91 protein-coding genes and 2 tRNA genes (1 of these 93 running past the window's edge) are annotated in these 115,343 nt (G+C 66.2%); 53 read left to right on the top strand and 40 right to left on the bottom strand.

Features of this window, described 5'->3' with window-relative positions:
- Positions 1-47: 47 nt before the first annotated feature.
- Complete coding sequence (locus ACJJV6_RS01005) at positions 48-713, bottom strand: TetR/AcrR family transcriptional regulator (RefSeq protein ID WP_009357700.1); 666 nt, start codon at positions 711-713, stop codon at positions 48-50.
- Between the two features lie 84 nt (positions 714-797).
- Between ACJJV6_RS01005 and moeB the strand changes: the two genes are divergently transcribed.
- Positions 798-1,997 carry a molybdopterin-synthase adenylyltransferase MoeB gene (moeB, locus tag ACJJV6_RS01000; protein ID WP_407709721.1) on the top strand — a complete coding sequence of 400 codons (1,200 nt, stop codon included), beginning with the start codon at positions 798-800 and terminating at the stop codon, positions 1,995-1,997.
- Positions 1,998-2,067: 70 nt separating this feature from the next.
- On the opposite strand, the gene ACJJV6_RS00995 is transcribed toward moeB, so the two are convergent.
- Positions 2,068-3,387 carry a glutamyl-tRNA reductase gene (locus ACJJV6_RS00995; protein ID WP_407709720.1) on the bottom strand — a complete coding sequence of 440 codons (1,320 nt, stop codon included), beginning with the start codon at positions 3,385-3,387 and terminating at the stop codon, positions 2,068-2,070.
- Positions 3,388-3,546: 159 nt separating this feature from the next.
- Between ACJJV6_RS00995 and hemE the strand changes: the two genes are divergently transcribed.
- The 10 genes from hemE (at position 3,547) to hemL (ending at position 14,576) form a co-directional block, all read left to right on the top strand.
- Entirely contained in the window at positions 3,547-4,641 is a 1,095-nt protein-coding gene (gene hemE / locus ACJJV6_RS00990; protein ID WP_407709719.1) for a uroporphyrinogen decarboxylase, read from the top strand.
- 3 nt (positions 4,642-4,644) lie between these two features.
- Entirely contained in the window at positions 4,645-6,102 is a 1,458-nt protein-coding gene (gene hemG / locus ACJJV6_RS00985; RefSeq protein ID WP_407709718.1) for a protoporphyrinogen oxidase, read from the top strand.
- 139 nt (positions 6,103-6,241) lie between these two features.
- Entirely contained in the window at positions 6,242-7,162 is a 921-nt protein-coding gene (locus ACJJV6_RS00980; RefSeq protein WP_407709717.1) for a hypothetical protein, read from the top strand.
- A gap of 115 nt (positions 7,163-7,277) precedes the next feature.
- Positions 7,278-7,979: a hydrogen peroxide-dependent heme synthase gene (hemQ, locus tag ACJJV6_RS00975; protein ID WP_133346057.1), complete on the top strand. Its 702-nt coding sequence runs from the start codon at positions 7,278-7,280 to the stop codon at positions 7,977-7,979.
- Positions 7,976-9,238: a ferrochelatase gene (locus ACJJV6_RS00970; RefSeq protein WP_407709716.1), complete on the top strand. Its 1,263-nt coding sequence runs from the start codon at positions 7,976-7,978 to the stop codon at positions 9,236-9,238. Before hemQ ends, ACJJV6_RS00970 begins: the two co-directional genes overlap by 4 nt.
- Positions 9,235-10,233, top strand: coding sequence for a hydroxymethylbilane synthase (gene hemC, locus ACJJV6_RS00965; RefSeq protein ID WP_133346061.1), 999 nt, complete (start codon positions 9,235-9,237; stop codon positions 10,231-10,233). Before ACJJV6_RS00970 ends, hemC begins: the two co-directional genes overlap by 4 nt.
- A gap of 14 nt (positions 10,234-10,247) precedes the next feature.
- Positions 10,248-11,150 (top strand): uroporphyrinogen-III synthase, encoded by a 903-nt coding sequence (locus tag ACJJV6_RS00960; RefSeq protein WP_407710451.1) that lies wholly within the window; start codon positions 10,248-10,250, stop codon positions 11,148-11,150.
- Positions 11,151-11,161: 11 nt separating this feature from the next.
- A complete protein-coding gene (gene hemB, locus ACJJV6_RS00955; RefSeq protein WP_407709715.1) occupies positions 11,162-12,142 on the top strand; it encodes a porphobilinogen synthase in 981 nt (326 codons plus the stop codon).
- Entirely contained in the window at positions 12,142-13,215 is a 1,074-nt protein-coding gene (locus ACJJV6_RS00950; RefSeq protein WP_009357691.1) for an LLM class flavin-dependent oxidoreductase, read from the top strand. The genes hemB and ACJJV6_RS00950 overlap by 1 nt, the downstream gene beginning before the upstream one ends.
- 29 nt (positions 13,216-13,244) lie before the next feature.
- Positions 13,245-14,576: a glutamate-1-semialdehyde 2,1-aminomutase gene (gene hemL, locus ACJJV6_RS00945; protein ID WP_009357690.1), complete on the top strand. Its 1,332-nt coding sequence runs from the start codon at positions 13,245-13,247 to the stop codon at positions 14,574-14,576.
- 98 nt (positions 14,577-14,674) lie between these two features.
- On the opposite strand, the gene ACJJV6_RS00940 is transcribed toward hemL, so the two are convergent.
- The 4 genes from ACJJV6_RS00940 to ACJJV6_RS00925 all read right to left on the bottom strand — a co-directional run bounded on the left by ACJJV6_RS00940 (position 14,675) and on the right by ACJJV6_RS00925 (position 18,171).
- Positions 14,675-15,412 carry an amino acid ABC transporter ATP-binding protein gene (locus ACJJV6_RS00940; protein ID WP_009357689.1) on the bottom strand — a complete coding sequence of 246 codons (738 nt, stop codon included), beginning with the start codon at positions 15,410-15,412 and terminating at the stop codon, positions 14,675-14,677.
- Positions 15,409-16,173 (bottom strand): amino acid ABC transporter permease, encoded by a 765-nt coding sequence (locus ACJJV6_RS00935; RefSeq protein ID WP_133346066.1) that lies wholly within the window; start codon positions 16,171-16,173, stop codon positions 15,409-15,411. The genes ACJJV6_RS00940 and ACJJV6_RS00935 overlap by 4 nt, the downstream gene beginning before the upstream one ends.
- A 16-nt stretch (positions 16,174-16,189) precedes the next feature.
- Positions 16,190-17,125, bottom strand: a complete 936-nt coding sequence (locus ACJJV6_RS00930) for a substrate-binding periplasmic protein (RefSeq protein WP_407709714.1) — start codon at positions 17,123-17,125, stop codon at positions 16,190-16,192.
- 335 nt (positions 17,126-17,460) lie between these two features.
- A complete protein-coding gene (locus tag ACJJV6_RS00925) occupies positions 17,461-18,171 on the bottom strand; it encodes a 3'-5' exonuclease (RefSeq protein WP_407709713.1) in 711 nt (236 codons plus the stop codon).
- A 63-nt stretch (positions 18,172-18,234) separates the two neighbouring features.
- On the opposite strand from ACJJV6_RS00925, the gene ACJJV6_RS00920 reads away from it, so the two are divergent.
- From ACJJV6_RS00920 to ACJJV6_RS00910, 3 genes are all read left to right on the top strand, one after another.
- Positions 18,235-18,651 (top strand): MGMT family protein, encoded by a 417-nt coding sequence (locus ACJJV6_RS00920; protein WP_035752566.1) that lies wholly within the window; start codon positions 18,235-18,237, stop codon positions 18,649-18,651.
- A gap of 140 nt (positions 18,652-18,791) precedes the next feature.
- Positions 18,792-22,016: an ATP-dependent helicase gene (locus tag ACJJV6_RS00915; protein WP_407710450.1), complete on the top strand. Its 3,225-nt coding sequence runs from the start codon at positions 18,792-18,794 to the stop codon at positions 22,014-22,016.
- A complete protein-coding gene (locus ACJJV6_RS00910) occupies positions 22,013-25,549 on the top strand; it encodes an ATP-dependent helicase (RefSeq protein WP_407709712.1) in 3,537 nt (1,178 codons plus the stop codon). The genes ACJJV6_RS00915 and ACJJV6_RS00910 overlap by 4 nt, the downstream gene beginning before the upstream one ends.
- A gap of 51 nt (positions 25,550-25,600) precedes the next feature.
- Here the strand turns inward: ACJJV6_RS00910 and ACJJV6_RS00905 are convergent, their stop codons facing one another.
- Positions 25,601-26,830: a macrolide 2'-phosphotransferase gene (locus ACJJV6_RS00905; protein ID WP_009357685.1), complete on the bottom strand. Its 1,230-nt coding sequence runs from the start codon at positions 26,828-26,830 to the stop codon at positions 25,601-25,603.
- Between the two features lie 144 nt (positions 26,831-26,974).
- On the opposite strand from ACJJV6_RS00905, the gene nudC reads away from it, so the two are divergent.
- From nudC to ACJJV6_RS00890, 3 genes are read left to right on the top strand one after another with little or no spacing between them, the layout of a single operon-like run.
- Positions 26,975-27,997: an NAD(+) diphosphatase gene (nudC, locus tag ACJJV6_RS00900; protein ID WP_009357684.1), complete on the top strand. Its 1,023-nt coding sequence runs from the start codon at positions 26,975-26,977 to the stop codon at positions 27,995-27,997.
- A 56-nt stretch (positions 27,998-28,053) separates the two neighbouring features.
- Positions 28,054-30,189 carry an ATP-dependent DNA helicase UvrD2 gene (locus ACJJV6_RS00895; RefSeq protein ID WP_354175291.1) on the top strand — a complete coding sequence of 712 codons (2,136 nt, stop codon included), beginning with the start codon at positions 28,054-28,056 and terminating at the stop codon, positions 30,187-30,189.
- The gene (locus tag ACJJV6_RS00890) at positions 30,186-30,854 is read left to right on the top strand and encodes a YgjP-like metallopeptidase domain-containing protein (protein ID WP_407709711.1); all 669 of its coding nucleotides are present in this window, start codon (positions 30,186-30,188) and stop codon (positions 30,852-30,854) included. The genes ACJJV6_RS00895 and ACJJV6_RS00890 overlap by 4 nt, the downstream gene beginning before the upstream one ends.
- Positions 30,855-30,881: 27 nt before the next feature.
- On the opposite strand, the gene ACJJV6_RS00885 is transcribed toward ACJJV6_RS00890, so the two are convergent.
- Positions 30,882-32,333, bottom strand: coding sequence for a zinc-dependent metalloprotease (locus tag ACJJV6_RS00885; RefSeq protein WP_009357681.1), 1,452 nt, complete (start codon positions 32,331-32,333; stop codon positions 30,882-30,884).
- Positions 32,334-32,625: 292 nt separating this feature from the next.
- Between ACJJV6_RS00885 and ACJJV6_RS00880 the strand changes: the two genes are divergently transcribed.
- The 5 genes from ACJJV6_RS00880 to ACJJV6_RS00860 all read left to right on the top strand — a co-directional run bounded on the left by ACJJV6_RS00880 (position 32,626) and on the right by ACJJV6_RS00860 (position 38,264).
- On the top strand, positions 32,626-33,654 hold the full coding sequence (locus tag ACJJV6_RS00880; protein WP_133346528.1) for a PDZ domain-containing protein: 1,029 nt from the start codon (positions 32,626-32,628) through the stop codon (positions 33,652-33,654).
- Between the two features lie 167 nt (positions 33,655-33,821).
- Positions 33,822-36,797, top strand: a complete 2,976-nt coding sequence (locus tag ACJJV6_RS00875) for a UPF0182 family protein (RefSeq protein ID WP_407709710.1) — start codon at positions 33,822-33,824, stop codon at positions 36,795-36,797.
- A gap of 122 nt (positions 36,798-36,919) precedes the next feature.
- Positions 36,920-36,993: transfer RNA gene (locus ACJJV6_RS00870), tRNA-Met, on the top strand.
- Between the two features lie 121 nt (positions 36,994-37,114).
- Positions 37,115-37,188: transfer RNA gene (locus tag ACJJV6_RS00865), tRNA-Met, on the top strand.
- Positions 37,189-37,328: 140 nt separating this feature from the next.
- Positions 37,329-38,264 carry a cytochrome b/b6 domain-containing protein gene (locus tag ACJJV6_RS00860; protein WP_009357677.1) on the top strand — a complete coding sequence of 312 codons (936 nt, stop codon included), beginning with the start codon at positions 37,329-37,331 and terminating at the stop codon, positions 38,262-38,264.
- A gap of 6 nt (positions 38,265-38,270) precedes the next feature.
- Here the strand turns inward: ACJJV6_RS00860 and ACJJV6_RS00855 are convergent, their stop codons facing one another.
- From ACJJV6_RS00855 to ACJJV6_RS00845, 3 genes are all read right to left on the bottom strand, one after another.
- Positions 38,271-39,698, bottom strand: coding sequence for a cryptochrome/photolyase family protein (locus tag ACJJV6_RS00855; protein ID WP_407709709.1), 1,428 nt, complete (start codon positions 39,696-39,698; stop codon positions 38,271-38,273).
- Positions 39,699-39,796: 98 nt separating this feature from the next.
- The gene (locus tag ACJJV6_RS00850) at positions 39,797-40,588 is read right to left on the bottom strand and encodes a PspA/IM30 family protein (protein WP_009357675.1); all 792 of its coding nucleotides are present in this window, start codon (positions 40,586-40,588) and stop codon (positions 39,797-39,799) included.
- A gap of 106 nt (positions 40,589-40,694) precedes the next feature.
- The gene (locus ACJJV6_RS00845; protein ID WP_407709708.1) at positions 40,695-42,743 is read right to left on the bottom strand and encodes a TPM domain-containing protein; all 2,049 of its coding nucleotides are present in this window, start codon (positions 42,741-42,743) and stop codon (positions 40,695-40,697) included.
- Between the two features lie 286 nt (positions 42,744-43,029).
- Here ACJJV6_RS00845 and ACJJV6_RS00840 point away from each other — a divergent pair, with 286 nt between their 5' ends.
- The gene (locus ACJJV6_RS00840) at positions 43,030-44,658 is read left to right on the top strand and encodes a S1C family serine protease (protein WP_407709707.1); all 1,629 of its coding nucleotides are present in this window, start codon (positions 43,030-43,032) and stop codon (positions 44,656-44,658) included.
- Here the strand turns inward: ACJJV6_RS00840 and ACJJV6_RS00835 are convergent.
- Positions 44,655-44,777: a hypothetical protein gene (locus ACJJV6_RS00835; protein ID WP_407709706.1), complete on the bottom strand. Its 123-nt coding sequence runs from the start codon at positions 44,775-44,777 to the stop codon at positions 44,655-44,657. The two genes, ACJJV6_RS00840 and ACJJV6_RS00835, sit on opposite strands and share 4 nt — an antisense overlap.
- Before the next feature lie 121 nt (positions 44,778-44,898).
- Here ACJJV6_RS00835 and ACJJV6_RS00830 point away from each other — a divergent pair, with 121 nt between their 5' ends.
- Genes ACJJV6_RS00830 through ACJJV6_RS00820 form a run of 3 tightly spaced genes read left to right on the top strand, consistent with a single transcriptional unit; the run spans position 44,899 to position 47,436 of the window.
- Positions 44,899-45,690 carry an electron transfer flavoprotein subunit beta/FixA family protein gene (locus ACJJV6_RS00830; RefSeq protein WP_407710449.1) on the top strand — a complete coding sequence of 264 codons (792 nt, stop codon included), beginning with the start codon at positions 44,899-44,901 and terminating at the stop codon, positions 45,688-45,690.
- 14 nt (positions 45,691-45,704) lie between these two features.
- On the top strand, positions 45,705-46,652 hold the full coding sequence (locus ACJJV6_RS00825) for an electron transfer flavoprotein subunit alpha/FixB family protein (protein WP_407709705.1): 948 nt from the start codon (positions 45,705-45,707) through the stop codon (positions 46,650-46,652).
- 4 nt (positions 46,653-46,656) lie between these two features.
- Positions 46,657-47,436 carry a PIG-L deacetylase family protein gene (locus ACJJV6_RS00820; RefSeq protein ID WP_407709704.1) on the top strand — a complete coding sequence of 260 codons (780 nt, stop codon included), beginning with the start codon at positions 46,657-46,659 and terminating at the stop codon, positions 47,434-47,436.
- A gap of 69 nt (positions 47,437-47,505) precedes the next feature.
- On the opposite strand, the gene ACJJV6_RS00815 is transcribed toward ACJJV6_RS00820, so the two are convergent.
- From ACJJV6_RS00815 to ACJJV6_RS00800, 4 genes are all read right to left on the bottom strand, one after another.
- On the bottom strand, positions 47,506-48,372 hold the full coding sequence (locus tag ACJJV6_RS00815; protein WP_407709703.1) for an anti-sigma factor domain-containing protein: 867 nt from the start codon (positions 48,370-48,372) through the stop codon (positions 47,506-47,508).
- 1 nt (position 48,373) lies between these two features.
- Positions 48,374-48,982, bottom strand: a complete 609-nt coding sequence (locus ACJJV6_RS00810; protein ID WP_407709702.1) for a sigma-70 family RNA polymerase sigma factor — start codon at positions 48,980-48,982, stop codon at positions 48,374-48,376.
- Between the two features lie 204 nt (positions 48,983-49,186).
- Positions 49,187-49,654, bottom strand: coding sequence for a tRNA (cytidine(34)-2'-O)-methyltransferase (locus ACJJV6_RS00805; protein WP_407709701.1), 468 nt, complete (start codon positions 49,652-49,654; stop codon positions 49,187-49,189).
- Between the two features lie 37 nt (positions 49,655-49,691).
- Entirely contained in the window at positions 49,692-50,639 is a 948-nt protein-coding gene (locus ACJJV6_RS00800) for a J domain-containing protein (RefSeq protein ID WP_407709700.1), read from the bottom strand.
- Between the two features lie 181 nt (positions 50,640-50,820).
- Between ACJJV6_RS00800 and ACJJV6_RS00795 the strand changes: the two genes are divergently transcribed.
- The 9 genes from ACJJV6_RS00795 (at position 50,821) to ACJJV6_RS00755 (ending at position 61,511) form a co-directional block, all read left to right on the top strand.
- Entirely contained in the window at positions 50,821-51,510 is a 690-nt protein-coding gene (locus ACJJV6_RS00795) for a hypothetical protein (RefSeq protein WP_407709699.1), read from the top strand.
- A 53-nt stretch (positions 51,511-51,563) separates the two neighbouring features.
- Positions 51,564-52,793: a cysteine desulfurase family protein gene (locus ACJJV6_RS00790; protein ID WP_407709698.1), complete on the top strand. Its 1,230-nt coding sequence runs from the start codon at positions 51,564-51,566 to the stop codon at positions 52,791-52,793.
- Positions 52,794-52,988: 195 nt separating this feature from the next.
- A complete protein-coding gene (gene mnmA / locus ACJJV6_RS00785) occupies positions 52,989-54,116 on the top strand; it encodes a tRNA 2-thiouridine(34) synthase MnmA (protein ID WP_133346102.1) in 1,128 nt (375 codons plus the stop codon).
- Positions 54,117-54,362: 246 nt separating this feature from the next.
- Complete coding sequence (locus tag ACJJV6_RS00780; protein ID WP_407709697.1) at positions 54,363-55,997, top strand: ABC transporter substrate-binding protein; 1,635 nt, start codon at positions 54,363-54,365, stop codon at positions 55,995-55,997.
- Between the two features lie 109 nt (positions 55,998-56,106).
- The gene (locus ACJJV6_RS00775) at positions 56,107-57,198 is read left to right on the top strand and encodes an ABC transporter permease (RefSeq protein ID WP_407709696.1); all 1,092 of its coding nucleotides are present in this window, start codon (positions 56,107-56,109) and stop codon (positions 57,196-57,198) included.
- Position 57,199: 1 nt separating this feature from the next.
- Positions 57,200-58,237, top strand: a complete 1,038-nt coding sequence (locus ACJJV6_RS00770; RefSeq protein WP_407709695.1) for an ABC transporter permease — start codon at positions 57,200-57,202, stop codon at positions 58,235-58,237.
- Positions 58,234-59,949, top strand: coding sequence for a dipeptide ABC transporter ATP-binding protein (locus ACJJV6_RS00765; protein WP_407709694.1), 1,716 nt, complete (start codon positions 58,234-58,236; stop codon positions 59,947-59,949). The genes ACJJV6_RS00770 and ACJJV6_RS00765 overlap by 4 nt, the downstream gene beginning before the upstream one ends.
- A gap of 93 nt (positions 59,950-60,042) precedes the next feature.
- Positions 60,043-60,450: a chorismate mutase gene (locus tag ACJJV6_RS00760; protein WP_407709693.1), complete on the top strand. Its 408-nt coding sequence runs from the start codon at positions 60,043-60,045 to the stop codon at positions 60,448-60,450.
- Positions 60,451-60,452: 2 nt separating this feature from the next.
- A complete protein-coding gene (locus tag ACJJV6_RS00755; protein ID WP_407710448.1) occupies positions 60,453-61,511 on the top strand; it encodes a hypothetical protein in 1,059 nt (352 codons plus the stop codon).
- Between the two features lie 28 nt (positions 61,512-61,539).
- On the opposite strand, the gene ACJJV6_RS00750 is transcribed toward ACJJV6_RS00755, so the two are convergent.
- The 6 genes from ACJJV6_RS00750 to ACJJV6_RS00725 are packed head-to-tail and all read right to left on the bottom strand — an operon-like array spanning position 61,540 to position 67,459.
- On the bottom strand, positions 61,540-62,253 hold the full coding sequence (locus ACJJV6_RS00750) for a DUF4166 domain-containing protein (protein WP_133346112.1): 714 nt from the start codon (positions 62,251-62,253) through the stop codon (positions 61,540-61,542).
- A gap of 33 nt (positions 62,254-62,286) precedes the next feature.
- Positions 62,287-63,579 carry a DUF58 domain-containing protein gene (locus ACJJV6_RS00745; RefSeq protein WP_407709692.1) on the bottom strand — a complete coding sequence of 431 codons (1,293 nt, stop codon included), beginning with the start codon at positions 63,577-63,579 and terminating at the stop codon, positions 62,287-62,289.
- Positions 63,579-64,574 (bottom strand): AAA family ATPase, encoded by a 996-nt coding sequence (locus tag ACJJV6_RS00740; RefSeq protein WP_407709691.1) that lies wholly within the window; start codon positions 64,572-64,574, stop codon positions 63,579-63,581. Before ACJJV6_RS00740 ends, ACJJV6_RS00745 begins: the two co-directional genes overlap by 1 nt.
- Entirely contained in the window at positions 64,571-65,752 is a 1,182-nt protein-coding gene (locus ACJJV6_RS00735; protein ID WP_407709690.1) for a DUF4350 domain-containing protein, read from the bottom strand. The genes ACJJV6_RS00740 and ACJJV6_RS00735 overlap by 4 nt, the downstream gene beginning before the upstream one ends.
- Positions 65,749-66,390: a DUF4129 domain-containing protein gene (locus ACJJV6_RS00730; protein WP_407709689.1), complete on the bottom strand. Its 642-nt coding sequence runs from the start codon at positions 66,388-66,390 to the stop codon at positions 65,749-65,751. Before ACJJV6_RS00730 ends, ACJJV6_RS00735 begins: the two co-directional genes overlap by 4 nt.
- Entirely contained in the window at positions 66,380-67,459 is a 1,080-nt protein-coding gene (locus ACJJV6_RS00725; protein WP_407709688.1) for a hypothetical protein, read from the bottom strand. The genes ACJJV6_RS00730 and ACJJV6_RS00725 overlap by 11 nt, the downstream gene beginning before the upstream one ends.
- Positions 67,460-67,868: 409 nt before the next feature.
- Here ACJJV6_RS00725 and mtrA point away from each other — a divergent pair, with 409 nt between their 5' ends.
- From mtrA to secA, 7 genes are all read left to right on the top strand, one after another.
- Positions 67,869-68,543 (top strand): MtrAB system response regulator MtrA, encoded by a 675-nt coding sequence (mtrA, locus tag ACJJV6_RS00720; protein WP_009356825.1) that lies wholly within the window; start codon positions 67,869-67,871, stop codon positions 68,541-68,543.
- A gap of 124 nt (positions 68,544-68,667) precedes the next feature.
- Positions 68,668-70,461: an MtrAB system histidine kinase MtrB gene (mtrB, locus tag ACJJV6_RS00715; protein WP_407710447.1), complete on the top strand. Its 1,794-nt coding sequence runs from the start codon at positions 68,668-68,670 to the stop codon at positions 70,459-70,461.
- Complete coding sequence (locus ACJJV6_RS00710) at positions 70,461-72,173, top strand: LpqB family beta-propeller domain-containing protein (protein WP_407710446.1); 1,713 nt, start codon at positions 70,461-70,463, stop codon at positions 72,171-72,173. Before mtrB ends, ACJJV6_RS00710 begins: the two co-directional genes overlap by 1 nt.
- Before the next feature lie 102 nt (positions 72,174-72,275).
- Complete coding sequence (locus ACJJV6_RS00705; RefSeq protein ID WP_407709687.1) at positions 72,276-73,166, top strand: ComF family protein; 891 nt, start codon at positions 72,276-72,278, stop codon at positions 73,164-73,166.
- Positions 73,167-73,339: 173 nt separating this feature from the next.
- The gene (gene hpf, locus ACJJV6_RS00700) at positions 73,340-74,065 is read left to right on the top strand and encodes a ribosome hibernation-promoting factor, HPF/YfiA family (protein WP_354175306.1); all 726 of its coding nucleotides are present in this window, start codon (positions 73,340-73,342) and stop codon (positions 74,063-74,065) included.
- Between the two features lie 29 nt (positions 74,066-74,094).
- Positions 74,095-75,300, top strand: coding sequence for a winged helix-turn-helix domain-containing protein (locus ACJJV6_RS00695; protein WP_009356830.1), 1,206 nt, complete (start codon positions 74,095-74,097; stop codon positions 75,298-75,300).
- A 99-nt stretch (positions 75,301-75,399) separates the two neighbouring features.
- Positions 75,400-78,141: a preprotein translocase subunit SecA gene (secA, locus tag ACJJV6_RS00690; protein ID WP_354175308.1), complete on the top strand. Its 2,742-nt coding sequence runs from the start codon at positions 75,400-75,402 to the stop codon at positions 78,139-78,141.
- 87 nt (positions 78,142-78,228) lie between these two features.
- Here secA and ACJJV6_RS00685 read toward each other — a convergent pair whose 3' ends face one another.
- Positions 78,229-78,585: an Rv3235 family protein gene (locus tag ACJJV6_RS00685; RefSeq protein WP_354175309.1), complete on the bottom strand. Its 357-nt coding sequence runs from the start codon at positions 78,583-78,585 to the stop codon at positions 78,229-78,231.
- 230 nt (positions 78,586-78,815) lie between these two features.
- Positions 78,816-78,962 carry a hypothetical protein gene (locus tag ACJJV6_RS00680; protein WP_160166590.1) on the bottom strand — a complete coding sequence of 49 codons (147 nt, stop codon included), beginning with the start codon at positions 78,960-78,962 and terminating at the stop codon, positions 78,816-78,818.
- A gap of 799 nt (positions 78,963-79,761) precedes the next feature.
- Here ACJJV6_RS00680 and ACJJV6_RS00675 point away from each other — a divergent pair.
- A complete protein-coding gene (locus ACJJV6_RS00675; protein WP_407709686.1) occupies positions 79,762-80,331 on the top strand; it encodes a hypothetical protein in 570 nt (189 codons plus the stop codon).
- A gap of 38 nt (positions 80,332-80,369) precedes the next feature.
- Here ACJJV6_RS00675 and ACJJV6_RS00670 read toward each other — a convergent pair whose 3' ends face one another.
- Positions 80,370-80,585, bottom strand: a complete 216-nt coding sequence (locus ACJJV6_RS00670; RefSeq protein WP_009356834.1) for a helix-turn-helix domain-containing protein — start codon at positions 80,583-80,585, stop codon at positions 80,370-80,372.
- 152 nt (positions 80,586-80,737) lie between these two features.
- Here ACJJV6_RS00670 and ACJJV6_RS00665 point away from each other — a divergent pair, with 152 nt between their 5' ends.
- Genes ACJJV6_RS00665 through ACJJV6_RS00650 form a run of 4 tightly spaced genes read left to right on the top strand, consistent with a single transcriptional unit; the run spans position 80,738 to position 89,102 of the window.
- Positions 80,738-81,388 (top strand): hypothetical protein, encoded by a 651-nt coding sequence (locus ACJJV6_RS00665; RefSeq protein WP_407709685.1) that lies wholly within the window; start codon positions 80,738-80,740, stop codon positions 81,386-81,388.
- Complete coding sequence (locus ACJJV6_RS00660) at positions 81,385-82,698, top strand: CpaE family protein (protein ID WP_407709684.1); 1,314 nt, start codon at positions 81,385-81,387, stop codon at positions 82,696-82,698. The genes ACJJV6_RS00665 and ACJJV6_RS00660 overlap by 4 nt, the downstream gene beginning before the upstream one ends.
- 56 nt (positions 82,699-82,754) lie before the next feature.
- The gene (locus ACJJV6_RS00655; RefSeq protein ID WP_354175315.1) at positions 82,755-87,608 is read left to right on the top strand and encodes an NAD-glutamate dehydrogenase; all 4,854 of its coding nucleotides are present in this window, start codon (positions 82,755-82,757) and stop codon (positions 87,606-87,608) included.
- A gap of 27 nt (positions 87,609-87,635) precedes the next feature.
- On the top strand, positions 87,636-89,102 hold the full coding sequence (locus ACJJV6_RS00650) for a sensor histidine kinase (protein ID WP_009356836.1): 1,467 nt from the start codon (positions 87,636-87,638) through the stop codon (positions 89,100-89,102).
- 84 nt (positions 89,103-89,186) lie between these two features.
- Here ACJJV6_RS00650 and ACJJV6_RS00645 read toward each other — a convergent pair whose 3' ends face one another.
- Complete coding sequence (locus tag ACJJV6_RS00645; RefSeq protein WP_009356837.1) at positions 89,187-89,435, bottom strand: WhiB family transcriptional regulator; 249 nt, start codon at positions 89,433-89,435, stop codon at positions 89,187-89,189.
- A 340-nt stretch (positions 89,436-89,775) separates the two neighbouring features.
- Here ACJJV6_RS00645 and ACJJV6_RS00640 point away from each other — a divergent pair, with 340 nt between their 5' ends.
- Entirely contained in the window at positions 89,776-90,153 is a 378-nt protein-coding gene (locus tag ACJJV6_RS00640; RefSeq protein WP_200859129.1) for a hypothetical protein, read from the top strand.
- Here the strand turns inward: ACJJV6_RS00640 and ACJJV6_RS00635 are convergent.
- Positions 90,114-94,190: an FtsK/SpoIIIE domain-containing protein gene (locus ACJJV6_RS00635; protein WP_407709683.1), complete on the bottom strand. Its 4,077-nt coding sequence runs from the start codon at positions 94,188-94,190 to the stop codon at positions 90,114-90,116. The two genes, ACJJV6_RS00640 and ACJJV6_RS00635, sit on opposite strands and share 40 nt — an antisense overlap.
- A gap of 209 nt (positions 94,191-94,399) precedes the next feature.
- Here ACJJV6_RS00635 and glf point away from each other — a divergent pair, with 209 nt between their 5' ends.
- Positions 94,400-95,587, top strand: a complete 1,188-nt coding sequence (gene glf, locus ACJJV6_RS00630; protein WP_407709682.1) for a UDP-galactopyranose mutase — start codon at positions 94,400-94,402, stop codon at positions 95,585-95,587.
- Positions 95,584-97,608 (top strand): glycosyltransferase, encoded by a 2,025-nt coding sequence (locus ACJJV6_RS00625; RefSeq protein ID WP_407709681.1) that lies wholly within the window; start codon positions 95,584-95,586, stop codon positions 97,606-97,608. Before glf ends, ACJJV6_RS00625 begins: the two co-directional genes overlap by 4 nt.
- On the opposite strand, the gene ACJJV6_RS00620 is transcribed toward ACJJV6_RS00625, so the two are convergent.
- Complete coding sequence (locus tag ACJJV6_RS00620; protein ID WP_407709680.1) at positions 97,609-99,204, bottom strand: DUF2142 domain-containing protein; 1,596 nt, start codon at positions 99,202-99,204, stop codon at positions 97,609-97,611.
- A gap of 73 nt (positions 99,205-99,277) precedes the next feature.
- Here ACJJV6_RS00620 and ACJJV6_RS00615 point away from each other — a divergent pair, with 73 nt between their 5' ends.
- Complete coding sequence (locus ACJJV6_RS00615; protein ID WP_354175320.1) at positions 99,278-99,745, top strand: GtrA family protein; 468 nt, start codon at positions 99,278-99,280, stop codon at positions 99,743-99,745.
- A 253-nt stretch (positions 99,746-99,998) separates the two neighbouring features.
- Here ACJJV6_RS00615 and ACJJV6_RS00610 read toward each other — a convergent pair whose 3' ends face one another.
- The 7 genes from ACJJV6_RS00610 to ACJJV6_RS00580 all read right to left on the bottom strand — a co-directional run bounded on the left by ACJJV6_RS00610 (position 99,999) and on the right by ACJJV6_RS00580 (position 108,839).
- Positions 99,999-101,693 (bottom strand): DUF2142 domain-containing protein, encoded by a 1,695-nt coding sequence (locus ACJJV6_RS00610; RefSeq protein WP_407709679.1) that lies wholly within the window; start codon positions 101,691-101,693, stop codon positions 99,999-100,001.
- Positions 101,690-102,697 (bottom strand): substrate-binding domain-containing protein, encoded by a 1,008-nt coding sequence (locus tag ACJJV6_RS00605; protein ID WP_407709678.1) that lies wholly within the window; start codon positions 102,695-102,697, stop codon positions 101,690-101,692. The genes ACJJV6_RS00610 and ACJJV6_RS00605 overlap by 4 nt, the downstream gene beginning before the upstream one ends.
- Before the next feature lie 124 nt (positions 102,698-102,821).
- On the bottom strand, positions 102,822-104,795 hold the full coding sequence (locus ACJJV6_RS00600; RefSeq protein ID WP_407709677.1) for a DUF6541 family protein: 1,974 nt from the start codon (positions 104,793-104,795) through the stop codon (positions 102,822-102,824).
- The gene (locus ACJJV6_RS00595; RefSeq protein WP_009356846.1) at positions 104,792-106,024 is read right to left on the bottom strand and encodes a lipopolysaccharide biosynthesis protein; all 1,233 of its coding nucleotides are present in this window, start codon (positions 106,022-106,024) and stop codon (positions 104,792-104,794) included. Before ACJJV6_RS00595 ends, ACJJV6_RS00600 begins: the two co-directional genes overlap by 4 nt.
- 27 nt (positions 106,025-106,051) lie before the next feature.
- Positions 106,052-107,095 carry a hypothetical protein gene (locus ACJJV6_RS00590; protein WP_407709676.1) on the bottom strand — a complete coding sequence of 348 codons (1,044 nt, stop codon included), beginning with the start codon at positions 107,093-107,095 and terminating at the stop codon, positions 106,052-106,054.
- A 53-nt stretch (positions 107,096-107,148) separates the two neighbouring features.
- Positions 107,149-108,084 carry a glycosyltransferase gene (locus ACJJV6_RS00585; protein ID WP_407709675.1) on the bottom strand — a complete coding sequence of 312 codons (936 nt, stop codon included), beginning with the start codon at positions 108,082-108,084 and terminating at the stop codon, positions 107,149-107,151.
- Positions 108,084-108,839 carry a glycosyltransferase gene (locus ACJJV6_RS00580; protein WP_407709674.1) on the bottom strand — a complete coding sequence of 252 codons (756 nt, stop codon included), beginning with the start codon at positions 108,837-108,839 and terminating at the stop codon, positions 108,084-108,086. Before ACJJV6_RS00580 ends, ACJJV6_RS00585 begins: the two co-directional genes overlap by 1 nt.
- Positions 108,840-109,003: 164 nt before the next feature.
- On the opposite strand from ACJJV6_RS00580, the gene ACJJV6_RS00575 reads away from it, so the two are divergent.
- A complete protein-coding gene (locus tag ACJJV6_RS00575; RefSeq protein ID WP_009356849.1) occupies positions 109,004-109,885 on the top strand; it encodes a glycosyltransferase family 2 protein in 882 nt (293 codons plus the stop codon).
- 94 nt (positions 109,886-109,979) lie between these two features.
- Here the strand turns inward: ACJJV6_RS00575 and ACJJV6_RS00570 are convergent, their stop codons facing one another.
- The 4 genes from ACJJV6_RS00570 to rfbB are packed head-to-tail and all read right to left on the bottom strand — an operon-like array spanning position 109,980 to position 113,533.
- Complete coding sequence (locus ACJJV6_RS00570) at positions 109,980-110,369, bottom strand: DUF2304 domain-containing protein (RefSeq protein WP_009356850.1); 390 nt, start codon at positions 110,367-110,369, stop codon at positions 109,980-109,982.
- Between the two features lie 9 nt (positions 110,370-110,378).
- Positions 110,379-111,104 (bottom strand): glycosyltransferase family 2 protein, encoded by a 726-nt coding sequence (locus ACJJV6_RS00565; RefSeq protein WP_354175325.1) that lies wholly within the window; start codon positions 111,102-111,104, stop codon positions 110,379-110,381.
- A gap of 2 nt (positions 111,105-111,106) precedes the next feature.
- Positions 111,107-112,531 (bottom strand): sugar nucleotide-binding protein, encoded by a 1,425-nt coding sequence (locus ACJJV6_RS00560; RefSeq protein ID WP_407709673.1) that lies wholly within the window; start codon positions 112,529-112,531, stop codon positions 111,107-111,109.
- A gap of 3 nt (positions 112,532-112,534) precedes the next feature.
- Positions 112,535-113,533, bottom strand: a complete 999-nt coding sequence (gene rfbB, locus ACJJV6_RS00555) for a dTDP-glucose 4,6-dehydratase (RefSeq protein ID WP_407709672.1) — start codon at positions 113,531-113,533, stop codon at positions 112,535-112,537.
- A 56-nt stretch (positions 113,534-113,589) separates the two neighbouring features.
- Here rfbB and rfbA point away from each other — a divergent pair, with 56 nt between their 5' ends.
- A complete protein-coding gene (gene rfbA, locus ACJJV6_RS00550) occupies positions 113,590-114,459 on the top strand; it encodes a glucose-1-phosphate thymidylyltransferase RfbA (protein WP_133346173.1) in 870 nt (289 codons plus the stop codon).
- A gap of 65 nt (positions 114,460-114,524) precedes the next feature.
- Here rfbA and ACJJV6_RS00545 read toward each other — a convergent pair whose 3' ends face one another.
- Positions 114,525-115,343 carry the 3' end of a GH25 family lysozyme gene (locus ACJJV6_RS00545; protein WP_407709671.1) on the bottom strand. It continues 2,082 nt past the right edge of the window, so 819 of the gene's 2,901 nt are visible here — the last part of the coding sequence; the start codon falls outside the window, past its right edge — the gene reads right to left on this strand; the stop codon is at positions 114,525-114,527.

Below are 115,343 nucleotides of genomic sequence, written 5' to 3'. Positions count from 1 at the left end.
AGTCAAAGTACTCGTGTTTCTCCACGAGGTGTTGTCTTATTTGTAGTCTAGGACTCTTTGGGGAAGCGAGAGATTCCGCGCCAAGCTAAACGGTAGATGAGGTCGCTGGCCACATCGAGGTCCAGGTTGCCGTCCGTTTCGAGCCAGTACCGCGCGCTGACCTGGGCCATTCCGGCCAGTCCCCGGCCCAGGAGCTCGGCTTCGAGATGGGGGAGCTTGGTGTCCTCGGCAATGACGCGTGCGATGGCATCCGCGAAGGTCCGGTTGAATGTTTCCAGCCTGGAGCTGACATCCGGATCGTTGATGAGGTCCGATTCGAAGACCAGCCGGTGGGCCTGATCGTCATTGGCGATGAAGCGGAAGTAGGCCCGCATCACGGCCTGCACGCGTTCCTTGTTGTCCGTGGTGGAGTTCAGCGCACCCAGCATCAGGTCGGTGAGGGACGCCAGGTGGCTTTCCAGCAGCGCCAGGTACAGTTCCCGCTTGGACGGGAAGTGCTGGTACAGGACGGGTTTGCTGACGTGGGCCGTCTCGGCGATCTCGTCCATGGCGGCACCGTGATAGCCGTTGGCCACGAAGACTTCCTGCGCTGCGGAAAGGAGTTGGGCGCGGCGCTCGTCGCGCGGCAGCCGGGCGGAGCGCTGGCCTGCCGGACGCGGGGCCGCCTGCTGTTCGGCGGCGGGCGGGCGGTCAGCCCGTGCTTCAGGGACCACGGTTGTCCTTCTTTCCATTGCGGTTAGCTCCACTTTACTGCGGGGTAATATGACCCGGCGGTATCCCGGGGCATACATTGAAGTATGGCTTCGACTTTCACCGCAAATGTTTCATCTGTTTCCCTGGATCCCCTGGTGGAACCGGCGGGTGAGCTGACCCCTGCCGAGGTGGAGCGCTACTCCCGGCACCTCATCATTCCCGAGATCGGGACCATCGGGCAGCGGCGGCTCAAGAACGCGAAGGTCCTGGTGATCGGCGCGGGGGGCCTGGGATCGCCGGCGCTGCTGTACCTGGCGGCTGCCGGTGTGGGAACCATCGGGATCATCGACGACGACGCCGTTGACCTCAGCAACCTGCAGCGCCAGGTCATCCATGGGGTGGCGGACGTCGGCAGGCCCAAGATCGAGTCCGCCAGGGACGCCATCGCCGCGCTCAACCCGCTGGTGGACGTCCGCCTCCATGATGTCCGCCTGGACGCCTCCAACGCCCTGGACCTGTTTTCCGGCTACGACCTGATCCTGGACGGGGCGGACAACTTTGCCACCCGCTACCTGGTCAACGATGCCGCGGCCATCCTGGGCAAACCGTATGTGTGGGGCTCCATCTTCCGGTTCGACGGCCAGGTCAGCGTGTTCTGGGAAAAACACGGACCGACCTACCGCGATCTCTACCCCGAAGCGCCGCCCGCCGGCTCTGTTCCCTCCTGCGGCGAGGGCGGGGTCTTCGGCATGCTGTGCGCGGCCGTGGGGTCGATGATGGTGACTGAGGCAGTGAAGCTGATCACCGGCGTCGGACGTTCCCTCCTGGGCCGGGTGGCGCTGTTCGACGCCCTGGGCGGCAGCTGGCGGGAGATCCGGGTATCCAAGGATCCCGCGGCGGCACCCATTACGGAGCTGACGGACTACGAGGCCTTTTGCGGCATCACCCCTGCAGCGCCGTCGGACACCGAACACACCGTCACCGCAACGCAGCTGGCCACCATGCTGGCGTCACGGAAGGCCGGGCTGAAGGATTTCGAGCTCGTGGATGTCCGGGAGCCGGGTGAATTCGAGATTGTCCGGATCGACGGCGCGGTGTTGATCCCGCAGGGCCGGATCCTGGCCGGCGACGCATGGGCGGAGATTCCGCAGGACCGGGACATCGTGTTCCTCTGCAAAGCAGGGACACGGTCAGCCAACGTCCTGGCAGCGGCGCAGAAGGCGGGCTACCAGCGGGTCAGCCATCTCGACGGCGGCATCCTCTCGTGGGTGCGCGAGGTGGAACCCCACAAGCCGGTCTACTGACCCGATGCTCTATCAGATATGGCTCCCAAAACTGTGTTTTGGGAGCCATATCTGATAGAGCAAGTTGGGTTCAGGCGCTTTCGAGGCCCCGGTGGTCCACCGGGCATTCAGCCTGGGCGGACGGGCGGGCGGCGGGCTGCTCCACGGTGATGCCGTAGAGGGCCTCCAGGGCCGCCACGTACTCGTCCTGCTGGCCGTTGGCCGCCAGTTCCCTGGCGCGGACCGTAGGGACGTGCAGCAGCTGCTTGACCATGCGGCGGAGTGCGAATTCCACTTCCTCGGCAGCGGCGGTGCAGCCGTGCCGGGCCCGGACTTTTTCCATTTCGGCGTCCAGGACGTTCATGGTGTGGCGGCGAAGGGCAACAATGGCGGAATCCACGGACCGGGCCTCACGTTCCTGTTCAAAAGCGGTGGCGGCACCTTTGACGATGCTGCTTGCCTGCGCCAGCGATTCGGCCTGTTCCTGCGGTGCGGCGAGGCGGACGGATTCAAGGGTGAGGAGTTCGACGCCGTCCAGCTCGCCGACGGCGGGGTCGAAGTCGTGGGTGAGCGCCAGGTCGATGGCGATCAGCGGCTGCGGGGAGTTGGCGCGGACCTGGGCGAGCTCGTCCGCCTCCACCCGGGTGTCCGAACCGCTGCAGCCGATCATGACGTCCGCGGCGGCCACGGCGGGGTTGAGGGAATCCTCGTCGAGGGCGGTGCCGCCCCGGGTGGCGACGAACCCTTCGGCCCGGCCGGAGGAGGAGAAGACGGAGATGTCCGTGCAGCCGCGTTCGCGGAGCAGTGCCATGGTGGCGCCGGCGTAGGCTCCGGTCCCGAAGACCACAACCTTCTTGCTGGACCAGTCCGGGTTTTCGGAAAGATCCGTTGCAAGGTCAAGGGCGACGGACACGATGGACAGGCCGCGCGAACCGAGCGCAGTCTGGGCGCCTACGTCCTTTGCCGTTTTGGAGGCGGCCTGGAACAGCCGGACCAACCCCGCGCTGGCGGTGCCTTCATGCTGGGCGGTGATCAGTGCGCGGCGTACCTGGCCTGCGATTTCCCGTTCCCCAACGACTGCGGAGTCCAGTCCGGCGCTGACGGCGAAGAGGTGCTGGGTTACTTCGGGGCCGGTTCGGGTGCTGAAGGAGCGGGACACGAGCGGCTCACTCAGGCCGCTGGCTTCGCTGATCTGGGCGACAAGGGCTGCGCGGGCTGCCTCTACATCATCCGGATGGGGTGCCTCGCCGTAGATCTCATAACGGTTGCAGGTGGCAAGAACAACCGCGCCCGTCACCGCCGGTGAACCGGTGAGGGCGTTCGTGGCAATCCCGGAGGAACCGTTGCTCAACTGAGCAACGGTCTCAAGATCGATGTCGGCGTGTGTAGCCACCAATGAAAAAAGAACCACAGCAGACCAATCATAGCTTTTTCGTTCCTCGGTAGAACAACTCCCTTCCCGGTCAGGGAGGTACCCGTGCCTGTGATTCCTGCCACGACGGGAAATCCTGTCCCCGGGATGACAGGCTGTCGTTATCTTTTGGCGCTGATCTTCGGCACAATCAAAGGCATGACTTCTAGCCCTGCCGTCTCCGCTGCCGGCGCCCTTGCCGCTGACCATCCGCTGCTGGACGGCCGCACCGCGGACTCTCCGCTGATCACTGCCTACCGCGGCGGCAAACCCTCCCGCCGTCCTGTCTGGTTCATGCGGCAGGCGGGGCGTTCCCTGCCCGAGTACCTCAAGGTCCGTGAGGGCATTGCCATGCTGGACTCCTGCCTGCGGCCGGAGCTGGCGTCCGAGATCACCCTCCAGCCGGTCCGCCGGCACGACGTTGACGCAGGCATTTTCTTCTCCGATATCGTCATTCCGCTGAAGCTTGCTGGCGTGGGCGTGGACATCGTTCCCGGAGTGGGCCCCGTCCTGGACAAGCCCGTCCGGACGGCAGCCGATGTCGCGGCGCTGCCGCAGCTGACCTGGGAGGCGCTGGAACCGATCCGGGAAGCGGTCCGGCTGACGGTGGCTGAGCTTGGCAAGACCCCGCTGATCGGTTTCGCCGGCGCCCCGTTCACGCTGGCTGCCTACATGGTGGAGGGCAAGCCTTCCCGCGACCACCTCGGGCCGCGCACCATGATGCACGCCGACCCGGAAACCTGGTCTGCCCTGGCCAACTGGGCTGCCGACGCGTCCGGGATGTTCCTCCAGGCACAGCTCGAGGCAGGTGCCTCCGCCGGCCAGCTGTTCGATTCCTGGGCCGGATCCCTGGGCCTGGCCGATTACACCCGTTACGTCGTGCCTGCCTCGACCCGCGCGCTGGACCACGTCCGCCACCTCGGTGCCCCGCTGGTCCACTTCGGCACCGGCACCTCGGAGCTCCTGGTGGCCATGAAGGATGTCGGCGTCGATGTGGTGGGCGTCGATTACCGGCTGCCCCTTGACGAAGCCAACCGCCGCCTGGGCGGCACAGTACCCCTGCAGGGCAACATTGACCCCGCCCTGCTTCCGGCCCCCTGGGAAATCCTCGAAGCCCACGTCCGTGAGGTCATCGCGGCAGGTTCGTCGGCACCCGGACACGTCCTCAACCTGGGCCACGGCGTGCCGCCCGGGACGGACCCCGATGTCCTGACCCGGGTGGTGGAACTCATCCACTCCATCTCCCCGGAGTAGTCCGTGGAGAGCGCGCCGGCTTCGGCACAGACCGCGCTGGTGGTGGGCGGCGGGATTTCCGGGCTGCTCTCCGCGCGCGGGCTGGCAGCCTCCGGCTACAGGGTCACCGTCCTTGAAGCCGGCGATGCCTGGGGCGGCTGTGTAGGGAGCCACGTGGTGGCCGGCCTGGTGCTCGACAGCGGCGCAGAGTCCTTCGCCACCCGGTCCGACGCGGTTTCGAAGCTGGCCTCCGAGCTTGGGCTGGCGGCAAAGATCGTGTCGCCCCGGCCGGGAGGCGCCTGGGTCCAGTTGCCGGAGGGTCCGCGGGAACTGCCCCGGACCGGCGTACTGGGCATTCCGGCCAATCCCTGGGACCCGGAAGTACGCCGTTCCCTCGGGCTGCTCGGCTCGCTCCGGGCGTCCCTGGACCGGATCCTGCCGGCCTCGGTGGGTACCGGGCAGGAAGTCACCAGCGTGTCAGCCCTGGTCAAAGCCCGGATGGGCGCCCGCGTCCTGGACCGGCTGGTGGCCCCCGTAGTGGGAGGCGTCCACTCGGCCGATCCAGGGCTGCTCGACGTCGACATGGTGGCCCCCGGCCTCCGCACCCGGCTCCGGCAACACGGGTCCCTCGCCGGAGCCGTCGCCGCCCAGCGGAAGGGATCCGGTGCACCTCCCGCGCAGGGCACGGCAACCGTCAATGGCAGACCCGCCAAGGCAGGATCCGCCGTCGCTGGCCTGGAAGGCGGCATGCACACCCTGGTGGGCGCGCTCCTGGAGGACCTCCGTCAACGGGATGTCACGCTCCTGGCCGGGACAACCGCCGTCGCCGTCCGCCGCACACCGGAAGGCTGGCGCGTTGCGGCCGGCGGTGCTGACTTCGACGCCGCCCTGCTCGTGGTCGCGGTGGACGGTCCGGCCGCCGTCGACCTCCTGGCCGGGCCGGTGCCCGCCGTCGCCGGCAGGAAGCCGGCAGCCGGGCCCGACGTCAAGCTGGTCACACTGGTCCTGGACAGTCCCGCCTTGGACCGCCGCCCTCGCGGCACGGGCATCCTGGTGGCGCCGCAGACCCCGGGAATTGAAGCGAAGGCGCTGACGCACGCCACCGGCAAATGGGACTGGCTGGCCGCAGCAGCCGGCCCGGGCCGGCACGTCCTGCGGCTGTCCTACGGCCGGGTGGACGGCGTTGGGGGACTGCCAGCCGGCCCCGGGACGGACGATGAACTCCTGGCCGCCTCGCTGCGGGACGCCTCAGCCCTGCTGGGCGTGGACATCAGCCGGGAAAGCATCGTGGACTGGGACGTGGTCCGCTGGCGCGGGGCCCTGCCGTTCGCCGCCGTCGGCCATCGTGCGAGGGTGGCTGCCATCCGCGAGGCCTGCAACAGTGCGGGCGGCCTTGCCGTGGTGGGTGGCTGGGTTGCCGGCAACGGCCTCGCCGCCGTGGTGTCCGACACGCAGCAACAGATCCGGAATCTGGCAGGCTGAGCGTCTTCGCTGGTCAGGACGGGGTTGAGTGCCGGCAGTGTTTCCGGCGGGTGGTCCAGCCCCGTTTCATCGGCTTTCAATTCCCTCTGCTCCATGGCTAGGGTCGATGACTATGGTTCAACACAGGTCCGAGCTTTCAATGTCCCGGACTGGTATCCATGGGGGAATCCGGCGCGGCGGTTATGCAGCGGCAATCGGAGCGGTACTGGTTCTAGCCACAGGCGCCACGGCGTCCCAAGCAGACGAAGGGCTGGCTGATCCCGGCAGCCCGACAATTCCGCTGGCGCAGGAAACAGGCTCCCTGCCGACCGAGCCATCCCGGGACAACCCCGGGGGTGGCCTGCAGGCGGCGCCCGGGCAGGACCGTGAAGAGCCGGGCAGCAAGGGAACGGGCGCATCCATCCGGGAAACGGCTGGCCCGGTTGCGTCCGCTTCAGCCCCTGCCCTGCTGCTGTCTTTGCCGCCGGCCCTCTTTCCGGCGGTAACGGCCACCCTTTCCCCGACGGCGGCGGCGGTCCCCACCCCGACGCCGTCAGCTTCCCCTGCTCCGACAGGCAGTACACCCGCTCCGGCCGCATCCACCGGCACCGCACCGGCTCCGGCGCAGACGACATATGGTGCCGCATCGCAGACCGGCGCGGCGCCGTCGCCCGCCGCTGCCGCAACCACGGCAGTCCCCACTGCTCCGGCGGTTACGGCTCCGGCATCCGCAGGGGCCCCCGCCGCTGCGGATGCCAGCCAGACGCCCGCAGATTCCGGCGCCGCCGCGTCCGGTGAATCCAGCGAAGTTCCGGCCGCGGAACGGCCCCTTTCCACTACGCCAGCCGCAAGCCCGGCGGCAGCTGCACCAGCCGAAAGCCAGGCCGGCGGCGCGCCGCTGTACAGCGCATACCAGGCCCACCCGGCGTGGACGCCGTACAGCACCGGCACCGGCCTGCGGAGCAGCGCCACGCTCAACTCGCAGCCGGAGCCGCGCAGTGCCATGGTGTGGCTCGGGTCCGGACTGGTGGGCGTCGCAGGTGCGGCCGGCCTGGTGCTCTTCCGGCTGCGCAACCTCTAGCGCCGGAGCACCCGGACCGCCGGGAAACGCCGGTCGGTGTGATCTTGGCAACTTCTACGCGTTGTAGAAGTTGTTGGTTTCGACTTGGCGGGTACTAAAGGGCAAACTTGTAACCATGAGCCACACTTCTGCCGAATCTGTCACTAAAACCGAAGAATCAGCCGAGCAGTTTTTCACCCTCTGGACTGTCTTCAAACGGTCGGAGGCAGTAGTCCGCAGCGCCGATGCTGCCGCCGATTTCGAGGCCCTGCTGCAGCGCCTCGCTGAGGGGCACGTGACCCACCGCGGCAGCTACGACGTCTCCGCAATGCGCGCCGATGCCGACGTCATGGTGTGGCTCCACGGCCCCAAGCCGGAGGCCCTCCAGCAGGCCATCCGCGACATCCGCCGCAGCTCGCTCTTCGCCGGAACCGAAATCGTCTGGTCCGCCATGGGCGTGCACCGCGAGGCGGAGTTCGCCAAGAACCACACGCCTGCGTTCTCGCGCGGCGTCACGCCGGCAGAGTGGCTGTGCGTCTACCCGTTCGTCCGCTCCTACGAGTGGTACATCCTGCCCGAGGAGGAGCGCGGCGCGATGCTCCGCGAGCATGGCCTGCTCGGCCGCGAATTCCCGCAGGTCATCTCCAACACCGTGTCCTCCTTCGCGCTCGGCGACTGGGAATGGATCCTCGGCCTGGAGGCTCCCGAACTCGTTGACCTGGTGGACCTCATGCGCCACCTGCGCGCCACTGAGGCACGCAACCATGTCCGCGAGGAAGTTCCGTTCTACACCGGCCGCCGGATTTCCGCCGACGAGGTAGCCGAGGTGCTGGCATGAGCCCCCGCGATCCCCAAGGCAGCACCGCCGTCAATCCGGTGACGGAGGCGGGCCGGATGGCCCCCAAGAACTACGACGCCGTCCTCCTCGCCTCCTTCGGCGGTCCCGAGGGCCAGGATGATGTGATTCCCTTCCTCCGCAACGTCACCCGCGGCCGCGGAATCCCGGACGAGCGCCTGGAGGAGGTCTCACACCACTACCGCGCAAACGGCGGCATCAGCCCCATCAACCAGCAGAACCGCGAACTCAAGGCGGCACTGGAAGCTGAACTGGCCGCCCGCGGCATCAGCCTCCCCGTGCTGTGGGGCAACCGCAACTGGGCCCCCTACATCCCGGAGACACTGCAGGACGCGTACGACGCCGGCCACCGCCGCCTGCTGATGATCACCACGAGTGCCTACTCCTGTTACTCCAGCTGCCGCCAGTACCGCGAGGACGTCGGCATGGCACTGACAGAGACCGGATTGGACGGACGCCTGGAAGTGGACAAGGTCCGCCAGTACTTCGACCACCCCGGCTTCGTGGAGCCGTTCGTTGAAGGCACCGCCGCCGGCCTCGCCGAGGTCCGTGCGAAGCTGGCCGAAGCCGGCACTCCGGACGCTCCCGTCCAGATCCTCTTTGCCACCCACTCCATCCCCACCCGGGACGCCGAAGCTGCCGGCAAGTCCGACGGCGAGCCCCGCGAATTCGAGGAGGGGTCGGCCTACGTGGCGCAGCACCTCGCCACCGCCGCGGCCGTCATGCAGCGGGTGGAGGAGGAATCCGGCCTCACGGCGCCGTGGTCGCTGGTCTACCAGTCACGCTCCGGCGCCCCGCACGTGCCGTGGCTTGAACCCGACATCAACGACGCCATCGAGGAACTCGCCGGCAAGGGGACCAAGGGCATCGTCATCGTGCCGCTGGGTTTCGTCAGCGACCACATGGAGGTTGTCTGGGACCTCGACACCGAAGCGCTGGAGACGTGCGCCAACCTGGGCCTGGCCGCCACCCGCGTCCCCACGCCCGGCACCCACCGCAAGTTCGTCAACGGCATGGTGGACCTCATCTGCGAACGCACCGAGGCCAACAACATCAGCGACCGTCCGGCAGTGACGGATCTCGGCCCCTGGTACGACGTCTGCCGGCCGGGCTGCTGCGCGAACTTCCGCGGCGAAAAACCCACCATCGCCGGCGCCGACACCACTGTGGGGACGGGCCATGACCCCTACCCCGCGTCGCCGGGGCAGCCGGAAGCACCGCAAGGAGCAGCACAGCAGTGACTGTCCGGATCGGAACCCGCGCCAGCAAACTGGCTTTGACACAAACGCAGCAGACCGCCGACCAGCTGGCCGCCGTCGGGGGCTTCCCCGTCGAACTCGTCCACATCAGGACCGACGGCGACGTCCTCACCGGCTCGCTGTCCCAAATGGGCGGCACCGGCGTCTTCGTGGCAGCGCTGCGCGACGCGCTGCTGCGGAACGAATGCGATGTGGCCGTCCACTCCCTGAAGGACCTTCCCACCGGGGCAGCCGTGGGGCTCAGCCTGGCGGCCACCCCGCGCCGCGTTGACGTCCGCGACGTCCTCTGCGCCCGGGACGGGCTGAAACTGGCCGATCTCCCGGCCGGCGCCACGGTGGGCACCGGTTCGCCGCGCCGTGCAGCACAGCTCCGCGCGGCCCGGCCCGACCTGGAGATCCTGGACATCCGCGGCAACGTGGACACCCGCCTGGGCCGGGTTCCGGGGCTTCCGGGCAACACCACGGACCAGGTGGTGCCCGGCAAGTCCTGCGACCTCGACGCCGTAGTGCTTGCTGCCGCAGGCCTGGAGCGCATCAACAGGCTGGATGCCGTCAGCGAATTCCTGGAAACCGACGTCATGCTCCCGGCCGCCGGGCAGGGATCCCTGGCCATCGAGTGCCGCACCGCCGACGCGCCACGGAAACCCGGCTCAACCGAAGGATCCCAGGCCGTGCTGGCCCAGGCCCTCGCCGCGCTGGACGACCCGGACACCCGGCTCGCTGTCACGGCGGAGCGGGCCATGCTGGCCCGGCTGGAAGCCGGCTGCGCGGCTCCGGTGGGCGCGTACGCCTACCGGAAGGGCAGCATGCTGCACCTCGAAGGCGTTGTGTGCGCGGTGGACGGCACCGCATCCGTCCGCGACAAGCGGGCAACTGACGGGCTGACCGAAGTGGGCGCCACCCTTCTGGGCATCGAACTGGCCGAGGTCCTCCTGGCCGCCGGTGCCGCCGACATCGCAGACCTCCAGGCATCCTGACCTTGCCCATGGGAATGCCAACGGGCGCAGCGGGACAGGGTAAACCGCTGAAGGGAGCCCGGGTCCTGATCACGCGCAGCCCGGAGCGGTCACTGGAACTCGTGGCTGCGCTGGAAAAGGCCGGGGCCACCGCCATGCTCCTGCCGCTCATCGACTTCGAACGGGCACCGGACCAGCATTCCCTGGACGTGGCCTGTGACGCACTGGGAGCCGGGGCGTTCGACTGGCTGGTCCTCACCAGCGCAACCACCGTCCATGTGCTCCTCGGCAAGGCGCGGGACCGCGGGCTTTCCCTGCGCCAGTGGATCCCGGCCGGCATCCGGATCGCAGCCGTGGGACCAGCCACCCGCAGGCTGCTCGAGTCCAACGGCCTCGGCGTGGATCTGACGCCCCGCGGCGAGCAGTCCGCCGCCGGGCTGCTCGAGGTATGGCCCGGCGGCGGACGGGTCCTGCTGCCGCAGGCCGACATTGCGGCGCCCGCGCTTGCAGAGGGGCTCGAGGCCGCAGCCAGCAAAGTCACCGTGGTGGCCGCCTACCGGACGGTCGACTACCCGGCGGCAGCCGAGCGCAGGCTCGCCGTTCCGGTGGAGGACGGGGGCCCGGGCCAGGTGCCGCCGTCGTACTCACTGCTCTCGCCGGCCGCGGCCCGGGCAGGCATCGCTGAGGGAAGCATCGACGCCGTCCTGGCAGCCTCACCCAGCGCCGTGCGCCGGATCGCCGACCTGGCGCCGCTGCACGGCTGCCGGCTTGTGGTCATCGGGCGTTCGACGGCGGAACAGGCCGCAGCGCTCGGCCTGCAGGTGGCGGCGGTGGCAGCTGAGCCAACGCCCGAGGGCCTCGCGGCTGCCGTCGGGGCTGCCCTGGGGGACGCAGGTCCCGCCGGGGCGCCGAACCCGAACCCACCCGGAACAACGTGAAGGACAGGACCATGACTTTCCCCAGCCAACGCCCCCGCCGCCTTCGGACCACGCCCGCCATGCGCCGGCTGACCGCCGAAACCCGCCTGGCGCCGGCCGGGCTCATCCTTCCCGCCTTCATCCGGGAGGGGCTCACCGAACCGAACCCCATCACGTCCATGCCGGGCGTGGTGCAGCACACCACGGACACCCTGAAGCGTGCCGCAGCAGAGGCTGCCGAACTGGGGCTGGGCGGCATCATGCTGTTCGGCATCCCGGAAATCCGTGACGCCGAAGGCTCAGCCTCTCTCGACCCCGACGGTGTCCTGAACAAGGCCATCCGCGACGTTCGCGCCGAAGTCGGGGACAGTCTGGTGATCATGAGCGACGTGTGCCTGGACGAGTTTACCGACCACGGCCACTGCGGGGTGCTCGACGACGACGGGTACGTCGACAACGACCGCACCGTGGAAATCTACGCCCGGATGGCCGTGGCACAGGCCGAAGCCGGCGCCCACATGCTGGGCCCCTCCGGCATGATGGACGGACAGATCGCCGCCATCCGGACCGCCCTGGATGAAGCCGGCCACACCGGCACGTCAGTCATCGCCTACTCGGCCAAATACGCGTCCGCTTTCTACGGCCCGTTCCGCGAGGCGGTGGATTCCCAGCTGAAGGGCGACCGGCGGACCTACCAGATGGATGCAGGAAACCGCACCGAGGCGCTGCGCGAAGTGGAACTGGACCTGGCCGAGGGCGCCGACATCGTCATGGTCAAACCGGCCATGAGCTACCTGGACATCGTGGCGGACGTCGCCGCCATGAGCCCGGTGCCGGTGGCGGCTTACCAGATCTCCGGCGAGTACGCGATGATCGAGGCCGCTGCAGCCAACGGATGGATCGACCGGAGGGCCGCCATCACCGAGTCCGTGCTGGGCATCCGCCGGGCCGGTGCGGGCATGGTGCTAACCTACTGGGCCGCGGAGCTGGCCGGCTGGCTGAAGGAATCCTGATGACCGAGCTGCCGTTGGGACCCACCGAACCCGTGGGGGAGGACCGCATCCTGCTTGGTCTCAACACCTTCGGTGATGTGGGCGTGAAACCGGACGGCACCCCGCAGGCGCATGCCGAAGTCCTGCGGCAGCTGCTGGAACAGGCCCAACTTGCCGACGCCGTCGGACTTCACGCGTTCGGCGTGGGGGAGCACCACCGGAAGGACTATGCGGTGTCCGCCCCTGAAGTCTTCCTGGCTGCAGCGGCGGCCCGCACCACCAGGATCCGCTTGGGCTCGGCCGTCACCGTCCTCAGCTCGGACGATCCGATCAGGGTCTTCCAGCGCTTCTCCACGGTGGACGCCATCTCCAACGGCCGCGCCGAGGTCATGCTGGGCCGCGGCTCGTTCGTGGAATCGTTCCCCCTCTTCGGATTCGACCTGGCCGACTACGAAGTCCTCTTCGAGGAGAAGCTGGAGCTGTTCAGCAAGGTGCGGCTGCAGCAGCCGGTCCACTGGGAAGGGCGGACCCGGCCGGCCCTGGCCGGACTGAGCGTCTACCCACCCATGGAGCACCACCTGTTGCCCACCTGGATCGGCGTCGGCGGCACTCCCGAATCGGTGCTCCGCTGCGCCCACTACGGCTACCCGATCATCTTCGCCATCATCGGCGGCCAGCCGCGTGCTTTCCGTCCGCTGGCTGACCTGTACCGCGAGGCCATGGCCAAGTACGGGCATCCAATGCAGCAGATGGCGACGCATTCGCCGGGGCACGTCGCTCCCACGGACGAGGAGGCCCGCGAGGAGTTCTATCCGCACTGGCTCACGCTCCGGAACAGACTGGGCGCCGAACGCGGCTGGGGCCCTGCCGGCAGGCCCGAGTTCGATGCGATGTGCGCGCCTGAGGGCGCCCTGTACGTCGGATCGCCGGAGACGGTGGCCCGGAAGATTGCCCTGCTCAAGCAGAACCTGGGGGTGGACCGCTTCGACCTGAAGTACAGCAGCGGGCCCCTGCCGCATTCGGCAATGATGCGCTCGATTGAACTGATGGGAACGGCAGTGGCGCCCAAGGTGGCGGAACTGCTCGGCAGCTGACATGCCGGCCAACTGAGAGAATAGGAACCATGACTTCCAGCAATCCTCGCAACGAGGCATTATTCGACCGCGCCCGCCAGTTGATGCCGGGCGGCGTCAACTCGCCCGTCCGCGCCTTCGGCTCCGTGGGCGGAACGCCCCGCTTCATGGTGGCCGCCAAGGGCGCCTACCTGACGGACGCGGACGGCAAGGAATACGTGGACCTGGTCTGCTCCTGGGGCCCTGCCCTGCTGGGCCATGCACACCCGGCCGTGCTGGATGCGGTCCACGCCGCCGTCGACCGGGGGCTGTCCTTCGGCGCCTCCACCCCTGACGAGGCCAACCTGGCCGAAATCGTCAAGGAACGCGTGCCCGCTGTCGAACGCCTCCGGATGGTGTCTACCGGCACCGAAGCCACCATGACCGCCGTCCGGCTGGCCCGCGGCTTCACGGGGCGCAACCTGATCATCAAGTTCGCGGGCTGCTACCACGGCCACCTGGACGGGCTGCTGGCATCCGCAGGGTCCGGCGTTGCCACCCTCGCCCTGCCCGGTTCCGCCGGCGTCACGGAGGCGACCGCCGCTGAAACCCTGGTCCTGCCCTACAACGACCTCACCGCGGTCAAGGAAGCATTCGCCGCGCACGGCCCCAACATTGCAGCCGTCATTACCGAGGCCGCGCCCGCCAACATGGGCGTGGTGACCCCGGAAGAGGGCTTCAACCTCGGCCTTTCCAGGATCACCCGGGAACACGGTGCCCTGCTCATCGTGGACGAGGTGCTGACGGGCTTCCGCACCGGCTACTCGGGCTACTGGGGCCTGACCGGCGGAGCGCCCGACGCCGCCGACCCCTGGACCCCGGACCTGCTTACCTTCGGCAAGGTCATTGGCGGCGGCATGCCGACGGCGGCACTTGGCGGACGTGCCGATGTCATGGACCACCTGGCTCCCACCGGGCCCGTGTACCAGGCCGGAACGCTGTCCGGAAACCCCGTGGCCATGGCCGCCGGAGTTGCCACGCTGACCAACGCCACCCGCGATGTCTACTCCTACATCGACGCCCGCTCCCTGGAGCTGTCCTCGGCCCTGTCCAGCGCCCTGGATGCCGCCGGGGTGGACCACTCCATCCAGTTCGCCGGCAACCTGTTCTCGGTGGCCTTCGGAACCTCCGCGCACGGCGTCCACAACTACGCCGACGCCCAGGCCCAGGAGGCCTTCCGGTACGCGCCGTTCTTCCACTCCATGCTGGAGTCCGGCGTCTACCTGCCGCCGTCGGTGTTCGAGGCCTGGTTCCTCTCCGCCGCGCACGACGACGCCGCCATGAACCGGATCTTCGATGCCCTGCCCGCCGCGGCGCAGGCGGCTGCTGCGGCCCGCCCGTAGTTCCGGCGCCGGCTTAACGACAAATCCCCGCGTCCCGGACCAACCCACCCACCATGTGTGGGAGAAGGCCCGGGACGCGGGGATTTTTTGTCTTTCGGCTAGAGGACGTCCGAGAGGAAGCCCTTGAGCCGGTCAGTGCGCGGTGCCGTGAAGATCTGCTCCGGCGGACCGGACTCCACCACCACGCCCGCGTCCATGAACGTGACGGTGTCCGAGACGTTGCGGGAGAAACCCATCTCGTGGGTCACCACCACCATGGTCATGCCGCCCTTCGCAAGGTCCGTCATGAGGGCCAGGACACCCTTGACCAGTTCGGGGTCAAGGGCGGACGTGGCCTCGTCGAAGAACATGACCTCGGGCTTCATGGCCAGCGCCCGGGCAATCGCCACGCGCTGCTGCTGGCCGCCGGACAGGTTGGCCGGACGGGAATCTGCCTTGTGCTTCAGGCCCACCAGGTCCAGCTGCTCCAGGGCTTCGGCGCGGGCCTGGTCCTTGGGCAGCTTCCGGAGCTTGCGGAGGGCCAGCGACACGTTGTCCACCACGGTCTTGTGCGGGAACAGGTTGAACTGCTGGAACACCATGCCGATCCGCTGCCGGAGCTCGTCCGGGTTGTCCTTCAGGACCGAACGTCCATCCAGCAGGATGTCGCCCTGGTCAGGCTCGATCAGGCGGTTCATGACACGCAGGAGCGTGGACTTGCCGGACCCGGACGGGCCGATCACCGAGGCCGTGGTGCCCTTCTCCACGTGCAGGTCGATGCCGCGGAGGACGTGGTTATGCCCGAAGGACAGGTGCAGGTTCTTGCCGGTCAGGGTTCCGGAAGCGAATTCCGTCATGCCTGTGCCCCCTTGCCGATAGGTGCTGCCAGTTCGTCCGGCTCCTTCTTCTCCGGCTTGCCAGTGCGCAGCCGGTGGTCGATGAAGTTCACGAAGTGGGTGAGCGGAACGGTCAGGATCAGGTACAGGACACCCGCCGCGACCAGCGGTGACAGGTTGCCGGTGTTGGCCATGGCGTCATTTCCGATCCGGAAGATCTCCCGGTCCGAGGCGGCCAGGCCCAGCATGAACACCAGCGAGGAGTCCTTCAGCAGCGAGATGAACTGGTTCACCAGGGCCGGAAGGACCCGGCGGATGCCCTGGGGCACCACCACCAGCCGCATGGAACTGCCGTAGCTGAACCCGAGGGCCCGCGAGGCCTCCAGCTGTCCCTTCTCAACGCTCTGGATGCCCGACCGGAAGATCTCGCCGATGTAGGCGGCGGCGATCAGCGTCAGGGCCAGGATGCCCAGGGGATAGGGGTTCCGCGAACCGGTGATTTCCCTGGCGATCGGGCTCAGGCCGATGCCGATCACCAGGATCACCAGGATGGCCGGCAGGCCGCGGAAGATGTCGGTGTAAATGCGCGCCGCCCACCGTGCCCCCGCGTTGCGGGAGATACCCATCATGGCGAGCAGCAGCCCCAGCAGGGATCCGAAGATGCCTGAGGCGACGGCCAGCATCAGGGTGTTGGGCAGGCCCACCATGAACAGGGCGGGAATGACTTTGGCCATTTCCTCCCAGTTGAAAAAGGTGTCGGCAAGCTGGTCCAGGAGATCCATAAACGTCCCGGCTCAATCAGCTCTGGGGAACCGTGGCGGCCTTGCTGCCCGGCTTCCAGTCAGTCGGCATTTCGCGGTCCGGGTACCACTCCTTGGTCAGCTTGGACCAGGTCCCGTCCTCGATCACGGCGTCCAGGCCCGAGTTCAGCGCGTCGATCAGCGGCTGGTTGTCCTTGGCCACGGCGTAGGCGGTGAAGTTCTCGGTGTTGATTTTGGACTCGACGATGGCGGTGCCGTCGCCTTCCTTGACCTGGCCTTCAGCCTGCTGGGACGGAGCCACCCAGGCGTCCACCTGGCCGTTGCGCACGTTCGCGTAGACGGTGGCGTAATCCGGGAAGCGGATCGGTTCCATCTTCAGCGTGTTGGTGACGTAGTCGTCCTGGACGGTGCCCTGGACCACGCCGATGCGCAGGTCGGAGGTGAGGTCGTCGAAGCTCTTGACGTCGCCGTCGGTCTTGGCGACAACGGCCATGTAGCCGAAGTCGTAACCGTTGGTGAAGCCGACGTTCTCGCGGCGGGCTTCGGTGGTGGAGATCGAGGAGGATCCGACGTCGAACTGCTTGGTCTGCACCTGGGACAGGAGCGCCGAGAAGTCCGTGGCAACAAATTCAACCTCGAGGCCGAGCTTGGCGGCGATGGCACGCAGGAGCTCGTTGTCGTAGCCGGTGAACTTGCCGGAGGGGTCAATGAAGATGTTCGGCGGCGCGTCCGAGAGCGTGCCCACTTCGAGCTTGCCTTCGGTGTTGAGGCCGAGCTTGGTCTTGTCGATCTGGTCGATCGGGGTGACATCGGCAGTGGTGTACTTGTCCAGCGTCTGCTGGTCGCTGCCGGCGAGGGCATCGGTGGGGGTGCCCGCGGGCTCCGAGGCCCCTGAACCGCAGGCGGCCAGGGAAACCGCCAGGGCCAGAGCAACGGGAGCGGTAGTCAGCCACTTCATCGCTTTGATTTTCATCAGGTTGTCACTTTCATTGAGTCATAAGTCAACCGGGCCGCAAGGCTGCGCTGATGGCGCCTGGCACCTGCCCCGTGCTGGTCGAGCATGGCCAGGGCAGGGGTGACCGCAAAACTTTATTGTCTCACTTCATCGAAAATGCGCTGTTAAGGAAATCCAAGGACGGGCAGGCGATGCCATTGCCGCATTTAATTCGGCCAGTTAGCCGTTCTGTGCGCGCGACAGGGAGGGCGCCGGGTAATCCAACGAATTCACGATGCCCCGGCAAGGCCGAAATGCGCGGTGAACGAACTGTGACTTGCCTCGCATTGCGGCGGGGGAGGGCCTGCTGAAGCCTAAAATCCCCCGGCCGTGGCATCCTGCGGAGGCAGGACCGGCCAATCGCCCTCGATCACGGCGGTGGGCTTGGTCTTGCGGAGGTAGCCCTGGAAGTCCGCGGCCTGGCTGACGGCCCAATCTACCTGGAGCTGGTGGAGCTGGCTCGCCGGCATCATGAGCTTGGGAAATTTGCCGGCCATCGCATCCAGTACCTTCAGCGTGGCCAGGGCGTCAGCGGCAGACGTGTGGGCGTTGTCCAGGACCACGCCGTACTCCTCGCACAGGGCCGTAAGGGTCCGCTTGCCCTTCCGGTAGCGGTCCACCTGCTTGTTCATGATGTAGGGATCAAGCACCGGGAACCTCGTCAGCTGCGGGACCCCGTACCGGGCCGACTCCGCCGCCAGCACTGTGAAGTCGTAGCTGGCATTGAAGGCAATGACGGGGACGCCGTCGTCGAACAACTCCTGCAGGACCCCCGCAAGTTCCCTGGTGACTTCATGGGCGGGGCGCCCGTCACGCCGGGCCTGTTCCGTGGTGATTCCGTGCACATCGCTGGCTTCAATGGGAATTTCCACCCCCGGATCCGCAAGCCACCCATGCTCCTTGATGACCTCGCCCTGGTGGTCCACGACCGTCACCGACGCTGTGACAATCCGGGCCGCGCGGGAGTTCCGTCCGGTGGTTTCGAGGTCGAAGGCTGCTCGGGGAAGGGTATTCCAGGTGCTCATGCTTCAACGCTAAGGGGGACCCCGGACAATTCCGGGGAGCGCCACTGCGGATACATTGGATCAATGCGGATGGAGTATGTGGAGGCGGTGCTGGCCGTTGTTGAGCTGGTACCGGCCGGGTCCGCTGTGTCTTACGGTGACGTTTCCGAACTGCTCGGCTCCGGGGGCCCGCGGCAGGTGGGGGCCGTACTCAGCCATTATGGCAGCGGCGTCCCCTGGTGGCGTGTGCTGAAGGCGAGCGGACATGCTCCCGAGGGGCACGAAGCGGGGGCCCTCCGCCGCTACCTTGATGAGGCAACCCCGCTCCGCGGCGACTACGGGTCCTTCCTCCGCACCGGAGAGGGCCGCTGGCGCGTCGATCTGTCCGCGGCACGCTGGCAGCCGACCGACGGGGAACTGGACAGGGTGGACACCATCGCCGCGGCGCTGGAGCGTCGGCTCCATGGATTGTCGGTGGCTGATGATGGAATGTCGGTGTGACAGTAACTCTTCCCTTCACGGAACCACGCGACGAATACCGGCCTGACCCCCAAGCGGGTCAGGAGCCCGCTTTCGGGCAAGGCGCCGCCACCGCAGGAAGCAGCTCGAACGCCAGTGCAGGAAGGTCTCCGGCTGCCGCTTTGCGGCTGCTCGCGCCGCGCCAGGTACATGCGGCTGCGCCGTCCCTGACCGCCGACCAGCAGTCCGCCGTCAGTGTTCCCCAGGGAACCGGGCCGGTTCTGGTTCCAGGCGCCCCAGGGACCGGCAAAACCACCGTTCTCATTGAGGCTGCCGTGGAACGTGTCCAGCGCGATGGTATCGATCCCGAGCGCATGCTGATCCTTGCCCCGAGCCGCCTCGCCGCTGATTTCCTGCGGGACCGCTTCACAGCCCGGCTGGACCGAAGCCTCAGCACCACCCCAGCGCGCACCTGGGCTTCCTATGCCTTCGACCTCATCAGGCGCGCCAAGGCCGAGGGCGTCATCCCGCTGGCCAGGCCGCCGCGGCTCCTGTCAGGCCCCGAACAGGACCTCATCATCAAGGAGCTCCTCGATGGGCACCGCCTTCCCGGCCTGGAACTGCCGTGGCCTGAGGATCTCAACGGCGCGCTCGAAACGCGCGGGTTCCGCCAGGAGGTGCGGCAGCTCTTCGACCGGATCATCGAGTCCGGCCGTACTGCGGAGGACCTTGAAATGCTTGGCCGCGAGTGCGGCAGGCCCGACTGGATCGCCGCGGCTGCCCTCTACAACGAGTACCGGGACGTCCTGGACCTGAGGATGCCGGAGGCCTTCGACCCCGCCGGAATCATCACGGCGGCACGCCACATCTTCCAGGACGCGCCGGAATTCCTCGCAGCCGAACGGGACCGGCTGCAGCTCGTGGTGGTGGACGACATCCAGGAAGCCAACCCGGCAGTGTTCGAACTCCTGGCGGACATCGCGGCAGGCAAGGACTGCTACGTTGCGTACTCGCCGGATACCGTGGTCCAGGGCTTCCGGGGCGCACGGCCTGATCTCGTGGCCGAGCTGCCGCGGCTGCTGTCGCCGGGCGCGCCACCCGTGGAGCGTCCGCTGTCTTCTTCCCACCGCCTGGTCCCGGCCCTGGCGGACGCCTGGCTGGGTGTCGCCGGCCGGATCTCGCAACGCGCCGGTGGCCAGCTGGCCAGGCAGCTGGAGCGTCCGCAGGCAGACCGGCCGGAGGGGAATATGCAGGAAGGGAGTGTCGAGGCGCACCTGGTCCCGTCACCAGTGCATGAGCTCCGGTATGTCGCCCAGAGGATCCTGGACCAGCACATCAACCATGGCCGGGACCTCGCGGACATTGCCGTCATTGTGCGCAACGGCGGACAGGTCAGCGAGTTGCAGCGTTACCTCTCGGGGCAGGGGATCCCTGTCCGTGTGCCGGTTGCCGAGTCGGCCGTCCGGGACGAGGTAGCGGTGCGTCCCCTGCTGGACGCCTTCGCCATCGCGCTGGACCCAACGCTCCTGACCCCGGAAGCCGCGGTGTCCCTCCTGACCTCCCGGATCGGCGGTGCCACTTCCATCGAACTCCGGCGGCTCCGGCAGTCCCTTCGTCGTGAGGAACTGCTGGGCGGCGGCGGACGGACCAGCGATGCCCTCCTGGTCGAGGCCCTGCTGGAGCCCGGAGCCCTGTCCGCCCTGGGTATCGAAGGCAGGGCGGCCAGGCGCGCGGCGCGGATGATCCAGGCCGGCCGTGAAGCTGCCTTCCAGCCGGGCGCCAACGCCGAATCGGTGCTCTGGGCACTGTGGAGCTCCACGGGGCTGGCAGCATCCTGGACGGAAACAGCACTGGCAGGCGGCCCCCACGGCGCCCGGGCCGACCGGGACCTGGATGCCATGATGGCGCTGTTCCATACGGCTGAACGGTACGTGGACCAGATGCCCGGAGCGGGGCCTGAACAGTTCCTGGAGTACCTGCTCAACCAGGAGCTCCCCATGGACACCCTTGCCGCCCGCGCCCAGGTGGATGATGCCGTGGAGCTGATGACGCCCGCCAGCGCAGCAGGAAGGGAATGGCCGGTGGTGATTGTCGCCGGCCTGCAGGAGGGCGTGTGGCCCAACACCCGGCTCCGGGGGGAACTCCTGGGCAGCACCCTTTACGCGGACGCCGTTGAACACGGTTCCGCCTACGCCATGCAGCGGGATCCCCTAAGCCGGTTGCGCGACATCCGCTATGACGAACTGCGCAGCTTCTCCACAGCCGTCTCACGCGCCCGGGAACTGCTCATATGCACGGCGGTCGCCTCGGAGGACGACCAGCCTTCGTCGTTCCTCGACTACGTCGCACCGCTGGAGCACGGCCAGGAGCACAGGGGCTTCACCCCGGTCGAGCGCCCCATAACCCTGCGGGCCCTCGTTGCCGAACTGCGGCAGCATGCCCAGCTGGACGGGAACCAGTCCGCCGAGGCCCGGGAAGCGGTAAGGGTACTGGCCCGGCTGGCGGCGGCCGAGCCGCCAGTCCCCGGTGCGCATCCTTCCACCTGGTGGGGGCTCGCGCCACTCACGACCGACGCAGCCGTGGTTCCGCCCGGCGGTACCGTTTCCGTGTCGCCGTCGAAGGTCGAAACCGTGCAGAAGTCCCCGCTTGACTGGTTTGTGCAGGCGGCCGGGGGCGAGGCGGCCACAGACTTTGCCCGCAGCCTGGGAACACTGGTCCACGCCATCGCGCAGGAACTGCCGGATGCCTCGGGCGCGGAGTACCTCGCGGAGCTGGTACGGCGCTGGCCCGCCCTGGGCATGAAGGACAACTGGGAGGGCCGCCTCGACTTCCAAAGGGCGGAGTCCATGGTGCGCAAGCTCGCCCAGTACATCCTGGTGATGAGGAGCGAGGGCCGCAGCCTCGCGGGAGTGGAACAGGATTTTGAGGTGCCCCTTGGCGAGGTGGCGGTGGATGAGCTGGCGCCGCGGCAGGCCATCCTGCGCGGCCAGGTGGACCGGCTGGAGATTGACGGCCAGGGAAGGCTGGTCATTGTGGACCTGAAGACGGGAAAGCGGCAGCCCGGCAAGGCGGAGCTGTCCCGTCACCCCCAGCTCGGTGCATACCAGGCAGCGGTCCTCGCGGGAGGATTCGCCGAGGCAACAGGCAGGGAGGGCGGCACCCTGCCCGGCGGGGCTGTGCTTGCCCAGCTCGGAACAAGCACCAGGAATCCTGCCGTCCAGCAACAGGATCCACTCGACCCGCAGGAGAACTGGGCACTCGACATGGTGAAGGATGCAGCGCAAGTGATGGGCGGCAAGGAATTCGAAGCCCGGCATGATCCGGCAAAGGGAAGCCACGGCGGCCACGGCTGCAAGCTGCCCGAGGTATGCCCCCTGTGCGTGCGTGGAAGGCAAGTGACGGAATGACCAACAACCTCGACCTGCTGCCCGGCCGGCAGGGTGCTGATCCGGATGCCGGGCAGTCAGCGGCGGTCGCCGCGCCTGCCCGGCCGACGGAGGCGCGGTTCAGCCCCGAGGAGCTATCGGTGCTCCTGGGTGAAAAGAACATGCCGACCGCCGAACAATCCGCCATCATCTCCTCACCGCTCACCCCGCGGCTGGTCATCGCCGGTGCCGGCTCCGGCAAGACAGCCACCATGGCGGACCGGGTGGTGTGGCTCGTGGCCAACGGCTGGGTGCGGCCCGAGGAAGTCCTCGGCGTGACGTTCACCAGGAAGGCGGCCGGGGAACTCGCATCGCGGATCCGCGCCAAGCTGGTGGCCCTTCAGCGGCTGGTTGCCGGCGACACTGCGCACCAGGTCTTTCCGGAAGGCCTGCTCAGCAGCGACGCCCTGGAACCCAAGGTGTCCACCTACCACTCCTTCGCAAGCGGGATCGTTTCCGACTACGGGCTGCGGCTGGGCGTGGAACGGGACGTGGTCCTGCTGGGCGGGGCCCAGGCGTGGCAGCTGGCCAGCGAAGTGGTGGAAGCGTACGACGGCGAATATGCACACTTCCGTGCCGCCAAGTCCACCCTGGTGAAGGCCGTTATCCAGCTCGCCGGAGAATGCGCCGAACACCTCCAGGAACCGGAAGACGTCGAGGCCTGGCTCATGGCGCGGCTCTCGGACTTCGAGTCGCTCCCCTACCTGGCAGACAAGAAGAAGAACCCTCCGCAGGCCGCGGCAGAGCTGGCCGCGATGCTTCGCACCCGGGCCAGCGTCGCTGACATGGTGGGCAGGTATGCCGAAGCAAAGCGGGCACGTGGCGCCCTCGATTTCGGTGACCTGGTGGCGCTCGCAGCGAAGGTGGCACGGGATGTTCCGATGGCCGCGCACATGGAACGCCAACGGTACAAAGTTGTCCTGCTGGACGAGTTTCAGGACACCTCGCACGCCCAGCTCGTCCTGTTCTCGCGGCTCTTCGGCGGCGGGCACGCCGTCACGGCCGTCGGGGACCCAAACCAGTCCATCTATGGTTTCCGCGGTGCCTCGGCCGGCCAGCTGTTCCACTTCGTCCGCGAGTTTCCTGTCCGCCAGGAATCCGTGAACGGGCAGGCGGGCTGGGCGCCTGCGCCCACGTCCTACCTGACCACCGCCTGGCGGAACGGACGCTCCATCCTGGCGGCAGCGAACGTGATGTCGGAGGCGCTGGTCAAAGCCGAAGCGCAGCGTGGACCTGCAGGCGGCAAGGGAGCGCAGACCGCGCATGTGCCGCCGTTGCAGCCCAGCCCCCATGCTGCCCAGGGGTCGGTGGTGCTTGGCCGGTTCGGCAGCGACGTGGAGGAAGCGGCGGCCCTTGCCGGGGATGTCCTGAGATACCGGGCGACCGACTTCGAACTGAAGCCCGATGGCACACCCGTGCCGCCGGCCATTGCCGTACTGTGCCGGCGGCGTGCGCAAATGGAGGTGGTCCGCCGCCAGCTTGAGGCCAGGAGCATCCCCTACGAGATCGTGGGCCTCGGCGGACTCCTGGACACACCCGAGGTGGTGGACCTCGTGGCCACCCTCCGGGTACTGGCGGACCCTGGCCGGTCAGACTCGCTCATGCGGCTGCTGGCCGGAGCGAGGTGGCGGATTGGACCGGCGGACCTGATGGCCCTGCGGGACTGGTCCAGCCATCTGGCCCGCCGGCGGGGGCAGGCCGCGGAGCGGTCCGACGACGATTCATCCGACGAGGATGCCGCGGTCCTCGAGGGGGACCTGACGGATGGCGCCAGCCTCGTGGAAGCGCTGGACTGGCTGCCACGCGAAGGATGGACATCCTCCAGCGGCCGGTGCCTGAGCGCCGTGGCCCGCGGCCGCCTGCTGCAGCTCTCGGCCGAACTGCGGCAGCTCCGCGGCTACCTGGGTGACGATCTCACCACACTCCTTGGGGAAGTGGAACGGGCCATGCTCCTGGACATCGAAGTCGCGGCACGCCCAGGGGTCAGCATCCACCAGGCGCGCCGCAACCTGGACGCCTTCCAGGACGCCGCCGCGGGCTTTCTTCGCACCTCCCAGCGGGTGGACATACTTGCCTTCCTCGCCTGGCTCGAGGCTGCAGCCGCCGAAGAGAACGGGCTCGAAGCCCCGCCCGGCGATGTCAACCGCGAGGCAGTCCAGCTCCTCACCGTCCACGCGTCCAAGGGCCTGGAATGGGACGTTGTCTTCGTGCCCGGGCTGAACGCCGGGGCTTTTCCCAGCGACAAGGACTCCCGCTGGAGCAGCGGGAGCGCGGCGCTTCCGTGGCCCCTCCGGGGCGACCGTGCGGACCTGCCCCAATGGGACCTGGACCAGCCGGACCAGAAGGGTTGGCTGGACGCGGAAAAGGATTTCAAGGCTGCCGTGCAGGCGCATGGGGAATCAGAGGAGCGCCGCCTGGCCTACGTTGCCTACACCCGGGCCAAGCACGTCCTGTGGGCTTCCAGTGCCGCCTGGGTGGGATCGCGCGCCGCCAGGGCGGAGATGTCCCCGTTCCTGGCCGAACTGGACATCCTCGTGAACCCGGATGGGCAGCCGGACCGGGCCTCGGTCCATCCACTGTCCCTGGCCGAAGACGCCCTGCCCGAAAGCAGCCCACTGTCCACTGAAACCGAAGTGGCAGGGTGGCCTTACGACCCCCTTGAAGGCCCCGTGGATCCCCGGACAGGGGAGCGGCTCCGGCTGGCCGGGGGCCGCAGGGAGGCCATGGACAGGGCTGCTGCCCTCGTTCTGGCCGAACTCGAGGCCGCAGGAAATCACCAGCCGTTATCCGGACCAGCGGATGCTGGAGGCAGCCCCGCAGGCAGCACCGGCCTGGCTGGACCGGCGGCGGGGTGGGCGCGGGAAGCCGCGCTGCTGCTGGAGCGCCGGGCCAAACGGTCCTACGGCCAGGATGTGCACCTGCCCGGCCATATCTCCGCATCCATGCTGGTGGACCTTGGAAACGACCCGTCGGACGTGCTCGCCAGGCTCCGCCGGCCGGTTCCGCGTGAGCCCGGAATGTCGGCACGCAAAGGAACTGCCTTCCACGCCTGGGTGGAGGAATACTTTGGTACCGCCGGCATGCTCGATCTGGGCGAGGCTCCCGGTTCCGACGACCACATCGACGCCGCGTACGACCTCGATTCCATGGTGGCAACGTTCCGCGCCTCACCCTGGGCCGAGCGATCGCCTGCCTTCGTGGAGGTCCCCGTGGAAACCCGCGTGGGCGAGGTGGTTGTTCGCGGCCGGATCGACGCCGTCTTCCGGGACGCCGACGGCTGCTGGGACCTGGTGGACTGGAAGACCGGACGCCGTCCCTCCGGTGCCCAGTTGCGGGCCCGCTCGGTGCAGCTGGCCGTTTACCGGCTGGCGTGGGCACGCCTGAAGAACGTTCCGCTCGAGGAAGTGCGGGCAGCGTTCTTCTATTTGGCCGACAACGAGGTGGTCCGGCCCCATGACCTCGGAACGGCCGAGGAACTGGAAGCCATCGTCAGCGCAGCCCTGGATTCCAGGTGACCGCGCTGGGCTGGCGGATCAGGGCGGGCGGATCCTGGCTGGCGTCCCCTGCTAGGACTGCCGGGCGTTGATGATCGGAAGCGCGGCGGTGGACGTATCGTCGGCCGCTTCCGGGGAGTGCTGTTTCCCGCCCGCCGCCTGCTCCGGCTCGGCGGGGATGGGTGTCACGTGGACCGCCGGCTGGACGGGGACAGGAACAACCTCAACCGCCGGCTTGACCGGGACGGGAACAACTTCCACCGCCGGCTGTGCCGGGACGGGAAGGACGGTCACGGGCGCCGCACCTGGTCCGGGGCCACCGTCGGACACTCCTGCGCCGGGGGCGGTCCCGGCGGTGGGCTGCGGCTCAACACTGATGGGTTGGCCGCCGTGCTCGGCGATATCGTTCGCGAGGGTTTCCAGCATGCCTTCCGCCTCCGCCACCATGGCCGGATCGCCAGCAGCAATTCCCTTGACCAGGTACTGGGCCAGGGCGAATTCGGCCGAAAGGGCCGCCCTGCGCAGCAGGTGGTTGTCCGGAGTGTCGCGCCGGCTTGCCGTATAGCCGGCGAGGACAGCATCCACGAAGTCCTGCTCGTTGGAGGCCACCAGCCAGGCGAAGTCGTCAGCCGGGTCGCCGATCCTGAGGTCGGTCCATCCGGTCACGGCCGTGACGCGCTGGCCTTCCACCAGGATGTTGTCCTCGTGCAGGTCGCCGTGGACCACGCACGGATTGAAGCGCCACAGGGAGACATCCTCCATGGCGTGCTCCCACCGCAGCAGGAGCGCCGGCGGAATCTTTCCGGTGGTGGCCGCCTGGTCCAGTTCATTCAGCCTGCGCTGGCGGAATTCGTTGGGCGTGTAGCTGGGCAGGTCGGCGTTGCTGACCAGTGCCCGGGGCAGGTCGTGGATAGCTGCCAGCGCCGCGCCGATTTCGCGGGCCAGGGCTTGCGGGCCTGCGGTCAGCTCCTCAACGCTCCGGGTGCTTCCGGCCAGGTGTGAGTAGACAAACGTGCTCAGGGTGCCAAGCCGTACGCTGCCCGCCACCGTGGGCATCAGGAACGGAAGTTCCGCCCGGATTCCGGGTGCGAAGGCCCGCAGCACCAGAAACTCGGTTTCCAGCCGGGCGCTGGCCTCCGCGTGCCGGGGGGACCGGACACGCCAGCGTTTGCCCTCCGAATCCAGGAGCAGGGCCGAATCGAAGTCTGCGGGATCATCCGGGGCAGAGCTAACGGCCGTTGGGGTCAGTCCAGGGACTGCCGCGGTTGCAACGGCTGCCAGTTCAATCGGTTTTCTTCTCACCGTTCCACGGTAGATTGCCTGCCGTCCAAGTCACCGGTCTGCGGGCGGCGAGTCTTCAGATCGGTGCAAATGGGGGATACCAGCGCAGGGCGGAAGGCCACGGCGGAAATGCGGATTGTCGGTCCATGTCAGTACGGTGGATGCATGAGCCACGCGGAGTCTGTCACACCGGTCCATCAGGGAGCGCCGGCGCTGCTGCCGGCCAACCACCTCCGGGACACCCTGCTTCCTGTCCGGCCGGCGCTGGTGGACAGGGGATCGGCCGTTCGGGCCCGGCCCGGGATGGTGGACGAACTCCTGGCCGCACCAGGCACGCTGGCAGTCGTCCTGTCCGGGCGGCAGGGACTGGTGCAGGACGGGAACCTTTTCATGGCCGGCGCCAAGGGCCTGCTGGACGGTCTGTCAGCTGTCTCGGCCACTCCCGGGCTGATGATCTACCTCGGCGCTGCCCTGCCGGGCTCCGACCTTCCCGCCGGCACGGAGCTGCTGCTTTTCGTCCTGCCAGAGCCGGTGGAGCCGGGCACCGCGGGCATTCCGGGCGGTGCCGCCTGGGCAGGATTCCGTGATGTAGCAGCAGGGCTGACGGAAACCGGCACTGCCTTGTTTGTTGAGGCAAGCGCCATCGCCAACTGGCATGCCGGCCACACGCACTGTCCGCGGTGCGGGACGCCCACCCTGGTGGAGGCCGGCGGCTGGATGCGCCGCTGCCCGGCAGATTCGTCCGAACACTATCCGCGGACTGACCCCGCCATCATCGTCACCGTGGTGGGGCCCGACGGGCGGCTGCTTCTGGGCGGCGGAGGCCCGGTGGACGCGAAGAACTTCTCCACCCTCGCCGGGTTCGTTGAACCCGGCGAATCACTGGAACAGGCAGTCGTGCGGGAAGTGTTTGAGGAAGTGGGAGTACGCGTCACTGCCTGCCAGTATCTCGGCTCGCAGTCCTGGCCCTTCCCGGCCTCCCTTATGCTTGGATTTACCGCCGTCACCGAAGATGCCGAGGCAACGCCCGACGGCGTGGAAGTCACCAGGGCGCGCTGGTTCAGCCGGGAGGAACTGCAGGAAGCCGTGCTCAGGGGTGACATCACCATTTCCAGCAGGCTCTCCATCGCACGGGCGCTCATCGAGCATTGGTACGGCGGGCGGATCGAGGACCGCGCCGGCGCCTAGATCCCTTATCCACCAGACTCCAAGCATGCGGTAGTCGAGACACAAAAGCAGCAGAAGTGACTACAGAAATTTTTGACGGGGCGGCATCGCTTGAGGACCGGATCCTTGGCGGGCTGGACGCTGAACAGCGCGAGGTTGCGAGCACCCTCAACGGGCCCCTGTGCGTGCTCGCCGGCGCCGGGACGGGAAAGACCCGGGCCATCACCCACCGCATCGCCTACGGCGTCCACTCGGGCGTGTATACCCCGCAGCGGCTGCTGGCCGTCACCTTCACTGCCCGGGCCGCGGCCGAGATGCGCAGCAGGCTCCGGGACCTTGGAGCGGGCAACGTCCAGGCCCGCACCTTCCACGCCGCCGCCCTGCGCCAGCTCCAGTTCTTCTGGCCGCAGGCCGTTGGCGGCTCGCTTCCCAACCTCCTGGACCACAAGGCCCAGATGCTCGCGGAGGCGGCCCGGCGGTTACGGCTGAGCACGGACAGGGCCTCCATCCGCGACCTGGCGTCGGAAATCGAATGGGCCAAGGTGTCCATGCTGACTCCTGCCAACTACCTGGAGAACGCCCAGGGGAGGGGTACACCGGGCGGCTTTGACCTCACGGCTGTGGCCCGGGTCTTCCAGGCCTACGAGGATGTCAAGACCGACCGCAACGTCATTGATTTCGAGGACGTCCTGCTGATCACGGTCGGGATCCTGCAGGAAGACGAGCGGGTTGCCGCCACCGTCCGGGAGCAGTACCGGCATTTCGTGGTTGACGAGTACCAGGACGTGTCACCGCTGCAGCAGCGGCTCCTGGATCTGTGGCTGGGCGGGCGCGACGAACTGTGCGTCGTGGGTGACGCCAGCCAGACCATCTACTCCTTCACGGGCGCATCGCCCCGGCATCTCCTGGACTTCAAGGCGCGCTATCCCCAGGCCAGTGTGGTCAAACTGATCAGGGACTACCGCTCCACCCCGCAGGTGGTGAAGCTGGCCAACGACCTCCTCGCGGCGCGGCGCAGCGGGGGACCGGCAGCGGATGCCGCATGGGCTACGCCCCTGCAGCTCGTGGCGCAGCGGCCGGCAGGCCCGGTGCCCACGTTCACGGAATGCGCTGACGACGAAGCCGAGGCCGCCACCGTGGCGCAGAAGATCAAGGCCCTCATCGACGCCGGCACTCCCGCCAGCGAGGTGGCCATCCTGTTCCGGACCAACGGCCAGTCCGAGGCCTACGAGCAGGCGCTGGCCGCCGCCGGCATCGGCTACCAGCTCCGCGGCGGCGAGCGGTTCTTCGCGCGCAAGGAAGTCCGTGACGCCATCCTCCAGCTCCGGGCTGCCACCAGGGCAGCCAGCGAAGCCGATGCGCCGGAGCCGCTGGGGCAGCTGGTCCGGGACATCGTCGCCTCCCTCGGCTACACAGACTCCGCGCCACACAGCGGCGGCGCGCTCCGGGAGCGCTGGGAATCGCTGGCGGCGCTGGTGGCGCTGGCCGACGAACTCGTCCAGAACCGGGGACCGCAGTTTGGCCTGGTGGACTTCGTCAATGAACTCCAGGAACGCTCGCTGGCCCAGCACGCGCCCACAGTCCAGGGGGTGACGCTGGCATCCCTCCACGCCGCCAAGGGCCTGGAATGGGATGCCGTGTTCCTCGTGGGGCTCAGCGAGGGCCTGATGCCCATCTCCTTCGCCGACTCGCCGGAATCCGTGGACGAGGAGCGCCGGCTCCTCTACGTCGGGATCACCCGCGCCCGCGAACATCTTGCTCTGTCCTGGAGTACGGCCAGGACGCCCGGCGGCCGCGCCAACCGCAAGCCGTCCAGGTTCCTTGACGGGCTCCGGCCCGCATCGGTGGCGAGCTCGAGCACCCGCGGAAAGGGTCCGGCTCCCCGCCGGAAGGCAGCCGCTCCCGCTGTCTGCAGGGTGTGCGGAAGCATGCTTGCCACCGGCGCCGAGCGCAAGGTGGGACGCTGCAACGCCTGCCCGCCGGGCTACGAGGAACAGACCTTCGACGCCCTCCGGAACTGGCGCCGGTCAGTGGCAGTGTCCGCGGACATCCCCGCCTTCGTGGTCTTCACCGACGCCACCCTGACAGCCATCGCCGAGGCCCGCCCGGCGTCGCTGGAGGAACTGGCCGGACTTGCCGGGGTGGGCCCTTCGAAGCTGGAGAAATACGGGGAAGACGTGCTCCGGGTCCTGGCCGAAAGCACCGCCCTGTGAGCCCCGGAGCCGCGGCAGGGAGCCGGCGGGCAGTTGCGCCCCTGACCACCACCGCGGAGGGCGCGCCGGTGGAGGTACGCCGTTCCGCCCGCCGTACCCGCACCGTGGCGGCTTTCTGGGAGAACGGGACAGCCGTCGTCGCCATTCCGGCCCGGTTCACGGCAGCCCAGGAGTCCGAGTGGGTCCGGCGCATGCTGGCCAAGCTGCAGCGGCAGGGGGAGCGCCGCGCGGCTTCCGGCCGGAGGCGACCCGCCTCGGACGCCGCACTTGCCGCCCACGCCACCCACCTCTCGGGACGCTACCTGGGCGGGCGCGCCGTCCCAACGTCCGTAAGGTGGGTGAGCAACCAGAACTCGCGGTGGGGTTCAGCAACACCCGCGGACGGAACCATCCGGCTCTCGGACAAACTCCGTCCCATGCCGCAGTGGGTCATCGACTATGTCCTGCTGCACGAGCTTGCCCATCTGCTGGTGGCCGGGCACAATGCAGCGTTCTGGAAGCTGCTTGAGGCATACCCGGAAACCCAGCGCGCCAAGGCATTCCTGGAAGGCGTTTCGTTTGCCACCGCCCGCGGCCTGGCCGCCGCCGGGGGAGCTGGTGGCAGCGGAGGGCTGGAGCCGGAGGGCTGGCCGGAGCAGGACGGCTGGCCGGGGGACGCCGACTAGCAGCGGCCCACCCGGCCACGAAGGAACTCAGCCTTTCGGCTGGGTGTCGCCTCCGTCGTCGTCCTTGGTTTCTTTATCGCCGGCCGGTTCTTCCCCGCCCGCTGCTTCTCCCTTGCCGGCGTCCGGCGCCGGGGTGTCGAAACCGCCGTTGAGCAGTTTCTGCAGGGCATCGTCCACTTCGCTGTCGCTGGCCTCGGCCAGTTTGCGCCGGCCGCTGAAGCCCTTGGGATCGTCCAGGTCCTCGGCCGTGGGCAGCAGGTCCGGGTGGTGCCAGATGGCGTCGCGCCCTTCGATGCCGCGCTCTTCCTTCAGGGTGGCCCACAGGGTGGCGGCGTCACGCAGCCGGCGCGGGCGCAGTTCCAGCCCCACCAGCGAGGCGAAGGCGTGCTCGGCCGGACCACCGGTGGCGCGGCGTCGGCGCACGGTCTCCCGCAATGCCGAAGCGGAGGGCAGCATCTTCTCGGTCGCGGCGGCAGTCAGTTCGTCCACCCACCCCTCCACGAGGGCGAGCGCTGTTTCCAACTTCTCCAGGGCCTGCTCCTGGGCAGGGGTGCGCTGCGGCATGAAGACGCCCTGGGACAGGGCCTCCTGGATGCCTTCCGGGTTGCTGGGATCGAGGTCCCGTGCCAGTTCCTCGATGCGGGACGTGTCGATGTGGATGCCCCGGGCGTACGCCTCGATGGCGCCGAGCAGGTGCCCGCGCAGCCAGGGAACCTGGACAAAGAGGCGGGCATGGGCGGCCTCGCGCACTGCGAGGAAGAGCCGGATGTCGTTCTCGGGGAGGGACAGGCCCTCACCGAAGGCGGCAACATTCGCAGGCAGGAGCGCCATCTCAAGGTCGACCAGGGGCACGCCGATATCGGTGGAGCTGACCACGTCCGCGGAGAGGGCGCCGATTGCCTGGCCCAGCTGCATGCCGAAGATGGCTCCGCCCATGTTCTGGAGCATGGACGAGGCCCCGCCCATCATGGCCTTCATTTCCTCGGGCATCTGTTCTGTCATGGCGGTGGAGAGCGCGTTGGCGATGCTGTTGGCCACCGGCTCCGTCAGCCGCTTCCAGGTGCCAAGCGTCGCCTCGACCCACTCCGCCCGCGACCAGGCGTGGCCGATCAGGCCGGTGGCGGGCAGGTCCGTGACGGGATCCAGCCACAGCTCCGCCAGGCGCAGGGCTTCGTCAACATCGCGGGACTGCTGGGACGTCACCGACGGGTCGGAGCTGCTTGCGGCCACCCGGCGGGCGTTGTCGTGTGCGAGCGTCCAGTTCACGGGCCCCTCGGACGGGGCACTCATCATGGCCTGGACCTGGGAGAACATCTGGGCCAGCAGGTTGGGGTCATTGGGCAGCCCGGCAGCCTTGGCCAGCTCGGCGGGGTCGAAGTTCTCCATCCCCTTGCCGCCCATGAGGTTCTGCAGCATTTCGGTCAACGGGTCCTTGGGGGTGTCGTCGCCGTTGGACGGATTAAGTGGATTGGAGGTCATGATCCCGCCGATCGTCGGTGTGACTGTTAATCAACCTTCACGGTACCCCGGCTGTCCCCGGCTGTCTGCCGCGCTCCGGTACCGTTCGCTGTAGGCAAAGAGCTGTACCCGGCCGCCACCGCGTAGTGTTGGGAGGGTGACGACAACCCGTGGCAGCCACCCCTCCGAGGACCACGCCCCAGACCTCCAGCAGGACGCCTTCCAGTGGGAGAAGGACGGCGGCGCAGCGGACGACGGCGGCCCTGAACCTTTCGGGGCGGGCGCGGCACCCCGGCACCCAAGGGTGTCCGCCATGATGCTGGCGGGGATGGCCGCGCTGGGCCTTGGCATCGGCGTCGCCACGCTTCCGGTGCCCTACGTTATCGAGACGCCGGGGCCCACGTACAACACCCTGGGACAGAGCCAAGGCACGCCGGTCATCAAGGTGACCGGCCGTGAATCGTATCCCGCGGCAGGCAACCTCGACCTCACCACCGTCTACGTCGACGGCGGCCCCAACGGTCCTGTCAGCATCATCCGTGCATTTTCGGCATGGCTCGATCCCACCCACGCGGTCCAGCCTGTCGAGCTGATCTACCCCACCGGCACCACCAGGCAGGAAGCCGAGGAACAAAGCGCCGTGGCCATGACCACGTCGCAGGAGAACGCGGTGGCCTCCGCGCTCAATGAGCTGGACATCCCGTACGGCCAGCAGCTCCAGGCGGCGGGGCTTTCCGAGGACTCCGCCTCTGCCGGAAAGATCCAGGCCGGGGACATCCTCAAGACCATCAACGGCAAGGACATCACCGCGCTGTCCGTCGTCCAGGAGGAACTGGCGGCCGGAAACGGCGCCCCTGCCGCCGTCGTCGTGGAACGGGACGGGCAGCAGGTCACTGAAACGATCACGCCGAAGCGCAACAGTGAGGGCAGGTTCATCCTCGGCGTCATGCTCAAGTACCTGTTCACCTTCCCGTTCGACGTCGAGATTTCCCTCGAGAAGGTGGGCGGCCCCTCGGCAGGGCTGATGTTCTCACTGGGCATCATCGACACGGTCACTCCCGGGGACCTGACCGGCGGGAAGCATGTGGCCGGGACCGGCACCATCACCCCGGACGGCGCGGTGGGGCCAATCGGCGGCATCGAGCAGAAGCTGCACGGGGCCCGGGCCGGGGGAGCCACGCTGTTCCTTGCACCAGCCGCCAACTGCGGGGAGGTCGTCGGGAACATCCCCGACGGGCTGCAGGTGGTGCGGGTGGAGACCCTCGCGGAGGCGAGGGCCGCCGTCGAACGTGCTGCCAGCGGCCAGGACACATCCGGCCTGCCCACCTGCACAAACAACTAGACTGGGCGCAACTAGACTCAAGAGGAACTAAGCTTTACCGCCACTCGTGGCAAATATATGGCGGACAAAACCAGCCGTTGGCCGGCGGAGTCCACCGCCCGCTCGCACGCTCCAAATATCTGACGACCAGCTATGAGGTACCCAGTTTGTCCCGTCCCGCCAGCACCATGTCCACAGGCAGACCCCCTTCCCGGCGCGGCGCACTGACGCCCACCCTGATTGTTGTTGCCCTCGTGGTTGTGGGCTTCATTTTCTTCGCGAACGTCTGGACCGACGTCCTCTGGTACCAGCAGCTGGGGTTCATTGAAGTCTTCGTCACGGAGAACCTCGTCCGGATCGCCATCTTCGCGGCCGGCTTCGCCATCATGTTCGCGGCGGTATTCTTCGCCATCCGCATCGCCTACCACGCCAGGCCGGTATACGCTCCGGACTCCGACATCCGGGACAACCTCAACCGCTACCAGGCGCAGCTGGAACCCGTCCGCCGGGTGGTGATGGTGGGCCTGCCCGTTCTCTTCGGCCTCTTCGCCGGCAGCGCCGCCGCGAGCCAGTGGCAGAAGGTCCTGCTGTTCTTCAACCAGGAGGGCTTCGGCCAGACCGATCCGCAGTTCAACCTGGACATCAGCTTCTACCTGATGGTGCTGCCCTTCCTCGGCTTCGTCACCGGCTTCCTGATCAGCGTGGTGGTCATCGCCGGCATCGCGGGCATCCTCACGCACTACCTGTACGGCAGCATCCGCCTGATGGAACGCGGAGTTTTCACCAGCCGGGCGGCCCAGATCCACATCGCCGTCACCGGTGCCGCATTCCTGGTGCTGCTGGGCGTGAACTTCTGGCTGGACCGCTACTCGGCCGTGCAGAGCAACAACGGGCGGTGGGCGGGTGCCCTCTACACCGACGTCAACGCCGTCATTCCCACCAAGGCCATCCTGGCCGTCGCCGCGGTGCTGGTGGCCATCCTCTTCGTCGTCGCTGCGGTCATCGGACGCTGGCGACTGCCCGTCATCGGTACGGCGATGCTGATCATCACCTCCATCCTGGCCGGGGGCGTCTACCCCTGGGTCATCCAGCAGTTCCAGGTGCGGCCTTCGGAGGAAACGCTGGAAAAGGAATTCATCCAGCGCAACATCGACAACACCCGCAGGGCATACGGCCTTGATGCCATCCAGGTCAGCCGCTATGACGCCACCAACACGGCCACTACCGGCGCCCTCGCGCCGGATGCCCAGACCACCGCCAATATCCGGCTCCTGGACCCGAACCTGATTTCGGACGCCTTCGCGCAGCTTGAGCAGTACCGGCCCTACTACCGGTTCCCGGAATCGCTGAACGTTGACCGCTACGAGGTGGACGGTCAGATCCAGGACACCGTGATCGCCGTCCGTGAGCTCAACCCCACCAACGTCTCCACCAACCAGCAGGGCTGGCTGAACCAGCACGTTGTCTACACCCACGGCTACGGCGTGGTGGCGGCCAAGGGCAACAAATTCACGGTGGACGGAAAGCCGGAGTTCCTGCAGTCGGGCATCCCGTCAACCGGCGTCCTGGGCGACGACTCCTCCTACGAGCCGCGCATCTACTTCGGTGAGTACTCGCCTGACTACTCCATCGTGGGTGCCCCGGACGGTGCGCAGCCGCGTGAGCAGGACCGGCCGTCCGGCGAAGGCGAGACCCAGTACACGTTCGAGGGCAACGGCGGGCCCAACGTGGGCAGCTTCTTCAACAAGGTGCTGTACGCGATCAAGTTCCAGTCCTCCGACCTGCTGCTCTCCGACGGCGTCAACCCGGAATCGCAGATCCTCTACGACCGCAACCCGCGTGAACGGGTCGAAAAGGTGGCCCCCTACCTGACGGTTGACGGCAACGCCTACCCCGCAGTGGTGGACGGCCGCGTCAAGTGGATCGTGGACGGCTACACCACCAGCCAGTACTACCCGTACTCGCAGCAGGAACAGCTCTCGGACGCCACCGCGGACTCCCAGACCACCTCCGGCCGCGCCGTGGCCCTGCCGAACAGCACGGTCAACTACATCCGCAACTCGGTGAAGGCCACGGTGGATGCGTACGACGGCTCCGTCACCCTGTACGCCTGGGATGACAAGGATCCGCTGCTGAAGGCCTGGCAGAAGGTGTTCCCCACCTCCCTGAAGCCGTACTCGGAAATGTCCGGCGACGTCATGAGCCACGTCCGGTACCCGGAGGACCTGTTTAAGGTCCAGCGCCAGCTCCTCGGTGAATACCATGTGACCAACCCGTCCACGTTCTACCAGACCAAGGACGTCTGGAGCGTGCCAAACGATCCCACTGTGGACTCCAGCACCGAGGTGAAGCAGCCTCCGTTCTACATGTCCCTGCAGATGCCGGACCAGGAGAAGCCCGCCTTCCAGCTGACCTCCTCCTTCATCCCGCAGATCGTCAACGGCAACGCCCGCAACGTCCTCTACGGCTTCCTGGCGGCGGACTCCGACGCCGGCAACCAGGCAGGCGTCAAGGCGGAAAGCTACGGCAAGCTCAGGCTGCTGCAGATCCCGCCGGAAATCCAGGTGCCCGGCCCCGGCCAGGCTCAGAACAAGTTCAACTCCGACCCCACCGTGTCGCAGGCCCTGAACCTGCTGCGCCAGGGTGCCTCGGACGTCCTGAACGGCAACCTGCTGACCCTGCCCGTGGGCGGCGGCATCCTGTACGTGCAGCCGGTCTACCTCAAGTCCACCGGTGAGACGTCCTACCCGACGCTGCAGCGCGTGCTGGTGGCGTTCGGTGACAAGGTCGGCTTCGCTCCCACCCTGGATGAGGCGCTGAAGCAACTCTTCGGTGGTGATTCCGGCGCGGCCGCCGGCGACTCGGACAATAACGGCCAGACGCCGGCCGATCCGGGAGCACCGGCTGCTCCCGGGGGAGCGGACGCCAAGGCGGAGCTGAAGGCGGCGCTGGATGAGGCGAACGCCGCGATCCAGGCCGGCCAGGCTGCGCTGGCAGCGGGTGACTTCGCGGCCTACGGCGAGGCGCAGAAGCGGATTGCGGCAGCGCTCCAGAAGGCTGTGGATGCCGAGGCCAAGATCCCGGTCGCGGCCCCCGAGGCCACGCCCGCCCCGGCCTCCACGGCAACGCCGGAAGCGTCGCCGTCGCCTTCGCCCAGCAACTAGCCCGACGACGCCGGCCCGGCCTTCCTGCCCCTTTGCGGGCGGAGGTGCCGGGCCGGCGTAACGGAGATCACGCCGTCTCGATTTGGCCGCCTGTTCACCTCCCGGTAAAGTAGTTCTTGCGACGCGGGGTGGAGCAGTTCGGTAGCTCGCTGGGCTCATAACCCAGAGGTCACAGGTTCAAATCCTGTCCCCGCAACTGACGGAAGGTCCGGACACTGGAAACAGTGTCCGGACCTTCTTGCTTTAAGCCGGCCGCCAGGTGCACAAACCGGGCTGGTAAATGGAGGCGCGAAAATAGGGTAGTGTTGATTCAGCGACGCGGGGTGGAGCAGTTCGGTAGCTCGCTGGGCTCATAACCCAGAGGTCACAGGTTCAAATCCTGTCCCCGCAACTATGGAGAGACCCCGACCGGCAGACCAGCCGGCCGGGGTCTTCTTTTTCCTTCATCACGGGTAGTTCCTAGTATTCTCTTTCGCAGAGCCTCACAGCAGTGAGCAGTTGGCCAGTCATTCTCGAGAGGAATGTTGCTCGATGTCCACACCCACGAAGAAGCCCGGCACCGCCGCGGGCAAGCGGACCCGCCTCTACTGGGGCGTGCCGGCTGTCCTCGCCGCGCTTGTCCTGGTGGTCCTGGCCGCCAAGGGGCTGATGGGGCTTCCTGCCGTCGCCTCCTTCGTAGCGGACTATCCCGGCCACTCGGAACTTCCGGAGAATGCCCCGGTCGGCTTTCCCGCCTGGCTGGCGTGGCAGCATTTCCTCAACGCCTTCTTCCTGCTGCTGATCATCCGCACCGGCTGGCAGGTGCGCACCACCACCCGTCCAAGCGGGTACTGGACCCGCAACAACAAAGGCCTGATCAAGACCCGGAACGCCCCCACCAAGATCAGCCTGGAGCTGTGGTTCCACCTGACGCTGGACGCCCTGTGGATCCTCAACGGCGTGGTGTTCGCGGTGCTGCTGTTCGCCACCGGACAGTGGATGCGGATCGTCCCCACCAGCTGGGACGTGTTCCCGAACGCCCTCTCGGCGGCACTGCAGTACGCGTCACTGGACTGGCCCACGGAAAACGGCTGGATCAACTACAACGCCCTCCAGCTCCTTACCTACTTCATCACGGTGTTCATCGCGGCGCCGCTGGCCTTCATCACGGGCCTGCGGATGTCCTCCGCCTGGCCCAAAAAGGCGGCAGGGCTCAACAAGGCCTACCCCATCGAATGGGCCCGTGCGGTGCACTTCCCGGTGATGATCTACTTCGTTGCCTTCATCGTGGTCCACGTCTTCCTGGTGCTGGCCACTGGTGCGCTGCGGAACCTGAACCACATGTACGGCGTCAGGGACGACGACGGCTGGTTCGGTTTCTGGGTGTTCGTCGCCTCGGTGGCGGTCATGGTTGCCGCCTGGTTCCTGGCCCGCCCACTTTTCCTGCGGCCCATTGCTTCGCTGATGGGCAAGGTCAGCAACCGCTGACCTGCGTTATTCGTCCTTGAGCTTCTGGTAGGCGTCCAGGGCCCGTTCCCGGGACTCGGCCAGATCGACCAGCGGGGCAGGATAGCCGTCCGCTCCCGCCGTCCACGGCTCGTGGATCTGCTTGCCCTCGAGGCCCTGGAGCTCGGGAATGAAGGCGCGCAGGTAGCTGCCATCCGCGTCGAACTTCTTGCTCTGCGTGACCGGATTGAAGATCCGGTAATAGGGGGAGGCGTCCGCACCCGATCCGGCCACCCACTGCCAGTTGGCGGGGTTGTTGGCGGCATCGGCGTCCACCAGGGTGTCCCAGAACCATTCCTCCCCGATGCGCCAGTCGGTGAGGAGGTTTTTCACCAGGAAGGACGCGGCGGCCATCCGTACACGGTTGTGCATCCAGCCTGTCTGCCAGAGCTGCCGCATCCCGGCGTCCACCAGCGGATAGCCGGTTTTCCCCTGCTGCCACGCGGCTAGTTCGCTGCGGCTCACCCGGCCCCACTGGAAGTTGTCGAATGCCGGCCGGAAGTTGCGGGTGGCCAGATCCGGGTTGTGGTACAGCAGGTGCCAGTTGAACTCCCGCCAGCCGAGCTCTGAACGGAAGATCCCGACGTCGGCTGGAATTTTTCCGGGATGGCGGCGGCGGATCTCGCGCCAGACGCGGAACGGGCTGACCTCGCCGAAGCGCAGGTGCGGCGAGAGCCGGCTGGTTCCCTCCGTGCCGGGGATATTCCTGCCGGTGCCGTAGTCCTCGACCGGTCCGTCCAGGAAGTCCGCCAGGCGGTCCGCTGCCCCCTTCTCGCCGGGCTCCCAGGTTTCAGCGAGCCCCGTGCTCCAGTCGGGGGAGGTGGGGAGCAGCTTCCAGCTGGCCAGTGTGTCGCTCGTGGGAACGCCGGGTCCGGAGGCGGCAGGTTCCGGCAGTGCGGCGGGAGCGTCGAGGGGATCCCTGATGTCGGCGGAGGCCATGCAGGCCCGCCAGAACGGCGAGTAGACCTTGTACGGCCCGCCGGCCCCGGTGCGGATGGTCCAGGGCTCGAACAGGAGGTTGGCCTGGAAGCTGGAGGCATGAATGCCGTTTTCGCCCGCCCAGTCCTTGAGGCCTGCGTCGATGGTGCGCTCCGGCTGGCCGTACCGGCGGTTCCAGAAGATGTGGCCGGCCTTTGTCTGCCCGGCAAGTTTCCGGACGATGGCATCTGACTGTCCGCGGCGAAGCACCAGGCGCGATCCTTTGGACTCAAGGTCCGCGGCAAGGGCGGCGAGGGAATGGTGCAGCCACCAGCGGGCAGCGCCCCCGAGGGGACGGATGCCCTCGTTCTCCTCGTCCAGGATGTACAGCACTGTCATCGGCCGGCCCAGGCCGGCGGCCTCGGCCAGGGCCGGGTTGTCATCCAGCCGCAGATCATCGCGCAGCCAGACCAGGGACGTCTCGTCGGAAGAAGCCATGCCACCACGCTACACACCGGGGCACGGAATAAGGGCCAGGACTGTATGGTCCTGGCCCTTGTTTCCGCACTACCGGACGGCGTGCTTTCCGGTGTCTGTCAGAGCTTGTCGAAGTCCGCCTCTTCCACGGTGGAGGAGGCCGCGGCTGAATTGTTTCCGGAACCGAGCGCGGGCTTGGCGCCACCCGACTTCAAGGCTGCCAGGCGGGCCTCGATTTCAACCTGTTCCCCGAGGTCCTCAAGCTGGTTGAACTGGGCGTCCAGGCTGGAGGCAGCGAGCTCCTGCTGGCCACGGACCTTGGCTTCCTCGCGGCGGATCTTCTCTTCGAACCGGCCCACCTCGCTGGTGGGGTCCATGATGTCGATGCTCTTGATCGCGTCATGGACCTGCGACTGGGCAGCGGCTGTCTTGGACCGGGCCACCAGTTCGTTGCGCTTGCTGGTGAGCTGGTTGAGCTTGCCCTTCATCTGTTCCAGGCCGGTCTTGAGCTTGTCCACCACCTCGCGCTGCGACATGATGGCCGGCTCCGCACCCTTGGCCTCGTTCTCGGCCGCGATCTGGCGCTGCAGGGCAACCTTGGCGAGGTTGTCGAACTTCTCGGCGTCAACAGCGTCGCCGCTGGCCCGGAACTCATCGGCCTTGCGTGAGGCAGCCAGGGCCTTGTTGCCCCAGTCACGGGCGTTCTTGATGTCCTCGTTGTAGTCGTCTTCGAGCATTCGGAGGTTGCCGATGGTCTGGGCGACGGCGGACTCGGCCTCGGCAATGTTGTTGGTGTAGTCCCGGACCATCTGGTCCAGCATCTTCTGCGGATCCTCAGCGTTGTCCAGCAAGGAGTTGATGTTCGCCTTTGCCAGCTGCGCGATACGGCCGAAAATGGACTGCTTAACCATGGTGTTACCTTTCGTCCTGCTCTGTGATGGCCACTGAAATCCGTGAACAGTGGTGTACTGCTTCCGGGCGCCTGCCGGGTTTCCGCCTGGCGCCTAGTTCGTGGAGTTAGAAACTTCCGGAGTCTCCGCCGCCGAAGTCTCCACCGCCAAAATCACCGCCGCCGAAGTCGCCGCCTCCCCAGCCTCCGCCGTCGCTGTGGCCGCCGCCCCAGCCGGCATGTCCGCCGCCGTTGAGGATGGAGTTGATCAGGATGCCGCCCAGGATGGCGCCGCCCAGGCCGCCGCCTCCGCCTCCGCCGAACATGCCGCCCCGGCCGTAGCCCTGGTTGGCGTAGCCGCCGAAGTGGTCCACGTCGGCCTGTGCCAGCTGGGCTGCCTGCGCGGCCAGGGCGTGGGCCTGCTGAGCATAGGTCAGGGCCGTGACGGGGTCCGTCCGCGAGATGGAGAGGGCGTAGTCCAGGTTGCGCTGCGCTTCCGCCAGTCGGGTTCGGGCCTCGGTCCCCACGCCGCCGCGGCGGGCCGTGATGTAGTCCGAGGTGGCGCTGATCTGCGCCTGGGCGGACATGATGGTCTGCTGGAGCGAGGCCTGCGCGCGCCGGGACTGTTCCTGCTGGTCCCGGATACCGGTCAGGGCCTGGTCGAGCGACTGGTGGGCCGCTTCCACGCGCTGGAGCGTGGCGATCGGATCGATCTTGCCGCCCTGGATCTCCGACTTCACCTGTGCCAGCGCAGCTTCCACGCCGGCCACCGGCCCTGCCAGTTCGGGGTGGGCCCCGGACTGGATCATTGCCCGGGCCTGGGCGAGGTCCTGGGAGGTGTCCACAACCGCGGCCTCGAGCCTGTTCCGTGCCTCGTCGAGGCTTGACGAGACCTTGGAGATCGCGTCCAGGAGGACCTTGGTTTGGTGCAGGCTTTCTTCGGCGGCACGGACGGCGACGGCCGCCAGGCTGCCTTCGCCTTCACCGAGCTTCTGCTCCGCGGTTGCCGTGGCGTTCTGGACGAAGGCCAGGCGTTCCTTGGCCTGCAGGATGTTGTCGGAGACCTGCGTCAGGGCGCTTTCGGCATACTTCTCACGCAGGCCGGCAAGGGACTGCTCTGCACTGGCAATTTTGGCATCGGCCTCCCGGGCGCCGGCATTGACGGTGGCGAGGGCCTGCGGGGCATTCTTTTCAAGCTCGCGCAGGGAATCGAAGTCCGCCTTCTGCTCCTGGAGCGACGCCAATGCGGCCTCGGAACGGCGGATAATCTCGCCGTACCACGTGCGCTGCTGCTCCTCGGTGTCCGGGATGTGGTCGTCCAGTTGCTGCTGGAGCTTGAAGGACTCGCTCATGTGGCCCTTGGCTTCGTCCAGCGCCTTGGTGAAGTTCCCGACGGCGGCGTCCCCGTACTGCGCCTGGGCGAACATGAGTTCCTGCTCGCTGGACTTGATGGCGTCGTCCGCCTCGATCAACAGCGAACCGCTCTTGCGCCGCAGCTCCTCGATGCTCAGCGAAGCCAGCGGGTCCACATGCTCGCCCTGGGGCCCATAGCTGGCACTGGACGCCTGGCCGGCAGCCTTCTTGCGCTTGTTGCGGAAGTAAAGGTAGGCGCCCGCACCGCCTGCGGCCACAACGCCCGCACCGACCAGAACGGCAGCACCGGCACCGCTGTCGGATGGGACGTTTCCGCTTCCTCCACTGGCGGCGTCGCCGATTGCAGCAGCGGTGTCAATGGCTGCCTGGGCGAAGTCAGGGTTTCCGCCAGCCAGATTTGCCGTTACGGCGTTTTGGCTGATAGCTCCCTGCTTGGATTTGATGGGGCTGGCAGAGTTCAGGACAAAACTAAACTTGCCGTCATCTTTGGCAATAGCGAGGATCGCGTCAGACCGACCCATGCCCTTGTTGATCGCAACAGCTTCGGCCCACTCTGCGGGGACAGTCGGGTTGGTGAAGGTGTTCACCGTAACCACATAGAGGTTGTACTTTTCGTCCTCAAGGAGCTTCGAAATCGCCTCCTTGACCTCGCCCTCGCGGCTGCCCAGAACATTAGCCTTATCGACAACGTTCGTGCCTGGGGGAATTGTGACCGGGTCCTCGGCCCAGGCCGCGCCGGCCGGCACCGAAAACAGGCCCGCAAGGCCGATCACGGCGAGTGTACGTATGAACTTTGACCGCATGTGCAACCCTTCAGCACGCCTGACACCGATTCGGGACGAATCAGTCGTCTCAGAATCCAGCAGCGCCCCCACGCTTGGTGTGAAGCCGCAGGTCGCTGTGGCAATTCATCTTGATTCTATGGTGCACCCCACACCCCGTCCATTGGGGTGAATATGCCACCAGCGAAACGGTGACGGGGCAGTCCCGAAGCGCCGCATGGACCCTCAGCAAGCTCTCAGCAAACATCCGAGATTGATCCAGCGAAGGGGGCCATAGTTAATGCAGACGAGGATGAAAGGAAGTCCCATGACTGAGAACCAAACTCCCGGACCGGCTCCGGACGGCCGCCCCGGCCGCCAGAACCCCTGGGAGCAGCACTCCGCCCGCCAGGAGGAACGGAGCCCGGAGGCTCGGCATGAGGACAATGCGGGGGCGGCGAGCGGGACAGCTCCGGCTGCCGGCGGACCGGGCACTCCGCAGTCGCAGCACCCCACCGAAAACCTGGGCCAGTACGGCACGAACCCAACCCAGGAGCTTCCCGGCGCGCCCCGCCCGGACTACCCGCAGCGCCAGCCGTTCTATGGGCAGCAGAACTACGGCCAAGGCCAGTGGTCCGGCCAGCAGTACCAGCAGCACAGCCCACAGCAGCCAGGGCGCCACGACCAGGGCGGCCAGGCTGCTTACGGGGGAGCGGCGGGCTATACCCCCAACCCCAAGGATGCGCCGCGCCGGAAGGCAAGTTTCGGCGTCGGAACCCTGGTGGCCAGCATCCTCGCGGCCGGCCTGGTGGGCGGCGGCGTGGCGACGGTCGGCTCGGCGGAGATCTTCGGCAACACCGGGTCCTCGACCGTCGCGGGCAGCAACAGCCAGCCCGGCACCGTCATCGTCAACAACCAGGATTCCGTCAACGAGATCACCGCAGCGGCGGTGAAGGCATCCCCGAGCGTCGTGACCATCAGTGCATCCAGCGGCAGCGCGGGCGGAACCGGCTCGGGCATCGTGCTGGACGACGATGGCCACATCCTGACCAACACGCATGTCGTCACCCTCGACGGCCAGACTGCGAATGCTGCCCTTGAGGTCCGCGCCAGTGACGGCCGGGTCATTCCCGCCAAGCTGGTGGGGACCGACCCGCTCTCGGACCTCGCCGTCATCAAGGTGGACGCCGGCTCGGGCCTGACGCCCGCCACCCTGGGAGATTCCGGGAAGCTCAACGTGGGTGACACCGCGATCGCCATCGGTTCCCCCCTCGGCCTCACCGGAACCGTCACGGACGGCATTGTTTCCACCCTCAACAGGACCATCAGCGTGGCCTCCGCAGCAGCCCCCGAAGAGGGTGACAACGCCGAGGGCGACGACGAGGGCGGCTTCCAGTTCGCGCCTCCGGGCGGCGGCCAGAGCCAGCAGACGGCGGACCAGGGCGAGATTTCCATCAACGTGATCCAGACGGACGCGGCCATCAACCCCGGCAACTCCGGCGGCGCCCTGGTCAACACCAGCGGCGAGGTCATCGGCGTCAACGTGGCCATCGCCTCCGCGGGCTCCAGCGCCTCGTCCACCAGCGGCAACATCGGCGTCGGCTTCAGCATCCCGATCAACCACGCCAAGCGGGTGGCCCAGGAGATCATCGACACCGGCAAGGCTTCCCACGGGCAGCTGGGTGTCAGCGTCAAGCCGAAGGCCGCCTCCAGCACGTCGTCCGAATTCTCGGTGGGCGCGGAGGTGGCCACCGTTGAGCCGGACTCGGCAGCCGCCAAGGCCGGGATCAAGGTGGGCGACGTGATCACCAGGTTCAACGACCTCACCGTCGGTGAACCCGAGCAGCTGACCGCGGCGGTCCGCGAACAGCCCGCCGGGTCAAAGGTCAGCATCACGGTCCTGCGCAACGGCCAGGAACAGGCCCTGGACGTCACGCTGGGCGCCGCGGCCAGCTAGGCACCATAAGGCAGGACCAGCAGGACGTGCGACGGCGGCGTCCCCACCTTGGGCAGGGACGCCGCCGTCGCACGTTCTTGATGGGTGGTACTGACACAGGCGTTAACGGAAGAGGGCACAGGGGCGCGCCTTTGTGGTTAGCTAGGAGCTACCCGTATGCCGGGCATCCCGCGGCCATGACCTCACCCGGCTGGCTGTCCACAAGCATGGAAGGCTGCTGTCACTACAGTGGAAGATACATTGAAGATCATCGTCCTGGTCAAGCATGTACCGGACGCCCAGTTCGACCGTCACCTCAACGGGGAGGGCTTCACGACGGACCGCGATGAGAGCATCCTGTCCGAACTTGACGAATACGCGCTGGAGGCGGCACTGCGGCTGGCCGAGGCGCGCGGCGGAAGCAAGGCCGGCAACCAGGTCATTGCACTCACCATGGGCCCGGCGGGCGCGGCCAACGCCGTCAAGAAGACCCTGCAAATGGGCGCCACCGAGGGCGTCCACCTTTCCGACGATGCCTTGGCAGGTTCGGATGCCGCTGCAACCTCCCTGGCGCTGGCCGCTGCAGTCCGCCACGTGGGCCAGGCGGACCTGATCATTACCGGCATGGCCTCCACGGACGGGGAAACCTCGCTGGTGCCGGCACAGCTGGCGGAACGCCTCGGCCTGCCGCAGGTCACATTCGCCTCGTCACTTGAGGTGTCCGGCGGACGACTGACCGCACGCCGGGATGCGGATACCTCCTCGGAGACCGTGGAAGCGCCGCTGCCCGCCGTCGTGTCCGTCACGGACCAGATCAACGAGCCCCGCTACCCCAACTTCAAGGGCATCATTGCCGCCAAGCGCAAGAGCATCACCACCCTGTCGCTGTCGGACATCGGCGTGGACCCCTCCCAGGTGGGACACAGCGGTTCCTGGACCAGTGTGGTCAACGCCGAGGAACGGCCGCCGCGGACCGCAGGCACCATCATCACTGACGAAGGCGACGCCGGCATCAAGCTGGTCGACTTCCTGGCCGCACAGAAGCTGCTCTAAGAGGGATCACAGACATGGCAAAAGTACTCGTATTTCTTGACAACCCCGGCGCTGAACTGAAGAAGAGCAGCCTGGAGCTGCTGACGCTCGCCCGTACCCTCGGGGAAAGCGCTGTCGCCGTGAACGGCGAGGTCTCTGACGCTGCCGCGGCAACGCTCGCCGAATACGGCGCCAGCACGGTGGTCCGGCCTTCCGCCCAGGACCTCAACGACTACCTGGTCGCTCCCAAGGCGGCCTACGTGGCAGCCGCCGCTGAGGCAACGGGTGCCGGCGTCGTCCTGCTGGACAACTCACCCGAGGGCAAGGAGATTGCCGCCCGCACCGGGATCCGCCTGAACGCCGGCGTGATCACCGACGCCGTGGGCGTTGACGCGGACGGAACAGCGCACAAGTCCGTCCTGGCCGGGTCCTACAACACGTCCTGCAAGGCGAAGACCGCCGTGTCCGTTGTGACCCTGAAGGCCAACAATGTGACCCCCGAGCCCGCCGCCGCTCCGTCCGCACCGGAAACCCTGACCGTGGAAGTGCCCGCAACGGCAGCGGCTGCCCGCATCACCGCCCGCGAGCAGAAGGTCGCCAGCGGCCGGCCGGACCTCACCGACGCCCGTATCGTGGTGGCCGGCGGACGCGGCCTGGACGGCGACTTCGGACCCGTCGAGGAGCTCGCCGACGCCCTGGGTGCAGCAGTGGGGGCGTCACGCGCAGCCACCGACGCCGGCTGGATCAGCCACGATGCGCAGGTTGGCCAGACAGGCAAGACAGTCTCGCCGCAGCTGTACATCTCCGCGGGCATCTCGGGTGCCATCCAGCAGAAGGCCGGCATGCAGACCTCCAAGGTCATCGTCGCCGTCAACAAGGACGCAGAGTCGCCGGTGTTCGAAATCGCCGACTTTGGCATCATCGGGGACGTCTTCGACGTGCTGCCGCAGGCCACCGCGGAGATCAAGAAGCGTAAAGGCTGAGTCTTTGACTGCACTGGACCAGCAGGCACAGAGCCCGTTCAACCCGGCCACGGACCGGGTTGGGCGGGTCCTCTGTTTTGCGGCGCACCCTGACGACATCGACTTCGGCGCCGCCGGCACCATCGCCGCCTGGACGGCAGCGGGCGTCGAGGTGAGCTACTGCATCATGACCGACGGCGATGCAGGCGGCTTCGACCCCGCCCACCGCGCGGACATCATCGCCCTGCGGGACGCGGAGCAGCGCCGTGCCGCCAAACTGGTGGGTGTCACCGATATCCATTACCTTCACCAGCGGGACGGGTACCTGGAGCCCTCGCACGAGGTGATGAAGGAAGTGGTGCGGCTGATCCGGAAGATCCGGCCCGACGTCGTGCTGTCCATGCACCCCGAGCGGAACTGGCGGCGCATCCAGAAGAGCCACCCCGACCATCTGGCGGTCGGCGAAGCGGTGACCCGCGCCGTCTACCCGGCCCTGGAAAACCCGTTCGCCTACCCGGAACTTGCCGAATCCGGACTGGAGGCTTTCAAGCTGCCGTGGCTCTGGCTGTACGCCGGTCCGGAGGAGCGGGAAAACCACTTCGTGGACGTCACCGGCCAGGTGGAAGCAAAGCTGGCCGCCATCCACGTCCACGTCAGCCAGCACCCGGACGTGGAAGCCATGGAAGCCACCGTCCGCCACGGCATGCGGGCCAATGCGGCCCGCGCGGGACTCCCTGAGGGCAACAGCGCGGAAGCCTTCCATGTGGTGGCCATCAACGGACCCGGCACCATCGCCGGGTTCTAGCCTGCAACAGGAAACGCCCCGTCCCCTTCCAGCGAAGGGGACGGGGCGTTTGCCTTTTGTCGTTCGGTCCTAAGCGCCGAGGGGTGCTGCGGCGACTGTGGGCAGGGTGGGGGACTGGGACCCGCCCACCGGTTCCACCGTGATGCCCAGGGCGGACGCGGACGAGATGCCCTGGACAACGGCCGGCTTGGACAGCGCGTCCTCGTCCATCAGGCCCTGCGAGACGGGGGCCGAGCCGTCCTTGGGGATGAGCCACATCTGGTAGACCTTGCCCTCCGGCGGGGCGGGGACATCGTTCATCTTGACCACTGCGGCGTCTTCGGACGCCGAGATGAGCAGTGTGGCGGTGCCGCCCGCGGACACGTCCACGGACGCCTCGCGAAGGTCGCCGGCCCGGATCACCTGGTTCACGGGATCGTTCTGGTCTGCAAGGTAGGAACCCACGCCCACGCCGCCCAGCGCAATGGCTGCGGCGGCCGCAACCCCGGCGAGCCAGCGGCGCGCTCCACCGGGCCGTCGCCGTTCCTCCCGCCGCTGCCGTGCGGCGGCGATTTCATCCACGCCGGCCGTTCCCGCAGCCGTGGCCGGCGGCGCCGAGATGGTTCCGGCGTTGGGCTGCCGGTCGTTCCGCTGGGTGGTGGCGTCCGGCAGTTGGGCAACGATGCGGTTGAAGAGGTCAGCCGGCGGCTCCTCCTCGAACCGGAATGTCGTGGCGAGGGTCTCGCGGGCCTGGCGGACACGCTCCAGGAAAGCAAGGCGCTCCGCGTCCGGGGCGGCCGAGATGTAGTCCTCAATAGCCTGGCGCTCGTGGTCCGTCACGGCGTCCAGGGCGTAGAGTTCCGCAAGGTCCACGGCACGGCCGGAGGCCAGGTCCATGGCAACGGTGTCGCCGAAAGCTCCGGAGCGGCCGTTGGGTCCTTGGTTCATTTCTGTCATCTCAACTCACCCCCAAACAGGTCTTCAGTCGGATCAGTCCGTCGCGGATGCGGGACTTGATGGTTGGTACTGCTGCGTTCAGCCGCTCTGCCACCTCGCGGTAGGTGAGGCCGCCGTAGTAGGCCAGGCGTACGGATTCCTGCTGCGTTTCGGTCAGGGTTCCCAGGCAGCGGACCACGGCTTCGGCCTCGAGCCTGCTGCCCACTTCATCGGAAACCGTGTCATGGTCAATGTCCTGCGTGCTTGCCCCGTACTTCGCCTCGCGGTCCGTTGAGGACTGCGAGGACCTGACCTTGTCCACCGCACGCCGGTGCGAAATAGTCATCAGCCAGGACAGCGGGCTGCCGGCGGCGGGATCGAATTTCGCCGCGCTCTGCCACACCTGCAGGAAGACTTCCTGCGTGGTGTCCTCGCTGAGCTCGGGGTCGATCAGCACCCTGCGCGCCATGCCGAACACCCTGCGGGACGTCAGCTCGTAAAACTCCGCGAAGGCCGCCTGGTCGCCCTGTGCAATGCCCGCCAGGAGGAGCGCAAGGCGGTGGCTCAGGTCAGCCGGCGGATCTGTCACCGCGGCAGAAGCCTCGGCATTTGGCGCATTGGGAGTTTCCATTACTACCAAGCATAAGTCTCCCGGCGGTGAATCCTTAGCAGTTCCGCTCCGGCTGGTGGGGTTAGCCCGAGAGCCTGCTTCCAGTAGTGTCACCTGCTGCTCCTTGATCAGCGCCGGAAATGTTTCCAGGAGTCATTCGGGGCAGAACGGGAAATGGATGGGTGGTGCAGAAGAATCTTTTAAACCGGGGGCGCGCCCGGGGTTTCAGATACGCGCGCCCGCAAATCCCTGTTGCCGCCAGGCCTCGTAGACGGCGATGGAGGCGGCGTTGGCAAGGTTGAGTGAGCGCAGGGCAGGCAGCATGGGCAGCCGCACGGTGGCAGTGACGTGGGGGTCCTTCTTCAGCTCTTCCGGAAGCCCCACGGATTCCCTGCCGAACATCAGCACGTCGCCGGGCTGGTAGGAGATGTCCGTGTAGCTTGCAGTTCCGTCCGCCGTGAAGGCATACACGCGTTCCGGCTGCAGGTGCTGCCAGGCGTCCTCGATGGTCTTGTGGACCGTGACGATGGCGAGGTCATGGTAGTCGAGGCCGGCGCGGCGGAGTTTGGCGTCGGAGAAATCGAAGCCCAGCGGTTCCACAAGGTGCAGTTCAGCCCCCGTAATGGCGGCAAGCCGGATGGCGTTGCCGGTATTGCCGGGGATTTCAGGGGCGTGGAAGAGAATGCGGAACACGGTTCCATCCTAGCGACAGCCCGCCGGCCATGGCGTTTCAGTGCATGCCGCGCAGCAGCCGGGCCAGGACGGGGACGTTGACGGTGTTCGGCGCCGGTCCGGAGGCCAGGAACTCCTTAATGCCCCGGACCATCCCGGCCGCGTTGACGATCTGGACGGTTTCCAGGGCTCCGGACGGGCGCCGGTGGTGGTCGATGACGGGCTCGTGCAGGTTGCCGGTGGGACTGAGGACCACGGTCCAGCCGGTGACATTCAGTTCCGGAAAGATGTCCTGCATCGCCCGGACCAGGTGGGCCAGCTGCGGTGGGGCTATGGTGCGGGCGCCATGATTGAGGGTCCTGCCGTCCCAGGCATACGCGCCTTTGGGAAGAAGCATGGAATTGACCAGGGCCAACCGGTATCCGGAGAGGACCGCGTGGTCGATGTGGCTGTTGTCTGCCGGCGACTGGAGGCCGTTGACAAGCCGGGCGGCCGGAATCGCCGGCAGGACCTGGCGGGTCAGGAGCTGCACCGTGCGCATCTCCCGCTGGATCCGGGCCTCGGCGCCGAAGATGCCGCGCTTGCGTGGCATGCCGTGTACCTGCTGGCTGGCCTGTGCCAGGGGGATGAGTGGGACGCTGCCCGGCGTCACGCCGTCGTAGGCAGGTACGTAGACGGGCGGGTCTCCGGCAGTGTTCCGGGCGCTCCCCGGCCGGTGGACGGTGGCTGACGCGCGGCTGCCCGCTGGAGGGGCGTCGAAGTGGGCTTCATCGTTGGCTGTATCGCGGACAGTACCTGCCGCGTAGGACCGGTCATAGGCCTTGCGGCGTTGCGGATCGATGAGGGTCTCGTAGGCGGCAGTCACCCGGCGGAAGGCAGCAGCGTCACCCCCGTGGTCCGGGTGGGCGGTGCGGGCGGCACGGCGGTACGCCACCTTGATCTCCTTGTCGGTGGCAGTGACCGCGACCTGGAGGACCTGGTAGTGGGAGCTGTTGCGCTCGCTCAAGCACACATCCTTTTCCTTGTGGACCGGCCCGTGAATGGAGCCGGGCCAGCCCAGTTTAGCCAGCATTGCCGCCGGCCCTGATGTGACAACGAGCGCCCGGGTTCCGCAGGTTCCCGCGTTCCCGCAGTCTAGACTCGTGGGGGCACGGCCGGGCGGCCGATGGGGAAGGCAGTGGGTGGAGATGGAAACACCGACGGCGGGACGGCCTGCCGGAAACGGCCGGCGGAGGGCGGTGCTGGCGGCCGCGCTCGTCACGGTCCTGCTCAGCGGGTGCAGCCTGGACGTGCGGGATCCCGCCGCACCGGAAGCCGCGGAGAGTCCAACCGTGCCCGCCACCCCCACCATCACCCCGGGGCATGATGCCGAGGCCGTGGCCGCGCAGGACCTGCCCTTCAGCGCCGGCGGCATCCTTGCCCGCGGCGTGCCTGTCGGGATTTCCGACGGGTTGAGGGAGGCGCCGGGCTGGCAGGTCGTCAAGGAAAACGTGGCGGGGGAAAGCCAGTACCTGAAGGCGGACGGTTGCCTGGTTTCTGCCAGGGTCCGCGGCAACCAGGAAGCCTTTGCCCGGGCGGACGACCGTGAGTCGACTGTTGCGCTGTTCCAGTACCTGGATCCCACTGTCCTGCCGGGCTACCTGAAGACAGACTCGTTGCGCTGGGGTGAAGATCTGGAAGCACCGGAGCGCCGGGTGGAGGTCCTGCTTCTCGAGCAGGCCGCGCCCGGCGGCAGGGCAACAGCTGTCATGGCGCGGCTCTTCGCAACGGCAGGCTCTTCGGTCTACGTCTCCGTTTCCTGTCCCGATGCCCCCTCCCTCGCGGGAGCCCGTGCGGACGTGGCCACCCGGCTCCAGGTCCTGCCGCCGTCGAACTAGGCTGCGAGGCGGCACCCGGGGGAGCGATGCCTCGAAACCGCTAGAATTACAGGGTGCCCGCCTACCTCGATCATGCTGCAACCACCCCGCTTTCCGCTGAGGCTTTGGCTGCCCTGACCCGCGAACTGGCCCGCACCGGCAACCCGTCGTCGCTGCACGGCTCGGGCCGGCGGGCGCGCCGGACGGTGGAGGACGCCCGGGAAACAATAGCCGCTGCCGCCGGGGCGCACCCGTCCGAAGTGATCTTTACGTCCGGCGGCACCGAATCGGACAACCTTGCCGTCAAGGGCCTCTACTGGGCCCGCCGGGCCGAAGACCCTGCGCGGCGGCGCATCCTGTGTTCTGCCGTCGAACACCATGCAGTGCTGGACACCGTGGAGTGGCTGGAGCGCCATGAAGGCGCGGAGGTGACATGGCTGCCCGTTGACGGCGAAGGTGTGGTGGACCTGCCGTTCCTCGAGGCCGAACTCGCCCGTGATCCGGCCGGCATTGCGCTGGTGACCGTGATGTGGGCCAACAATGAGGTGGGTACCATCCAGCCGGTCCACCGCGTGGTGGAGCTTGCCCATGCCGCGGGCGTTCCGGTGCATTCGGACGCCGTGCAGGCGTTTGGTTCCCTGCCCGTGCATTTCAGGGACTCCGGCCTGGACGCCATGTCCATCAGCGGCCACAAGATCGGGGGACCGGTGGGCGTGGGTGCCCTCCTGCTCGGCCGTGCGGTCAAACTGACGCCGGTCCAGCACGGCGGCGGCCAGGAACGCGACGTCCGGTCCGGCACCCTGGACACCGCCTCCATAGCCGCCTTCGCCGCTGCCGCTGCCGGGGTAACCGCAAATCCAGCCGACGAAGCCGCGCGCATCGCTGCCCTGCGGGACCGCCTGATCGAGGGCGTCCTCGAACGGATTCCGGAAGCCGTCCTTCGAGGCGCCCCGGGAGCCGGGCGGCTCCCGGGCAATGCGCACTTCACCTTCCCGGGCTGCGAAGGTGACTCACTGTTGTTCCTTCTGGACCTGGCCGGAGTGGAATCATCAACGGGATCCGCGTGCACCGCCGGAGTGCCGCGTCCCTCCCACGTCCTGCTGGCCATGGGGCTTGACGAGGAGACAGCCCGGGGTGCCCAGCGCTTCACGCTGGGCCACGCTTCCACGGACGCCGATGTCGACGCCCTCCTGGCTGCCCTGCCGGATGCGTATGCACGTGCCCGCCAAGCCGGTATGGCCGGTCACGAGTCCTCGATCCAGACAGCCGGGACCATTGCCCGCCAGGTGCCGGGCAGCCGCTGACCCGGCACCCGCGGCGGACGACTTTACACGAGGCCGTAGAATAGATAGGCAAGGATCGTTTCCGGGAGCCTGCCTGGTCGATTTGCGCAGTCCATTTGCGCAACCTATCTGCGCAGCCGATCCGGGCAGTCGTTTTTCACAGCCGGTCCGCGCCACCGGGCGCCGGCCAAAAACCTTCCCCTACAGAAAGCCAGCATGCGAGTTCTAGCAGCCATGAGCGGTGGAGTTGACTCCGCCGTTGCCGCCGCCCGCGCCGTCGAGGCCGGGCACGACGTCGTCGGCGTCCACCTGGCGCTGTCACGGATGCCGGGCACCCTGCGGACGGGCAGCCGGGGCTGCTGCACCATCGAGGACTCGCGCGACGCGTGGCGGGCCTGCGACGTGCTGGGCATTCCGTACTACGTGTGGGACTTCTCGGAGCGCTTCAAGGAAGACGTGGTCCAGGACTTCATTGACGAGTACGCTGCCGGCCGCACTCCCAACCCCTGCATGCGCTGCAACGAGCGCATCAAGTTCGCGGCGTTGCTGGAGAAGGCGATCGCCCTGGGCTTCGACGCCGTCTGCACCGGCCACTACGCGAAGGTCATCGAGGACGCCGACGGAAACCGCGAACTGCACCGCGCCGCGGACTGGGCGAAGGACCAAAGCTATGTCCTGGGTGTCCTGACCCACGAACAGCTCAAGCACTCCATGTTTCCGCTGGCCGATACGCCGTCCAAGGCGGAAGTCCGGGCAGAGGCCGAACGCCGCGGGCTGTCGGTGGCCAACAAGCCGGACAGCCATGACATCTGCTTCATTCCCGACGGCGACACGGCAGGGTGGCTCGCCGAGAAGATCGAGATGACCCGCGGCGACATCGTCGACGAGACCGGAGCCAAGGTGGGCGAGCACCCGGGCGCCAACGCGTTCACCGTCGGCCAGCGCCGGGGCCTGAAACTGGGTACCCCTGCCGCCGACGGGAAGCCGCGCTTCGTGCTCGAGATCAGGCCCAAGGAGAACAAGGTGGTCGTCGGCCCGCAGGCATTGCTGGCCATCGACGAGATCCGCGGCATCAAGGTGTCCTGGGCGGGCCTGCCCATCCGGGAAGTCGAAACCGGCGAGGAGTTCGACTGCTACGCCCAGGTGCGTGCCCACGGCGACCCGGTGCCCGCCGCCGCCCGCATGGAGACGGCCGGGGACTCAGCAGGGCAGCTGGTGGTCCGGCTGGCAGACCCCCTCCGCGGGGTGGCGCCCGGGCAGACCGTTGTCCTTTACCAGGGCAGCCGGGTCCTTGGCCAGGCCACCATCGACGCCGCCCGGTCCCTGCAGCGCGCCGCGCTGTAGCCCACGAATCCCACTAACGCCGCCCCGGTCCCCGGGGCGGCGTTTTTGTTGTGGAAGCACATTTCTGCGGACCGGACGGGGCGGATCGGGCCGGCACTTAAATTTTGTGGCGCGACTCACACAAATGGTCCGAGCTGAGTGTTGACTCTCTGATTGAATCTTTCCCATCCGTACAGCGTCCCCCGCCTAAGCAGACGAACCCCATGTGGTCGGCGGGCGCGCACTCATCGAACAGAAAGTTCACAGATGACGAAGAAGAGCACCAAAACCCTGCACGGCGCCATCGCGCTCGCAGGCATCTCTGCCCTGGCCCTGACTGCCTGCACGGGCCCCTCGGGCGGCGGCGGAACCTCGACCGGCAGCGCCGGGGGCGGCGCCATCACTTACGGGACGACGGACAAAGTGGTCACGCTGGACCCCGCAGGCTCCTATGACGGCGGCTCATTCATGGTGATGAACCAGATCTATCCCTTCCTGCTCAACTACGCCCCCGGAACCGCCGACGCCGCTCCGGACATCGCGGAATCAGCCTCCTTCACCAGCCCCACCGAATTCACGGTGAAGCTGAAGCCCGGCCTGAAGTTCGCCAACGGCCACACCCTTGACTCCTCCGACGTCGTCTTCTCGTTCAACCGGGTCATGAGCATCAACGACCCCAACGGCCCGGCCTCCCTGCTGGCGAACATGGAAAAGATCGAGGCAACCGACCCGGACACGGTGGTCTTCACCCTCAAGGCCGGCAACGACCAGGTGTTCCCGGGTGTCCTCGCCTCCAACCCCGGCCCCATTGTGGACGAGGAAGTCTTCCCGGCCGACAAGATCATGGACGATGACGCCATCGTCGCGGCAAAGCCCTTCGCCGGGCAGTACACCATCGACAGCTACAAGAAGAACGAGCTGGTCAACTTCAAGCCCAATCCCGACTACCAGGGCCTGCTGGGCGAGGCGGCGAACGACGGCGCCACGCTCAAGCACTACGCGGACCCAAACAACCTGAAGCTGGACGTGCAGCAGGGCAACATCGACGTTGCCGGCAGGATCCTGACTGCCACCGACGTGGCCGACCTCGAGTCGGACAGCAGCGTAAAGGTCCACAAGGGCCCCGGCGGCGAGCTGCGCTACATGGTCTTCAACTTCGACACCATGCCGTTCGGAGCCAAGACCCCCGAAGCCGACCCTGCCAAGGCCCTGGCAGTGCGGCAGGCAATCGCGCACCTGGTTGACCGGGATGTGATCGCATCCCAGGTCTTCAAGAACACTTACACCCCGGTCTACTCCTACGTGCCCAAGGAATTCGAGGGAGCAACCGAACCCCTGAAGAGCCTCTACGGGGACGGCAGCGGCAAGCCCAGCCTGGAAAAGGCCAAGCAGGTGCTTACTGATGCCGGCATCACCTCCGTGGTGGACGTCAAGCTGCAGTACACCGACAGGTACGGCACGTCCGCCGCGGACGAATACGCCCTGGTGAAGGAACAGCTGGAGAAATCGGGGCTCTTCACGGTGGACCTCAAGTCCACTGAGTGGACCACCTACACCAAGGAACGGCGGGCGGATGCCTACCCCGTTTACCAGCTCGGCTGGTTCCCGGATTACTCCGACGCCGACAACTACCTCACGCCGTTCTTCATCCCCGGCAACTTCCTGGGCAACCACTACGAGAACCCGGCCGTGACCGACGTCGTCAACAAGCAGCTGGTCGCCACCGACAAGGCCGAACGGAGCGAGCTGCTGGGCCAGGCCCAGGAAGCCATCGCCAAGGACCTCTCCACCCTGCCCCTGCTGCAGGGCGCCCAGGTGATGGTCGCCGGGACTGATGTCAAGGGCGTGGAAAAGACCCTCGATCCGTCCTTCAAGACCCGCCTTGGCGTGATGTCCAAGTAGGTCCAGCCGGCAAGCCGCGCCACGGGGCGGGGCGCCCGCACGGCGTCCCGCCCCCGGTGCTGGCTGATGGCGCTGGCAGGACCAGCGCCCAGACGATCCGAAGGTTCCCATGACCACATTGATTGACGCGCCGCCCGGCGACACGGGCGGAATTCTTCCTGCCGCGAGGAAGTCCTCCGGCGGAGGACTGGGACAGTACATCCTGGTCCGCTTCCTGCTGATTTTCCCCACTATCTTCATCCTCGTGACCATGGTCTTCTTCCTGATGCGGATTACCGGCGACCCCATCACGGCAGCCATGGGAGGACGGCTGCCCGCCGACCAGCTCCAGGAACGCATCGAGGCTGCAGGCTACGACCGGCCCATCCTCGTCCAGTACTTCGAATACCTCGGCCAGCTGGCCACCGGCAACTTCGGCCGTACCCTGACCGACAACCGTGCCGTCGTCGAGATGCTCACCACGTATGGTTCGGCCACCCTGGAACTCAGCCTCAACGCGCTCGTCGTGGCCCTGCTCGTGGGCATTCCCCTGGGAATGCTCGCAGCCCACCGCCGCGACAAAGCGCCGGACGCCGTCCTGCGGGTCTTCGCCATCCTGTGCTACGCCACCCCGGTGTTCTTCGCGGGAATGCTGCTGAAGCTCACCTTCTCGGTGTGGCTGGGCTGGCTGCCCGTGGCCGGCAGGGCAAAGACCTCCAGCGAACTTGCCCTGACCTCGCTCGAGGCCCCGACCGGCATCTACTGGCTGGATGCCCTGCGGAGCGGCAACATGGCCGCGTTCGCCGACGTCGTGGCCCACGCCGTCCTTCCGGCCCTGGCGCTCGGCCTGCTGACGGCAGGCATCTTCCTCCGCCTGGTCCGGACCAACGTCATCGGTACCCTGGGCCGTGACTACATCGAGGCCGGACGGTCCCGCGGCATCAGCGAGTACCGGCTGGTGACCAAGCACGCCTACAAGCCGGCCCTGATTCCCATCATCACCGTGATGGGCCTGCAGATTGCCGTGATGCTCGGCGGGGCAGTGCTGACAGAGAAAACGTTCGAATGGAAGGGGCTCGGATTCCAGCTGGCCAACTACCTGACCGCACGCGACTTCGTGGCGGTGCAGGGCATCGTGGTGCTGTTGGCGATCATCGTGGCCCTGACCAACTTCATCGTGGACATCATCGCCGCGCTGATCGACCCCCGCGTGAGGTACTGACATGGCCAATCCCGACGTGCCCCTTCCGGCGGCAAACCCCAGGGCACCGCTCCTCCGCCGCCTTCCGGTCATCTCCCATTACACCCGGAGCGTGGGACTCCAACGCGGGATGCTGGTGGCCGGGCTGGTCCTGACCGGCGCGTTCGTGCTGACGGCGCTCTTCGCCCCGCTCCTTGCGCCGTACGGCTACTCGCAACTGTCCGACGACGACGGCAACTTCCCCACGCAGCAGGCCCCGGGCGGCAAACACCTCCTGGGCACCACCGTAGGAGGGTACGACGTCCTGTCGCGGGTGATCTGGGGTGCGCAGACTGCGATCCTGGTGATCGTCGTCGCCGTCGCCATGTCAATCGTCATTGGCGTGGTCCTGGGCCTGGTCAGCGGATACCTGGGCGGCTGGCTGGACAGGATCCTCGTGGTGGTTGCCGACGCCGTCTACGCGTTTCCATCGCTCCTGGTAGCCATTGTGATGGCCATCGTCATCAGCGGCGGCCAGTCCAGCCTGGTGGGCGGCATCTTCGCCGCCGGGACCGCCATCACCCTGGTTTTCATTCCACAGTATTTCCGGGTCATCCGGGCGGAGACGGTCCGGCTGAAAGCGGAACCCTTCGTTGAATCCGCCAAGGTCGTGGGGGCGTCCAACATCCGGATCATGGGCAGGCACATCTACCGCAACGCCACCAGGACCCTGCCCCTGATCTTCACCCTCAACGCCTCGGAGGCAATCCTCACCCTGGCCGGCCTGGGCTTCCTCGGTTTCGGCATCGAGCCAAGCTCGGCCGCGGAATGGGGCTTCGACCTGAACAAGGCGCTCGCCGACACCACGTCGGGAATCTGGTGGACAGGCCTGTTCCCCGGGATGGCCATCGTGCTCACGGTGGTGGGCCTGACGCTGGTGGGAGAAAGCATCAACGACCTGAACGATCCCCGCCTGCGGGGGAGGAAATCCGCAGCCGGCAAAGTGATGCCGGCTCCAACTGCCGCGGGTCCAGGAACTATGGCGCACGCCGCCACTGATACGGAAGTGAGGGGATCATGAGCGCCAACGCTGCTGCAGCCACCGCGAGCCGGGACCAGCCGGATACCCGGGTCCTGGACATCGGGCACCTGAGCGTCACCTTCGCCACGGACGGCGGCGACGTCCGGGCCGTCAAGGACGTCAGCCTGGACGTCAGGGCAGGGGAGGTGCTGGCCATTGTGGGGGAGTCCGGTTCCGGGAAGACGGTGACCGCCAAAACCATCCTGGGATTGCTGCCGGAAACTGCCACCAGCTCCGGCACTGTCCTCATCAACGGGGCGGACGTGATCAGCGTCAGTGCCGAACGGCTGCGCCAGATCCGCGGGTGTGACGTGGCAATGGTCTTCCAGGAGCCGTCAACGGCCCTGAACCCGGTGTTCACCGTCGGCTGGCAGATCGCCGAAGGCATCCGCGCCCACTCCGGCCGCAACGGCGCGAAGCGTGTGTCCGCCAAGGAGGCCAAGGCCAGGGCCGTGGAGGCGCTGCGCAAGGTGGGCATCCCGGATCCCGACCACCGCGTCAATTACTATCCGCACCAGTTTTCCGGCGGCCAGAAGCAGCGGGTGGTCATCGCCGCGGCCCTGGCACTCAATCCGGGCCTGATCGTTGCGGACGAGCCCACCACCGCCCTGGACGTCACGGTGCAGGCCGAAATCCTGGAACTGCTCCGCGACCTGCGGGACAAGTACGGCACCTCCATAGTGCTGATAACCCACAACATGGGTGTGGTGGCGGACCTCGCCGACCGCGTGGTGGTCATGTACCAGGGCAACGTTGTTGAGGAGGCGCCGGCGCGCAAACTCTTCGCCGAGCCCAGGCAGGACTACACCCGGAAACTGCTGGCCGCCGTGCCGCACCTTGGACACAATTCGGCTTCGGAGGGCCAGACCGTGCGTCCCCATCAGGATGCGGAAGTCCTGGTGGCTGCCAGCAACCTGTCCATCGAATACCCCGGCCGGCTCGGTACCCCTGCTTTCACCGCCGTGGACCGGGTCAGCTTCACCGTCTCCAGGGGTGAGGTGTTCGGGCTGGTGGGGGAATCCGGATCCGGCAAAACCACCATCGGGCGGGCCATCGCCGGACTCAACCGGACCACGGGCGGCAGCCTCAAAGTGCTGGGCTACGAGATGCTGGACTTCCGGGAGCGGACCTTCAAGCCCCTCCGCAAGGACATCGGCTTCGTGTTCCAGGATCCCGCGGCGTCCTTCAACCCGCAGCTGACCATCGGGGAGTGCATCGCCGAACCTATGGTCATCCACACAAAGCCCGGCCCCGCCCAGGCCCGTAAACGCGTCGGTGAACTGCTCGAATCAGTCCAGCTGCCGGCGTCGTACGCCGGCCGCTACCCGCACGAACTCTCCGGCGGGCAGCGGCAGCGGGCATCCCTGGCCCGCGCCCTGAGCCTGAATCCCCGGCTGCTGATTGCCGACGAACCGACGTCGGCCCTGGACGTTTCGGTCCAGGCGAAGGTCCTGGACCTGTTCAAGGACATCCAGCAGGAATTCGGGTTCGCCTGCCTGTTCATCAGCCACGACCTGGCGGTGTTGGACATCCTCTCGTCCTGGGTGGGGGTCCTGTACAAGGGCAGTCTGGTGGAGCAGGGCATCGGGAGCCAGGTCATGGGCAGCCCGCAGCATGACTACACCAAACGGCTCATTGCCTCCCTTCCCGTGCCGGATCCGGAGGAACAGGCGCGACGCCGGGAACAGCACCGGGCGCTGCTGGGCATCTGAGCGCAGTGCCGCCAAGCGCCGGTGCCGGGGCGGCACCCCGGCACCGGCGCTTAACACCCGGCCCATCGGGCCCGCTGCCCATAGACTGGGATCATGACGCAGCACAACCTCCCCTCACCCGACTCAGACGAATACGATCCCTCCGCCAGCTCATTGGCCGGCCAGGTGGACAGTTCGGTGATGGCTGAACTGCTGTCCATCCGCTCCAGCATCGACAACATCGACGCCACGCTGGTGTACCTCCTGGCGGAGCGTTTCAAGGCTACGCAGAAGGTGGGTTTCCTGAAGGCCGCCCACCGGCTTCCCGCGGGTGACCCGGGTCGCGAGACGGCGCAGATCGCACGGCTCCGCAGGCTCGCCGAGGATGCCCACCTGGACCCCGCCTTTGCCGAGAAGTTCCTGAACTTCATCATCGGCGAGGTCATCCGCCACCACGAGGCGATCGCCGAGGACCACCAGGCCGCCTCCGGCCAGCACCCGCAGGCATCAGCACTCACGTGACCGTGGCTGAACGGCACGAACCCGCCGCCGCGCCGGAGAAGGCCCGGCCGGCGGAAGTAACGGCGACCGGGCTGGGGCCATGGCCGGGCGAGGACCCCCTGGAAGCTGCCAGGATCATCCGCGGAGAACTCGGCAGTCCCCACCTGCCGTTCCTGGCTGAACTGCCGGCCCGGGGCGTCGGTTCCGATGCGCTGGGCCGTACCGCGTCCCTGCTCGAGGAGCTGGCCGTCGATGTCCAGCCCTACGGATGGCGCCTCGTGGACCGTCCGGGCAAGGATGTGCGCCGGGCAGCCTCGGCGCTTGCCACCGACATCAACGTCCTGGCCGATGTGGCGGGGACCGAGGAGGCGTCCGCCGAGGAAATCAAGGTCCAGCTGCTGGGCCCCCTCAGCCTGGCCGCCGGCCTGCACCTGCACAACGGCGAACGCGCGCTGATCGATTACGGTGCACGGCGGGACCTGGCTGAGTCGCTGGCTGCCGGCGTCGGTGGCTACCTTAGCCGGGTGGCCGCAGCCGTGCCCGGTGCACGCCTGGTGGTCCAGCTGGATGAACCTGATATCGCCGCCGTGCTCGCCGGCACCATCCCCACGGCCAGTGGCTACCGCACGCTGCGGGCTGTTGCCACGGCGGAAGCCCGCGAAGCGTGGCGGCTGGTGATTGAAGCCCTTCGGGCCGCGGGAGCCGTTGAAGTGGTGGTGTCCGTTCCCGCCGTCGAAGCCCCTTTCGAGCCGATCCTCGCTTCCGGTGCGGACGGTGTCGCGGTGCCCCTGAAGGCCCTGACCACCCGCCAATGGGAGCACCTTGCCGGGGCCGTGGAGACAGGCAAGCGGCTGTGGGCCGGGGCGCTGGATGTGGACGGGGACACCCTTCCCAAGGTTGCGGACTGCGTGGAATTCGTGTGGCGGCCGTGGCGGCAGCTCGGTTTGCCGGCGTCGTCCCTGCGGACCCTCCGCGTCACGCCGTCGGCTGGCCTGGCGGACCGCACCCCTGCGCAGGCCACCGCGGTGCTGGGCAGGCTGACGCAGCTGGCGGACGGGCTGAACCAGCTCGCCCTCGGCTGACCGGCGGAACCGGTCAACTCCCGTCGTCCTAGACCCGGTTCTCCCAGCGGTCCGGCTGCGCGTAGCGGGGAAGGAAGCTCTGGGCCGCGCTGCCTCCGGTGTAGGGCCGCAACCTGTAGTCGAAGCTTCCGGCGTAGACCAGGACCAGACCGATTTGCGGCTGGATGACCTTGACCTGGATGCGGTGCTTGCCGTTGGTGCCGCCCGCGGGATCCCACCACTGCTCGGCGTACGCCTTGGCGTCCACCGGTGCCGGCAAGGGCACCCGGAGCGGGCCAAGGAACAGGCGGGAGGCTTCAGAGACGCCTCGCAGCCGTCCCTCCGGGGTGACACTCAGGTTCAGGTCGGTCACCATGCGGCGGTAGCGGCCCACGTAGTCAACCAGCTGCGGTGACCCGTTGCGGATGGTGGCGCTGGTGGTGTCCTGGAAAATCCGGGTCCTTCCGGGAAAGCGGATCTCCCGGCGGGCGGTAAGGCTGGAGCGGCCAAACGGGTCCTGGTGGGCGTGATTCTCGATCCGGAATGGAATGTTCTCGCCATATTCGGGGAAGAAGGCCTCCTCGCTGCTGGTCAGCCGCAGCAGCGGCCGCAGCCATTCCTGCCGGCAGCCCACTACATCGAATGTCCCTTCACCGATGCCGTAGCGGCCCGAACCGGGCACCAGGGAGAAGTACTCCTGCAGTTCCGGCTGCAGCCTGGCAAAGTCCGTTCCAAGGACCTGCTGGTAAATCGGTACGTTCACGAAGCTCCTCCTGCGGGCAACACACTACTGGTCTCACAATTTACCGGCAGCCTTGAGCCGGATGTACATGTCCGCGACGCGCGGCGGCAGCTGGTGCGGTTCGGCGTCCACCACTTCCACACCGTACCGGCGAAGCTCGGCGCTGACGGCGGCGCGCTGCAGGAGGGCCCGTTCCGCAGCGGCGGCCCGGAATACCCCGGCAGCATCGCCGCGCTCCCGGACCATGGCGCCCAGCTGCGGATCCCGGACAGCTGCCACCACCACCACATGGTCCTGGGCCAGCCGGGCGGCGGCCGGCAGGAGCCCTTCCTCCGGCGCGCCGCCGTCGAGGGAAGTCAGCAGCACTACAAGGGAGCGATGGGCCGTGACGGCGCGGACCTGGGCAGGGACGGCCGGCCAGTCCATCTCGATGAGCTCCGGATCCAGCGGTGCCATGGACTGGACCAGCTGTCCCAGCAGATTGCCCTGGATGGCGGTTCCTGCCCGGGCCCGTGCCCTGCGGTCAAACGCCAGGAAGTCCACCCGGTCGCCGCCGCGCTCGGCAAGCACACCGAGGAGGAGCGCCGCTTCCATCCCGGTGTCGAGGCGGGTCTCGTCGTCGATCCTCGCTGCCGCTGTCCGTGACGTGTCGAGGACCATCACCACCCGGCGGTCACGTTCGGGCCGCCAGGTGCGGACCACGACGGCGGACCTGCGGGCGGTTGCGCGCCAGTCAATGGACCGGACGTCGTCGCCCCGGACATAGTCCCGCAGGGAATCGAATTCGGTGCCGGCCCCGCGGATCTGGACGGCCGCTTTCCCGTCCAGTTCCCGCAGTTTCCGCAGTTTGGAGGGCAGGTGCCGGCGCGAATGGAACGGCGGCAGGACACGCAGCGCCCCGGGGCAGTCAACGGTGCGCTGGCGTGCTGCCAGGCGCAGGGGGCCAAAGGAGCGCAGCGTCACGTGCGGGGCCTTGAGGTCGCCGCGGCGGACCGGCCGGAGCCGGACAGTGATGCGCCGGCTTTCATGCGCGGGAACATCAATGCCCTGGACCGGGTCCTGTGCTCCGGCTGACGGCTGCCAGCCGTCCCGCAGCAAGCCGTGCAGCCGCCGGCTCCCGTCATTGCGGACAATGAGCCTGGCCTCCGCCGTCCCGTTCAGCGTGACGTTGCCGGGATCGGAGCGCAGCACCTGGACCGGTTTCAGCGCGCCGGCGAGGAGCAGGTCGGTGCCGCACAGGACGGCGAGGACGGCCAACACGGCACATACGGTTCCCCATCCGGGCAGCAGCAGGACCGGAACCAGGCCCAGCAGCACCAGCAGGACAAAGCGCCCGGAAATGGCCATCAGCGCGGAACGGGAACGGACGCCAGGATGCTGCCCAGCACGTCATCCACCCGGACCCCGTCCATCTGGGCCTCGGGCTGCAGCGCCACCCGGTGCCGGAGGCAGGGCAGGGCCAGCGCCTTGACGTCGTCGGGGGTGACGAAGCTCCTGCCGGACAGCCAGGCCCAGGACCGGGAGGTGTTAAGGAGCGCTGTGGCTCCACGCGGCGAAACGCCCAGCAGGAAGGACGGTGCCGTGCGGGTGGCCCGCACCAGGTCAACGATATAGCCGATGATTTCCTGTTCGACGGCGACGCCCGTGACGGCCTGCCGGGCCCGCTCCAGGTCTGCGGCGCCCGCGACGGAACGGACCCCGGCCGCTGCCAGGTCGCGCGGGTCGAACCCGGCCGCATGGCGGCGGATGACTTCCATCTCCGCCGAACGCTCTGGCAGGGGCATGGTGAGCTTGAGCAGGAAGCGGTCCAACTGGGCTTCCGGTAGGGGATAGGTGCCCTCGTACTCCACCGGGTTCTGCGTGGCGGCCACCAGGAACGGGGCGGGCAGCGGGCGGGACACGCCGTCCACCGAGACCTGCCGTTCCTCCATCGCCTCCAGCAGCGAAGCCTGGGTCTTGGGCGGCGTCCGGTTGATTTCGTCTGCCAGCAGGAGGTTGGTGAATACCGGCCCTTCCCGGAACGTGAACCCGGCGGTGTGCGAGTCGTAGACCAGGGACCCGGTGACATCGCCGGGCATCAGGTCCGGGGTGAACTGCACCCGCTTGGTGTCCAGGTCCAGTGCCGCGGACAGGGCCCGTACCAGCAGGGTCTTTGCCACGCCCGGCACACCCTCCAGCAGCACATGCCCCTGGGACAGCAGGGCGATCAGCATGCCGGTCACCGTAGCGTCCTGTCCCACCACCGCCTTCGACACCTCGTGGCGCACATCCAGCAGGGCCTGCCGGGCGGAATCGTGCTCCATCGGGTCCAGGACCCGCTGGCCGCTGCCATATTCACTCATCGGCTGTTGACCTCTTTCTCTAGGTTGTCCAGTTCCTGTGCCCAGGCGACCAGCCGGGACTCGCTGCCGGGATGGTGGTTGAGGAGGTCCCGTATATCGGCTGCCGGCCGGCCCAGCAACCGTGCCGCCGCCTCAATGACGGTGTCGGCAGAGGCTCCCGGTCCGGGCCGGAGCCTGGCGGCCAGCCGTACCAGGATCCCGGCGCGGAGGTTGTCCCGTGCCTGGTCCACCGCGTGGGCGTCGTGGTACATCCGGGCGCGGCCCTCTGCGGTTTCCACTGCCTTCACCACCACTGGCAGCGGCTCGAACACCAGCGGGCCGAGCCGCCGGCCGCGCCACGCGATCGCGGCCAGGGCGACCACCAGCAGCCACGGGCCCAGGAAACGGACCCACTCCGGTGCGAGCTCGTCCAGGGTCTGCCCTGACCCGGACGCGGCCACATCCTCCAGTGACGGCAGGTACCAGACCAGGTCCGGAGACTTGCCCAGGGTACGGAGCGCAAGGGCAGCATGGCCCCGCTCATCCAGCTGCCCATTGCCCAGGACCACCGTGCTGCCCAACACCGTCAGCTGCCCGTCGCCGCTGACAGCCAGCAGCCCGGCGGCACTACCGGCAGGCCGGTAACAGGACACCCCGCCGTCGTACACGAAACCCTGGCTGCCCGAGACCTCCCCCGCGGCCAGGGCGTCCGGGAGCGGACAGCCGGGGGCCAGCGGGGGAGCATCGTCGGGCACCACTCCCGCCTGCCTGATACCGCTGCCCAGTGCGGTGAGTGTTTCCAGCCGCGGCGTGACCACTACAACCTCCCCGGCGGCGGCCGCCAGATCACGGAGCCGGGGTTCGTCGAGGATCCCGTTGCGGTCATACAGCAGGAGGGTTGCGGCTGAACTTTCCCCCAGCGCGGCCATCGCCTCCTCGAACGTTCCGGCTGTGTGCACGTCCACTCCGTGGCGCCCCAGGATCTGGGTGACGGCCCGTGCGCCGTCCGGACCTGCGTTGCCGGGGGACAGCGGAACGGCGTCACCCCGGGGAGCCAGCTGGCCCCAGACAACCAGGCCCAGGGCGACGGCCACCACCGCGCAGAGGGCCGTCAACGCACGGTGCTTGCGGAGCCAAGGCAGTGGTGTCCGCCCGGGAGCGGGAGAAGGAGCTGCCCCGCGGATAAGGGTGTCCGTCATCTGAGGGCCGCCGGGGGCTGCAGTGCCGACTCCGGTTTCGCCGCCTCGAGATCCGCGTCCAGGCCGGCCAGCTCCTGGTAGTCGCCCCGGCCTGCCGGCCGGTTCCCGTACCGCACAGCGTCGAAGACGCCTGCCGCGCGCTCCAGGCCCCCTGCTTCCCTGGGGAACGGCACGGCCAGCTCCCGAGCCACCTCGTCCGCCGTGCGCCCGGGCTGCGGTTCGAGGATGGTCCGGTCTTCAGCCGCGCGGACCAGTGCACGGAAGCGTTCGACGACGGCGTCCCCCCATTCACCAGACGCGGCCGACGCCTCGGCGCGCTGCCTGTATTCAGCGGCGGAAAGGACGCTGTCCGCCTCGAAAACATCCCTGGTCCGGCGTGGCGCTGCGTTCAGGCGCGGCCTGGCCAGGATCACGGCGGCCGCGATGACGAGGGCAATGACAATCCCGATCACGGGACCCGGCAGGGGACCTGCGGACTGCGAGGATCCGTCCAGGGACGAAAACCAGTCAAGGAAGTTCTCCCAGACTGTTTCGATCCACGACGGTGCAGCCTCACGGTATTCCGCCTTGGTGAGTTCTTCCTCAGCCCACCGCCGGGCTTCCCCTGCCCCGGGGAGCACGGGGGGTTCAGTGGCCATGCGGCCACGGGCCGGAGGAAGGTCCGTTGTCCGGTCCCCGGACGTTGTCAGCCCCGCGGCCCGGGACGCCGTCGGGATCGGCGCCCGATTCGGCAAGGCGCAGGAGGCTGATGTCCAGGCCGTCTTTCCGCATCCGCAGGTCCATGTAGAGCAGCGCCATCACGGACGTCTGGAACGCATACCCGAGGGCGCCCACCAGGGCGCCCAGGACAGCAGTAACCACGCCGAGTGCCACGGCGGTGGCTGCCGCGTCGCCGCCCCCGCCAAGTGGATCGGTGAATGTGGTGAGGAAACCTGCCAGAAGGCTGACCGGGATCATCACCACCTGGCTGATGACCCCCACCAAAATGCTGACCACCAGCGTGATGCCGAGGATCCGCCACCAGTTGGCGCGGGTCAGCTCCCAGGACCGCCGGAGCCCGGCCAAGGCTCCCAGTTCCTCAATCACGACTGCGGCGGGAGCCACCATCAGTTTGACGGCGATCCAGATGGACAGCGCGATAAAAGCAAGGACAAGCGGAATGAGCAGGAGCGCCCCGGTTCCTTCCATGCTGGACACCAGGGCTACCGCAAGCGCCGCGAGGAGACCGAAAGCCAGGATCCCGGCGGCCACCAGCAGCAGCGCCAGGCGGACCAGCGCCCCGGCCCGCGACCGGGAGAGTGCCCACATCTGGCGGAACCCTGTCCGCCGGTTCAGGATGGCGCGCGCCACCGGGACCACCATCGCACCCTGGAGGACTGCGGAAATCAGCAGCGTGAGCAGGCCGACCACGAGGAAGGCGGAAAAGAAACCGATGCCCAGTGACGCCGCTTCCGCCGGGCTGGCACTCTCCGCCCAGGCTTCGATGGATCCCGTGGAGGTGGCGGTGACGGCGGTGATGACGGCCGCAAGGATGGCTGTCAGGGACTGGGCAAGCACGGCGGCCCCCAGCATGGCTTTCGGATTCCGCCGGATGGCCTGGAAGGAGCCGTCCATGATCTCCCCGAACATCAGGGGGCGGAGCGGGACGATGCCGGGCTTGGGCGGTGCCATGTAGCGGGGCTGGCCGTAGGGGGCGCCGTTCTGCATTCCCGGCTGCGGAGCCCGGGCGTAGGGGAAGCCGGGTGCGGGCGGCGGTCCCCACGGTGGCTGCTGGCCGGCAGGCTGCTGCCAGTCCGGCGGTCCCCAGGGCTGCTGCCCGGGAGGCTGTTGCTGGCCGGGCCACTGCGAACCTGGCGGCTTTTGTCCCGGCCAAGGTTGCTGCCCCGGCCATGGCGCATCAGAGGGCCACTGTGGGCCTGAATCCTGTGGTGACACCCTGTTCCTTCCCCCGTACCAGGCCGTCGGCTGCCCGCCGCGCCCGGCGCACTGCGCGGAGGGCGCCGGGAAGGTCCGGCATGCCCCCAGCCTATAGTTCCGGCGTCGGCCGTCCTAGCGTTCCGCCATGCCGGGGGCCGCTGAACAGGACAAAGACTGCCTGATAAGGGAATATATAACTATGAAGGCACGCATTCTGGTGGTTGATGATGACGAAGCGCTGGCCGAAATGATTGGAATTGTTCTCCGCAATGACGGCTTTGAGCCGGTCTTCTGCGCCGACGGCGCCCAGGCGCTGGACGTATTCCGGTCATCCAGGCCGGACCTTGTACTGCTGGACCTCATGCTTCCGGGCGTGGACGGCATCGAGGTCTGCCGGCAGATCCGTGCCGAATCGGACGTGCCCATCGTCATGCTGACCGCCAAGTCGGACACATCCGACGTGGTCCGCGGCCTGGAATCCGGCGCTGACGACTACGTGCCCAAGCCGTTCAAGCCCGCCGAACTGGTGGCGCGCGTCAGGGCACGCCTCCGTCCCGGCGACCAGAAAGCACCGGAAACCCTGCGGATCGCCGACATCACCATAGACGTCGCAGGCCACACCGTCAGCCGGGGCAACGAACGGATCTCGCTCACGCCGCTCGAATTCGACCTCCTGGTGGCACTGGCCCGCAAACCGTGGCAGGTGTTCACCCGCGAACTGCTGCTCGAACAGGTCTGGGGCTACCGTCATGCTGCGGACACGCGCCTGGTCAACGTCCATGTCCAGCGCCTGCGGTCCAAGATTGAACGCGACCCGGAGGCCCCGGAAGTTGTAATGACGGTGCGTGGTGTCGGCTACAAAGCAGGGGCCTGACCCCGCTGCTTCCGGTGAGGGACGCAAAGCCGGCGCAACGCCGCCCGCGCCCCACTCATCCGGAGGCCCCCCAGGCGTTCAGGGGGCAGACGGGGAGCACCCGGCCCCGGAACATACAGAGTCCCTGACCCCCGGATTCCGCGAACTGGCCTTCCGGGGGCGGATCTGGCAGCGCCGGGCCCTGATTGTCAGTCTTCGCGTGGCGCGGCTCGTCGGGACGGGCTTCCGCCGCTTCCTTCCCGCACTGCGCCACATCGGCCGCGCCCTCCAGCGCCGGTGGCGCCGGTCCCTTCAGTTCCGCACCGTCCTCACCACGCTCCTCCTGGCCGTGACCTCCTTCGCGGCGGTGGGGGCATACCTCTCCCACCAGATCGCCAACAACCTGTTCCAGGAGCGACTGACACAGGCGGAGTCGGAGACCCGCTACAACGTCAAGCAGGTCCAGGACACGTTCGACGGCGCCCAGGTCACCGACCAGTCCAGCGTCATCACCCTGGTCTATGACACCCTGAACGCCGTGGAAGGCAGGGGTTCCGTCATCCAGCGCCGCTACGTGTTCGAGGCGATGCCCGAGCAGACCAAGCCCAGGAACCGGTGGGTTGAGTCGCGCGCGTCGGACCAGTTGACGGTGAGCGTCATCCCGCCCGAACTGCGGAAGGCAGTCCAGGAATCCGGGAAGGACCAGTACTGGGCATCCACTGTCATTCCCGTGGGCACCGAGGACAGGCCCGGCATTGCCGTCGGCAACAAGGTGACATTTAACGGCACCGTGTACGAGCTCTACCTGATCTATGACCTGAACACCGCCCAGCAGACCCTTGATGAGATCCAGCGCGTGCTCTGGGCCGGCGGCGCGGTGCTGGTGCTGCTGATCGGCGCCGTGGCCTGGTACGTCACCCGCAACGTGGTCAGCCCGGTCAGCCATGCCGCCATGGTGTCCGAAAAACTTGCCGCCGGGCAGTTGCAGGAACGCATGGTGGTCCGCGGCGAGGACGAGGTGGCGCGCCTTGGTGCTTCCTTTAACCACATGGCTGCCAGCCTCCAGGAACAGATCACCCAGCTGGCCACCCTGTCCCAGATGCAGCAGCGCTTCGTCTCCGACGTCTCGCACGAGCTCCGGACACCGCTGACAACCGTTCGGATGGCAGCCGAGGTCCTGTACGACGCCCGCGACGATTTCGACCCCATTAATAAACGGTCGGCGGAACTGCTCTACAACCAGGTGGAGCGCTTCCAGTCCCTGCTGTCCGACCTGCTGGAGATCTCGCGCTTCGACGCCGGCGTGGCCGTCCTGGATGCTGAGCCGGAGGACATCCTGCAGGTTGTTGCGCATGTCATCGAAGGGGCTGCGCCCGTGGCGGCGGAGTACGGTTCCGAAATTGTCCTCAGCGCACCCACCCAGCCCATCATCGTGGAGATGGACGCGCGTCGTATCGACAGGATCCTGCGGAACCTGATCCTCAATGCCGTTGAACACGGTGTGGGGAAACCCGTCACCGTCACCGTCGCAGCCAACCAGGCCGCCGTCGGAATTGCCGTCCGTGACCGCGGCATCGGCATGGAGCCTTCCGAGGCTGCCCGCGTCTTCGACAGGTTCTGGCGTGCCGACCCTGCCCGCGCCCGCACCACCGGCGGCAGCGGATTGGGCCTGTCGATCGCCATGGAGGACACCAAACTGCATAACGGCTGGCTGCAGGCCTGGGGCAGGAAAGGCTCCGGCGCCAACTTCCGGCTCACGCTGCCGCTCCACCAGGGGGAAGACATCGATACGTCGCCCGTCCAGCTTGAACCCGACGACGTCATGGCACCGGGCGAACCGCGCAACATCCCCAGGGAAACGGACAACCGCAACATGCTGGTCCTCGAAACCGGCGCAGCACGCCTGGCTCCGGTGCCGACGTCGAAGGAAACTCCATGATGCCCCGCCGCCTGCGCCTGGTGAAGGGCGCCGCGTTCCTGCTGGCCCTCGTGTTCGTCCTCGCCGGTTGTGCGCGGATCCCCACTTCCGGGCCCGTGGGAAAGAGCAGCGAGGGTAGCGCGGGCAACCTCAGCGCACCCGTCTTCCTCCCGGCAGCACCGCAGCCGGGCGCCTCGCCCGAGACGATCATCGACTACTTCTACCGGGCCGGAAGCGGCTATGAGGACGACTACGCCGTCGCCCGCCAATACCTGACCCAGGCTTCCTCCGTGTCCTGGAAGCCGGACCAGCGTGCCCTCGTCTACCGGGACGCCCGGGTGGTGGCTACAGACACCGAAAACGTCTACAACTACGAGCTCGACGTCGCCTACACAATCGACGCGGACGGGATCGCCACGCAATCACCCGAAGGAACAGTGGAGAAGATCCCCGTGACCGTCACCCAGGTGGACGGTGAGTGGCGCATCTCGGCAATTCCCGACGGCACTGCCATCGCCGAGGAGACCTTCAAGGTGATCTACGGCGCGTATCCCATCTACTTCTACGATCCCACTTTCACCTTTGCTGTCCCGGATGTGCGCTGGTTCATCAGGAACAAGACGGTGAAGTCGATGACCAGTGCCCTGCTTGCCGGGCCCGCCCCGTACCTGCGGGGCGCGGTAGCCAGTGCCTTCCCCTCCGGCATCAAGCTGGCCCGCGAATCCGTCCCGGTGGTGTCCGGGGCAGCGCAGGTTGACCTGACGGCCAAGGAACTGATGGAGACTTCGCCGGCGGACCGGCTCCGCATGCAGATGCAGCTGACGCTGACGTTCCGCAGCCAGCCCGATGTGGTCAATGTGGAACTGCGGGCGAACCAGGACCTGGTCCGGGTGGAGGATGACGGGTCCGTGCTGCCGCCGGTGCAGGACAAGAGCGTGCCGTCGCGCCAGATCGCCATCAGCGGCAACGAACTGGTGAGATACGAGAACAACAGGGTCTCCCCGCTGCCGGACATGCAGCCGGTCTCCGCCCTGAATCCGCGGTTCCCGGCCGAATCCCCGGTATCGCAGACAGCAGCGTTCCTCAACGACGGCAGGACCACCCTCTACGGCATCAACCCGGGCCAGCCGGCACGGTCCCTTACCACCCGAAGCACGCTGAGCCGCCCCTCCTTCGACCTCAACGACTGGGTGTGGACCGCCGGGCCGGGAGGGAACGGCGCCACTGAAGTGGTTGCCTACCGCCCCGGCGGGGTGGCCGAGGGGGCGTCCGTCCCCGCGGTCACGTTGGCGCCCGCCTGGCTCGCCGGGCGGACCGTCAAGGAACTCCGGATCTCGCGGGAGGGGGTCCGGGCCCTGGTCATCTCCGAACAGAACGGCAGGACGCGGGTGCAGGTGGCAGGCATCATCCGTGGCGGTGACGGAACACCCCGGGAACTGACGGCACCGGTCACCCTCGCCACCGACAGCAACCCTGACCAGGGGGCGTGGGTCAGTGACACAACGGTGGCGGTTATGAAGGGGGCAGCGGCGTCCAACGTCACCCCGGAACTGCTGTCCCTCACGTCCGGCCAGCCGCAGCAGCTGGCTCCGTGGCCCGGGCTTGTGGCACTCAGCGCGGGAAATGGCGCCGAGGAGGTCTACGGGCAGTCAGCCGAGGGTATTTTCCAGCGGCTGGGCAACGGGTGGTCACCGCAGATCAAGGGCCCTATCGACCCGTCGTTCCCCGGCTGACACGGAGGAGCTGCGGCGCATCCTGCCGCCGCTCCACCGGCATTGTCCACATGCGACGACGGAGCATTGTCCTTCGATGCCCGCGGCGTGGAACGTGGAGCCATGACCAGTCCAGCGCTGCTGCCTCCTCCCGGCCGCCGGCCCCGGGCTGATCCGGATCTCTTTCCCCCGCCGCCGCGGTCAGCCCGGCACCGGTCAAGGCGCGGCAGCCGGCTGCTCCGCCTTGGGGATGAGCTGTCCGGCGCCGCCGCCGACCTCCTGGCATTGGCCGTTCCGGTGGATTGCGTGTGCTGCGGCGCTGAAGACTTTGAACTCTGCGCCGCCTGCGACCGCCACCTCAGACGCCTGACCAGGGATCCGTTCCGCGCGGAGACCGGGGCGCCTGCGCTGATGGACATTGGCGGCAGGGTGCTGCTGCCCGTCGTAGCCGCCGGCGTTTACCGGGAGGAGCTTGCGCAGGCGCTCCTCTCGTTCAAACGGCACGGCCAACGTCAGCTCAGGAGCAGCCTTGGCCGGGCACTGGCCCGTGCTGTCCTGGCGGCGGCGGGGGAGGGGCAGGCAGTCTGTTTTGTCCCCGTCCCCACCAGTTCCGCGGCCTACCTGAAGAGGGGTTTCAGCCCCGTCCACCTGCTCCTGGCAGAGGTGGCGCGGGCGACGCCGGGAGTCCCCGTGGCGGACGTCCTCGGCAAGGCAGGCAGGGCGGGACTCCGGCTGGCCGGAGGGCAGAAGGGGCTCGGCCGCGGGGCCCGGGCCAAGCGTGTTCGGGGCTCTATGAAGGTCTGCCGCCGCGCCCGGGCACGGATTGCCGGACGCCGCTGCATCATCGTCGACGACGTCCTCACTACCGGTGCCACCCTCGCCGAAGCGGCCCGGGCCTTGCACCAGGAGGGGGCCATCGTCACCGGCGCGGTGGTCCTGGCTGCGACACGCCCGCCCGACGCAGGTGCCGCCGGGGCGGATGCCTCCGGTGCCGCGGAAGCAACCATGACTTAGAAAAAAATAAACCGGGAAAGGATGAATAACGGATGGCTATGAACTAACGTCGGTGGTGGGTACCAAGAACAGAATGTACCTGTCGATGGCGGCTCGGAGAGGGGCTTGACTGTCAAACAGCTCGGCCCAGCGAAGTGCCGCCGTCGTGTCACCGAAGTCATTTGGAGGGCACCATGGAGTTTATGATCAGCGGACGAAATCTGACAGTTTCAGACCGGTTCCGCGAATATGCCGGGGAGAAGATCTCAAAGATCGAGTCGCTTGGAGACAAAGTCCAGCGCGTCGATGCCAAGGTCTCCAAGGAGACGAACGCCCGGCAGACCGGCGACCAGCTGACCGTTGAGGTGACAGTATTGGGCCGTGGACCTGTGATCCGTGCCGAAGCCAGTGCCGCCGACAAGTTCGCAGCGTTCGATCTTGCTTACAACAAACTGCTTGAGCGTCTCCGCCGCGCCAAGGACCGCAAGAAGGTCCACCACGGGCGGCACACTCCGAAGGCCGTCCGTGAAGCGACCGCCACACTCGAACCTGCCAGTGCCCATGAACCGCTTTATGTCGAGGCGAGCCACCGGAATGACGCCGCGGCAGCCCCTGCTGACAAGTCCCCGTATGACGTGGACAACGACATCCCGGCCGGCGATTCCCCCGTGCTGATCCGCCGCAAGGTCTTTCCGGCCGCATCCCTTTCGCTGGATGACGCCGTCGACAATATGGAGCTTGTGGGCCACGATTTCTACCTCTTCGTGGACAAGGCAACCAACACGCCGTCGGTGGTCTACCGGCGCCGCGGCTGGACGTACGGTGTCATCACGCTTGACCACGAATGCGAGCCCGGGGACACGGTTATCGAGGAGAAAATCCTTGCCTACCGCTCGGATGACGCTGCAGCCAACGCCTAGGGTGGCCGCAGCCACCGGGGAGGACTGATGTGCCGCCGCTGAGCCTGGAGCAGGCACGGCGGATCGCTTTGGCAGCGCAGGGACTCCACAAAGGACGGCCCGCCGGCCCCGTGACTTCACGGACGGTGGGCCGGACCTTTGCCCAGATACAGCTGGTACAGATCGACTCCGTCAATGTGCTTTCACGCAGCCATTTCCTTCCCTTCTTTTCGCGGCTCGGCAATTACGACCGCACCATCCTGCAGCGGATGTCCGGCGTCCATCCACGCCGCATGGTGGAGTACTGGGCCCACGAGGCGAGCTACATACGTCCCGAGCACTACCATGACCTCCTGCTCTGGCAGCGGCGCGCCTGGGTCGGAGCAGGACGGATGGATCCTGGCCAACGAGCCGCCATTGCCGCCAAAATACTCGACACCCTCGCGAACAGCCGCCCCCTGACTGCTTCGGAACTGACCGCCAGGATTGGCCATATCGAGGAAAGACAGGAACTGAACTGGGGCTGGAACTGGAATGCAGTTAAGCGGGTGCTGGAGCATCTGTTCGAGGAGGGCCTGGTCTCCGCGGCCGCACGGACAGAACAGTTCGAGCGCAAGTACACACTGACTCCCAGAGTGCTGCCCCACCTCGACCGGAACGGGGACCCGGATCCGGCAGGCGCGCTGCACCGCCTTACGGAGGCGGCAGCCCAGGCGCACGGTATTGGAAGCATCCGGTGTTTCGCCGACTACTTCCGCACGCCGGTCAAGGCAACGGCCCAGTCCGTTGAGCATCTGGTGCGCACGGGCAGGCTTGAGCCGGTAAAAGTGGCCGGCTGGAACCGAGACGTCTACCGGCACGTGGAAGCCGTGCTGCCGCGGCGGGCCGTGGGGCGCGCCCTGCTCAGCCCGTTCGACTCGCTGGTCTTCGAGCGCCGCCGGCTCGAGGAACTGTTCGGGTTCCACTACAGGATCGAGATCTACACGCCGGAACATAAAAGGCGGTTTGGCTACTACGTCCTTCCGTTCCTCCTCCGCGACAGGATCGTCGCCCGCGTGGACCTGAAGGCCGACCGCGCCGGCGGGAAGCTGCTGGCGAGATCCGCCTTTGCCGAGCCGGAAGCCCCGGCGGACACCGCCGTCGAACTCGCCGCGGAGCTGGCCCTCATGGCCCAGTGGCTGGGGCTGGGGAAGGTGGAGGTGCAGCCCACGGGCGACCTGGCGCCGGACCTCGCCAAAGCCGTGGCGCTCGGATAGACGAGTATCAGCTCTGAGGGAAACCGGCGTCTGCCGGTGGTCTCTCCCGTAGACTAAAAACGCCAGAATTCGGCGGCATGAGACTGGGAGCATTTTCACGTGGCATCACTTATCGAAAAACTACTCCGCACGGGTGACAAAAAAACCCTGCGGCAACTGCGGAACTATGCCGACTCCATCAATGCACTCGAAGACTCGTTCAAGACCTTCACCGACGCTGAACTCCGCGAGGAAACGGACCGTCTGCGCGAACGGCACCAGGACGGCGAGAAACTGGACGACCTGCTTCCGGAGGCCTTCGCCGCGGTCAGGGAAGCCTCGTCCCGGACCCTGGGCATGCGGCACTTCGACGTCCAGCTGATGGGTGGCGCCGCCCTGCACCTTGGCAACATCGCCGAAATGAAGACCGGTGAAGGCAAGACCCTGGTGGCAACCGCTCCTGCCTACCTGAACGCCCTCGCCGGCAAGGGTGTTCACGTGGTCACCGTGAACGACTACCTGGCCGAATACCAGTCCGACCTGATGGGCCGCGTCTACCGGTTCCTGGGCCTGACCAGCGGATGCATCCTGTCCAACCAGGATCCTTCGGTGCGGCGCCAGCAGTATGCAGCCGACATCACGTACGGCACCAACAATGAGTTCGGGTTCGACTACCTGCGGGACAACATGGCCTGGGACCGGAACGAACTTGTCCAGCGCGGGCACCACTTCGCGATCGTGGACGAGGTGGACTCCATCCTGATTGACGAAGCACGTACGCCACTGATCATCTCCGGCCCTGCCCAGGGCGACACCAACCGGTGGTACAGCGAGTTCGCAAAGGTTGTTCTCCGGCTCCAGCCCGAGAAGGACTACGAGGTCGATGAGAAAAAGCGGACCGTCGGCGTGCTGGAGAGCGGCATCGAGAAAGTCGAGGACTACCTCGGTATTTCCAACCTCTACGAATCGGCGAACACTCCGCTGATCGGTTTCCTCAACAACGCCATTAAGGCGAAGGAACTGTTCAAGCGGGACAAGGACTACGTCATCCTCGACGGCGAGGTCCTGATCGTTGATGAGCACACGGGCCGCATCCTGGCCGGGCGCCGCTACAACGAGGGCATGCACCAGGCGATCGAGGCCAAGGAAGGCGTCGAGATCAAGGCCGAGAACCAGACGCTGGCCACCGTGACCCTGCAGAACTACTTCCGCATGTACGCCAAGCTTTCCGGCATGACCGGTACCGCGGAAACCGAGGCCGCCGAGTTCATGAGCACCTACAAGCTCGGCGTCGTGCCCATTCCCACGAACCGGGATATGCAGCGCATCGACCAGCCGGACCTGGTCTTCAAGAACGAGACCGTCAAGTTCGACGCCGTGGTGCGTGACATCGCCGAACGCCACGAAAAGGGCCAGCCCGTCCTGGTGGGCACCACCAGCGTCGAAAAGAGCGAATACCTGTCCCGGCTCCTTGCCAAGGAAGGCATCCGGCACGAGGTCCTCAACGCCAAGAACCATGCCCGCGAGGCTGCCATCGTTGCCCAGGCCGGCCGCAAGGGCGCCGTCACCGTGGCTACCAACATGGCCGGCCGCGGTACGGACATCATGCTGGGCGGCAACGCAGAATTCACCGCCGTTGCAGAACTCGCAAAGCGGGGTCTGGACCCGGAGGAAAATTCGGAGGAGTACGAGTCCGCGTGGCCTGCCGCCCTCGAATCAGCCAAGCAGTCGGTCAAGGACGAACATGAGGAAGTGCTGAACCTTGGCGGCCTCTACGTCCTGGGCACGGAGCGGCACGAGTCCCGCCGCATCGACAACCAGCTCCGCGGCCGGTCCGGCCGCCAGGGAGACCCGGGCGAGTCCCGCTTCTACCTGTCCCTGACCGATGACCTGATGCGGCTGTTCAACTCCGGTGCTGCCGAACGCCTCATGAACAGCTCGGTACCGGACGACGTCGCGCTCGAATCCAAGCTTGTCTCGCGCGCCATCGCCTCTGCCCAGGGACAGGTGGAAGGCCGCAACGCCGAGCAGCGCAAGAACGTGCTGAAGTACGACGACGTCCTGAACCGCCAGCGCGAGGCCATCTACAGCGACCGGCGCCGCATCCTGGAAGGCGACGACCTGCACGAGAAGGTGCAGTTCTTCGTCGAGGACACCATCACGGCCCTGATCAACGACGCAACGGCAGAAGGGAACGGCGACGACTGGGACTTCCAGCAGCTCTGGACCAACCTGAAGACGCTCTACCCTGTCACCGTCACTGCCGAGGAAATCATCGAAGAGGCCGGCGGCAAGTCAAGGGTCACTGTCGAAATGCTGAAGGAAGAGCTGCTGTCCGACGCCCGCCTGGTGTACCAGGCGCGGGAGGAAGCCCTCGGCTCCGAGAGCATGCGGGAGCTGGAGCGCCGCGTGGTCCTGTCCGTCATCGGGCGCAAGTGGCAGGAACACCTCTACGAGATGGATTACCTCAAGGAAGGCATCGGCCTGCGCGCCATGGCGCAGCGCGACCCGCTCGTTGAGTACCAGCGTGAAGGTTTTGTCCTGTTCCAGAGCATGATGGAGGCCATCCGCGAGGAAAGCGTGGGGTTCCTGTTCAACCTGGAAGTGGAAGTCACCCCAGCCCAGGACGTCGTGGTGCCGGACGCGGCCGGCGGACATACCGAGCACGTTGAGCCTCAGGTGAAAGCGGCCGGCCTGGAAGCGCCGGAAAAGCCTGCGCAGCTGCAGTACACGGCACCGAGCGAAAGCGGCGGAACCCAGACCCGCGTCGAGACCCGCTCGTCCGGCCGTTCCGGAAATCCCGCCAAGGCAGCGGCACAGGATGCGGCCCGGCGTTCCACGGGCAAGAAGAAGCGCCGCTGAACCAGCAATTGTTGATGTAGCGCTGCCGGATGGCACGCAGCCCAGGAGGCAGGTCCGCAAGTTCCGGACCTGCCTCTTGTCTACGCATCAGCCGATGACAAGTTCGGTCACCCTCCACACTTGCTTGCTGCGCTCCAGCCGGACGGCGACGGCGCGGGCACGGACGTCATCCACCACCACCGCGCTTGCTTCGAAAACACCTTCGGCGACTTCGCAGACGCGGACCGAGCGGACGATGGAATTCCGGTGGAGGCGGGCCAGCGCGGGGTTTCCGGTGCGGGTTATCTCCCGCCTGATGAGGGAAGCCCGATGCTGCAGATTTCCCAGGCATCGCGGATCCAGCCGACGGGCCAGTTGGTGGACGGGCCGGATCCCCGCCAGTACTTCCATCGCGGCCTGGACTGTGCCACGGGCTATGGCCCGTACCTCTGCTGTTTCGTCCACCGCCCGAAGCTCCGGTGCATTGGGAGGCCGCGGCGTCCTGCTGCGGCCGTGGTCCATCTGAGCTCCCGCTGTTCTGGGGGCGCGTCCTGTTCCCGGTTTGCTGGCTGTTGGTCCCTGGACGGCACGGATTGGCGTGACGGCAGACATGGGTTCCCCTTTGGTATTGGTTTCGTTTTTTGGATTCGTGCCTCTGGTGCCGCCGGGCCGCGTTCCTGCAGGGTGACGGCTGGTTACGCAGGTGCCGGCGGCAGCAGGATCTGTCCCGGCAGAAGGACATCCGGGTTCTGGCCAATGAGTTCCTTGTTGGCTTCGTACCAGCGCGGCCATTCGAGGGCTATGTCCACGTCCGACGCCCCGTGCCCCAGATGATTCGCCACAATCGTCCACAGACTGTCGCCGGCAAGGACGGTGACGCCTCCGGCAGGCCAACCCGTTGCGCGTGAGGAGAACCCGCCCCGCACGGGGGACGCGGCCAGCGGCCCAGGTTCGACGACGGGTTCCCGCGGCTGCCACCCGGGTTCAACCGTTGACGGGGGAGCGGGGCTGGAAGGGGCCTTAGAGGCCTTTGCAGCAGAGGGTCGGGCGGCATGTGGCTGAGCCAGGGAGTCTTTCCCGGCGGCAGATGAGGTGCTTTCCTGACCTTGGCTTGTGGGTAAGCATTCAGGCCCCGGTACTGCCGCGTTGGCAGCAGCGCCCGACAAGAGCTGGAACGACACTGTGGCAATGACCAGCCGCCGCATAAAAGCCGGAGACATCCTGCCTGCCGCTGCTGCGGCACGCCCCCTGCCACGTCTCTCAAACATCACACTGGCTGTCGCACAGGCGAGGGAAGCGAACCACCAGAGGAGGAGGACAGTACCGAAGGCTGCTGCGCCCGCCCCCAGAATCTGGTCCAGAGTGAACTGATGGTTCCGTGCTATGGATTCCTGCCATTGGCCGAGAAGTCCCGCTCCGATGGCGAGAAGCAGCCCGCCCAGGAGCAGCAGGGTGGCGGCCATCACAGCGTCCGCGCCGAGGGTGGTGCCCGGTCGTGCCATCTAAGTCCCCTTTAATGCACTTTGATGCGGTTTGATGCTGACTGAATCAGTTTGCTCGCATATTTGCGTGTTTGTCCAGACGCTGGAGCATGGAAATTGTTTTGTTGACCGGCCGGGGATGCGGCCCTACTCTGGCCGGATGCGCTGGGATGCACTCTTCAATGACATGGAAAGCCAGATGGCGGAATCGGACCGGCTGTCACTCGACGCCGAGGTCAATGAACGCGCCAAGGTGGAGGAGGTGGAGCTAGGGCTGGCCGACAGATTGCGATCGGCACTCGGCTGCCTGGTCACTGTGCACCTGTCCGGCGGGGAAACGCTGCACGGCACACTGGCGCACGCCGGAGCGGACGCCCTGGTGCTCCATGACGATCCACACCAGATCCTGGTTCCCTACGCCGCGGCGGCCCGATATGTTGGCCTGGGCAGGTTCTCGCGTTCAGAGCCGTCGAAGGTGCGCCGCGGGTTAGGTCTCGCGCACTCTTTGCGTGCCCTCGCGAGGGACCGGGCGGTTCTTACCGTTACCTTGGGGTACGGCGCCGGCCCCGTCCGCCTGGAAGGGGTCATTGACAGGGTGGGAAGGGACTACTTCGACCTCGCGGCAGTGGTTCCCGGGGAACCGCGGCGAAGCGTTCACGTCACGGGCGTTTCGAGCATTCCGTTCGCGGCGCTGGCAGCCATCAGGTCGCCCCTTGTGCGGGACACGTGACAGGCCCGGCCGGAAGGCCTGTGGTTGCGCGTGCCTGGTTAGACAGACCGGGACTTGGACTCCTGGATCATGCGGCTGGCCTCGGCGTAGCGCTCCTCGATGTACTGCTCGAGCATTTTCTCTTCGACGCGCCATTGGCCCCGGCCGCCCACCTGGATAGCCTTCAGTTCTCCGCTTCGCACCAGTGCGTACGCGGCAGGCGAATTGATCTGGAGCTGCTCAGCGACATCCGCGAGCGTCAGGAACCTGGGCATGCCTCCATTTTGCCATCACTTGGCTCACTTTGCGTCCGTTATCCACAGATTGGCATTGTTTGCGCCAATGACTTTCGTTTGGCAGCCCTTGCCGCAACAATGAGGTGTCCGGCCGCAACGGGGGTGCCGGCGCTACCAGGGGGAGAAGCGGCATGGTTCCAGAATCGACGGCCACGGCCACGGCTGCGCGCCTGAGGCGCCCCTCCTGGAAAGATCCCCGCCTGCTGGTGGGCATACTGCTGGTCCTCGTGTCCGTGGCAGGCGTGGTCTTCCTGGTCAACGGTGCGGACCGGACGACGGAGGTTTACGCAGCCCGTGACGGCATCGCCGTGGGAGAGCAGCTCACCCCCGAAAACGTTGTCCGGGCCAAGGTCCGGCTGGGTGAAACCGAGCAGCACTACATCCCCGTCGAATCCGGTTTGCCGGAGGGGATGGTGGCCGTGCAGCGGATCGGCAAGGACCAGTTGGTTCCCCGGGCAAGCCTGGGTGAGGTAGATGACCTTGACCGCAAACCGGTGGCCATCAGCGTCGAGGGGACCCTGCCGTCGCAGGCTGTGGCAGGTGCAAGGGTTGACGTGTGGGTTGCCCAGCCTGATGCGAAGAACGGCTTCAGCGAGCCAAAGCTCCTTCTTCCCGGAGCTGAGATTGCTGAGGTGGCAGAAGGTTCTTCTGCCCTCGGCTCCACTAAAACAACCGTGCTCATGGTCCTCGTGGAGGACGGCCAGATGCCGGCTCTGCTCGGCGCACAGGCCAACGACGCGAAGATCTCGGTTGTCTGGAATCCGGGCGGCGGAACGCGATGAGCATCCCGGTGGTCACCGTAGGCCAGAGCCGGGAGGATCTGGTGGGCGGACTTGAACGGCTGCACGGGCCTGTCACGGTTGTCAGAAGATGCGCGGAGCTCGCGGAACTGCTGGCCGCATGCCAAAGCGGAATGGCGCGGGCGGCCGTAGTTGCGGATGGCAGCGAGGGATTGACGGCTTCGCTCGTGGACAGGCTTGAAGCCGTGGGAGTCGCCATCATTGCGCTGACGGACAATGCCGAAGAAGCCGCAAGGCTGCGAAAGATCGGCGTCTCCTGTGCATTGTCCGCGGTTGAATCAGCTGAGTTGTCCCAACGGATCTCGGAGGCAGTGGAGCAACTAACAGCTGGCGGCCGGGGATCAACAGGCCGGGGATCCTCCCTGGCGGACACCGGTGCAGCCCTTCAAGCGAAGCTGGCGGACACACCCGCAACTTCTCCCGACGTCCCCGGGGCCGGACGCGTTATTGCCGTGTGGGGTCCGGCAGGGTCTCCGGGGCGCACCACCCTCGCGGCGAACATCGCCGGCGAACTGGCCGCGGACGGGCAGCAGGTTCTCCTCATTGATGCCGACAGTTATGGCGCAAGCATTGCCGCCGTGCTGGGTCTGCTGGATGAATCGGCAGGCCTGGCGCAGGCCTGCAGGCTGGCTGACCAGGGGAGGCTGGATGATGCTGCCCTTGAACGGATTGCCACCCCGGTTGCCACTGTTTCCGGGACGTTCAGGGTGTTGACCGGCATTACCCGCGCGGACCGGTGGACCGAGCTTCGGGCGCCCGCCCTTGCGCTGGTCCTGGAGCGGGCGCGCCGGAATGCCGACGCCGTGATTGTTGATACCGGTTTTTGCCTCGAAGCAGATGAGGAGCTCAGCTTCGACACTTTGGCCCCGCGCCGAAATGCCGCCACGCTGCGTCCGCTGGAGCTGGCCGACACAATTTACGCCGTCGGCGCCGCCGATCCCGTAGGAGTGCCGCGCCTCGTGCGTGGGCTTGCAGAACTTGAGGCCGCAGTGCCGCAGGCCTCTCCCGTTGTGGTGATGAACAAGGTACGTGCCTCGTCCGTGGGCAGGAATCCCGAACGGCAGCTGCGGGAAGCATGGGAAAGGTTCGGTCCGGCGTTCGCCCTCAACGAGTTCCTTCCCTATGATGCGGCAGCTGCTGATGCAGCCCTGCTGTCAGGGTCACTGCTGCTTGAGGCAGCACCCGAGTCGATGCTGCGCCGCGCTGTGCGGAGGCTCGTTTGTGCACCTGACCAGCAAAAATCTCAATCCTCTGTCTTTTCTTCCACAGCAAGGCGTCGGGCAAAGGACTAGGCTCGCCATAAGAGCTGCAATGGAGCGGCAAAAACTTGTGATGGAGGCGTGTGTCGATGTCGTCGGGATCCAGCGTGGAGGATCAGCCCCTTTCCATTGAAGGCGCGGAAGGCTTCATTGGGGACTACTACCAGCATCTGGCCGAGGAGGACGCGCGGAGCTATCCCCGCGAAGTACTCGTTGCCCGGGCAGAGAACCACCGTGAGGTTGCGGCTGTGCGGCGGCCCGGCCAGGCGAAAACCGCCATTATTGACGAGGAAGACAGCAGTGTTGTCTTCGTGGTCACTGACGACATGCCGTTCCTGGTTGACTCGGTCAATGCCGAGCTCGTCCGCCAGCACGCCGCCATCAAGCTGGTGGTCCACCCCCTGATTGTCGCCACCCGCGACAGGGACAACGGAAACCTGGTCAAAGTGAACAGGGTCCCGTCCCACATCGGAATCTCCAGCGGTGACACGGCAGCAATGCCCAGCCTGTCCCACCTCATCGCGCAGGGTGAAAATGCCTCGCACATGGAGTCCTGGATCGCCGTCGAAATCAACCGCGTGTCCGAGGAAACCAAGGCGTCCTTGCTGGAGGGCCTGAACCGGGTCCTTAATGATGTCCGGGCTGCCGTGGAGGACTGGCCCAAAATGCGCCAGAAGGCGCGGCAGATCTCCGAAAGCCTGGACCAGGTGGCAAACCCGGCACAGATCGCGGAGCTGCGGCAGGCGAAGGACCTGCTCCGCTGGCTGGACGACGGCAACTTCACCTTCCTGGGGTACAGGGAGTACGACCTCATCAACGTGGATGGCGAGGACGTCCTTGAACTGCGCGAGGACAGCGGGCTGGGGCTTCTGCGGGCGGCTGCAGACTCGCCGCACATCCAGCACCTCACCGACACCGGGCGGAAGAAGGCCCGGGAAAAGCGGGCCCTCGTCATCACCAAGGCCAACTCCCGCTCTACAGTCCACCGCTCCGCGTACCTGGACTACATCGGGGTCAAGAGCTTTGACGCCGCGGGCAACGTCAACGGCGAACGGCGCTTCATCGGACTCTTTGCCACCAGCGCCTACACCGGCTCGGTCCGGAACATCCCGATTGTCCGCGAGAAAGTCGATGCCGTCCTGCGCAGTGCCGGCTTCCCGCCTGACTCCCACTCCGGCAAGGACCTGCTGGGAATCCTGGAAACCTACCCCCGTGACGAACTTTTCCAGATTGAAGTCCCGGACCTGGCAGCAACCGCCCTGGGCATCCAAAAACTGCAGGAACGCCGCAGGACGCGGCTGTTCCTGAGGCCGGACATCTACGGACGGTTCATGTCCGCCGTCGTCTACCTTCCGCGCGACCGGTACACCACCAACGTCCGGCTCCGCATTGAACAGGAACTGCGCGAAACCTTCCAGGCCGTGTCCATCGACTATGAGGCACGCATGACCGAATCGGCACTCGCGCGCCTGTTCTTCCGCATCCGCCTGCCCAAGAACGCCGACGTCAGCCACGTGAACACCGCGGAACTTGAAAAGCGGCTGGTCCGCGCGGCCCGCTCCTGGAGCGAAGGGATTGCCGAGGTCCTGCGCGAGGGCCGGGACGCCGAGGAAGCCAAGGAGCTCGCCGCCATCTGGGCTGAAGCCTTCCCCGCGGGCTACCGGGTGGACTACGAGGTGGAGGACGCCCTCGAGGACATCGCCCGCTTCGAAAGATACGGTGCGGCCGCGGAACGTGCGGTGGGGGCCCGCCAGGAACGGCCCGGTGTGCACGTCTACCTTCCCGAAGGGGCAGGGGCGACGCTCGAAGAGGACGCCCGCGTCAAGCTCTATATGCTTGAGCCCAAGAGTCTGAGCCAGATCCTGCCCTACTTCCACAACCTGGGGCTTGAGGTGCTCGACGAGCGCCCGTTCGAGATCGAAACCGCGGACCGCCGTGACTTTTTCCTCTACGACCTGGGGCTGAAGTACCCGGCCGGTGTGGATCCCGTGTCCACCGGGGAGCTGCTGGCCGATTCCTTTGGTGCCGCCGTGACAGGCGCCGCCGAGTCCGATGCGTTTGACCGGCTGGTCCTGCGCGAGGGCATGCACTGGCGGCAGGTCACCGTGCTCCGCGCGTACGCCCGGTACATGCGGCAGATGGGCAACAGCAACTCCTTCGGCTTCATGGCGGACACCCTGCTGGCCAACGCTGACGTCGCCAGGGGCCTAAGTGCGCTGTTTGCCGCTCGCTTTGACCCGGAGCTCAACGACGCCGAGCGGCTGGAAGCCCAGGAGACCGTGCGGCAGGAGCTCGCTGCCTCCATTGAGAAGGTGGCCACGCTCGACGCCGACAGGGTCCTGCGTACGTTCGCCAACCTGATCGAAGCCACGCTGCGGACCAACTACTACCAGGACAAGCGGCACCTGAGCTTTAAGCTCGATCCCTCCCGGATCGACGGGCTGCCCTTCCCCCGGCCAATGTTCGAAATCTGGGTATACGCACCCCGCGTGGAGGGCGTCCACCTCCGCTTCGGCAAGGTCGCCCGCGGCGGGCTCCGCTGGTCGGACCGCCGCGAGGACTTCCGCACGGAGGTCCTGGGCCTGGTGAAGGCACAAACCGTCAAGAACGCCGTCATCGTGCCCACCGGCGCAAAGGGCGGGTTCTTCGCCAAGCAGCTCCCGGACCCCGCCGTTGACCGGGCCGCGTGGATGGCTGAGGGGGTCGAGAGCTACAAGACGTTCATCAGCGGCCTGCTGGACCTCACCGACAACCTCGTGACGGAAGGCGACGGCGAAAGGCTCGTGCCGCCGTCGAACGTTGTCCGGCACGACGATGACGACTCCTACCTCGTGGTGGCGGCCGACAAGGGAACCGCCACGTTCTCCGACATCGCGAACGGGCTCGCCGCCGAGTACGGGTTCTGGCTGGGCGACGCCTTCGCCTCCGGCGGATCCGTGGGATACGACCACAAGGCCATGGGCATAACCGCCCGCGGTGCCTGGGAGTCCGTGAAGCGCCACTTCAGCGAACTCGACCTGGACACCCAAACCCAGCCGTTCACGGTTGTGGGCGTCGGGGACATGTCCGGTGACGTCTTCGGCAACGGGATGCTGCTTTCACGGCATATCCGCCTGGTGGCGGCCTTCGACCACCGCCACATCTTCCTGGACCCCAATCCGGACGAGGAGGCCTCGTTCGTGGAACGGCAGCGGCTGTTCGAGCTGCCGAGGTCGTCCTGGGACGACTATGACAAGTCGCTGATCAGCGAAGGCGGCGGTGTCTTCCCCCGGCAGGCCAAATCCATTCCAGTGTCGCCGCAGGTCCGTGCCGCGCTCGGGCTTCCGGCCGAGACAACGGAACTCAGTCCGCCGGAACTCCTGCGGGCTATCCTGCTCGCCCCTGCCGACCTGCTGTACAACGGCGGCATCGGGACATACGTCAAGGCCAGCACCGAATCCAACGCATCGGTGGGGGACAAGGCGAACGACGCCATCCGGGTTGACGGCCGGGACCTGCGCGTCAAAGTCGTGGGTGAAGGTGGAAACCTCGGCATGACGCAGCGCGGCCGGATCGAAGCCGCCCTGCAGGGAGTAATCCTCAATACCGACGCCATCGACAACTCTGCCGGCGTGGACTGCTCCGACCATGAGGTCAACATCAAGATCTTCGTCGACCGGATGGTCGCGGCGGGCAAGCTCTCCCCGGAAGAACGGCCCGGGTTCCTCGCCTCGATGACCGATGAAGTCGCCCGCCTCGTGCTGGAAGACAACATCGACCAGAACATCCTGCTGCTGAACGACCGGACCAAGGTGGCCGAGTGGAGCCCGAGTTACGAGAGGCTGATGGACTGGCTGGAGAAGTCGGCCGACCTGAAGCGGGACCTTGAAGCGCTGCCCAGCACGGAGTCGCTGCGCGAGCGGCTGCAGCAGGGACAGGGGCTGACGTCCCCCGAGCTGTCGGTCCTCGCGGCGTACGCGAAGATCGAACTGACGTCCGCGCTCCGGGACAGCAAGCTTGCGGACGACCCATGGTTCCGGCAGACGCTGCGGGACTACTTCCCCCTGCAGCTGCGCGAGCGGTTTGACGAGGAACTGGACACCCATCCGCTGCGCCGCGAAATCATCGCAACGGTCGTGGCCAACGACATCATCAACCTCGGCGGCATCACCTTCGCCTTCCGGGTCATGGAAGAGACTTCAGCCAGTGAAGTGGCCGTCGCCAAAGCGTTTGTGGCGCTGCGGGAAATCTACGAGCTGGACTCGATGGTCGGGGAGCTCAACAGCCTGCCTGCATCCTTCCCGACCGAGCACTGGAGCGCCGTCCACCTCGACATCCGGCGGCTGCTGGACCGCGCGGTCAGGTGGCTCCTCACCCAGGGAACCATTTCCCAGCCGATCGCGGATGTGGTGGCCGAGTTCAAGCCGCTGATGGATCCGATGCGTGCCCGCCTCCTGGACTACCTGCGCGGCGATGACCGCGAACGGGTTGCCGGCTGGCTCGAAACAGCGCGTGAATGGGAACTTCCGGAGGGGCTGGCACTGCGCTGGGCCGAGCTCTTCGAGAGCTTTGTGCTGCTGGATATCGCCAAGATTGCCCGGGCCCGGAAGGAACCGGTGGAGGAGATCGCCGCCGTCTACTACACGGTGTTCAACCGGTTCCATGCAGACTCGCTGCTGGAACGGATCAGCAGCCTTCCACGGCAGGACCGGTGGCAGGCCCTGGCCCGGGCGGCGCTCCGGGACGATCTGTATTCCACAGTTTCGGATATGACGACGGCGGTGCTGGACGCAACCGAGCCGGCTGACTCGCCGGAGGCGCGGCTAAAGGAATGGGAGGCCCGGAACGCCGAGCAGCTGGGACGGGCGAAGAGCATGTTCGACGAGGTGAACGCCCTCGAGTCAGACGATATGGCTTCACTGTCGGTAGCATTGAGGCTCTTGAGGTCAATCGTCCGACGCTAGCAATCCGGCGTCGCAAATGGAGGTGCAGTGGCAATCTTTACGGACCCCATCAGGGAACACGCTGATTTCGGGCCGGGCGATGCCGAATGGCTGCACCTGCTGGTGGGGGACTGGCAGATGGTCGCGGACCTGGCGTTCGCAGACCTGGCGCTCTGGTTCCCCCACCCGGAGCATGGGTATATCGCACTGGCGCACGTCCGGCCGTCCACCACCCACACGGTATTCCACGGGGACTTTGTGGGTGAGGGGATCCGGTCGGACCTGCAGCCGCTCGTGGACAAGGCATGGAACAGCCGGGCTATAGAGCGCTCGAGCGAAACAAACTGGAGCAGCGAGATGGCACTCCGGGTGGAGGCCGTGCCCATGGTCCGTAACGGCCGGACGCTGGCAGTGGTCACCACCCACATGGACCTGTCCAGTTCGCGGATGCCGTCCCGCCTTGAACTGACGTACCGCCAGTGCGCCTATGACCTGCTGCGCATGGGCACGCTGGGTCTGTGGCCCGACTTTGCTTCGCCCACCGGGTCCCGGCGCGGTGCTCCGCGTGTGGGGGATGGACTGATCCGGCTCGATGCGGAGGGCGTGGTGCAGTACGCCAGCCCCAACGGGGTCTCGGCTTTCCGGCGCCTTGGCGACGGCGAGTCCCTGGAAGGCCGCTCACTCGCCGAAGTCACGGCCAGCCTGCTCAAGGACCGGCGGATGGTAGACGAGACGCTGCCGCTGGTGGTCACGGGCAGGATGCCGTGGCGGAGCGAGATCGAGTCCCGGGGTGTCAGCCTGTCCCTCCGGGCCATCCCGCTCCGTGACGAACAGCAGCGCTTCGGTGCGCTGGTCTTGTGCCGGGATGTGTCCGAGCTGCGGCGGCGCGAGATGGAACTGGTGACCAAGGATGCAACCATCCGCGAGATCCACCACCGCGTGAAAAACAACCTCCAGACGGTCGCGGCGCTTTTGCGGATGCAGTCCCGGCGGATGGTCAGCGAAGAGGCGAAGCAGGGGCTGGAACAGGCGATGCGCCGGGTCGCCACGATTGCACTCGTGCACGAAACGCTGTCGCAGGGACTGACCCAAAGTGTCGATTTTGACGAGCTGATCGGACGCCAGTTCAGGCTGTCCGCCGAAGTTGCCTCGCCTTCCCAGCAGGTCAGGACCGAGAGGTCCGGCACCTTCGGTGAGCTTCCCAGCGACCTGGCCACGCCATTGGCTCTTGTCATCAATGAACTCGTAACCAACGCAGTGGAGCACGGCCTGGAGGGCAGGGCGGGAACCGTGTGGCTCATTGCCGACCGTTCTGAAGGGGAAGACGGCGAAGAACTTACCGTAACGATCGCCGACGACGGGGTGGGATTGCCGGATACGCCCCACGTTGAAGGACTTGGCCTGCAGATTGTGCGCACGCTGGTGACCAGCGAGCTCGGGGGCACTATCCAGTGGCGGCCGCGCGAGGGCGGCGGCACGGCCGTGCAGATCCGCCTCAGCCTGTCGGGCAAGTAGCTCCGCAAGGGCGCCAGTCGCCGCGTTTGCCTTAAACGGAAAGAGCCCCTGCCGCAGTTTGCGGGAGGGGCTCTTGCGTTGCTGTTAGGAAGCGCGGCGTGCGCGGGCTGCGCGGCGCTTGAGGGCGCGGCGTTCGTCTTCGCTCATGCCACCCCAGACGCCGGCGTCCTGGCCGGATTCAAGTGCCCACTGCAGGCAGGTGTCCACCACTTCGCACCGGCGGCAGACGCTCTTGGCTTCCTCGATCTGCAGCAGGGCCGGGCCCGTGTTCCCCACGGGGAAGAAGAGTTCCGGGTCCTTATCCAGGCACGCTGCGCGGTTACGCCAATCCATGCTGATCAGTTGCTCCATTTCTGGGAAGTGCTATTTGTGAAATAATTCACTAGTAGCTACAAAGGAAAAGGGCCCGGCAGGGCCCCCTTGGTCATCTGAATCCAAGCCTGTCATGTTAACGCTGTGTAAACAAGGGGTAATAACGCCTGATATCCCCGTAACGCTGAGCGATACATCACACTGCCCATGCTGGCCCTCACCAATGTCCGACTATGTCCGGTAGGGTGCCAGTGTGTCAAGACCCCCTGAAAACCCCGAACCTGGGTCCCCTCCAAGCGGGCCGCAGCCTGTCCCTGGCCGCGGGAGTGCCGGTCCGGATGGAAGCGCGCCGCCGGCGGTCATCATTGTGGCGCTCATCGTGGCTGCCGAGGCGACAGCCCTCCTGGTGGCGGCAGGCTGGTACGGCTATCAGCTGCTGGCCGGAAGCCCTGTCCTGTCCTTGTGGGGGGCGGTTTTCACCCTGGTGCTCCTGCTTGCGTTCGCTGCTTGGCTGTACGCCGTGGCGGTCTTCCTCTACCGGGGGTACCGCTGGACCCGTGCTGCTGCCCTTGTGGCCCAGCTGTTCGTCCTCACCATCGGGTTCCCCACCCTCACCGGTGGCCTTGTCGCGGCCGGGCTGGCGATGCTCGTACCAGCGGTCACTGCCATCCTGCTCCTGTTCCACAACAACGTCATCAGCTATGCATCCCGCACCGGAAGCGCTCCGCCCGCGCTATAGCGGGAAGCAGCTGCCTGGTTCCGGGCCTGCTCCTTCAATTCTGCCTCCGAGGCCCGGGCCACTTGGATGGCCTGGGCCCGTCCTGCGGAGATGAGCACCGCCCTGCCCGGGGGCGGAGCCGGTTCCACTTCGAAACGGACCCCAAACGCGTCTCCGTCCGCAAAGGATGCCGGTCCGAGCAGCAGGGCCGTTCCGGCAGCACGGGCACCGATGGCGGGCGGAACACGCTGCAGGAGCAGCGGGCTGTAGCTGGCAGTCAACACCAATGGGTGGCCGAGCGCCTGCAGTTCCGAGAGGTCGCGCATGGCGGCCGGCGACAGGAGGTCTGCGTCGTCCGCGAGCAGCACAGCATCGCCGGGCAGATCGCCGGCGCGGGCAGCCGACAGGATCCTGGTCCAAGGGTTGGCCGCCGGCGTTGGGGAGTTCGGGCTGAGCCAGTGATGAGCGGGGTTCAGTTCCTGCAACGACTTCAAGGTGTTGGTCTTGCCGCTCCCGGACCTTCCGAGGACGGCGACGGTGCCCGCGGCGGCCAGCCGAAGGTAAACAGGGGAAAGCTCGTCTCCGCCCACTCCAATCAGCATGTCCTGCGTGGACCGTGTTAGTGCAGCATTTGCCGATACCCCCTCACGCTCATGGATGCCGCGGACCTCTGGCGCCGTGACCCGGAGGGGCAGCGGCTCCACCCGGAATGGCAGTGGTTCAGCGGGGTCGCCGACGCCCAACGGACCTTCGGGCCACTGCCGGCCGGGCGCCAGCCGGAACACCTGGCAAACTGCAGAGTCACCATTTGCTGCCGGACCGAAAGCCACCGCCCTGCTTTTGATTGCCGTCGTGGACGGCAGCCGGGGCCAGGCCACCCTGCTGTCCTGGTTGGACCCGGCAGGAAAATACAGCCGGCTGGACAACGCCCCACAGAACCTGGCGCTGACCACCTCCCGGTCACCCGAGATAACCACGGTGACGCCCGCCCGGACGCCGTCCCTGACCACATCGTGCATGAGTTCCTCGGCCCACGCCAGCGGACCTGATCTGAAGGCCGACACCCACGCGCCCCAGCCGGAGACCAGCACCACCAGGGGAACGGCGGCCTCCGCGGGCCTGCTGAGCCGGCGGGTCATCTCCAGGGCTATACGCTCAAGGATCCGCACCGCACGGCGAAGCTCGTGAAGACCCGTGGCAGCCCCCACACGCGGGTGCCTGGCCGCAGAACTGAAAGACCCGGTGCCGTCGAGGATGTAGCAGTGCGCCGGCTCGCGGTGGAGCAGCAGGCCCCGAAGCACCAGTTGCGCCGCTTCGTCTGCGCCGGATTCGGGGGCACCTATCAACGCCAGGTGACTGTCGGCGCCCGGTCTCCAAACGAGCGGATGAACGGACTGCTCCTTCGGCAGGTCCATCGCTCCAAGTGTGAGGGCCCAGGCCGGGTCGCCGGGAAAGGGATCGGGCCCGCTGCAACCCATCGATGGCTCCACGATGTCATCGGGCAGGGGAGGGGCGACCGGAACACGTGGCGCTGCCCCCTCCCTGGAGGTCCACGCATCGCGAATCATGGCAATCAGGGGTGCCGCGGCCTGCGCTGGAGTCTGCGGTTCCGCGTGCCCAGGCTCAGGCGCCCCTGCAGTAAGGTGCTCGGTGGTGAGCTGCACGGTGATGGCCGTGAGAGGGGCTGACTGTGTCCGGACCAGGTTTGTTGTTGCGGCCTGGAACTCCCGGGCTGGTTCCGTACCGCGCGTCATGAATGCCCGCCCCGGGGCGTCAAGCCGGATGGCAGCTGCCTCCTTGGAGCCGATGATGTCAACGGATTCCATGTCCGACTGCACCCGCAGGGCGATGCTGGAGGTAACGTTTGCCCGGATATCAGCCGTCAGGGCTCCCTGCGGCCGCTGGGTCGCCATGACGAGGTGGATCCCGAGGGACCTGCCGATGGATGCTATCCGCATCAGCTCGCGGAGTACCTCCGGTGCGTCGTCGACGAGCATCCGGAATTCGTCGATGATGATCACCAGGTGGGGGATGGGGAATCCTTCGGCTTCCGCGGTGGACCGGTATCCGGCAAGGTCCGGAACGCGCGCGGCCGCGAGCGCTTCCTCACGCAGCCGGATTTCCGCCCGCAGCGAGGTCAGTGTGCGTTCCAGTTCATCCCTGGTCAGGTCGGTCAACAGCCCCACGCAGTGCACAAGCCCGGTCAGGGGGCCGAGCCCGGAACCACCCTTGAAATCCAGGAACAGGAAGTTGATGCGGCTGGGCGGATGGGTGAGCGCCAGGGCCAGGGTGAGGCTGCGCAGCAGCTCGGATTTCCCGGCCCCTGTGGTCCCGGCCACGAGCACATGGGGTCCATCGGCCTGCAGATCAATCACCAGGGCCCCGTCCGCATCGAGTCCCAGCGGCGCGGCAAGGCCCGCTTCCCCGATGCTCGAATCCCAGCGTGCGGCCAGGTGGGCGGGTGACAAAGGCAGGACATCCTCCAGCGCGCAAGTGCGCGCGATTGGGTGTTTCCCCATGTTCGGCCGGGGTGGCGCAGCGGCCAGCTGCCGGCAGAATCCGTCGAAGACGTCGTTTTGTGCCAGGTCGGCCACGAAGGTGATGTCTTCGCCCTGTCCTCGCAGCGTTGAGCCGTGGTGGTGCAGGACGACATCGACGGCGGGTGTGCCGGCCGCTGCCCTGGAACGGAATTCAAGGACCTGCCAGCCGTGCCGGTGCGCTTCTTCCATGAGCATGGCTGCCGTCCTGCCGTCAGCTGTGGCGTCCGCGAGCAGGAGGACACCGTGCTCATAGCCGGGTGGGAATCCCTCTTTTAGGGAATCACGGCAGGCCTCCGCTGCCACCATCAGGACCACATCAGGAAGATATCGAGCGGCAAGGGGAAGACTTGTTGCCGGTCCGAAGATAATGATCCGGGTGCTCCTGCACCTGGGATATCCCGAGAGCTGCATGACAATGGCCCTGATCATTCCATCCCGGAGTGGCTTTGTCCCCACGAAGACTGTCCGGGGTTGCAGCAGGTCAAAGGTCACCGGAACCGAATCAACAGATGGGACCTCGAGGGCGGCGGCCGGCACGGTTGTGACGTTCGCGTCCTGCTCCGCCTCGCCCAGCCGCAGCCAGATGCCACCGGTATCCGGCACGGAAGCAGCTGACCTTGCCCCCTTCCGCGTGGCCAGGGCAGTAACCGCAAGCGAAGGTCCCGAGGCCAGGCGCCTTTCCCGGTCCTGGGCCGCCGCCTTCCTGACTGCCCTGGCGGCATCCCGCCGCTGGCGCCGTCCGGAAACAACGGGAACCAGGAGGGCAACCGCCGAGGTGGCCGCGAAAGCCAGGAACATCCACATGCCCGTGAAGAGGGCCAGGCCGATGCCTATGGCCAGTGGGAGCGCTGCTGTCACAAGAAGGGCAGCCCGGTTTCCCGGATCGCCCCGTCCAGGCACAGTGATCGGTTCCTGTGCTGAAACTCCGGCCATGGCCAGGGACTTGATCGGGACGTCGGCGAACATCAGCGACATGGTTGAATTACCGCACCTGATGGTTGACCCCGCAGTGACGGCAGAGTGGCGGATTCTCTCGCCGTCCACGTAGGTGCCGTTGGCACTATCCAGATCCTCAATGAAGATGTCTTTGTCGGTCAACGTCAGGCGGGCATGCTCCCGGGACAGCTCAGCATCGGGAAGGACGATGCGTGCATTGCTCCTGCCCACGGTGTATTGGCCACGCTGCAGCGGTACGACTGTTCCGGCGCCGGCGCCGGTGTGGACGGCAAGGACGAGCCCGGCAGGATGGCCGCCACAAGGACTGCGCCGTTGCTTCCGGCGCCTTGGTTCCGGGCCGCCGTCGACAAGTATTGCGCCTGGGATGAGGGGCGGGATCCCCAACCGTGCCGACTGGAGATCCTCGCCTGCGACGGTGACCATCCCTGTTCCGAATTGTTCCGCGAGCTGCCGGCAAAGTGCGGCGCCTGGAGCGCCTTCCGGGGCGTCGATTGTCAGCTCAAGCGGGTGGGAAGCCAGGCCGGACCCGGGTCCACCCACCAGTGTGCAGTGCAGCCTCATAAGCACCGATCCTTCTTGCCGTTGACCCCACGCTAGCCATACTTGGCTGGTCCTGGCGCCGCCGAAGGAGGCTATGTGGACAACCATGCGTGCCCTGGGCGGGCGGCGCCAGTGGCCGCTGATTCGACGGGCGCCGTGATGCCTCGGGTAGGCTAGAACAGCAGACAATGCGCATCATTGCGCTGCCCGCATTCAAACCAGGAGATTTTGTGACCGCTGACCTTGTCATCGTTGGGTCTGGCTTTTTTGGCCTGACAATCGCAGAACAGGCCGCTACCGAGCTCGGCCTTAAGGTCGTCGTCATCGACCGCCGCCACCATATTGGCGGCAATGCCTACAGCGAGAAAGAAGAGCAGACCGGCATCGAGGTGCACCGCTACGGGGCGCACCTGTTCCACACTTCCAATGAGCGGGTGTGGGAGTACGTCAACCGGTTCACCACCTTCACGAACTACGTCCACAAGGTTTACGGCGTGCACAAAGGCGAGGTCTACTCGCTGCCGATCAATCTCGCCACGATCAACCAGTTCTTCCGCGCAAACATGACCCCCGGCCAGGCGCGTGAGCTCATCCAGGAGCAGGCCGGTGAACTGGCGGGTACGGATCCGCAGAACCTGAACGACAAGGGCATCCAGCTGATTGGCCGTCCGCTGTACGAGGCCTTTATCAAGCACTACACGGGCAAGCAGTGGCAGACGGATCCGAAGGACCTCCCCGCCGGGATCATTTCGCGGCTTCCAGTGCGCTACAACTATGACAACCGGTACTTCAACGACAAGTACGAAGGCCTGCCCACCAACGGCTACACCGCGTGGATCGAGAAGATGGCCGAGCACCCGAACATCGAGGTGCGCCTGAACACGGACTTCTTTGACGAGTCGCACGAGTACAGCAAGAACAAGGTTGTGGGCAAGATCCCGGTCGTTTACACCGGACCCGTCGACCGCTACTTCGACTACGCCGAAGGTGACCTTTCCTGGCGCACCATCGATTTCGAGGAGGAAGTGCTCGACATGGAGGACTTCCAGGGCACCTCCGTTGTCAACTACAACGACGCCGACGTTCCCTACACCCGCGTCATCGAACCCCGGCACTTCCACCCCGAGCGCGAATACCAGACGGAAAAGACCGTTATTATGCGCGAGTTCTCGCGCTTCGCGGAAAAGGGCGACGAGCCGTACTACCCGGTGAATACGACGGCGGACCGCGAGCGGCTGCTGAAGTACCGCGACCTTGCGGCTGCTGAAAAGGACGTCCTGTTCGGCGGACGCCTCGGAACCTACAAGTACCTTGACATGCACATGGCCATCGGGTCGGCGCTGAGCATGTTCGACAACAAGATCCGCCCGCACTTCGAAAGCGGCGTCAAGCTGGAAAGCGGAGGCGTCGACGCATGAGTGCCGCGCCGGGCTGGTCAACACTTCAGAGGGTAATTTTCCCGCCGGAGTCCGGGGTGGACACTATGTCCCTCTATGCAGATGCCGGCCCGGCAACCGGGGTTCGCTTCAAGGAAAGCGATGAATTCGCCAGGAACCCCAAACCTGTTGAACAAAAACTGCACCTCGTCGGCTCCAATACCCGCGAAGTTCACGTGGACGATTTGCTGTCGCGGCAATCCGTCCGGGTACGGTCCGGGGAGCAACTTTCCCTGGGGACGTACTTCAACGCCTTTCCCGCCAGTTACTGGCGCCGCTGGACCCACCTTCGGGACATCCGCCTGGTCGTGGAGACTTCCGGGCGGGGATCCGTTACCGTCTACAAGTCAAATGCCCGCGGCACCATCCAGCGTGTGGATGGCGCCAGGGTTGAGGATGACGCGCGCACCGAATTTGAGTTGTCCATCAAGCCGTTCGGCGACGGCGGGTGGTATTGGTTCGATCTGGCCTCCAGCGGAGGAGACCTCATCCTCAAGGAGGCACGGTGGGAGGGCCCGCCGCCGGTGAGGACCGGGGAGACGGTAACGATCCAGATCACCACCATGGACAAGCCGGACTTCTGCCTGGCGAATGTCCGGACCCTCGCCGGCCATCCGGAAGCGTTGGAACTCGCCAGGGAAGTGCTCATTGTCGACCAGGGGTCCCGGAAGGTGGCAGACCAGCCGGGGTTCGCGGAAGTAGCGGCCCTGCTCGGTCCAAAGCTCCGCGTCATTGACCAGGCTAACCTCGGCGGCTCCGGAGGGTTCGCCCGCGGCATGTACGAAAGCGTGGAAAACGGCAGCGACTACGTTCTCCTGCTGGATGATGATGTGGTCATGGAACCGGAAAGCATCATGCGGATGATGGCGTTTTCGGGAAGGTGCAAGAGCCCAACGATCGTTGGCGGACACATGTTCGACCTTTACAGCCGCAGCACCCTGTACTCGATGGGTGAAACCATTGACTCCCGACGGTTCTCCCCGGGCCAGCCGCATCGTGATATGCAGATGCGGCACGATTTCAGCGTGTCCAACCTTCGGCAGACTCCCTGGCTGCACAGGCGATTCGACGTCGACTACAACGGGTGGTGGATGTGCATGATCCCCACCTCCGTCATCCGGCAGGTGGGGCTTCCCCTGCCGCTGTTCATCAAGTGGGATGACTCAGAGTACGGACTGCGTGCACGGGCAGCAGGATTCCGGACTGTTTCCCTGCCTGGAGCGGCGCTCTGGCATATCTCCTGGATCGACAAAGATGATCTTGTCGGATGGCAGGCGTATTTCCACAACCGCAACAGGCTCATCACCGCGCTGCTGCACAGCCCCCACCCCAAGGGTGGCAACGTTCTTCGCGAGTCCTTCCAGGAAGACGTCAAGCACCTCGTATCCCTCCAGTACTTCACCGTCCACAACCGGCTGAGCGCCCGGGAGGACCTGCTGGCAGGCCCCGCGCATCTCCATCCCGCACTGCACGGCAAGCTGGCCGAGATCCTGGCCCGCCGGGGCGCCTACTCGGATGCGCAGATGCTCGAGGACGTGGACGAATTCCCTCCTCCCGCGTTGGGCGCCGGGCTGTCCACCTCTGCGGACATCCAAATGCCGGCGAAGAAGGATATGGTCCAGTGGGGAGTCGCCACAGTGGCGCGGCAATTGCTGAAGCGGCCCTCTCGGGAAGCGCTGGAACGCCCGCAGGCCTACCTTGCCCATATCGATAACCGCTGGTTCCGGATCGCGCACTACGACTCTGTGGTCGTGTCCAATGCCGAGGGAACCGCGGCGTCCTGGTACAAGCGTGACCCCCGGAAACTCAGGGAAATGCTCAAGCAGTCGGCCAGCCAGCATGCCCGGCTGTACAAAGAATGGGACGACCTCGCCGAGGCCTACAAATCTGCCTTGCCGGAACTGGTGTCAATGGACTCCTGGCGCAGGACCTTCCAGGCAGCTGCCCCCGGGCAGGACCACGCCGGTGGCCCTGCCGCCAGGAGCGCTGCGGCTTCCAGCTGACTAGCCGCTGTGCGAGTGCTCGGCCGGCCGGGCAGCAGGTGCCGGCGCTGCCAGCCTGGCCTGCCATGCAGGCGCGGTCAACAGGCGGTACAGCAGGGTTCCGCTGACCGCCAACAGCACGAGGTAGGCGACGGCGAGCACCTGCCAGGTGCCCGGCGGCTGCCACTCCGGCTGGAACATCTCCGTCCAGTTGACGTGGTCCATGACGCCGATCGTGTAGCGCCGGAGTCCTTCCATGAACACGTAAAAGTGGGCCAGGGCTCCCAGCACCAAACCCCACCGCACCATGGACTTTGTCCACGGCGTGATCCTGAAGCGGCGGAAACGGGTGGTCACACCGGCAGCCAGGATAAGTGTCACCACCATGGCCAACGTATACCGTCCCTGCCAGATCCAGCCCAGGGTCTCGCTTGAACTTGCCTGCAGGGCGGCCGGTACGACGATGACGGTCAGGGCCAGGAGGGCCATGACCCACCGGCCCCGGACCGGGCGTGCCGTAAAAGCCAGGAAGAGCATGGCACCGAACCCAAGGACCCATGCGTAAACTGCAGCAGGAGGAGGCAGGGTGTCGATCCACCCGAGAACGCCAACGTACTCGACCATGAAGAACACGGTCTTGTCCAGCATCGCAACGGCGGCTTCCTCGGCCGGTAGCGGAGCACCAGCGAGCAGGCTGTCAAAGCTCTTGGCGGACAGCACCCACCACAGGGCAAACAGGCTGGACAGGCCGACAGCGAGGACGGCCAGTTGGAAGCCACGGACCGCAAAAGTGCGAATAAACGTTTTGAATCCGAAGCAGAGAATAGCGGACACGGCGGCGATCGCAAGCCATAGGAGGGAAAGCGGCCGGGTATGGGCCAGCAGGCTGCCGGACAGCGCTGCAATGACAAAGAGCAGCCTGCTGCCGGGCATTCCGGCCGCGGTCCGCTCGAAGATCGCACACAGGCTCATGAAGACAGCACCCGCCGCAGCGATCTCAAGGCCGTTGGGATTAACGGAGCCGGACAGGAAGAAGACGGCAGGCGTCAGCGCGATGGCGCAGGCTATGACCGGTCGATGGTAGTGACGCAACGACGATGCAGCGCACATTATGGCCCCGAGGAAAAACGCAACCAGCCATGCGCTGATAAGCCGCATCGCATACAGCGCCGGCTCACCACTGAGACCGCGGCTTCCGATTCCCACGATGCCGTAGTACACCGGATTGTAATTTCCGGCGGAAGTCTGTGCGGGTACCCAGCCGCGGTCTGTCGAATCGATGGGTGGCGCGCACGCCGGAGTCAGGTAGGGGTGGTGGGCGAAGCACTTGTAGGCGTCGAGGCTGGCCACATAGCCTGGAACGTTTACAGTCAGCCGTTCCCCCTGGACACCGGTACTGGCGCCGCTGAACTGTCCCCGGGCAACGGCCGCGGCCTTGATGGCGTGCGCCGGCTCATCGGGTATGGACATCAGGGGAGAGGCGAAGCTCCAGAGGGTGCCAATGCAGCCGAACAGAAGCCAGGAAACCAACAAAACGCGCAGCGGCGAAGGGCGTTTTTTGTCGGGCAGGGGTGAGTTGAGCGGACGCGGCAGCGTCGGCCTGAGGGAATTTTGCATGATAGGTTTAACCATACTTTGGACGTACGGGGTTTAAATCTGTGCGGTCCAGCTTCCGGGGAGGATAACAACGATGCGCAGTTCTATTTCTGGCGCATCGTCGTCTCCACAATCACCTGCCCAAGCGCCCCCGTCAGTCCCGGGGCTTGCCCTTGGCCTTTACCAGAACGCTGTTGTCCGGTTCCTGTTTGTCGGCGGTCTTTCCTTCGCCCTTGACCTGGGGCTCCTTGCACTGCTGCATGAAGTCTTCGGAGTGGAACTGTGGCTTGCGACTCCTATTGCATTCGTCGTCAGCCTGGTGTTCAACTTCCTGTTGCAGAGAATGTTCACCTTCCGCGCCACCAACAAGGGCAGCGTTTCCGCCGTTAAGTACATCCTGCTGGTGATTGTGAACATCGCAGTCAGCGACCTCGTGGTGACAGGGTTCGATGCCCTCGGCTGGTCCTACCTGATCGGTAAGGCATGTGCCACAGTCATGACCACGGTCTGGAATTACTTCCTGTACCGCCACTGGATCTTCAAGCGGGACGCGGGAGAATAGCGCTGGCGCTCACTGTCGGGTTCTCCTGAACACGCCAGGACTCCGCCTCCCGCTCCAGCCGCCGGGTACCGCATCCTAAGTGGTCAGGCGGATACAGCTTCACCCATAGCCGGCAGGTCACGCGCCGGTGAATCCGACGGCAGCGCCGTCCGGGCGACACAACGTAAGCCCCACGGCCTTTGACGGGCTGAAACCGTCTCCCCGGGCGGCGGGAGATGACGCCTTTGTCCCCTCCCGCCCCTTGGAACGGAACCTAGGACTGGCCGGGACCTGTCTTTACCTCGGACCCGGAGGTAACAGGGTCTCCGGTATTCGGCATTGTAGAGGCCGTTTCCCCCACGTGCGGCTGCTCATGCTGCCTGCCCGCCCTGGCCAGACCCTTACCCTTGCCGCCAGAAGCGGCAGCCCGGACAATCAGCGGCTGGCCCGGGTGCAGGTAGCGGAACAGGAGCAGGACCCCGGCTGCGGTCACCAGCAGATAGGCCGCCGTTAGAGTGAACCAGCCGAGCGGCGGCTGCCAGTCGGGTGAAGAGAAAAGTGTTTGCCAGTTGGCAATCTCACTGATTCCCACCACATAACGGCGGAGGACGTAAACGAACGTCAGGGTGTGGCAAAACACAATCAGCCAGAACATCACCCGCGAAATGTGCACTGCAACCGGGGAGGTCGGGAACCGGAGCTTCCGGAGCCCCAGGCCAACACTGACGAACAGCACGACGACGAGAGGCAGCGTATACCGTCCCTGCCAGATGAATCCCATGCCGCGCCAGAGCGCCGTCTGCAGGAGTGCAGGGACAAGGTAGAGCATGGCGAGGGCCACCCAGTAGCCCGTCCAGTTGCGCAGGGGGCGGACGCAGAAGGGAACAACCAGTGCGGCGATCATCAGGCCGCCCCACACAAGTGTCACCAGCTCAGGCGCCGGTGTGTCCAGCCATCCCATGGTGCCGATGTACTGCGGGAAGAAATCGTAGGTCCGGTCGAGCATGATCATGAAGCCGCGGTAGAGAGGGGCGTCCGGGTGCGGATTCGCTATCCCCTCCGGTGCCACGCCGACATTCGCAGGCCCGTTGGCGGCAACGTACATCCACAGGAATCCCAGCAGCGCGCCCGGGACAGCCACCGCGACGGCGGTCAATACACGCTTGTCGGTGAAGACGGCGAGCGTGCGGCGCAGCCGGAACGAACATACGCCGACGATCAGGGCACACAGCAGCCACACCAAGGAAATCTGGCGTGCATTTGCCAGGACCACTGTCGCTGCCACGACCGTTGCGAGCGCTGGCAGGACCCGTCGTGTGTTGCGCCAGTTGTCCAGCACCACGACGAAACCGGCAAAGGCTGCCATGGTGGCTGCGATTTCGAGGGAGTTCGGGTTGATGCCTCCGCCGAGGAACAGGATCATCGGAGTCATGGTGAGGGCCGCGACGAGGACGGGGTATTTGGGGCGCCGCAGTTCGGTCAGGGCGGTGAACCCGGCGGCAAAGAACAATGCGCAGAGAGCTGCGCTGACAAGCCTCATCGCATAGATGGCCGGAGCGCCGGACAAGAACAGGGTGGGGAGCCCGACCACCCAGTAGTACATCGGGTTGTAGGAGCCGGCGGAGGTCACACCGATATTCGTGAAAGTGTCGTCCGCATAGACCGGCGCTGCGCAATCGGCTGCTTGTGCGCGGTTGAATTTGTAGCAGCTTTGGGCGTGAAGGCTTGCGATGTAGTTGGGGACCCGGACATGGACCCCGTGACCGAAGGAAGTGCCCTCCTCCACGAGGACCTGGCCGCGGACCACGGCTGCGGCCTTGATCGTGTGTGCGGGCTCGTCGGGTGCACCCATGAGCGGGGTGGCAACCGCCCACAGCCCGAACAAGAGGGCGAAAATTGTGGCCAGGAGCCCGAATGTCGGCAGGGGACGTGGAAGTCCGCGTCGGACGTTGCTGAGGAAAAGGGTCATTGTCCGTCTCCGTTGGTGCCAATCAATGCACGGGCTTCGCTTACTGCCGTCTTGCTGGGTGACATGACAAAGGCGAATGCGTTGGCGTTCTTCTGCGCGTCTTCGCTGAGGAGGCTCTGGCCCAGGGACCGGCTCAGCCGGGTCAAGGCGGGCTCGGAGTATTCCCGGCACATATGAACGTAAAGCACGGTGCCCAACGCATAGCCGGAGGCCCCGTCCAGTTTCTGAACCACGCCGCGCGGGGACGAATCCACTTCCCCTGTGGTGACGGCGTCGACGACAGAGGAGGCCTGCAGCCGCCTCGGCTTGCCGTCAAAGACGAGCTGCGCTGCAGTGAAACGGTTGCCGATGATGCTTCCGTCGAGAATGGAAAGCCCGCCGTTGGTGTCATCCAGCTTGTCTGCGAGGTCCAGCGGCGGCGAAGATACCTGTCCTATGACCGTGGACGGCCAGCTGTCCGGGGAATCGGGGTCCCAGGCAACACCGGCCTCCCCGTTGAGGTAATCGTTTACCGGACGTACCGTATCCGAGGGGCCTTCCGGCGCGATGACGGTGATTTCAAGGTCGGGGAGCTCGGTTCCGGTATTCAGGCCGGTGATGCGGGGATCATTCCAGCGCGTGATCTCACCCTGCAGGATCGCGGCGAGGGTGGGGGCGTCCAGCACCACATCGTTGACCCCCTTGATTTTGATGGCAACGCCCACAGGCAAAACCCCGGCCGCCACCGATACGGCGCCGCCAGATGTGCACATGCCGCGAACGGATATGGCTTCCTGCTGGGTAAGGGGGGCGGAACTTACCGCGAAATGTGCCTGCCCGTCCTGGAAGGCCTTGAGCCCGGCTGCGGAGCCGTCGGGGGAGTAGCTCACCGAGGTGCCTTTGACGGCACCGCCCCATGCCAGCCCCCACGCGCTGACCGCGCCCTGGGCAGCGTTGCTGCCGATTCCTGTGAGGGCACCTTGAACAGTGCCCGGGGGAGTGGTGGCACATGCAGACAGGGACAAGAGCCCCGTCAACAAGGCGGCAGCCCTTATTTTTGCTCGGAGAGAAACGGGAATCACCCTTCCAGCCTAGTGCCCGTGCCATGGATGTTGAGGCAGGGCAACGTTCGATGGTGCAGGGGGTTTGTCATGCGCACGCCGAAATTTCGTACAGCCGGGCAGATGGGCCCTGGGAATCGACCAGCTTAAAGCCGGGGGCATCCCCGATGTCGGTGACGCCTGGATACTCTCCGGATCCGGGGAGATCTATCAGGTACCGGCTGCCGAAGTCCAGCACGTACCGTACGTTTTTGCTTTTCAGTGCTTCGCACATCCGGGCATCATCCGGTGTGTCCTTCAGGTGTTCGTCAATCAGGACTGCGTCCTGGTCCTTTTCCGCGAACAGGTGGGCGGTCAGAACAGGCCGGTCGCTGTAGGCGTAGGCGAGGGAACTGCCGTTCCAGGGGTTGTCTGCAATGACCGCATCGGCGGGAACATGATGTGGGAGACGCTTCAACAGCGCGAGCTCATCCGGGGTCAGCAGCTCTGAGGCTGCATCGAACCGGTAAACAGTGGACGCACCACCGATATAGTGCGTGACAGGGCCGGCGAATGTCGCCAGCAGTGCGAACACAGCAGTAGCAAGAGCCGCCCCGGCAACCGGTCCCCGGTCTGCCAGCCAGCGGAACCGCCGCTCCAGGGTGCCGTGCAGGCGGCGGGCAGCAGCGGAGTTCCGCCATGAATCCCAGAGCCGCAGGCCGCCCACGACCGCAAGCGGGGTTGCGAACAGCGGCAGCAGGGCAGCAAGCCGGTACGTGTCCTGGTACCACGTGCCTATGAGGGCATCGCGCAGGGCACCCTTGGGAAACGACGCAGCCACCACGTACAGTGCACCGACGACGCCATAACAGGCTGCCAGCCAGCGCAACCTTCGGGTTTGGAAGACCGTGAGCAGACCGGCAACCGAAAGGATGGCGACAACCAGCGCCGGTATGGCTGATTGCATGGGGCTTACAGTCAGGATTTCCCCGACGGCGGCGCCAGGTTTCACCGTCGGCCCCCAGTTGTCGTAGGGTGCAGGGCGCAATTTCAACCAAAGTGCGGCAGCCAGCACAAGGGAGAGCAGGGTCCCGCCGATGAAGAGCCATGCCCGCAGCACGCTGGCTTGGAACTTGGTGTTCCTCGCGAGGTGCCACCAGAGCAGTCCGAGAATGGGAAAACTTACGGCGATGGTGGTGTTGATCGAACTGGTATGTGCAAAGGCAAGTCCCGCAAGTGCGAGCAGCAGTGCCGGGACCCAGCTGCGCAGCGGGTCTGTCCGTGTACGGCCCAGCCGGGCGACAGCCGCGAGGCAGGCTATGACCGCCGGCATCATGCTGAGCGCCAGCGCATACGGAAACAGCGGACCCCAGACGATCATGAGGAACGGGAAGGCGACCTGGGCGGCAGCGATCACTGAAGCGACCACGAGGGCGGCCGGCCGGCGCGAGATGGTCTTGGCCACCAGGAACAGGCACGACGCCGGCCAGAGGACAGCCGCGAGGACCACGTTGAGCACGTTTTGCGACGTAGGGATGTCGACGGCGGCCACCTGGACCAGGAGCGCCGCGAACGAATGCCACGCGGCAGGATACACAGCATCGAAACCGGAGACCCCCTGGAGCGACGCGAGATTCAGCGACGAGGCGTTGCCGGTGTCCAGGATGTACCGGATGGCGTTCAGGTGGAAGACGTTGTCGAAAACCTGGGAGGGGTGCTCGGGGGAGCCGACCAGCTGGATGAAGCGTACGGAGATAGGGACAGTGGCAAAGGCCATGGCAGCGAAAGGCAGCCACTGCCGCCAGGGCGGCGCGCCCGCAATCCGATGGCGGAGGCCGCGCGTGACCAGCAGGGCGGCCCCGGCAAGCAGAGCCGTCACTGCGGCAAACGGCAGGACGCTCCAAGGGACGCCAAGGATACCGGCGAGCACTCCGGCCAGTCCTGCCGCTGCCGTCGACAGAAGGGGGGCAAGGCCGAGGATGCCGCCCAGACGGAATTTCAGGCATGCCGCCACCACAGCACCGGGAACGTAGAGCAGGAGGATGGCGGTCACCACCGCGGGAAGAATACCAATCCAGCTCACGAAGGTACTTCCTCGGTCCTGTCCTCCGGCGCCTTGTCCTGGAGAAGCTGCAGGACAGCGCGCAACTGGATGGCTGTGACTGCGATTTCACCGATCGCCAGGCCAAGCGCGCCTCCTGCGCCACCCATCAGGCCGGAAAGGATGATCATGGCGGGCAGGCCCACCACGGCGCCGGTAATGGTGCTGGAGAACACAACACGCATCCGCTTCGCCGGCACAAGCCAATGGGCGCCGGTGGATGTTGTTACGCAGACAAGCAGGAACGACAGGCCAAACCAGAAGCACGTCCAGAAGTCGGCGGCCAATGCTGCACCGAAGAGCACCGCACTGGCCCAAGGTCCCACCAGGGTCATGATCAACCAGCCGGCAAGGCCCAGGCCGGTGAGCGCCATGAGCGAGAACTTCCGGCGGTGCTTATGGTCAGCACCGAATTCGCTGACCCAGCCCTGGAGGCTGTTGCCCAGCGCTGCCGTGGCAAGCTGCCCGATGCGGTAGAGCTTCTCGGCAGAGACGAAGGCGGCCAAACCGGCAGCTGAAGCGGCAAATTGCACCACCAGAACAGGCGTGGAGGCGTAGGCCCCGGCGGCTACAGTGATGCCTGCGCCGGCCCGAAGTCCCCAGATTTCTCTCAGGACGACGGGCAGGGTGAGTCCTTTGAAATCCTCGCGCTCCGAATGGTCCTTGTTGAACCACAATGTTCCTGCCAGGCCCAGTACCAGCAGGATCAGGGGGTAGAGGTAGATCTCACCCGTTGCGAACAGCAACGGAATGACACCAAGGGTGGCAATCATCCGCGGGACGACGTCGTACTTCGCGATCCGCCCCGCATGTCCTGTCGCGATGCAGTACCAGGCCGGGGTCAGGCCGGCCGCAGCCTGGGCGCACGCCATCAGGAAAGCGACCCAAAACTGGTTGGTGCCACTGGTGAACACCAGCGCAACCGCCATGAGGGGCACAGTGCAAAGGAACATGAACGAGCGGGTGACGAAGCTGACGGCGTAGTGACGCCGTCGTACTGCCTCTTCCGGCGCGGACGCCACGGCAGCCGGTCCCGTGAGCGGCCATCCCAGTGCTATGACAATGGCGGCGATGGCGCCCACCGCCTGGCCGACGGCAAGGGAGTTCCAAGCCGGGGCTCCGCCTACCCGCGCGATGATCGGCAGAAGGATGAACGACGCCAGCGAGGCCAGCAGCGGCAGCCCGGCGAACGCTGCAATCCTTTTGATCATGCCTGTCCCCCTGGCCTGGGGCGCGCACTACAGGTAGTCATAGGCGTCCTTGCCAAGCCGGCCCCGCACAAATACGTCTTCGACTTCGCTCTTGAACCTGGAGCGCTCGTTGAGGATGGCGGACCGGTAGGTGTCCTGCTTTGCCACCTCGGCGTCAAAGTTTTCGATGAGTCGGGGAAGCATGGCTGCAGCCGTCGGCACTTCATCGCGGCCCGGCGTGACCTTGTGTTCCCAGGGAACGGGAACGTCGGCGTAGAAGGCCCCCGAACCCCTCCGGGCGACCACGGTGAGTGCACCGGACAGGGCCGCCTCGCGGGGCATCCGGTCCTTGCCCGGGTGGTGCCCCAGGTCCAGGTAGATGCCGCATCCCTGCAGTGTCGCTACAACCTCGGACCGAGTCATCCCCGCGATAGGGCGCCACTCGATAGACGGCGGGCACTGGGCCCTGACCGCGTCAATCAGGTGCCCACCCTTGGCAGGGTTGTAGGTGACCAGTTGCCGGTTGCGCGGTGACTCGGGCGTGCCCTGGAACTCAGCGTTCGGCGTGTAGTCGGAAAGGAGCGAGGGCACCACGTCCAGGCGGGTGGCTATGAAGGCCCAGGCGTAGGACGACTGGACCAGGTGGACTACGTCCCGGTCTTTCCGGAGCATGCCGGGATTCACCCGGTTCTTCCACATCCGCGCGAACGGAACAGCGCCTTCTTTCGCCTTGTCCACCAGCCCTGCGGTGTTGCGCTGCCACATCCTCTCCGCCATGAACGTAAGCGAGTTGTCGATGCTCAACCACCAGCACATGCGCCGGGCGAGCTTCACCTTCGGCATTTCGTAAATGTAGGTTTCCGGGAAGACAACCACGTTCTCGGGCGAATCCACAATCTCAGGAGCTTCGGGCGCGTCGTAGACGTTGTACTGCTCCACCCGCGAATTGTGGGCTGTGTGGGGGTGCGGAACCAGGTAGGCATCCTGCCCAAGCTCCCGGAGCATATCCACGAGCTGGTGCAGGGCTTCGGGGCCGCCGGTCCTTAATCCCTTGTGGTAGAGGACAAAGATTGTTCCTGAAGTGGTGGTCATGACTGGTCTTTCGGTCTCGGCCGGGCCAGGGCACTGCTGGATGATGGGTTTTGCTACCGCAGCCGGGCGGCGAGGGAGTCGTCGATCTTGCCCATCTTCTGGCGTAGGGCATCACGAACGCCCGCCAGCGCGGCGACGAGGTGCTTTTTCCGGTTGGGGCCAAATCCGAACCTGACAACGTGGCTCTGGATCTCCATGTAGATCCGGCGAAGGACCCACGTCGGCTGTTTCAGGGCGTAACGCCGGGCGAGAATCAATGAGTTGCGCGTGATGTAGTACACACGGAACGGTGCGTGGTAGTAGACATACAGTTTCTTGGAGCCCACCCGTGCATGCCAGCCAAGGATCTTCATGGGACGTGCATTGCCCAGGCTGTGCTCCAGGTTGCAGCCCCTCCCGGCCAGGGCGCGCAGTCCACGTTCACGCAGCCGGGCGTTGAATTCGGAGTCCACGCAGTCAATGAAGAAGCCCTCGTCGAAGAAACCAACGGCCTTGAACGAGCTTGTGCGTACCAGGGTGCCGCTGGTCATCGGATCGAAGATCTGGGGTTCGTCCGGGTTGCCCCAGGTCGGCAGGGGAATGTTGTTGTGTGATTCAGCGCAGACCATGCCTACCGTTTCCGGTTCATGGGAGTTGCGCGCCGTTGCCAACGCCGAAACCACATAGTCGCCGGTAAACCGCGAATCCTGGTCCATGGTCACCACCCACTCGGGATTCCAGCGGGAAATGGCTTCCTTGATGCCGACGTTCAGCGCGCGGGCAATCCCGGAATTCGTGCCCAGCCTTATAACGACGGCGCCCGCCCGCTCCATCTCTTCCAGTGCCGGGGAGACGTCGTTGGGTGACCCGTCGTCAACCACCACAACGTGCTCAACAAAGCGCAGGAGCCAGGTGACGTTGGCCACGTTCTCCGGGCCGGGGTTGAAAGCCGAAACGACTCCGCACACGTCCGGGGCCGGCTGGGCTCCTGCCAACTCTTCGGGAACCATCACGCTGCCCTGGCCCGCCGCGCGCGCCGGACGGCCTCATAGACGTTGCGGAGGAAGACGATCCGTGCCTTCAGGATCTTAAATGCGGAACGGATGCCGTGTGGGGTCAGGTTTTCACCGTGTAAACGATGCAGGATGGTGTCTTCTTCCAGGTAAACGATGGAACGGTTAACGTTGCCCACTGTGGCCAGCCACTGGTCGTGGGACTCTTTCATGTAGGTCGGGAAAGGCAGTACCTGCTCGAGGAGCCTGTGCCGCACAGCCATGGCGCATCCCCAATGCAGCCGGTACCCGACCACGATGCCGAGGATGTTGCGGACGGCGTGCGAGGAATCTTCGGGCCGGAGGCGGATCTCATGGAATGGTCCAAGGGGCCCATCGAAGTGTTTGCAGTTGCTGACCACCATGTCCTTGCCGTCCATGGCCGAGATCATGCGTTCCACACGGCCAGGCAGCCACACGTCGTCCTGGTCCGAAAGGAACACGAACTCGCCGCGGGCCTCACTGAGGGCCCACTCGAACGTACGGACGTAGCCGTTATTGCGCTCGGCCTGGATCAGCCGGATCCGCGGGTCGTTCATTCCGGCGACAACCGCCGGCGTTTCGTCGGTGGAACAGTCGTTGACAACAATCAACTCGTCCCCTGGGCCGATTTCCGCCAGGATCGAGTCAATTTGTTCCTTGATGTGGCGGGCGCCATTATATGCCGCCATGCACACGCTGACGCGCGGCTTCGGGGCGGATGCGGGCTCCATAAGTTTCTCCTCGTGCCTCCGGGCGGTGCCAGCGGGGCGGGCAGGTCCCAAGCAGTCTAGCAAGCTGCGCCTGCCGGGAAGGACGCGGGTGCCGGTCAACTATACTCGAGGGGACGCAGCCGCCGAGCTCTTCGAGCGGAAACCACGGAAGGAACCTCAGGTCCATGACCGTTGACGTAATGTTGCCGTACTACGGCGATGTCCATCAAATGAAGCTCGCCGCCCGCAGCGTGATGAATCAGGAGAACCAGGACTGGCGGCTTGTTGTCATCGACGACGGGTACCCCGATCCAGAACCCGAGCGCTGGTTTTCAACCATCACGGATCCCCGCGTCACCTACATGAAGAACGAGCAGAATCTCGGTGCCAACGGTAACTACCGCAAGGCACTGACGCTGGTCGAAGCGCCCTATGTGGTCATCATGGGTGCCGACGACATCATGCTCCCCAACTACCTGGACGTTGTGGTCAGCGCCTTTGAGGAATACCCCAAGGCCGACGTCGTCCAGCCGGGTGTCCAGGTGATTGACGAACAGGGCATTGCGTGCACCCCCCTGGTGGATGCCGTGAAGAAGGTCTACGCCCCGAAGACCAGTGAGCGCATCGAACTGAAGGGCGAGGCAATGGCAACCAGCCTCGTCCGCGCCGACTGGGCCTATTTCCCCTCGCTGGCGTGGCGTTCCGAGACGGTGAAGCGTATCGGCTTTACGGAGGGCCTGGACGTGGTCCAGGACCTCGCACTCCTGCTGGATATCGCAGCAGAGCACGGCTCCATGATTGTGGATCCCGTCCTGGCATTCCTGTACCGCCGGCATTCTGCATCTGATTCATCCGTGCGTGCATTGGACGGCAGGCGTTTTGACGAGGAGCGGCGGTTCTTCCAGCAGCAGGCCGAGCGTTTCGGCAAGCTGGGCTGGAAGGGGGCAGCGCGGGCCGCAAGCTTCCACACGACATCCCGGCTGAACGCCGCTTCCCTGATCTTGAAGTCGGTCCAGAAGGGCAAGTTCGATTCGCTGCCCCGCCTCGCCAAACACATTGTGAGCTAAAGGCTGCAAAGAAAGGGACGCCCGGCCGGGCGTCCCTTTTCTTGTTTTCGCTTCTTTAGTTGTGCGGCCTTTTGCCGTGCCGCACAGGAGGGAGCTAGTGCCCGTGCGGCTCCGAACCGTTGACGGGCCCGCGCCCCACTTCAATCTGGTTCCGGACATCAGCCAGTTCTGCGCGGAGCAAAGCCACTTCCTCGCAGAGGATCCTTACCTCGTCTTCAGCCTGCGACTGCTCCCGGGAGAGATGGAGGCAGACGCCTACCAGCAGAATGAGCGTCATGATGAACAGAAGGTTCGCCGGCACCTGGATGCCGATGAGTCCGCTGGCTTTTTCGAGGAGTGACGGAAAAGCGGAAAGGAGGAGGGTGCCTATGCCGATGACAATCCACAGAACGGCATACTTCTCCCGAAGTTTCTGCCGGCGGAGCATCTCGAAGACAAAGAAGAGGATCGCCACGACGACGATGGAGCCCATAAGGAGCGACATATTGGAATCCTAGTTAGTGGATGGCTCGGTTTTCTTCCGCGTCAGGGCAAACAGCAAGGCCATTCCTGAGCGTCCGAGGTATATGGCGGCCTTTATTGGGTCGTGGCTGGGCGTGCCGCCCTGGCGGGCACGCATCGAGACCGCGACTTGCCTGACGGTACATCCGGAGCGGATCGCAACAACCAGCGAATCGATGGTGTCGCCAAGATACTCCGCCGGATAGTGGTCAACATACTGGCGGATCGCTTTCATGTTTGCTGCCCGGAATCCGGAGGTAACGTCGGTCAGCGTTGTTCCGGCGACCCTGGAGATCGTCCACGCCAGTACCTTCATGGCCCATTTCCGCGGGCCGCGCACCGTGTAGTTGCCTTTGTCGGCGAACCGGGCACCAATGGCGATGTCGGCGTGCTGGAGGCCGTCGAGCACAGCCTTGATGTCGCGGGGATCATGCTGGCCGTCCGCGTCGACCTGGATGACCTGGCTGTATCCGTGGCTTTTCGCGTACTTGAAGCCGGTCCGCATCGCGCCGCCCACGCCCATGTTGAACGGCAGTTGCAGGACGGTGGCTCCTGCCGCCCGGGCAACCTGGGCTGTATTGTCGCGGGAGCCGTCATCGACGACCAGGACATCGCAGGGAGGGCCGAATTCGAAGACTTCCCGGATGGTGTTTCCGATGGACTCGGACTCGTTCCACGCGGGCATGATGACGAGTGTGTCGGGGGTGCGGGCGGGCACGGTCACTGTTTAATCAGTCCGTTCTTGACGTAGGACTCCAGGCGGGTGCTCGACAGGGCCGGCTCGTACCCGGCTGCCTTGATCTTGGTCAGGTCCAGCACGCTGTTGAGGGGACGGGGCGCCGCTTCCTTCCCCTGGAAGTACTCGGCAGTGCTGACGCCGGTCACAGCGGCACGGTCCTTGCCGGACAATTCGTACACGTCGGCCGCGAGGTCTGCCCAGGATTGCGGCTCGCCGTCACTGCTGAGATTGTAGGTCCCATACTCCGCACCCGAATCAAGCAGGTGGCGGATGCCGGCGGCAATGTCCTCCGTGAAGCTGAGGCGGCCGATTTGGTCATTGACCACGGAGGGCTCAATGCCTCGGTCAGCCAGGGATGCCATGGTGCGGACGAAATTGTTTCCGTCGCCGATGACCCAGCTGGTTCGGACGATGTAGTGGCGGGGCACCACCTGGACAATCGCATCGCCGGCGGCTTTTGTCTGGCCGTAGACGCCAAGCGGGGTAAAGGGCTCATCTTCGCCGTGGAGGACCTGGGCGCCGTCGAAAACGTAGTCGGAGGAAACATGGACCAGAGTGAGGTCATGCTCGACGGCGGTCCTGGCCAGTGCGGCCACGGCCGCGACGTTGACTGACCAGGCTTCGGCGCGTCCCTCCGGGGATTCTGCAGCGTCAACTGCCGTGTAGGCGGCCGCGTTGATGATGGTGGAGTAGTTCTTCCAGTTCCGGCCGGCGAAGGATTCCTGGCTGCCCAGATCGAATTCGGAGCGGCCGGCGAACTCGACCGACGAATCTCCTTCGTAGAGATTACGGAGGGCTTTGCCCAATTGTCCGTTCGCGCCCACAACCAGGGTCTTCTTCGGCGGCATCGGCACTACATCGGCCAGGCGGGGATGCGCCTTGTCCTTGTCGGACAGCTCGGCCTGGCTCAACGGGATGGGCCAGGGGACCGAGACCGTCTCGTCTGCAAGGTTCAGGAACGTGTACTGGCTTTGCGCATCAGCTGACCAGTGGTCGTTCACAAGATAGGTGTAAGCCGTGTTGTCCTCGAGCGTCTGGAACGCGTTGCCCACGCCGCGGGGAATGAAAATAGCCTGGCTCGGGTCCAGTTCAGCAGTGAAAACAGTGCCAAACGACGGGCCTTGGCGAAGGTCGACCCAGGCACCGAAGATCTTGCCGGTGGCTACCGAAATGAACTTGTCCCACGGCTCCGCGTGGATGCCGCGGGTGGTTCCAGCCTTCTCGTTGAACGAGATGTTGTTTTGGACCGGGCGGAAATCCGGAAGCCCAAGGGCGACCATTTTCTCCCGCTGCCAGTTTTCCTTGAACCAGCCCCGGTTGTCTCCGTGCACCGGGAGGTCGTACAGGACGACTCCGGGGATAGGGGTCTCGCGGGCAGCAAGCTTTTTCGAGAATTCCAAAGGCATGGACTACTGGCCCTGTTCCTTGTACTTGGCTTCGGTGGCTGCTTTCTGCGGCCGCCACCAGTCCTCGTTGTCGCGGTACCAGGCGATGGTGTCCTCGATGCCGGCGTCGAAGTTGGAGAACCGGGGTTCCCAGCCAAGTTCATCGCGGAGTTTGGTGGAGTCGATGGCGTAGCGCAGGTCGTGTCCGGGCCGGTCCACCACCTGGTCGTAGGCGTCCGGTGACTGGCCCATGTGCTTGAGGATCAGTTCGACGACGTCCTTGTTGTTCTTCTCGCCGTCGGCGCCGATCAGGTAGGTCTCGCCGATCCGGCCCTTGGCGATGATGGCAAGCACGGCCGAGGAGTGGTCGTTGGCGTGGATCCAGTCGCGGACGTTTTCACCCTTGCCGTAGAGCTTGGGCCGGACGCCGTCGATGACGTTGGTGATCTGCCGGGGGATGAACTTTTCCACGTGCTGGTACGGGCCGTAGTTGTTGGAGCAGTTGCTGATGGTCGCTTGCAGCCCGAAGGACCGCACCCAGGCCCGGACCAGCAGGTCAGAGCCCGCCTTGGTGGAGGAGTACGGGCTGGAGGGGTTGTACGGGGTCTGCTCGGTGAACCGCTCCGGGTCATCCAGCTCCAGGTCGCCGTACACCTCGTCGGTGGAGATGTGGTGGAAGCGCTTGTTGTGCTTCCGGGCCGCCTCGATCAGCGTGTAGGTGCCGATGATGTTGGTGTCCAGGAACGGGCGCGGGTCATGCAGCGAGTTGTCGTTGTGCGATTCGGCCGCGTAGTGGACCACCACGTCAGTCGCGGCGACGAGCCCGTCCACCAGGCCGGCGTCGGCGATATCACCCTGGACAAAGGTGAAACGGTCCTCGGGAAGGCCGCGGAGTGATTCCAGGTTGCCTGCGTAGGTCAGCTTGTCCAGCACGGTCACGTGGTCATCGGTGTTATCAAGTACGTAATGGACGAAGTTGGAACCGATGAACCCGGCACCGCCGGTAACAAGAAGTCGCTGCATAATTCCCAAGGGTACCGGATTTGCCGCGGCAGTTAGCGAAAGGAAAGATGGGGGACATGCGCGGAATAATACTTGCCGGCGGTACCGGCTCCAGGCTTCACCCCATCACGCTGGGCGTCAGCAAGCAGTTGGTCCCGGTCTACGACAAGCCAATGATCTACTACCCGCTGTCCACACTGATCCTTGCGGGCATCCGGGACATCCTGATCATCACTACCCCGCATGACGCGGACCAGTTCGAACGGCTGCTGGGGGACGGCTCGCGTTTCGGCGTTTCCATCACCTACAAGCAGCAGCCCTCCCCGGACGGCCTGGCACAGGCCTTCATCCTGGGCGCAGAGCACATTGGCGATGACAATGTTGCCCTTGTCCTGGGTGACAACATTTTCTACGGCCAGGGCATGGGCACGCAGCTGCGCCGGTTCGAGAACATCGACGGCGGCGCGGTCTTCGGTTATTGGGTAGCCGATCCCAAGGCATACGGAGTGGTTGAATTCGATTCCGAAGGCCGGGCCATTTCGCTTGAAGAGAAGCCCGACAAGCCGAAAAGCCACTATGCGGTTCCCGGTCTCTACTTCTACGACAACGACGTCGTGGAAATTGCCCGGAACCTCAAGCCCTCTGCGAGGGGGGAACTTGAGATCACGGACGTCAACCGGACGTACCTGGAAAAGGGAAAGCTGCAGGTGGAGATCCTTCCCCGCGGAACTGCGTGGCTGGACACCGGAACCTTCAATGACCTCAATGACGCGTCCAACTTTGTCCGCACCACTGAGAACCGGCAGGGCCTGAAGATCGGGGCACCCGAAGAAATTGCCTGGCGGCTTGGCTTCCTCACGGACGACGAACTGCGGGAGCGGGCGGAGCCGTTGGTCAAGAGCGGATATGGCTCCTACCTGATCGACTTGCTGGAGTACGGCCACTAACCAGTAGTCCAAATAGAAAGGGAGGCGGAACCCGCTGTGCGGGTTCCGCCTCCCTTTCTTTTTGATCAGCGCAGGGTGATTCTTGCGCCGCCTGCCGCTGTCCAGGTGATGGTGCCGCCCTGGAAAGACTGGCTGCAGGAAGTCCTGTCTGCTGTGCAGGTCTGGCTGCTGGTGGGATATCCCAGGGCCCCGGCTTCGAATCCCTGGCTGGCCCAGCTCTGCTGGATCGGCCCGGGCACTATCAGGTGGGCGCCGCTGGTGGATGACCACATGATGGTGCCTTTTTCGAAGTTCTGGAAGCAGCCGCCGTTGCGAAGGCCGCAGATGGTTTCGCTCGTGGGGTAGCCCAGTGAACCGGATTCGTACCCTGTGGCGGCCCACCGCTCCCTGATGGGAGTTGACGTGAGAGCCTGTGCCCCGGTGGCAGGGGAGTACATGACCGTGCCCTTGGAGAAGTTCTGGAAGCAGCCACTGTTGCGCAGCCCGCAGATCTGCCCGCTGACCGGATAACCGAGCTTGCCGGCCTCGAATCCGGAGCTGACCCATGCGTCCCGCACGGGGCCGAACATGACCGCATTGGCTCCGCTGGCCGGCGACCACAGCACCGTTCCCGAGGAGTAGTTCTGGAAGCACCCGCCGTCGACCAAACCGCAGATCACAGCGGATGCCGGGTAGCCGAGGGAGCCGTTTTCAAAACCCGACTTTTGCCACAGGTCCCGGATCGGTCCCAGGATGCTCGGCTGGGCGCCGGTGGCCGGCGAGTACATCAACGCACCCTTGGTGAACATCTGGAAGCAGCCGCCGTCTTTCAGTCCGCAGTACTGGCCCGAGGTTGGATAGCCGAGGCTGCCTGCACCCCAGCCGGTGCGCTCCCAACCGGCCGC

The organism is Arthrobacter nitrophenolicus, from assembly GCF_045833485.1.
GTDB lineage: Bacteria > Actinomycetota > Actinomycetes > Actinomycetales > Micrococcaceae > Arthrobacter > Arthrobacter nitrophenolicus.
The sequence above is the reverse complement of the archived record's forward strand: the minus strand, read 5'-3'. Positions and strand labels throughout refer to the sequence as shown.

Bases quoted from the DNA above. Each gene is read 5' to 3' on its own strand.
- ACJJV6_RS00855 (WP_407709709.1), bottom strand. From the start codon at position 39,698: ATGGCTTCTTCCGACGAGACGTCCCTGGTCTGGCTGCGCGATGATCTG.
- ACJJV6_RS00665 (WP_407709685.1), top strand. From the start codon at position 80,738: ATGGTTCCAGAATCGACGGCCACGGCCACGGCTGCGCGCCTGAGGCGC.
- ACJJV6_RS00885 (WP_009357681.1), bottom strand. From the start codon at position 32,333: ATGACCTCCAATCCACTTAATCCGTCCAACGGCGACGACACCCCCAAG.
- ACJJV6_RS00810 (WP_407709702.1), bottom strand. From the start codon at position 48,982: ATGGAAACTCCCAATGCGCCAAATGCCGAGGCTTCTGCCGCGGTGACA.
- ACJJV6_RS00745 (WP_407709692.1), bottom strand. From the start codon at position 63,579: ATGGCCATTTCCGGGCGCTTTGTCCTGCTGGTGCTGCTGGGCCTGGTT.
- ACJJV6_RS00595 (WP_009356846.1), bottom strand. From the start codon at position 106,024: ATGATCAAAAGGATTGCAGCGTTCGCCGGGCTGCCGCTGCTGGCCTCG.
- ACJJV6_RS00625 (WP_407709681.1), top strand. From the start codon at position 95,584: ATGAGTGCCGCGCCGGGCTGGTCAACACTTCAGAGGGTAATTTTCCCG.
- rfbA (WP_133346173.1), top strand. From the start codon at position 113,590: ATGCGCGGAATAATACTTGCCGGCGGTACCGGCTCCAGGCTTCACCCC.
- ACJJV6_RS00735 (WP_407709690.1), bottom strand. From the start codon at position 65,752: ATGACGGACACCCTTATCCGCGGGGCAGCTCCTTCTCCCGCTCCCGGG.
- ACJJV6_RS00560 (WP_407709673.1), bottom strand. From the start codon at position 112,531: ATGCCTTTGGAATTCTCGAAAAAGCTTGCTGCCCGCGAGACCCCTATC.
- ACJJV6_RS00585 (WP_407709675.1), bottom strand. From the start codon at position 108,084: ATGGTTCCCGAAGAGTTGGCAGGAGCCCAGCCGGCCCCGGACGTGTGC.
- ACJJV6_RS00960 (WP_407710451.1), top strand. From the start codon at position 10,248: ATGCCAACGGGCGCAGCGGGACAGGGTAAACCGCTGAAGGGAGCCCGG.
- ACJJV6_RS00920 (WP_035752566.1), top strand. From the start codon at position 18,235: ATGCGGATGGAGTATGTGGAGGCGGTGCTGGCCGTTGTTGAGCTGGTA.
- ACJJV6_RS00780 (WP_407709697.1), top strand. From the start codon at position 54,363: ATGACGAAGAAGAGCACCAAAACCCTGCACGGCGCCATCGCGCTCGCA.
- ACJJV6_RS00940 (WP_009357689.1), bottom strand. From the start codon at position 15,412: ATGACGGAATTCGCTTCCGGAACCCTGACCGGCAAGAACCTGCACCTG.
- ACJJV6_RS00765 (WP_407709694.1), top strand. From the start codon at position 58,234: ATGAGCGCCAACGCTGCTGCAGCCACCGCGAGCCGGGACCAGCCGGAT.
- moeB (WP_407709721.1), top strand. From the start codon at position 798: ATGGCTTCGACTTTCACCGCAAATGTTTCATCTGTTTCCCTGGATCCC.
- ACJJV6_RS00980 (WP_407709717.1), top strand. From the start codon at position 6,242: ATGTCCCGGACTGGTATCCATGGGGGAATCCGGCGCGGCGGTTATGCA.
- ACJJV6_RS00860 (WP_009357677.1), top strand. From the start codon at position 37,329: ATGTCCACACCCACGAAGAAGCCCGGCACCGCCGCGGGCAAGCGGACC.
- ACJJV6_RS00575 (WP_009356849.1), top strand. From the start codon at position 109,004: ATGACCGTTGACGTAATGTTGCCGTACTACGGCGATGTCCATCAAATG.
- hemE (WP_407709719.1), top strand. From the start codon at position 3,547: ATGACTTCTAGCCCTGCCGTCTCCGCTGCCGGCGCCCTTGCCGCTGAC.
- ACJJV6_RS00590 (WP_407709676.1), bottom strand. From the start codon at position 107,095: ATGACCACCACTTCAGGAACAATCTTTGTCCTCTACCACAAGGGATTA.
- ACJJV6_RS00935 (WP_133346066.1), bottom strand. From the start codon at position 16,173: ATGGATCTCCTGGACCAGCTTGCCGACACCTTTTTCAACTGGGAGGAA.
- ACJJV6_RS00930 (WP_407709714.1), bottom strand. From the start codon at position 17,125: ATGAAAATCAAAGCGATGAAGTGGCTGACTACCGCTCCCGTTGCTCTG.
- ACJJV6_RS00740 (WP_407709691.1), bottom strand. From the start codon at position 64,574: ATGAGTGAATATGGCAGCGGCCAGCGGGTCCTGGACCCGATGGAGCAC.
- hemQ (WP_133346057.1), top strand. From the start codon at position 7,278: ATGAGCCACACTTCTGCCGAATCTGTCACTAAAACCGAAGAATCAGCC.
- mtrA (WP_009356825.1), top strand. From the start codon at position 67,869: ATGAAGGCACGCATTCTGGTGGTTGATGATGACGAAGCGCTGGCCGAA.
- ACJJV6_RS00815 (WP_407709703.1), bottom strand. From the start codon at position 48,372: ATGACAGAAATGAACCAAGGACCCAACGGCCGCTCCGGAGCTTTCGGC.
- ACJJV6_RS00850 (WP_009357675.1), bottom strand. From the start codon at position 40,588: ATGGTTAAGCAGTCCATTTTCGGCCGTATCGCGCAGCTGGCAAAGGCG.
- ACJJV6_RS00635 (WP_407709683.1), bottom strand. From the start codon at position 94,190: ATGAGGCTGCACTGCACACTGGTGGGTGGACCCGGGTCCGGCCTGGCT.
- ACJJV6_RS00845 (WP_407709708.1), bottom strand. From the start codon at position 42,743: ATGCGGTCAAAGTTCATACGTACACTCGCCGTGATCGGCCTTGCGGGC.
- ACJJV6_RS00770 (WP_407709695.1), top strand. From the start codon at position 57,200: ATGGCCAATCCCGACGTGCCCCTTCCGGCGGCAAACCCCAGGGCACCG.
- ACJJV6_RS00910 (WP_407709712.1), top strand. From the start codon at position 22,013: ATGACCAACAACCTCGACCTGCTGCCCGGCCGGCAGGGTGCTGATCCG.
- hpf (WP_354175306.1), top strand. From the start codon at position 73,340: ATGGAGTTTATGATCAGCGGACGAAATCTGACAGTTTCAGACCGGTTC.
- ACJJV6_RS00670 (WP_009356834.1), bottom strand. From the start codon at position 80,585: ATGCCCAGGTTCCTGACGCTCGCGGATGTCGCTGAGCAGCTCCAGATC.
- ACJJV6_RS00610 (WP_407709679.1), bottom strand. From the start codon at position 101,693: ATGACCCTTTTCCTCAGCAACGTCCGACGCGGACTTCCACGTCCCCTG.
- ACJJV6_RS00655 (WP_354175315.1), top strand. From the start codon at position 82,755: ATGTCGTCGGGATCCAGCGTGGAGGATCAGCCCCTTTCCATTGAAGGC.
- mnmA (WP_133346102.1), top strand. From the start codon at position 52,989: ATGCGAGTTCTAGCAGCCATGAGCGGTGGAGTTGACTCCGCCGTTGCC.
- ACJJV6_RS00705 (WP_407709687.1), top strand. From the start codon at position 72,276: ATGACCAGTCCAGCGCTGCTGCCTCCTCCCGGCCGCCGGCCCCGGGCT.
- ACJJV6_RS00645 (WP_009356837.1), bottom strand. From the start codon at position 89,435: ATGGATTGGCGTAACCGCGCAGCGTGCCTGGATAAGGACCCGGAACTC.
- ACJJV6_RS00875 (WP_407709710.1), top strand. From the start codon at position 33,822: ATGTCCACAGGCAGACCCCCTTCCCGGCGCGGCGCACTGACGCCCACC.
- ACJJV6_RS00580 (WP_407709674.1), bottom strand. From the start codon at position 108,839: ATGGAGCCCGCATCCGCCCCGAAGCCGCGCGTCAGCGTGTGCATGGCG.
- ACJJV6_RS00620 (WP_407709680.1), bottom strand. From the start codon at position 99,204: ATGCAAAATTCCCTCAGGCCGACGCTGCCGCGTCCGCTCAACTCACCC.
- ACJJV6_RS00970 (WP_407709716.1), top strand. From the start codon at position 7,976: ATGAGCCCCCGCGATCCCCAAGGCAGCACCGCCGTCAATCCGGTGACG.
- ACJJV6_RS00730 (WP_407709689.1), bottom strand. From the start codon at position 66,390: ATGGCCACTGAACCCCCCGTGCTCCCCGGGGCAGGGGAAGCCCGGCGG.
- ACJJV6_RS00950 (WP_009357691.1), top strand. From the start codon at position 12,142: ATGACCGAGCTGCCGTTGGGACCCACCGAACCCGTGGGGGAGGACCGC.
- ACJJV6_RS00840 (WP_407709707.1), top strand. From the start codon at position 43,030: ATGACTGAGAACCAAACTCCCGGACCGGCTCCGGACGGCCGCCCCGGC.
- ACJJV6_RS00675 (WP_407709686.1), top strand. From the start codon at position 79,762: ATGCGCTGGGATGCACTCTTCAATGACATGGAAAGCCAGATGGCGGAA.
- ACJJV6_RS00725 (WP_407709688.1), bottom strand. From the start codon at position 67,459: ATGCAGAACGGCGCCCCCTACGGCCAGCCCCGCTACATGGCACCGCCC.
- ACJJV6_RS00615 (WP_354175320.1), top strand. From the start codon at position 99,278: ATGCGCAGTTCTATTTCTGGCGCATCGTCGTCTCCACAATCACCTGCC.
- ACJJV6_RS00760 (WP_407709693.1), top strand. From the start codon at position 60,043: ATGACGCAGCACAACCTCCCCTCACCCGACTCAGACGAATACGATCCC.
- hemL (WP_009357690.1), top strand. From the start codon at position 13,245: ATGACTTCCAGCAATCCTCGCAACGAGGCATTATTCGACCGCGCCCGC.
- ACJJV6_RS00775 (WP_407709696.1), top strand. From the start codon at position 56,107: ATGACCACATTGATTGACGCGCCGCCCGGCGACACGGGCGGAATTCTT.
- nudC (WP_009357684.1), top strand. From the start codon at position 26,975: ATGAGCCACGCGGAGTCTGTCACACCGGTCCATCAGGGAGCGCCGGCG.
- ACJJV6_RS00570 (WP_009356850.1), bottom strand. From the start codon at position 110,369: ATGTCGCTCCTTATGGGCTCCATCGTCGTCGTGGCGATCCTCTTCTTT.
- hemB (WP_407709715.1), top strand. From the start codon at position 11,162: ATGACTTTCCCCAGCCAACGCCCCCGCCGCCTTCGGACCACGCCCGCC.
- ACJJV6_RS00925 (WP_407709713.1), bottom strand. From the start codon at position 18,171: ATGAGCACCTGGAATACCCTTCCCCGAGCAGCCTTCGACCTCGAAACC.
- ACJJV6_RS00825 (WP_407709705.1), top strand. From the start codon at position 45,705: ATGGCAAAAGTACTCGTATTTCTTGACAACCCCGGCGCTGAACTGAAG.
- ACJJV6_RS00660 (WP_407709684.1), top strand. From the start codon at position 81,385: ATGAGCATCCCGGTGGTCACCGTAGGCCAGAGCCGGGAGGATCTGGTG.
- rfbB (WP_407709672.1), bottom strand. From the start codon at position 113,533: ATGCAGCGACTTCTTGTTACCGGCGGTGCCGGGTTCATCGGTTCCAAC.
- ACJJV6_RS00880 (WP_133346528.1), top strand. From the start codon at position 32,626: ATGATGCTGGCGGGGATGGCCGCGCTGGGCCTTGGCATCGGCGTCGCC.
- ACJJV6_RS00795 (WP_407709699.1), top strand. From the start codon at position 50,821: ATGGAAACACCGACGGCGGGACGGCCTGCCGGAAACGGCCGGCGGAGG.
- ACJJV6_RS00710 (WP_407710446.1), top strand. From the start codon at position 70,461: ATGCCCCGCCGCCTGCGCCTGGTGAAGGGCGCCGCGTTCCTGCTGGCC.